A 115,343-nucleotide genomic window follows, 5' to 3' on the forward strand; every position below is an offset into this window, starting at 1 on the left:
CTTGTTTTTGCCCAAAGGCATGGCCGGGTTCATGAGGCTGTTCGAGCTCTTGTACTTCCAAAGCACTTCGCCGCTCTGCCGGTCAACGGCGCTGATCATGCCGGAGTGCGACGGCACGTATACCACCTTATCCTGCTCCACGATGGCCGAAGGCGCTAACTCATACGGCAGTTGCAGCGCCGACTTCCAATCCACCTGCAGCGTGTTGTCCGCGGTGGACACGCCGTATACCTGTCCGTCCATTGTTTTCACATACACCAGTTTGCCATCGTTCGAAATACCCATGGACTCGCGTACCCTACCTTCTTTCAGCTGCTCGCGCCATACCACCGTGCCTGTGTTGGCATCCAGTGCCGTCATGTAACGGTCGGGCGCCACAATGAAGATGCGTCCGTTGGCGGCAACCGGATAGCAGGCGGCCGGGGAGAACATCCGGTTGGAGGAGCCATTGCTCCACTTCCACGCCAGTTCACCTGTTTTGGCATCCAGCGCGTAGAATTCATTCCCCCAACTCCCGAAGTATACTTTGCCCTGGTACAGCAACGGCTTTGTCACCACAAAGCTGCTTACCTGGTCAAAATCCCATAACAGCTGGCCGCTCTTGATGTTCAGCGCCCGGAAATGGCCGTCTGATGCGCCAATGTACACCACACCCTGCTCTACAAGCGGCGAGCCGAGAACCGGTTTCTGCGCCTTGTATTCCCAAACCAACTTACCGGTCTTGGCCGAGAGGCAGTAGATGGAGTTGTCCGAAGAGCCCACCACTACATAGCCGTTGGCCACGGCAGGGGTCGAATAGATTTTGCCTTTGGTGCGGTAAGCCCACTTGCGCTTGCCTGTTTTTTGGTCGAGGGCGTAGATGAGTCCTGTGGTGTTCGTGGCGATGACCAGATTTTTATAAGAGGCAGTGCCTGCGCCCACGTCGCTGTCGTCCTGGTATTCCCAGACCAGTTTCACGTTGGGGTACAGCTTGTTCACGGCAAAGGAGGGCCTATGGTAAGTGGCTGTGTCATGCGCGAAATCATGCTTCGTCAAAGGCACCTGCAGCCAGACGGATTTTGTCTCGATGCCCGGCGTTCTGACGGCAAAGTTGGCAATGCCGCTGTTGAAGGTCACGATGTTGTAGCCCCCTATTTCTTCTTTGGCGCGCAGGTTGGAGCGGCCCATCACGGCAGGTATACCGTCGTATCGGTACTCGCGGTTGTTGTGGCCGTGGCCATGCAAAATGAGCTGTGTGTTCCTTTTTTTGAGGATATCCACCACGTCATACCAGTTGTTGAGTGAGGAGTCCTGCGGGTAATGGTTGAGGTAGATGACCGGCATACCTGGGTCGGGCATGTGGCTCAGCACCGAATCAAGCCATACCACGTTCTCGCGCGGAATCTGCCCCGGACCCATTCGCATGTTCGGACCGGAACTGGTGCCGGCAAAGAGGTAGCCTTTGTGCGTAAAAGCGAACGTCTCGGCTCCGAACACCGTCCGAAAACTGTTACCCCCGCTCTCTGACCAATTGGAATCGTGGTTGCCCGGCAGAATGTACCAGGGTTTCTTCAAGGTGTCGAATAGTTGTTTGGCCTGCTTGAGCTCCTCGTCGGAGCCAAACTCGGTGATGTCTCCGGTGATGACGACGAACTCCAGATTAGGATTGGCGTTGATGTCGGCAATGGTGTGCTCCAAGTCTTCCTGGGCCGTGGGATTTCCGACGTGGGTATCAGACACGAAAGCAAACTGAAAGGACTGGCCATGGCACAGGCTACTCAGCAGCAATAAGAAGAGTAAAGCTGTATACTTCCGTATGTTCATGCAGGTGTGACCAGTATCATAATCAAAGGGAGGCCGCAGCAGCCAGGCTGGCAGTGTACTCATCCTGCCCATGCTACTCCTACACGGTAAACTAGCGCAGAAAACCGCATAAAAGCGCATGAGCAAAACGAATACTGTCCCTTTATTTTGTATAAAAATAAGAAAACTATCTTTAAAGTTCACAACATTCAGCATTTTTTTTCTTGATAGCGGCACAAACACGCAAGAACCAGCTTTTACCATCTGAAAACTACTGCTTCTGAATAAGTGTCAAGCCCATTCAGGCTTAGTTATGGAGTGCGTTGCTTCGCCACCAGCTGCTGCAGGCGCGGAATCTCGTTGTACAACCTCGTTCCCGGGCAGCTAGTCTGGGCAAAGTCTTTGTGCGCCGCGATGCTGTCGGCCGGTATGCTATACCGCTTGGTCAGCGCCGGCACCAGCCGTTCCAGTGTCTTCATCTGTGCAGGTGTCAACTCCTCTTCCTCGAAATTCCCCTCCACCACCACCAGCAGGTGCCCAGCCGGGTCATAGGACGTGTTGGAATCACCGGCGTAGTGAATGTCCCGGCCCTCTCCTACCGCCCCGTGCACATCCACATACAGGTGATAAGGAATGTCGGCCCAGGCGGGCTTCATCCTACCATCGGCCAACGGACTGTCCTCCTGCGAGAACTTCTGAAGCGCCCGCAGTTTGTCCTCTAGCGAACGGTCTGGCAATTGGGTCGTGGCGGTATGGTGCAGGGTGAGCCGTGTCAGTCGGTGCGCGCGCATGGGCAGCACGGGAGCCTTGGCTCCCCAATCCTCACGCGACAGAAAGGCTATACCTTCCGGCATGAGTGACGTGGTGTTAGTGGCAGGTCGCTGACAGCCGATGAAGACAACGACAGCACATGCCAGTAATAGAATACGCTTCATTTTGAACAACTTTTGGTTCTCAGGTGACAGCTATACCTGCGCATACCACCTATGTATTTTATTTTTCGAGCAGTTCATCTATCCTCACTAATCGGTAGCCTTTCTGCTCCAACTGCGTCAGCAACTCGTCCAACCGGTGGTAGAACTTGTCCTGTCGCCGGGGGTCCGTACCGATGTGCAGGAGCAGCAGGAAACCATTCAGCCCGTTCCTGTCTTTGGCTTCGTAGGCCAGTATGGACTTCAATATGGTTTCAGAACTCACATATCGGTTGCCCATCTCTGGCCAGGTATAGTCGGCGGCGGAACGGGTGCCCGGGCTGAAGTTCACCAGTTGCAACCCTTCCTGTTCCGTCCAGTCGGTAACTGTGCGGTTGTACCATTCATAAGGAGGCAGAAAATAGGGGGCATCCTTTTTATGTATTCCAAATTCCGCCATCCTTTGGTAGTTGCGCTGCAAGTCCTCCGCGAACTGCGGCTGAGTCACCAGCAGACTGTCCCGCTTCTGCCAATCACAATAAAGCAAATGTTTATCCGAGTGCGCCCCCAGGTAGTGCCCGTCCTTTTTCAGACTTTGAATCAGCGGTCGGAAAGCTGGGTTCCGGTAGAAGCGGCCCGTCAGGAAAAACGAGGCCTTCGCCTGGTGCTTCTTCAGCGCCTCCCGGATGGCGTCTCCTCCGTCTGCAAACTCATCCCCGGTAAACACCAGCGCTATTGCCCTAGAAGCAGTACCTCCCCGGATGATGGCGCCATGCGCATCCCGGATTACTTTTTTACCGGCTTCCCCTCCTGGGAGCTGTACTCCTTAGCGGCCAGCAGGTATATCAACGAGGCTGTTCCATCCATAGTGGGCTCGTTGGTGCTGTAGTCGCCGAAATCGTCATGGTACACCACCAGCTTGGACTGGAACTCCGCATAAGGGTCTTCCCCGTACAGCTTTATGCCTTTCAGGTTGTTAAAGATGCTGCCGTATACCGGACCATCCACCAAGCCGCCGTCAATCGGGAACTTGTGCAGGTGCGTGAAAGCAGAGTGCGGGTCGATGGGAGTATCGCCGTTTGCCGGCAGGCCATACACCATACTGGTGCCCCAGGGGTTGCAGCCGAAAAGCCAGTCGATGTTGGCCTGTTCGAGTTCTGCGTAGGTCTGGTCGCCAGTGAGCTCCCGGTACAGGTGATTCTGTATGGCGAAGGACGTAGTCAGGTTGTTGGAACACCAGATGAACGGCACTCCCCGGTAAAAGGCGTTCTTTTTGGCCTTGGCATACACCCGCTCTATACCTTCTTTGTAAAAGCCAATCAACTCGGCCTTTGTCTGTGCATCAGCTTTCTTAGCCAGCTCAAAATGTCCGAAGTTGTGGAAAGGGTACCACTGGTAATGGCGTGCCGTATCGGCTCCCATCCAGGGCGTTACTTTCTCCTGCAGGCCATAAGCGAAGGATTGTTTGAAGAACTCCTGATTGCCGGTCAGCTGGTACAGTGCTGCTGCGCCCAGCTGCATATCGTCTACCCAGTTATCCTCTTCATAGAAATAAGGCGCCAGACAAGGAGCAGTCTGTGCCACACCTGGCTTAGCCAGACCCAGTTTATAAGCGGACATCGCTTTCTGGCTGAACAGGTTCGCCAGGCTTTCTTCCTTTCCGCTATAGATTTGGGCAGCCAGACCAAAGGCGCTTGTGAACTTGCCGGCGATGGAGGCCACGCCGGTGGCTCTGTTCTTATACTTGCCTAAGCCCTGAGGCTCTCCGGTGGCAAAGTATACCGGGCGAGGCCCACCGTTGCCCATTCCGTAATCTATGGGGTCTTGGGTAGGCAATCGCATACCCTGGTGGTCTCGGTCATCGGCCAGTTGGTTGAACAGCCAATCCTCGCGCGGGTGAAGCTTCAGGAGCCAGTCCAGCCCCCACTTCGCCTCATCCAGCACATCAGCTACACCGTTGTTGCCCTCCAAACCATTGCCCTGGTGCTGGTCTGTGAACACTCCCGGAAAATCGCGGTAGGCAGCCAGCAGGTGGTAGGTGGCGTTGGCTGAGGTAGTGGCATATTGCAGGTAGTCAGAGGCATCGTGCCAGCCGCCCGACACGTCGATGATGGTGCTGTCAGGCATCGGGCCGTACATGGTGTAGCCGTCGTGGGTATGGCAGGAGTCCTTCAGGTAAGGGTTGAAGCCGCTGCGTTGCTGCCGCATGTAGCGGAGCGCGAAATCCGCGGTGCCTTTGTACACATCTGCATCAATCCTGAACACAGGAGATTTGGCCGCTCCTGCCCGCAGGAAGTAGCTGCCAGGTTTGTTGAACGCGGTGAAGTTGAGCCGGTAGGATTCCGTAAACGGCCCATAAGCTCCAAAAGCCTCCCCTGACTTGCCCCTGAAAACAACCTTGTTGGTTTGGGCATCTACGAGTTCAAAGCGCTTCAACTTAGTTTTGGACTTGCTCCCCCACACGGCCACTTTTATCCCCGAGGGGGTATAACCAAGCTGGTTGATACGAATCCAGGCAGGACCTTTAGCGGCTGCGATGCTGCTTTCTGGCTCAGGTAAGGCTTTATTAGAGAAAGCGATGGCGTTGGCGGTCACTATTAGAGCGGCCAGCACCAATACCAGTATGGTCGGTTTTCTTTTCATATTATATTCTTTTTGTTCCTAGTCTTAATTAGTTAATTCGATTTTGGTTTATTGCTTCCGCCACTCCGATGCTCTCATACCAATTGTTTTATAGCTCTAGTTCGAGCGCTCAAGCCGCGGGGGCATCGTCCTTGGGCGGAGCGCGGTGTTTCATGCCTGCCTATCGGCTGCCGCTCGCGCGGCACCGTCATGTTACAAGGCGCTCCACCCGAGGACTGGGTAAGTCACTTCTTAGCTACGGCTTTCGGCTATGCCACCTGTATTGATTCCCCTCATTAAAGGGGCGGGGTTGTGTCAGCACCAGCAGACAACGAGCGGCATCAGCCACAAAGCTGATACCTGTGCACGATTGACATCCCCCTGCCCCCTTCGAAGGGGGAATCTTTGCTATAGCTTTTTCTCAGGTATAGGCGTTGTAGCACAGACCACTGACAGGTATAGCAAGGCTTACTTACAGCAGCAGCTACATAGCTATGATTTGAGCCAGGTGTACCAGTGACGATTTTTTGTTCGAGCGGTCAGCGAGTTCAAAAGCGTCTTGATTTTTTTGCCTACTGGGGGTAGGGGCCCTCTTTCTTTTCATCAAGGAAAAAAGTAGGTGCCCGCCGCACAGGCGAAGCTATGAAACAATGTTAGATGAAGATGCAACAGCTACGGCGACGAAGCATTAGAGTGACTCAACCTTTAAAATCACCTCAACCGTATTCTAAAAAAGTTTGAAGGCGCGCTTTCATTCTTCAACCGGTCAATGGACGTCACCACGTACTGGTAAGACTTGCCTCGCTCAGCCGTCTCATCATGAAACTCAGACAAGGTATGGTCGAAGCTGATTTTGATGATGCGCTTCGGCTGCTCCAAATCAATAGGCTCATTCTCTGCGAAGCGGTAGATAACGTACCCGTACACATCCGCCTCCTGGTCCGGGTAATCCCACTTAAGTTTCGCCTTCTTCCAGTGCCGGAAGAACAGAAACTTATCTTCCCGCAGGTTAAGCGGCTTGGCTGGTTTTGATGCTCCCAACCAGGGCATGGTCGGTTGCAGGGCCGGGTAGCGGTAGAAGTCGTGCTGCAAAGAGTCACGGAAACCGCCCAGGTTGTTCGTCAGGGACTTGGAGCTGAAATAAACACTCCCCTGTACGTTCGGGTTTTCGCGGAGGTAGCGCACCTGGTTCGGGAGTTGCTGCCTATCGCGCCAGCCTTCGCGGTCTTCCGTGGCTCGGTAAGCCCCATGCCCTATGTAAACATGCTTCCCGAAGGAGTTGGCCGCCCACCAGTCCAGTAGCTTCTCGTAGGGAGCTGGCGCATAGCCAAAGGGGAAGTACAGCTGTGGGTTGATGTAGTCAATCCACCCCTCTTGCACCCACTTGCGCGCATCGGCATACAGGGCGCTATACCCGGAAAGGCCGTTGCTTTCGGAGCCATTCGGGTCCTGTGCCTTATTACGCCAGATGCCGAAGGGACTGATGCCGAATTTCACGTGCTTCTTCTCGCCATGGATTCTCTCGGAGAGCGTCTTGATGAGTTCGTCCACGTTGTTGCGGCGCCAGTCTTCTATATTGGCAAAGCCTTGGCCGTGCAGTTGGAAAGTGACAGAGTCAGGCAGCGGCGTCGTGCCCGGGTATGGGTAAAAATAGTCGTCGAAGTGGATGCCGTCTATGTCGTAGTTGCGTACCACATCCGTAATCACATCCACCAGGTATGCCTTCACCTCGGGCAGCCCCGGGTTGAAGTATTTTTTGTCGCCATACGCAAAGAACCAGTCCGGTTGGGTGCGTGTGATGTGGTCAGGGCTGGTGAGGGAATCCACCAGACTGGTGGTGGCACGGTAAGGATTTATCCAGGCGTGCAGTTCCATGCCGCGCTTGTGTGCTTCTTGCACGGCGAAAGCCAGTGGGTCATAGAAAGGCTCCGGAGCAAGGCCTTGCTTGCCAGTCAGGAACCGGCTCCATTGTTCCCGCTCGCTTTCGTAGAGGGCATCGGTAGAGGGGCGCACCTGTAGCATGATGGCGTTGATGCCTGTGCGCTGGTGGGCGTCCAGTATCTCCAGCAATTCCTGCTTCTGAGTCTCAGAGTCTACGCCTGGTTTGGGTTTGGAGGGCCAATCAATGTTCTGGACAGTGGCTATCCAGACGCCTCGGAACTCCCGCTTGGGTGTCTGTCTGGCTTGCTGTGCATAGAGGGTCGCTGAACTGAGTAGCAGGACGATGAATAGGGTAAAGTTTCTAATCATGTTTCGGTGGGGTTGGGGTGGCTATAAAAAGCCCTCCGATAGGGTTAGTAAAGGAGGGCTCTTTCAAAATATTAAACTATTCTATCACTACTATTATCTATCTCGCACGAGCACCCGGTTTGTAGCGGCAGGCGTTAAGGTGTGAATGCCTCTCGTGTACAAGGTATACACCCTTCCGCCTGTTGGGGCCACACCCGTCATCGTGGTGTAAGGGGTTGCTGAACCAGTTGCATAAATCGGGAAGTCATACGTGCCCGGCTCAATCGCAACATAAGCCGTGTTGCCTTTGTAGGCGATGTTTTCCCCAATCACTGTAACTGCCTCCGGCGCATCAAGCGTGGCTTTGCGCACCGCTTTCACATCAAAGTTGGCAGGTGCATCCACCATCACGTTCACAAAGCGGATGTAGGCCATGGCGTTGTTAGGCGCTGGCAACTTGTCTTCTACCACCAGTGTTTCAAACGCACCCGCTTTCCCAATCAGGAAGGCAGAGTAAAATGCTCCGTCGGCCAGGCCGGCAGTTGCAGTGGACACGACATCCGCTGCTCCTTTAGCTGATGTGGTATCGATTACCTGCATATTGTAGTTGCCAGCTGGCACGGTGGCATAGCCGTAGGAAGCTGGGAACACAGCCGTACCGGCATATGACAGACCAGTTATGATGCCCGTACTTGTAGGCGCCAGAGCTGTTACCTTCTCATTGTTCAGGTACATGTTCGCCATTGGGGCCTCCTGTGCCGCATGGATCATCTTGATGTTCGCTCCAGATGTAGTCGGGTTGTAATTCTCTATTACCCCGTCCTTTTCGCATGACGCAAAAAGGAAACCTGCCGTGAGCATCGCTAATGTTTTTGTCGCTATATTCTTCATGGTATTGTCAGATTATTTTTTGCTGAACCACATCTCATAGGTATGGTAGTCTGGGTTCAGACCGCCTACTTTTTCCAGAGCGCTCACGTTCCACATGTACTCAGAGTTGTATCTCGGTCTGAAGCGGTAAGCTGGCTGGCCCTGGTTTAGACCGAACAGCGGATTTGGCAGCTCAAAGCCTGTGAACACCTCGCTGCTGTAGTGATATCTTCTCAAGTCAGTCCAAGTCTCCAGGAAGCCCCATCCCCACTGGGCAACATACTTCTGCAGCATGATTTTCTGCAAGGTCAAACCTTCGGGGCTCTTTGGCAGCAGTTCCTCGCTCGCCTGGAACGCCTGCTTTCTCTGAGCATACACGGCTACTTCGTCTTCTGGCGTAGCGGCATCGTTCACCACATACTTCTGCACGAAGTCAAGGTGCGCGTTCACGCCTTTGGTGTAAGCATCCAGCGCCACCGCCTTGTCACCTTTGATGAAGGCAGCCTCAGCCTTGATGAACTGCAGCTGTGAGTAGGTCATGATAGGGAACCGCTCGTTGTTGCCGAACAGGTATTTGTTCGGAGTAGTTGCTGCCACCACATCTGTAGGCGTATTCCACAGGTTTCTTGGGCGCTTGCCTACTTCATACTCGGTCACACCTACTGTTGGCGTCACGCCTCTGTACTGGCCGTCCGGCGCCTGTGCCAGCATTACCGGCAGGCGTGGGTCTGTCAGGTTTGTTTCTCCTTCAGCTACTGGTCCCTGCAAGGCAGGATTGGTGCCGTCCAGCAGGCTCACGATAAACTTGGACTGACGGAACGTGTTCAGGTTGCCTCTTCTAGGACCAAAGAAGTTCGTGTCGTTAGACACGGCGCCTTCAAAACGAACAGACGCGTCATCCGCGTTGCTTGCCAGCGATTTGTCCACGTACTCAATCACCTTGTCCGGGTTGTAGGAAGGCTTGTTGGAAAGGTGATGCTCGTTGATAGCCAACAGGCCGTAAGCGAACTTCAACCATTTGGCACGGTCTCCTGCATACATCAGGTCTCCTCTGCTCAATTGCGAGCTGGCTACGTTGCCGTCTGTGCGCTCCAGGTTCTGGATACCCAGCAGCGTCAGGCGTTTCACCTCTGCGTAAATCTCCTCCTGCGTATCATAGTCGAAGCTGGTTCTGCCCGGCTCAAAGGCCTGTGACACAATCACCTCACCATGGTAGTCAGTCAGCGTCTGCCAACCGAAAGCACGCAGCACATAGCCTACGCCCGCAAAGTCCCACTTCTCTTCCTGCTCCGCTCTGGTAATCATGTCGGTCAGGTTGGCGCCCATGCTGTAATACACGGCTCTCCAAAGCTGGCCCGAGGCATCGCTGCTGGCCACATAGCCATGCTGATCCCACACATCATTAGCTGATACGTGGTTCCAGTTCTGCACATACTTGCCCAGGTAACGGGAGTCGAACTGTATGCCTAGCGCTAACTCAGACTGAATGGCAGGCAGGTAAAATTGTGGAGCCACCACTTGGTCGGGTCCATTGGGGTTGGTATTCACGTCGAGGTAACTTTCGCAGCTGGTCGTGGCAAACATGCCAGCTGTTAATAGAGACGCGAAAAGTATCTTTCTCATTGATCGTTCTTTCTTTTGCATTGCTCTTTAATTAAAATCCAACGTTCACACCGAAGTTAAAGCCCATTGGCATTGGGAAGTTACCGTAGTCGAAGCCGGCACCACCGCTACCACCTACGGCAGCAGAGTTACCGTTCACCACAGGGTCCAGACCGGAGTAGTTGGTCAGGATGAACACGTCGGTCGCGGTCACGAACACACTTCCTGTCTTGATGAACTTCACGCTTCTGAGCAGTGGAGTTGATGACAGGTTGTAGTTCAGTGTGATGTCACGCAGACGCACCCAGTTGATGTCTTTTTCGATGAAGTCGATTTCTGGCAGGCCGAAAGTGGTAGACCAGAAGTTGGCATCGCGGGATGGGTCGATTACGATTGTGTTGCGGGTCGGATTTTCTGTGTTCTGCAGACCGTCTTTCATCACGCCTTCAAACACAACTGGCTGGTTACGGTCAAGCGTACGCTTGCTCAGGCCGCGGGCCGTCAGGAAGTGCTCAGTACCATTGTAGATGTCGCCACCTTTTCTGAAGTCGAGCAGGAAGTTCAGGGACAGGTTCTTGTAACGGAAGCTATTAGAAAGACCTACTGTGAAGTCTGGCTGTCTGTCTCCTACTGTTACCCAGCTCGTCGTGTTTCTCACTGGGTAGCCGTTTGATGGGTTAATTAGGATTTCACCCTTGTCGTTGCGCTCGTAGTCGAAACCAGTCAGAGTGGTAAGTGGGCCACCTGGTACTGCACCGTTACGCACGTTACCGTACAACCAGGTATCAGACATGTAGAATTCGTTTACGCCTTTTGGCAACGTGAGCAATTCGCTCCACAGGTGCGTGAAGTTCGCAAGTACGTCCCACTGGAAATCCTGCGTAACCACTGGAGAGGCGTTCAGCTGCAACTCTATACCTTCGGTTCTCATCTCACCCGCGTTGAACGCCTGCAGTACGAAACCTGTACCGTAGCTCAAACGCATGTCACGCACAATCTGGTCAACAGACTTCTTGTTGAAGTACGTCGCGTCGATACCGATGCGGTCGTTGAAGAACTTCATCTCGGTACCAAATTCGTAAGAAGTCGTCATTTCTGGACGCAGGTTCGGGCTTGGGCCTGTGAAGGCATAACCAAAACCACCGCCAGTCGTCGGCTTAGGCTCCAGGAAAGCACGGATGCTGTATGGGCTGGCGTCTTTACCTACCTGGGCGATGGAACCTCTCAGCTTACCATAAGACAGTACATCTCTGATACCTGCGAATGGCGCCAACTCTGTGAAGATAAAGCTCAAGGAAGCAGATGGGTAGAAGAATGAGCGGCTCTCGACAGGAAGCGTGGAGCTCCAGTCATTACGGCCGGTCATGTTCAGGTACAACATGTCGTTGTAGTTCAGCGTCAGGTTACCGAAAGCACCTACCAAACGTCTCTGGTACAGTCTGTTTCTGCCTCTGTGTGTGGTTCCGTCTGTGTTCTCAATAGAATACAGGTTAGGCGCCAGGAAGCGCTCACCGGTCACGGCCTGCGTATAGGAGTTTTGGTCTCTTACTTCACTACCCAGTTTCAGGTCAGCGTGGAATTTATCGCTGAAGAAAGAGCGGTTCAGTTGTGCGTAGTACTGCACGTTGAAGTTGCGGCTGTTGTCCAGCGACTGGTCAAAGATACCACCTCTTGATATACCATAGTTAGACTGCTGGTGACGCACCATGGTGATTTTGCCAGTGGAGAAGTCGAAACCAACGTTACCAACGAACTTCAACCAGTCAGTTGGGTCAATAGTTACCCTAGCGCTGGTGATATAACGGTTGTTTACATCGTTGATTTTGTTGTTGTTAACATTGAAGAATGGGTTCTCTACTTCGCTAGTGCTGGTAGAGAAGAGCCTTCTTTCCCCGGTTGGCGTCAGGTATACGCTGGCGTCGTCGTTGGATGGCCAGTTCAGCAGCCCCAGCAATGGACCACCCGCACCCTTAAAGGCGGAGTTATTGTCTGAGTAGGTATAGCTGAACGACACGTCAGCAGAGATGTACTTGTTCAGCTGGGAAGTGATGGCGGAAGACAGGTTCAGCTTGGTCAGGTCGGTGCCTGGCACGAAACCTTCCTGGTCTGTAAAGGAGCTGGAAACGCGGTACTGCGTTTTCTCTGAACCACCAGAGTAAGCCAAGTTGTGCTTCTGCGTGAGGGCTGTCTGGAAGAAGTTGTCTAGGTTGTCATAGAACTTTGTGCCTTCCGGGAAAGGGGCACCGAAATAAGACACAATATCCTCAACGCTGTTGCTTACACCACCTGAACCTCTGTCGTATACCTGCTGAATCTCAGGAAATTTGGTGATGCGGTCTATACGGAAGCTGTTGCTGTAGTCAATCTGGCTAGTACCGGCCTTGCCTCTTTTAGTCGTGATAACGATGGCGCCAGACGCAGCGTCAATACCATAAAGGGCAGAAGCCTCTGGTCCTTTCAGCACCGTGATGCTCTCAATGTCCTGTGGGTTGATGTCCGCACCTCTGTTGGTAAAGTCCGTTGAACGGTTGTCAAGGGAGGTGGCAGAGTTCGCTGAAGAAGCGAAACCGGCAGTGTTGAAGGTGTTGTTGTTGATTGGCAGACCATCTACTACATACAATGGCTGGTTGCTACCGCTCAGTGAGCTCACACCACGAATCATGATGGAGGAGGACGAGCCTGGCAAACCAGAAGTAGTCGTCACCTCAACACCCGCCACGCGACCGGCCAGGCCGTTCACGAAGTTCTCGCGCTGTGTCTGGGCGATAGTAGCGCCTTTCACCTCTGTCACGGCATAGCCCAGGGCTTTCTTCTCCTGCTTGATACCGAGGGCGGTTACTACCACTTCGCTCAGGCTTTGAGAACTTGCCTCCAAGGCCACGTTGATAACCGAGTTGGTGCCAACGGTTCTTTCTGCAGGCTTCATACCGATGAAACTGAAAACCAGCACGTCAGTAGGAGCGGCTGAGATGGAGAATTTGCCTTCCACGTCGGTGTTGGTACCACGTGGCTGGCCTTTAACGGCAACAGTCACACCGGGTAGCGGTGTGTTGTCTGAAGCGGCAGTCACCGTGCCGGTCACAGTTGTGCTTTGGGCACTGACTGTAAAGTGAACCAGGAGAAAACAGATTCCCCATAGGTAACAATGTAATTTTTTCATCATAACAGCGTGGCTAATAGTTAAGATTGTGGTGTGTTATTTGACAATAACGGGTTAAATGAAACATATAAATTATTCACAGTTGGTACTCAAAGCACAGGCGCCGCCGCTAAGACGGCAGGTCAGCAGACTTTGGATTTCGATATTTTTGGTCGCTTCTCTTGTCTAGAGCACTATCATTATAGTACAAAATACTAGAAAATGAGCGGGCCATCACTATACCTCTGCCTGCTAACGCACTATAAAGCTAAGTAAAAATCAGTATAGGTCACAGGTTGCTGCAACTTTTTTAGCAAAAGAAAGAAAAAGCCGCAGCTGCAACATGTAGATAAAGCGCTATACGCACATATTAAAATTAACACTATTTAAATTCGTTCTTTAATTTTATTTATCCAGAGTATCTACTTCAGGCTTGGATATCAGGTGTTATTTCAGCTTTATGTCTATAAGCAAAGTATTTCTTCCTACTGCTGCTTTTGCGCGCTTCAAATCGGTAACCCTACCTGTTGCTATAATTCCTTGCAAAAATCCTCAGTTAACACCACTCTCCTTCCTAGGTATACCACCTAAAAAGTGCTTGCTTACCTTCCCTCCTGCTTCGCCTCAAGGACAACGCCCACAGGAATCATGTATTAACAAAGTACAAATATCATTAAAATTATAACGACTCAGTACGAGCGGTTCTATCAAGGGTATAGCAGATATCTGGTGCGCATCTGCTTGTACTGGCTCAGGCCAGGCTCCCAGCTCTTGCGTATCTCCTCCTCCGGCACCCCGGCTATAATCTGCTCCCTGAACTCCTTCACACCCGCCAGCTTGTTGATGTCGCCAATCTGGTTGCTCTGCTTGGAGTCAAAGAATTTCTCCTTATCCGGATAGGCCTGGTAAAGCTCGATGAGCCAGCTCAGGTTTATCTGACGGGTTTTGCGGAACACTTCTGTGTCGTAGTTCCGCAGGTCGAGGCCGTAGCATACCTGGTCCTGGTGAAGCGGGGTTTCGCTCATGCCCTTGATGCTGGTGGGCGTGTAGCTGAAGGTGTACTTCCCTTTCATGTCGGGGTGGCCGAGCACCGTGAACGGGAACTGCGTGCCTCTGCCGTGGTTGAAGATGGTGCCTTCGAAGAGGCACGTGGAAGGGTAGAGCAGAATGGACTGCTGTGTGTTGAGGTTAGGGGAAGGACTCACCGGCAAGGCATAGGGCATGTCGTGGTTGTAGTTCTTCACCTTGATGATGTTGAGCTTGCACTGCACGCCGTTGGCCAGCCACTTCTCCCCGTTTATCATCTGGGCAAATTCACCCACGGTCAGGCCATGGGCTATGGGAATGGGATGTATGCCGATGCCGGATTTCAGGCTTGGGTCCAGTATCGGTCCGTCAATCAGGAAGCCGTTGGGGTTAGGCCGGTCCAGTATCATCAGCTCCACGCCGTTTTCAGCGCAGGCTTCCATGACACGGTGCATCGTAATGGTATAGGTATAGAAGCGCGTGCCCACATCCTGTATGTCGAAAATCATCAGGTCGATGCCGGCTAGGTCTTCTTTGGTAGGCTTGTTTTTAGCACCATAGAGGGAGGTGACAGGTATACCGGTCTTCGGGTCCACGCTGTCGGCCACCTTCACGCCCGCGCTGGCATTGCCCCGGAACCCGTGCTCTGGTCCGAACACCCGCACGATGTTCACGCCCAGGGAATGCAGGCTGTCCACGCTCAGGGATTTCCCGATGATGGAGGTCGGGTTCACGACCATGCCCACGCGCTTTCCTTTCAGATAGGGCAGGTAGGCCTCGGTCTGGTCAGCCCCTGTCATGATGGTTTCGCTCTTAGTAACGGAAGCGGTGACTGGCACTTGCTCCTGCTGGGCGGGTGCTGTGTTCATGGGCTGCTGCTGTGGCTTGCACGAACTGGCGGCCACGGAAAACAGCAGAGGCATCAATAGCGGGTATAGCGCTTTCATTCGTTGGTATTTAGTGTTTTTGAACCGAATCACTATCTGCACCCCGCTCCTTTACTAATCTATAAGATTGGCAGAAACATGCAGTAAGTACGCACTCACATTCGATTCCAACACTAAATAACGAATTTTAATATACGCCACCCAAATTTTATGCACATATTTTAATGAAACACGCAGAAACAAGCATTAAACAAAATTTACAGACTGCTTGTCTTACCTGATGGCTCAGCAAGGAAGCATCGCTATACCTGACATAGGGCGGGGCTTACGCAAATCGCTCTAAAATACAACGGCAGGTATAGCGCACGCTATACCTGCCGTTAAAATAGCACTGCTATACCTGCTTACCAGTAGATGATGTAAATGGCCGCCACTATAAACAGTATAGCCAGGGATGTCAGGTTGAATATATTATCAGTCTTAAAGAGTGCGCGGTCGTACTGTATTGCGCGTTCAGGGTATACGCCTTTGGACTTATTCTCCCAGAGCGAGTACACCACCATCAGGGTAGACAGCAGCAGGAACACGAGGCCCATCTGGTCCAGGAACGGCATGGTGGGGAAAACCATGTCAACGATGATACTAAACGGAACAGAAGCGATGGCCGTGGCCAAGGCGGCATTGGAGGTGGCACGCTTCCAGAACAGGCCAAATACGAACAGCACCACAATGCCCGGGCTCACATACCCCGTGTACTTCTGGATGAACTGGAATATCTGCTCCTCGCCACCCAGCAGCGGCTCCGCCACCAACACAGCAATGACAATGGACACGAGGCTCACCAAGCGACCAATCACCACCAGCTGCTTCTCGCTGGCTTCCGGCCTGAGGTGAGCTTTGTAAATATCTATGGTGAAAATGGTGGCCGTGGAGTTCATCATGGAACTGAGCGACGACAGAGCGGCCGCCATCAGCGCTGCAAAGGCCAGGCCTTTCAGACCCGTGGGCACCAGGTTGTTGAGGAGCCAGGGGTAGGCTTCGTCGTAGCGGCTGATGTCGGCGTTCAGGGCAAAGGCGGCTATACCCGGAATCACCACCACCAGCGGAATGAGCAGCTTCAGGAAGGCAGCAAACACCAGCCCCCACTGCACCTCCTTAATACTTTTGGCTGCCAGGGCGCGCTGTATGATGTATTGGTTGAAACCCCAGTAGCTCACGTTGGCAATCCACATGCCGCCAAAAAGCACCGTCAAACCTGGCAAATCTTTGTAGAATGGGTTATCCTCCGACAGAATCATGTCGAACTTCTGCGGCGCCTGCTCAAACAGCATGGCCATACCGCGCACCGGGCCAGCGCCACCACTCACAGCGTCCAGCGCCAGATACGTCGTCACCAGGCCACCCAATATCAGGAACACCACCTGAATCACGTCCGTCCAGGCAACGGCTTTCAAACCTCCGTAAATGGAGTAGGAGACCGCCACAACAGCCAGCCCTACAATGGCCCACATCGTGCTGATGCCGAAGACCACGCTCAGGGCCAGTGCTGAGAGGTATAGCACAGTAGTCAGGTTCACGAAGATGTAAAGCATAATCCAAAAAACAGCCAGGCTCGTGCGGATGCGGTCGTCGTAGCGCAGCTTCAGGAACTGCGGCATGGTGAAGATGCCCTCCTTGATGTAGATGGGCAGGAAGAATTTGGCCACAAGGAGCAGCGTGACGGCCGCCATGAACTCGTAACTGGCTATACCCAAACCGATGGCGAAACCTGAGCCCGACATACCAATGAACTGCTCTGCGGATATGTTGGAGGCGATAAGGGAGGCCCCAATGGCCCACCAAGGCAGCGATTTACTGGCCAGGAAGTAGTCGGTCGAGTTCTTGACGTGTCCCTTTTTTTCGCGGGAGACCCAGATACCTACTACAATGATGAGCGCGCAATAGCCAATGAAGATGGCAAAGTCTAGAGTAGAAAAGTTCATCGCATAAGAATTTAGGATAGCTAATATATGATATTAGTTCAGAAGAAGTTACAATACCCGTCATCTATTATTTTGGGCAGGCGCTGCCATGAGCCGACTCAGCTTGGCACCACCAGTTTTCGGAGCATGGCGGCGGCGGCCTCCGGCGTGATGTCCCGCTGCGGATTGCCCATCATCTCGTAGCCCACCATGAACTTGCGCACCGTGGCCGAGCGCAGCAGCGGCGGGTAAAAATGCATGTGAAAGTGCCAACCCGGGTAGTCCTGCCCATCGGTGGGGCTTTGGTGGATGCCGGAGGAGTACGGGAACGACACGTTGAACACCCGATCGTAGGCAGTCGTCAGCGCCTTGATGATACCGCTGAAACCGTCCTTCTCCTCCTCGTCCATCTGCCCCATGTGCTGGAAATGGCGCCTGCTGATGACGAGCGTCTCAAACGGCCATACCGCCCAGAAAGGCACCACCACCACGAAGTGTTCGTTCTCCGCCACCACCCGGGTGCCTTCCTCCAGTTCCAGGGACAGGTAATCCTGCAGCAGGCTGCGCTGGTTCACGTCAAAATATTCGCCTTGTTGTTTGGTTTCTTTGGCAGGCTCCACAGGCACGGTGCTCTGGGCCCATATCTGTCCGTGCGGGTGCGGGTTGCTGCAGCCCATGACGGCACCTTTGTTTTCAAAAATCTGCACATAGCGGATGAAGTCCAGGTTGCCGAGCTCAGTGAACTCGCGTTGCCACAGGTCCACCACCTGCCGTATGTCGGCCACTTCCATGTCGGCCAGCGTGAGGTCGTGGCGCGGGGAGAAGCAGATGACCCGGCAGATGCCCCGCTCGCTTTCGGCCCGAATCAGGCCCCCTTTCAGGAAAGAGCCTTCCGGCGTTCCAGCCTGCAACGCGCTAAAGTCGTTGTCAAACACAAAGGTGGAGGTATAGGCAGGATTCTGTTCGCCGTTGGCGCGGGTGTTGGAAGGGCACAGGTAGCAGCCAGGGTCGTAAGGCGGGCGCTCCTCACCGCCCACCTCCTCCTGCTGCCCCTGCCAGGGCCGCTTGGAACGGTGCGGTGAGACCAGCACCCACTCGCCTGAGAGCGGGTTGTACCTTCTGTGCGGATGCTCTGCTAAATCGAAGTTGGCCACAAGTGCATAATTTAGGATGTATACTGATGTAGGCGCTGCATGTTCAGGCCAGGCTGCTGCCGTCCACAATCTCAGCAACATACGTTTTCAGCTCAATGCCGAAGCGCTGCTGGTAGGCCACCTGCATCTGTTGGGTAAAAGCGTCCAGCGCCTCCAGTTTGACGAGGTTGATGGTGCAGCCACCGAAGCCGCCGCCCATCATGCGGGCACCCAGCACGGCCTCCTGCGGCCTCGCCTGCTCCACCAGAAAGTCCAGTTCCGGACAGCTCACTTCATAGTCGTGCTGCAGCCCTTCGTGTGAGGCGTACATCATCTGCCCAAAAGTCTGCATATCGTCCCGTTCCAGCGCCTGGCAGGCTTTCTCCACGCGCGCGTTCTCCTGCACTACGTAGGCACAGCGCTTCCATACCACAGGGTCAAACTCCGCTTTGTGTCTTTCGAGCATGGGCATGGTGGTCTCGCGCAGGCTGTTCACTTGGGGGTAGTGCGCGTGCAGCAGCGCTACGCCTGTCTCACACTCCTGCCGGCGGGTGTTGTATTCCGAGGAGGCCAGGTTGTGCTTCACCTGCGTATCGAGCAGCACGATGCGGTAGTCGGCCATGCCCAGGTGGTAGTAGGTATAGTCCAGGGAGCGGCAGTCGAGTTTCACGACGTGGCTCTCTTTGCCGAACATGCTGGCGAACTGGTCCATGATGCCACACTTGACACCGGCATAGGTATGCTCCGCCAGCTGCGCCATCTTCACCAAGTCAAGCTTGGGTATACCTAAATCGAAGACATGGTTCAACGCGAAGGCCAGCCCGCACTCCACCGCCGCCGATGAGGACAGCCCTGCCCCGATGGGGATGTCCCCGCCGAACACTACATCAAAGCCTTTCACCTGATGACCGGCCTGCTGCAGCTGTGCCACCACCCCCAGCAAATAGTTGGCCCAGCCGATGTCGGAGGGTTTTACATGATCCAAATCAAATTTCGCCTCCTGCTGCAGGTTGTAGGCATAGGCCCGCATGGCAGTTGTGTGGTTGGGCGCCAGCGCGAAGTAGACTTCCTTGTTGATGGCAGCCGGCAGCACGAAGCCCTCGTTGTAGTCGGTATGCTCACCAATCAGGTTAACCCGCCCCGGCGAACGCACCACGACAGGCTCCTGCTGGAACCTCGACCTGAAGGTGTTTTTGATTTCTTCTCGCATCGTTTCCCTTTGTACTCACTTAGGATTCCTATACCTGATTTATTCTTTTACCGCCGTCGCCTGCAAGGTATAGCGCCCAGCCTCCAGACCGTCTGCCCGGGCATTTACGTGAATGGCCCCAGCCTGTTTCCCTGCCTTCACCAGAATGGTGGCAATGCCCGCCTCCGCCACGACTGACGCCTCCCCTACCAACTCCGCGTCTCCTTCCAGCGTGAAGGTGACCTGGTTCACCGCCTCTGGCACCACCGTTCCGTTCGCATCCACAATGCTGGCATATACGAACACGGCATCGTTGACGCCAGCCTCCAGTTCTTTGCCGCTGATGTCAACGGACAGGATTAGTTTGGCGGGCTCGCCGGGCGTTCGTTGCTCGGTTTGCACCACAGGGCGGCCCCCGATAAAGCCACGGGCGGTAAGTGTCCCCGGCGCGTACTGCGGCACCTCAAAGGTGAACGGCGGGTGTGGCAGGTGTGTGGAGTTGCGGTCCTTGTCCGGGCGCTGGCGCGCGATTGATTTACCGTTGAGCAGCAGTTCCACCTCCTCGCAGTTGCTGTATACCTTCACCGTTTTCATGTCGGGCTTGTGCCAGAAGTTGGCGATGTATACCATGGGTTTGTGGAATGTCGACTGCTCTTGCAGGTTTGGCCCGGCCTGGCTTTGGTAGAAGTAGTAAGCGAACTTAGGCAGCCGCACGATGTCCATGATGCCCGAGGCCTCGATGTCATCGGCGTAACCTCGCTTGTAGTCGAACATGAGCCAGTTGGCATCGCCTACAGCCGGGCCCTGCAGGTTGCTGTTGTGCGCCTCCTGGTAATTGAGGGCCTGCTGCAACAGCCGCTTCTGCCCAAAGCCCCGCAGCTGCCGCGAAGTCCGCTCCTCCTCTTTCAGGTTGGCGAACTCCTTCTGGTTGAAGCCGGCGTTTTGGGCATAGTATTCCCAGTCACCGTACTCGGCTATGAAAAGAGGTTTGCCCTTGTCGTACTTGTTCCAGTAATGGGGCGGCTTTCCGTGCTGCCGGGCGGGGATGAACACATCGTATACCTCATCTACCCAACCACAGGTATAGGTTTCGCCAAAGGGCAGTTCCTCGTGCACCGCCTTGTGGGCGCGCTCCATAAACTCCTTCGTCATACCGGATTCGTTCAACGATGCTTCCCACAGCACAACGGAGGTATAGTTTCGGTCACGACGCACCATCTCACGCACATCCTGCAGGCTGTTCTTCTGGAATTCCGCATCGCCGAAGAACTGCCAGCCGGGTATGGCATCCATCGTCAGCAGCCCCAGTTCGTCGCAGGCCTCCATGAAGGCGGGGGACTGCGGGTAATGCGAGAGGCGCACGAAGTTGAAGCCAGCCTCTTTTATCTTCCAGGCGTCGCGGTAGTTCATGTTATCCGACAAGGCATAGCCCAGGTAAGGGTACTCCTGGTGGCGGTTGGTGCCCCGCAGGTATAGCTTCTGGCCGTTCAGGTAAAACCCGTCTGCTGCAAACCGGAAGGTCTTGACACCCGTCTTGAGCACCATCTGCTCCGTGGCCTTCCCCTTCTGCTGCAACTCCACTGTTAAGGTATAGAGGTAGGGCTGGTCCGGTGACCAGAGCTGCGGATTAGCAATGTTGATTTGCTGCCGGAAAGTGCCATACTGATTAGGCGCTACGGCCATGGGGTCAGACAAGGCCTCCCCTACCGTTCTGCCTTCCTTGTCGGTCAGCACCAGCCGCACCTGCCCTTCCCGCTGCTGGGCGTGGTCGTTTTTCACTTCGGTCTGCACATGCAAAGTAGCGGATTGCGGACTCACGTTCTCGTAGTGCAGCAGCACGCCGCCACCCGCTACCCGGTTAGCGGCGATGGGGTCCGAGATGTGGAGCTTGTCTTTTGTGATGAGGAAGGCATTGCGGTAGAGGCCGCTGTAGTAGTTGAAGTCCAGGTCGGCCAGGGGTTTGCCGGGAGGCACGGCCGGATTGTCCTCGTTGTTCAGTTTGATGAGCAGCACGTTCTCCTCGCCATACCTGGCGTGGTCTGAGATGTCGATGTAGAAGGGCAGGTAACCGCCCAGGTGCCGGAACACCTGCCGCCCATTCAGGTATATGTCGGCCACCTGCATGGCAGCCTCAAACTGCAGCGCGATGTGTTTGCCTTGGTCGGAAGCGGGTAGCGCAAAAAACTTCCGGTAGAAGGCGGTGCCTTGCCACTGCTGTTCCTTTTTCTCGATGGGCTCCAGCCGGGCCGTGTGCGGCAGGCTGACCTGCTCCCACGCTATACCTGGCCCAGACTCCCTGCCTGATAATCTGCTGGCAAAACCGGTGGTGTCGATGTCCCGCACGAACTCCCAACTGTGGTTGAAATTCTGCACGGTTTCGGTGGCTGACGCCGTAGCCTGTGAGGTTGTCTGTGGCTTTTGGGTGCAGCCGCTGAGCAACAGCAGACAAGCCCCTACCAGGCAGTAAAACAGGTGCCTCCAAGTGGTTTCGCTGTCCGGGTGGCTCATCGGTTTCTTCTGGAACATGTGCGCTTTTGGGTCTTTGTGTATGCAGATATTCTACTACGGAAATATTCACTTCTCGGGCTATAGAGCTTTGGCAGGCCTTTGCTGGAAAAGCTAGCGGCAACCCTCATTACAGGCCATACCTATCCCTGTCACACCCGACCCATTCGGTTAGAGTCTGTCCTACTTCATGTATATGAGCAGATTAAAAGCGGTTTGTGAGATAAATTAAATATTAGAAAAGTAACAAACTATATCGCCTATACCTTCACAGAGCCGAAGCGATTCCTGAATAAGAAGTTCATGCGTTTTTGTGCGGTTTTCAGGCTACATCCTTTGTTTCACGCTAAAGTCTTTGCTAATTTAGGGGCTTCTATTCACCTGATTAGTGCACCCCGCTGCTTTATGAGAAAGAGCCTCCTTCTTTTTTCTGTGCTGTTCCTGCTTTTCACCCATGTGTCGGCTCAGGAAGCCACTTCCAGGAACAGGACCAAATCGCCGGCCTTGAAACTGTCTTTCCCTGAAAAGAAGAGCTGGAACGTGCTGAAGGAGGGGGAGAAACTTGAGTTCACGCTCCAGGCCACGGGGGGCAAGGACAGCCTCTATACCTATACCATAACCCAGGGCATGGTGGAGGGCATCCAGTTCGACACGCTGGGCCATTTCTCCTGGACGCCCAGCTACGATTTCGTGGACAGGCTAGGCGCCGAGCGCACGGTGCAGGTCATCTTCAAGGCCAGCAACGGGAGCGACGAGAGTGTGAGTCAGGTGATTGACTTCAAAGTGGAGCACGTCAATAGGCCGCCGTCCGTTGGAGAGCTCAAGCCCCTGTATGTGCGCTACAACGCCCAGAACACGTATACCATCGAATCGTCGGTGGTCAAGGACGAGGACAACGACCCCATCGTGTTCGTACCCATTCCGGAAGGTATGCCAGAGGGCGCCAAGCTTTCGGAGCAGGGAGAGTTCACCTGGAAGCCATCGCTCACGCAGTTCAACCGGCTGCGCAACAACCCCATCAAAGTGGAGTTCTATGTGGAAGACCAGCCGGCCAAAGCACGCACGAAGGGCTATTTCAAGGTGGAGGTGACCCAGCAGGACCTCCCGCCCAGCCTGCAGATGATTCCATCCCAGAAGCGCTTTGTTTACAAGGAGGGTTCCACGGTCAATCTCAAGTTTCAGATTTACGACCCGAACGGAGAGGCCGACATCGCCTCTTTCAATTTCATTTCAGACAACACTGATTTGCCGGCCACCGCGCTCGTGAAGAATACCCCGTCGCAGTATGAGTTCATCTGGAAACCCGGCTACGACTTCGTGCGCGACCCATTGGACTCCGTCTCGTTTGATATCACCTTCTTCGTGCTCGACAAGTCGAACAGGCGCGATGAGCGCACCGTGTCTTTCACCATTGTGAACGCTGTGAACGAGGCCGAGGCAGACCAGAAGCTCTACAACGAGTACCGTGCCGCGCTGGTGCGCGCTTGGGACTTGATGGAGCAGTTGAAGGAGACGGAGCGCGACCTGAAGAAGAAGTACAACCGCGCCCGCAAAGGCAAGAAAGCCCGTTCGCTCACCAATGCCTCCCTCGGAGCCGTGACAGGTATAGCCCCTGTGATTGTAGAGACGCCCGCCACCAGCAAGAAAATCACCACCATCGGCGGCACCACGGTCATGACGATAGGTACGCTGGAGGCGACGGAAGTGATAGGCCGCTCTACCAAGGACCTGGTGGAACGGTTGAACTACATCATCGAAAAGCGGAACGAGCTCCAGACGAAGGGCGATGTGTTCGCGCGCAAGTATGCCCTGAAGTCCTCGCGCCGCAAGCCGGAGTTCCTCAAAGACGCAGATGATTTCGTGGCCCTGATGAACCTGAAGGGGCTGGTGGCGCTGGAGCTGGACGCGAACTGGAAAAACAAGAACAAGCCAACCAACGAGAACATCGCCAAGACTTTCAAAGACTTCAGCTACGAGAACTAGTCAGGTATAGCCTTTACAATAGGTATAGCAAAAAAAGGAGAAAGGACCCTGAGCGGTCCTTTCTCCTTTTTGATTATGGGTGCTGTTGCTCGACTAGCGAGATTAGGCCTGCTTCACGAGTTGGATTTCAGCCTGCAGCTTGATTTCGTCGCTTACGACCACGCTGCCCGCCTCTGTCACGGCATTCCAGGTCAGGCCAAAATCTTTGCGGCTGATTTTGCCTGTCACGGTGAAGCCGGCCTTGTGCTGGCCGTACGGGTCTACTACCGTGCCGCCAAACTCCACGTCTACGGTCACCGGTTTGGTGATGTCGCGTATGGTCAGGTCGCCATGCAGTTTGTATTCGCTGCCGCCTACATTCTCATAGTTCTTGCCTACAAAGCGAATCTCGTCGTGCTTCGCCACGTCAAAGAAGTCAGGTGACTTGAGGTGCGTGTCGCGCTGCTCGTTGTTGGTGCTGATGGAGTTCACATCGGCTGTGAACACCACGTTGCTCGCGCCGTTGAAGTTCTCATCTTCGCTCTCCGCCTCTACGTTGAACTTCTCGAAATAACCTGTAACGGTCGTAATCATCAGGTGCTTCACCTTGAACTGTACTTCGCTGTGGGTTGGGTCTACTGCCCATCTTACGTTTGCCATGTCTTTTCTTATTTTAAAGTTAAGTAAATTTTCGATTCACAAATGTATAAACATCTAATGTATATACATCAGTTATTTTAAAAAGATTCACTTCGCCACAAAATTTGTTCTCTCATAGTGGCTTTGCTTATACCTGAAAACTGGACCGTGGCCTTGTATACCCCAAGTTCAGTAAACTAAACTTCTTGGAAGATTTAACGCAATGCCCGTCGTGGATTGAGCAATGGCACATCCAGGTATAGCGGTTATACCCTGTCTGGTGAATCTTGCTTAGCTAAGGCAGAATTAAGCCATAAAAAAAGCCTTGCAAGCGGATGCTTGCAAGGCTTTACACTAGACGAATGAAATTTTGCTCACTATAACTTCACCATCGCGTCTATTGTCTCAATGCTCCCATCGGAGTTATGCTTTAGCTCAGTCACCTTCACACTGCGCAGCGGCGTTTTGCCACCCGACAGCGAGCTGTCGTGGTAGAACAGGTACCACTTTCCATTATGCTCTGCAATAGAGTGATGGTTCGTCCAGCCCAGCACCGGCTTCAGGATGACACCTTGGTAGGTGAAGGGGCCGTAAGGGCTGTCGCCGGTGGCGTAGGCGATGTTGTGCGTGTCGCCGGTGGAGTAAGAGAAGTAGTATTTGCCGTTGTACTTGTGCACCCAGGCTGCCTCAAAAAAGCGTCTTTCGTTGTCCTTGGCCAGTAGCGGTTTGCCGTTCTCGTCCAAAATCTGCACATCGCGCAGTTCCTCGGCAAAGCTCTTCATGTCGGGGCTCAGTTTAGCCACTTTTGGCATCAGTGCTGGCGCGTCGTCAGCCGGGTACTCATCTTTTGGATTATAGGTGCCGGAGCTCCAGCGCTGTAACTGACCTCCCCAGATGCCGCCGATGTACATGTAGTACTCGCCATTGTCTTCGTACACCGCGGGGTCTATGCTGTAACTGCCCTTGATTGGCTGCGGCTCCGCTTTAAACGGACCACTTGGTGAGGTGCTGGTGGCTACTCCTATTCGGAAGATATCGTCTTTGTCTTTGGCCGGGAAGAAGAAATAGTAAGTGCCGTTTTTGTGCGCTGCATCCGGCGCCCACATTTGTCTGCTGGCCCAAGGCACATCTTTGATGTCCAGTGCTACGCCATGGTCGGTTACTTTACCTCCCACGCTGTCCATCGACAGCACATGGTAGTCTTTCATGGCAAAGTGTGAGCCGTCGTCTTTCTCCGGTATACCTGCATCGATGTCGTGCGAGGGGTAGATGAAAATCCGGCCGTTGAACACGTGGGCCGACGGGTCAGCGGTAAAGATGTGCGTCACCAGCGGGTCATTCGATACGGTTACAGCATTTTGTGCGGCAGGCTGTTCTGCTTCTGCCTGGTTCTCGGAGGCATTGCTCTGGCAACCGCTTGCCAGAACGGATACCGCCAGCATGGCCAGCGCGGCGTGTTTAAAAGGCTTTTTTGCTATCATAATAGGTATAGGTTATGAATCGGTTAAAATCTTATTTATTGTTTTAAAGAGGTAGAAGTGCTGTTGTAAATGGCATCGTTGCCTTCGTAATCGAACCAGTCAAAGGAAGCCTTGCTGCTGGAGGGCTTGCCCTGCGAAGTGGCAAATATACCCAGCGTAACGCCCACAAAACCGCCTGACACACGGGTACTGAGGTAACGGCCGTCCACATCGCCCTGTAGCAATTTCCAGTCGCCTTCTTTGGTCGCGTAGGAGAAGGCGTACCTAGCTCCGTCGAAATCTATTTTGAGTTGCAAAGGCAGTTTGCCTTCTTTTTTGCTGAGCTGTTTTTCCGCCAGCACAGAGCCGTCGGCCTTTCGTAGTTGCACCGTTTGCTTGCCTTTGGTCATGGTCTTGCCCAATAGGTAATGGTGCTTCTCACCCTGAAAAGCCGCTATACCTGCAAACTCGTTGTCACTAGCTGGCTGGAAATCCATTTTAGTACTGGCGCTTCCAGTGATGTGCTGCTGCCTTCTGGCGATGTACGACGGATTGCCTTTGCCTGACAGCTCTTCCGTGCGCACCTCTAGCGTCAGTTTCCCGGATGGTTGGCTCAGGCTATACCAGTCGGTGCGCGGTGTGCGGAGCATCAGCCAGTGCAGGGGCAGTTTGCTGTCGTTGAAGTCTTCTCTATACCTGAAGTTACCGTTCAGCGGGAAGTCGCTCAGTTTTGCTTCCGGCAGATTGGGACGGGTATAGCTGTACTGCACCAGTTCATGCTCAGCATTGATAATGGGCCAACCGTCTTTCCAGGTAACAGGAGCCAGAAAAGTTTCGCGGCCGATGTTGTAGTGGTCTTCGGTGTCGTACGGGCGGGTGGCCAGAAAGACTGCCCACCACTCTCCGTTTTTCGTCTGCACCAAATCGGCGTGGCCGGTGGCGGATACTGGGTTCGGACGGTCGTTGGGCAGGTGGCGCTGCGTCAGGATGGGGTTTTTCTCGTACGGCACGTAAGGCCCAGTTGCCTTCTCGCTGCGCAGAATCACTTCGGAGTGATTCACGCTGGTACCGCCCTCGGCTGCCATCAGGTAATAGTAGTTGCCCACGTTGTAGATGTGCGGTCCTTCTATCCAAACGGGCTTTTTGGAAATGTCCACGCCACCATTTACCAGGATGCTCGGCTGGCCCACGGTTTTCAGGTTCTTGTAATCGAACTCAAGCTGCCGGATAGTGCGGTGGCCGTCGTAAAGCGGTTTGTTGTCGGGTGCGTCACTATTGTAGAGGATATAGGCTTTCCCGTCCTTATCGAAAAAGAGGGAAGGGTCAATGCCGTGTACATCGCGCAACCATACCGGGTCTGACCAAGGGCCGGCTGGATTGGTCGCAGTCACAACAAAGTTGCCGCCTTTATCCACCAGCGTCGTTATCATGTAGAACACGCCGTCGTGGTACTCAATGGCCGGCGCAAAGATGCCCCGCGATACGCCTAAACCCTCCACATCCAATTGCTCCGGCCGGTCGAGGATGTTGCCGATCTGTTTCCAGTTGACTAAGTCCTTGCTATGAAAAATCGGTACACCCGGATAGTAGGAAAAGGTAGAGTGCACCAGGTAAAAGTCGTCGCCTGCCCGACAGATGCTAGGGTCCGGGTAAAAGCCTGCTAGAATCGGATTCAGGAACTTCTCCTGCGCCTGTGTTGCCAATGAAGTTAACGTCAGAGCTATTGCCAGACCCGTTCTTATCAGGATGTTGCTAAATCGTATCATGCTTTCGTCTTTTGCTGGTCACTATACCTTAATTCACTGCCGTCTCTGCCCCTGCCTGAGCGCTCTCCGGCGGACCGAGGTAGCTTGGCTTTGCTCCTGTTGTCTCTACCACAATCTTCTGTACCACCACACCCGGTTCTACCATCCATACCTTGAGCGTGTGCTGCCCTGGCTTATCTACCTTATGCTTCGACTGCGTGACGATGATATTGTTAGCCACCCAATCGTCCCAGGACTTGGTGGTGTTGTCGTTGTGGATGCTCACGATTTGCGGCGCTGCATCGTCAATGGAAACAGCGTAGCGTATGCCTTGCGGCAAATCCAGGTAGTTGAGTGTCGGCGACACGTATACCTGCACGTTCACTTCGCCGCTGCTCAACAAGTGCATGTCGTACTCGAGCACAGGGCTGTTGGCGCCAAGCTTCTGACTTAATGCCGTCACCGGGAAGGGCGTCATGGCGGAGGCGGTGCGGCCCAGGCCAGGCAACAGTTTCCAGCTTAGGTTGCCAGCGGGTGAGTTACGGCTGAAGTTCTCGGCTTGCATGGAGATGTAGCCGTTGCTTTCCACAAAGCCTTTGGCAGTGCTGGCCGTAGTTGGATTGTTCACCTGCGCCTGCACCACTACCCTCTTCCCGTTTGGCCCGGTGATGGTAATCGGCACTCGCTGCTTTCCTTGCGGCGCTTTGTTCCAGTCTACACTTACCCACAGGCGCTGCTGGTCTTCCACCCTACCCTGTTGCTGGTCTACCTGTAGCCAAGGCGCACCCGTTTTCACGGTATAGTTGAAGGGCGCCTGCCCGCGGTTGAAGATTTCGAAGTAGTGGGCTTTCTCGCCGAACGGGGTCAGCTCTGGTAGTACGGCTTCTTCTTTAGCGGCTAGCCACCACGCGGCCGAACCTTCCACGGCAATGCCCATCTCAGCGGCAGCGGGTAGTTTGAGTTCGGTTACGTCTGGCATCACATCCACCTCGGGCTGCTGCCAATAGGTATAGCTGATGTGCGTCTGGTCCATCATGTGGCTCCACTTGCCATCGGCGATGTCTTCGTTGTAAATGCGGGATAGCTCCTGATCCAGGGCAAAATGCTTTCTTCCCTGCTCGGCCAAGACGTTAGTCGCGGCACGGCCTTGCTTGCCATACAGGCGGTTGAAGCCCACAGAAACCCACAGGGCGTTGAGGTTGGCTGCGGCTTTGACAGGGTGCAGCACCAGCTGGAAGTAAGCGTCTTTGGCCTCGGCAGGAAGCTGGTTGTACAGTTGCTCTGCCTGCTGGGCCAGTTGCTGGTACTCGGCCACCACGCGCTCCGCTTCGCGGTAATTGGTCAGGCTATAGGTGTCGGCCGACAAAAGCTCTGGCTTGCGGCGGGAATTGAACTTGGCATACTTGGCCAGCATCTCGGCAATAGCCGGAGCGTGGGTTTCGCCGAACTGCTGTGCTGCCCATAACTTGGTGTATTCATCGAGTCGCTCCACCGGCCATTTTTCTGGGTTCCAGGCATAGTCGAGGAAGAACTCGGTCGGGAACTCCATCGGCTTGATGTCGCCCACATTCACAATCCAGATTTTGTTTGCGCCATGCTGGTAGGCCAGGTGCATTTGCTCCCAGATACGCGGCAGCGGGTTGGTGTTGACCCACTTATAGTTTCGCGGTCCGCCCACATAATCGAAGTGGTAGTAGATGCCAAAACCGCCCGAGTGCTGCTTCTCGCCTAGCTTGGGCAGCTTGCGCAGGTTGCCCCAGTTGTCGTCGGCCAGCAAAAGCGTCACGTCATCCGGCACACGCATACCTGCGTCGTAATAGTCCTGCACCTCTTTGTAGAGCGCCCAGATTTGCGGGGTTTCAGAGGCTGGTTTGCCTGTTACTTCTGAGATTATTTTGCGCTGGTCTTCCACAATCTGCTCCAGCAAAGCGATGTTGCTGTCCTCGCTCATCGGCTCGTCTCCGTCGCCGCGCATACCTATCGTCACAATGCTTTCGTTTTTGCCCATGCGCCGGATGCCTTCGCGCCAGAATTCCTGCAAAGTCGCTTTGTTCGTCTGGTAGTTCCAGGCGCCTTTGCCGTAGCGACTCCACTCCACGTGGGCGCGCGACAACGGTTCGTGGTGCGATGTGCCGATGACTACACCGTATTCGTCGGCCAGCACCGGGCTCTTTGGGTCATCGTCATAAATAGAGCGACCCCACATGGCGGGCCACAGGTAATTGCCTTTCATGCGCAGAATCAACTCAAACACATGCACATAGAATTTTGAGTTGAAGCCGCCAAATTTTTCGGTGGCCCAGCCTGCCAGCGCAGGGGCTTCGTCGTTGATGAAGATGCCGCGGTACTGCACGGCTGGTGTGCCCAAGGTATGGCGGCCTGGCAGCACGTAGAGGTTCTCTTGTTTTTTCACCGGCACATCAGCCCACCAATACCAGGGCGTTACCCCAATCTGAGCCGATACATCGTAAATGCCGTAAATGGTGCCACGTTTGTCGCTGCCTACAATCACCAAGGCTTGGTCCACGCCTGCCATTGGCTTCTCCACCACCTGCACCAGAAAAGTCTCCCATTTGCCGGCTATACCTGACACATCCAGCTTCTTGCTTTTCACCAGCTTGTCAATCACCGGACTATTGCCCAGCGTACCCACCAGTACCAGTTGCTTCGCCTTGGGGGCTTTTTTGTCGATGGTCAGTTTCGGTTCGGCCTGGGTTACCCGCTTAATATCTGCCTGCAAATCGCGGGCAGCGCGAATCACTCCGGCATGGTCCTGATTACTTACATACAGCGGGGCCAGTTTACCATCTGCCGCTAATGCAAAGCTGCCTTTCTCTTTAGAATTGCTGATGTATGACTTATCGAACGTAGCCTGCGCCGGCTGACTAACCAGGGCAAAGAAGATAACAAAACCCAAGGTATAGGCTAGCTGCCGCAGCGGGTATAGCCCACTGCCAGTGGGCGTCATACAGGTATAGGGTGTGAAAGAGTGCTTCATAGTTCAATACTTTTCGGCAGCGTAAAGGCTGCTGTTTCACATGGAATTATCTACAAACTCACCTGCCTTAGGCAGGGAGCAAGAAACGGCATCAGGCACTATACCTGCCTAAAGACACACCTATCCAGCGGCAAAATCTTGGTTTCGCTTTCTCTGGAATAGGCTTTGGTATGAGAGGTGTGTTCATGGCAAGTGTGCTTATCAGGATTAATCAGCTCTGTTGAAAAGGGAAATAGTTCCTGGCGTTGTAGTAGCAGATGTCCTGCACCAGTTTGCCTATCCAGGGGAGGTCAGCCGGCAACAAGCCCTGCTCTACATCATTCCCGAAAATGTTGCACAGCAGCCTTCTGAAGTACTCGTGGCGGGAGTAGGACAGAAAACTGCGCGAGTCCGTGAGCATCCCGATGAAGCAGCTGATGAGTCCCATGTTCGAGAGCGCATCCATCTGTGCCTTCATGCCGTCGAGCTGGTCCAGGAACCACCAGCCCGAGCCGAACTGCATCTTTCCTTTGATGCCGCTCTGCTGGAAATTGCCAATCAGGGTCGCAAAAGCGGCATTGTCAGCCGGGTTCAGGTTGTAGATAATGGTCTTGGCCAGTTGCCCTTCACGCTCCAGGTCATCGAAGAAAGCGGCCATAGGGGCAGCCTGTGAGAAGTCTCCTATGGAATCATAGCCAGTGTCGGGACCATTGACCTGCAGCATGCGGGAGTTGGTATTGCGCAACGCCCCTACGTGGAATTGCTGCACCCACCCCTTTTCGCTGTACATCTTGCACAGCTCCAGTAGGATGTACCGGCTGAATTCCTCCTGATGGTCTGCGGCAGTCTCGTCGTCTCCGGCCAGCACCGCCGCAAAAGCCTGTTCCAGCTTTCCGCTGAGTCTTCTTTTCGACGGCAGCTGCGACAGCCCGTGGTCAGACAGGCGACAGCCGTTTGCATGGAAATAATCGACGCGCTGTTGCAACGCTTCCAACAAGGTATCGATGCTGGTGATATTTACCTGACTCGCCTCGGCCAGCTGCTGGATATAATTTCTGAAACCCTCACCTCCCGAAAGCTGCAGCACCTTGTCTGGTCGGAAACTCGGCAGCACCTGCGTCTTGGTCTGTGCCGCAGCCAGGTGCTGGTGGAACTCCAGGTTGTCCACCGGGTCATCAGTGGTGCCCACCATCTCCACCTTGAAATGCCTGAGAAGACCCTGTGGCGTGAACTCCAGCTGCTGCAGCAAGTCGTTACAATGGGTGTATACCTGCTGGGCGTTGGCTCCAGAAAGGAGTTCCGTCACGCCAAACGGGTTCTTCAGCTCCATGTGGGCCCAGTGGTAAAGCGGGTTGCGCATGGTATACGGCATAGCCTCTGCCCACTTCATGAACTTCTCCTTATCGCTGGCATTGCCGGTGATGCAGCGCTCGTCTATACCCAGAGTGCGGAGGGCGCGCCACTTGTAATGGTCACCCGCCAGCCAAATTTGGGTCATGTTCTGAAAGTTATCATTCCGGGCAATCTGCTCCGGCGACAGGTGGCAGTGGTAATCAATAATGGGCAGGCCCTTGGCATAGGTATGGTATAGCTCCCGCGCCGTCTCCGTCTGCAGCAGAAAATCCTCGTCCAGAAAACCCGCCCCGGCCCTCTTCTTAGTGACGGCTTGACGTGTCGTGTCTCTGCTCATGTAAGTCAGTTTGGTTCATGGAACGTGCAATTCCCATCTCCAGCCCGCGCAGCTCGGCAAGTCCGCGCAGCCGGCCGATGGCGGAGTAGCCGGGGTTGGTTACTTTGTGCAAATCGTCAAGCATCTGGTGCCCGTGGTCTGGGCGGAAAGGGATGGGCAGTTCGCGCTCTTCGTTGATTCGAACCAGTTCCTGCATCACCCCGAACATATCCACATCGCCGGCCAGGTGGTCCGACTCGTAGAAGCTGCCCGTCTCGTCCTTGAGCACGTTGCGCAGGTGGGCAAAGTATACCCGGTGCCCCACCGCTTTCAGTATGTCCACAGGGTTGTTGTGGCTGCCAGCTCCCAGGGAGCCGGTACAGAAGCAAATCCCATTGGCAGGGCGGTCCACTCGGTGGAGGATATCCAGCAAGTCTTCTTTGGAAGTGGCGATGCGCGGCAGACCCAGTATGGCGAAAGGCGGGTCATCAGGGTGGATGGTCATGTTGATGCCCGTCTCCTCGCACACGTCCATGATGGACTCCAGGAAGTAGGCCAGGTTCTCGCGCAGTCCGGTGTGCCCTATGTTCTTGTAGATGTCGATGCTCTGCAGCAGTTCCGGTATGGTCACGCTGCCTTCGGTAGGAACGCCCATCAAAATGATGTCGCTGAGTTTTTGCAAATCCTCTTCGGAGAAATTCCTATACTTCTCCCTGGCCTGCTGTACCACTTCTTCCGCGTAGTCCTTGTCGGCCTCCGCTCGCTGCAAGATAAACATATCGAACACCGCCAGGTCCACCCAATCGAAGTGAAGGGCTTTGGCTCCGTTCTCCAACTCGTAAGCCAAGTTGGTGCGGGTCCAGTCCAGGACCGGCATAAAGTTGTAGCACACAGTGGTGATGCCGCAGGCGGCCAGGTTTCGGAGCGTCTGGCGGTAATTTTCCAGGTATAGCGCACAGTCGGTGCGTCTGGTTTTGATGGCCTCGTGCACCGGCACGCTCTCTACCACCACCCACTCCAGACCAGCAGCTTCAATGATGCGCTTGCGTTCCTGAATCTCTTCCAGCGGCCATACCTGCCCATGCGGGATGTGGTGGAGCGCGCTCACTATACCGGTGGCGCCCGCCTGTCGCACATCTTGCAGCGTTACCGGGTCATTGGGGCCATACCATCTCCAGCTTTGTATCAGTGACATAGTCTTATCGTTCAATGTTTTATCCTTGTGTTTCTTCGTGCAGAAGGGTGCTCCCACTGCGCCGATTGGCCGGGTAAGATGGAGGCAAGGAGGCTACCGGTTGGCAGCCTCTTGCCTCACTCACCTTAAATCAACCACTTTATTAAATAGTTATTTCTTTACAAACCTGTCTCCTCTAACCTGGTCTGTACAGAGTGTGTCCAGAACCATCAGACAGCGCATCAGGCTATTTGCTGCTTGTGTCCGTCTCCAACTCTGCTTTAAAAGGCGAAGCAGGCAGACCTTCTTTGTTGTAGAGGTTGGCGTCCTGTGGATTGTCGGCCCAGGCATAGCGCACGGAGGTCGGGTTGGCTATACCTTCCTGCGACACCACCACCTGGTTTCCTTTGATTTCCGCCTTCGCCCATACAAACTTCTTGTCCGGTCCGGCAATGGCGAAACCTTTCAGTGGCTGTTTACCCGAGGCCACCAGGCCGCTCCCGGTGTCTGAGAAAGTGAGCACGAGTTTATCCCCCTGCGCCTTCATGGACTTGAAGAGGGGTCCCGATGCCACTACCGTTTTGTCCTGGTAGGCTACCTTCCTTGCCTGCAGGGCCAGCCGCTTTCCTATATCCTGCTTGTTTAGCGGGTGGATGTCGTTCCATTCCCCCAAGTCGATGGCCACCGCCATACCTGTGTTGGGCACGGCCAGTGTCTCCAGTTGCGCCTGCCGCAGTTCCGCCCAGTTGCTCTCGCCCGGGATTGGTTTCGGCTCCATGAAATTGGTCAGCTGCACATACAGGAAAGGGAAATTGCCCTGCCCCCACTGAGTTCGCCAGTCTGCGATGAGCGTCTCCATCAGACCCCGGTATTCAGCTGGGTTCTTCGTGTTCGACTCTCCCTGGTACCATAGCACCCCTTTGATAGGATAGTTGGTCAGAGGAGCTATCATGCCATTGTAAAGGCCCACTGGTTTCCAACGCACGAAGGTCTGCCCCGGCAGTGGCTCCATGGTGGCGCCCAACTTATACTTCCAGGGTCCTTTCAGGTCGATGACCTGCCCGCCCACGTTTAACTCGTAAGGCTTATCCGGCACAAAACCGCCCCTGCCCGAGTTGTTGATGACCTTTACGGCAATGACGTTTTTACCTTCTTTCAGAACATTGGCTGGCAGCATGTAGCGCCGTGGTGGGTACTGGTACGTCGTCTTCCCCACCAGCGTACCGTTCAGGTATACCTCGTCGGCATCCACAATCCGGCCCATCATGAGTTTGGCTTCTTTCCCAACCATGCTCTTCGGAACGCTGATTTCTTTCCGGAACCAGACGACTCCGTTCACGTCCTTCAGTTTCCCGTCGGCCCAGTAACCGGGTATATTCATTTTGTTCCATCCGGAGTCATCGAAGGAAGGAGCTGCCCAATTGTTTTTAACGCCTTCGTCTGTCTGATGCAGCAGGGTATACCACTTGTTGCTGACGGCACTGTCACTGGAGTCGATGCGGGCGATGAGCTTGTCATCTTTGAATTTGAGCGCCTCCTCATAATGGGCCGGGTATTTCTTCAGCGACTCTTCACTTATCCAGGCCTCGGCAGGAGAGCCCCCCAGGGCAGCGTTGATGAGCCCCACCGGCACCTTGTATTTCTTGTAGATTTCGTCCGCGAAGAAGTAGGCGGCGGCCGAAAACTTGAGCACGTTCTGCGGTGTGGCGGCCAGCCATTGGCCTGTCTCTACATCTTGTCTCGGTTGTTTGAAGTCATACCTGTCCGGCACCTCAAAGTGTCGGATGTTCGGGTTGTTCGCACTGGCGATAACGCTGGCGTATTTGTCCTGCACCCGCTCCATCGGCAGCTCCATGTTAGACTGCCCGCCGCATATCCATACATCGCCAAACAGGATATCCTTTAGCTGCACCTCGTTGCTGGCAGAGATGGTCATATTATGCGGGCCACCGGCTTTCTGGGGCGGTAAGGTGATACTCCATTTCCCGTCTTTGCCTGCCACCGCATTGTACAGTTTCTTTTGGAAGGCCAAGGATACTTTCTCGCCGGGGGAGGCCCAGCCCCATACCTTGGTTTCCGTATCCCGCTGCAGCACCATGCCATTGCATATCAGGCGCGGTAACTTCACCTGGCTGTAGGCGACCGCACTCAGGCACAGCAACAGGTGCAAAAGCAAAACTTTTTTAGATAGAACTGCTCTCATAGAGAAAGATTTTCACTAGTCCATTTAAACGCGTATGATCGACCGGTATGAAACTGGCCGACCATACACGAAACTATTCACTTACCTAATCAAACCTTCAAATTTCGTTGGCAGAGGCTTCCTGTTAAAGTTTACTCCCCAACTGTGAATCCAACTGATTTTTGGCGGGATGAAGAAGATTGACTGTCAAAATCGGCAACCAATCTTCTCTATCTTGCCCTATCTTAATTGTATCCTGGGTTCTGGAACAAGTCTGTGGTTCCTTCCATGGCATCAAGCTGTCCCTGCGGAATAGGGCGCAGGTAATGGTGCGGCTGAATGTTGCGCGTCACCGTCTGCGGCGTATGCTCTCCGTAGTTCATGCCACCTATTCGGTAAGTGGAGGCCAGCTCAATCCATTTCTGGGTGCGAACCAGGTCGTACCAGCGGTAGCCCTCGCCGTAATACTCACGCGAACGCTCATCCAAAATGTAGTTGATGTCGATGTTCGCCGGTGTGGCCGCTATCATGGCAGCACTGTTGTCCTGTACCTTCGCGGCGTTTCCGTTGTTGTCCCAGCGCCACTTGCCGGCGCGTGCACGAATCACGTTTATCAAATCCCTGGCGCCCATACCCGCCTGCGTCGTTGCCCCCTTCACCGCTGCTTCGGCCGCTATGAAGTACAGTTCCGAGAACTTGGCAATGTTGAAAGGACGTGTGCTGGCGGCATTGGGCTGTCCTAGCCCGCTGCCATTGTCGGTGCGATAAGGACCTAGCTTCCAGAGTCCCGGGTACACTATTCTGCTGATGCCGCGTGGCGATACCACAAAATCAGCTCTACCTGGCAGCACACCCGCGCCAATGTTGCTCTTATAAGTCGAGTTAGAGTAATCAATGGTTGTGGCTGGCTCCTCGTTCAGGAAAGTCAGGATTGGCTCCCCCGGTCTTACCTGCAAGTTGTTAGCGTTATACACGGTCGCTGCGCTGGCACCGCCTTTAGGCCAGTTGCCGCGGTACACGGTTGTAAAGGTGCCGTCATAGCGGGAGTCATTCGTTTTGTCGGCAAAGGTGTTCTCTACCACGCCGATGGTCGGAGCCATTCGCGTCCAAGGGCGGCCCAGCGGCTGCGCTGCTTCACGCTGAACTGAGCTCAACACACTGTTCCAGTTCGGGTCTGTAGCACTTCTGATGTTGGTATAGTTCCAGGTCATCATCCAGCCAGCAAAGTTCTCAGGAGGGTTGCCATTGCTAAAGGTCAGGCTGGCCCCGTTGAAGAACTCGCTCGTCTCGGTATGGTCAGCGTACAGCATCACCTCGCTGTTGCGGTCGTTCGTGCCCAGGTTCACGTCGTAGTAGGTCGGCTGCAAACGGAAAGGTCCCGGGTTGTTGATACCTGCCGTCGCCACATCGTACGCCTGCTGGAAATACCACTGGGCGTTCTTGCCGTCCAGGTCAGTTCGTGCAGCCTCCGGATAGGTAGGGATGTTGTTCGGGTTCTCCAGCCACCAACCGTAGGTCAGGTAGGCCTTTGCCAGGTATAGGCGTGCCAGTGTTTTGGTTGCACCGCCGGTTACACGCGGGCTTTCAGGCAGGTCGTTTATCGCCGCCAGCAGGTCTGGGAAGATGGCTTTGGTATATACCTCCGGCACCGTATTGCGCACGGATACCCGCACCGGGTTTGTGTTGAATTTGAGTTCTCCTGCGCCTAAGTCCAGCGGCACCCCTCCAAACGTCTGCACCAGCATGAAGTAGTCGAACGCGCGGAAGAACCTGGCTTCGGCAATCAGTGATGCCGGGATAGACTCTACGGCGGCGGCATTTTCGATGATGCCACTGGCGGTGTTGATGTTCGGGAACGCATTGTTCCACAACCTGTCGGCGCGGCTGTTGGAGGAGGTGATTTCCCCCTGCCCCGACAGGTCCATCACCTTGAAGTTCTCGTCCGCACTCTGGGCGTAGGTCACTTCGTCGGTACCGGTGAGGGTGGCGTTGTAGAAGTAGGCATCCCCGTAAATGTAGCGCAGGTGAGCGTACATAGAGGTCAACCCGCCATGCACCCCTTTCTCGGTCCGGAAGAATCCGGGTTCATAGATACTGCGTGGTTCCTCTTCCAGAATATGCTCACAGGAGGACCCCAGGAACAGCGTCATCATCAAGGCTGTTCCAGTAAAAGTTTTTATATAGAAACGTTTCATCGTCATCATTTCTTAGAATGTCACATTAAGACCAACCAGGTAGTTGCGCGTAGCAGGTGAGTTTGTGCCGATGGTGAGCAGACGAGGTTGGTAGGCAGTGGTCACCGCCGCGTTCTCGTTGCCGTAGGAGTTGGTCTCCGGGTCCATACCTGACTCTTTGTGGTAAGGCGAGAACATCACGAACGGGTTCTGCGCAGTCACGTAAACCCGCAGGTTGTTCACGCCCACGTTCTGCAGCCAGTTGCTGTTGCTGAAGTTATACCCAAGCGAAATGGTGCGCACTTTCAGGTAAGAGGCGTCAAAATAACCCAGCGTGCTGCCATACTTCGGATTGTCGCCGCTGGCGATGCCGCCTGGCTTTGGATACCTGGCGTCGGTGTTCTCCGGTGTCCAGTAGTCTACTTTCACGTTGTTGCGGCGTCCGCTCATCATGTTGAGGTAGCCTGATGAAGAGTAAAGCGTGCTGATGAGGGTACCACCGCTCTGGAAGGCACCCACAGCGCTCAAATCAAACCCTTTGTAAGACACGCGGGTGTTGAAGCCCCCTTGCAAATCTGGATTCACATCCAGAATCTGGCGGTCCTGCGGCCCGATTTGCCTTACCGGTGTACCGTCGGCGTTGTAATCGCCGGTGTATTTCACCTTAATCATACCTGCGTTTCCGCCCGGCTCCAGGATATCCCGGTGCGGGTCCTCTTCCTGCCACAGGCCGATACGCTCGTAGTCGTAGATGACGTTGATAGGCTGACCTACGAACCACCAGTTAGCCTCATCCCTCTCCTGTCCCGAAGCAAGCGCTACCACTTTGTTGCGGTTGCCATACACGTTGACACCGGCTTCCCATGTCCAGCCGTTGACGTCTTCCAGTATCACGCCGTTCAGTGAAAGCTCTAGGCCTTTGTTCTGGGTCTCCCCGATGTTTGACACAACCGTGTTCACACCCGCTGTAGGAGGCAGGTTGAGGCGGAGCAGAATGTCTTCGGTGTTCGTCACATAGTATTCCACTGTACCAGAAAGGCGGTTATTCAGGATAGCGAAGTCCAGTCCATAGTTCCATGTCTTGGAGAACTCCCAGCCTAGGCCCGGGTTAGGAATCTCGGTCACATACAGGCCAGTCTGGTAGTTGTCAGGTCCGAAGTTGTAAGGTCTGGTGCCCAGGCGACCGAGTGTAGCGTAGGGGCTAACTGCCTGGTTGGAGGTCTGTCCGTAACCGGCACGCAGCTTCAGCATGTTCACGAGGGTGATATCCTGCATAAACGATTCTCTGGCGATGTTCCAGCCAACAGAAACCGCAGGGTAGGTATGCCACTTATACCCTGGCGCCAGCCTAGAAGAACCGTCGGAACGTACGGTGGCGCTTACCATGTAGCGGTCGTCATAGGAGTACATCGCACGGCCCATCCAGGAAAGCAGGCCGCTTTTCCAATAGTCCTCGGGAGCCGTGAGCACGGTGATTTCGCCGGCGGACTGTCCCAGGTTGTAGAACTGAAAGGCATCAGCAGGTATATCCCTGGCTGTGATGCGTGTTCTGTCGTATTGGCTCTCGGAGGCGGAGTACAAACCAACCACGTTCACGTTGTGCTTCCCACCGAAGGTGCGGTCGTAGGTCAACAGGTTTTCAATGGTCCAGTCAGTGGTGCGCGCGTTGCTCAGCGAGGCCGTTGAAGGGGTAGTAGCCGTAGCGCTGTTGATACCCTCTCCAGTATAGGAGCCGCCGTGGCTCTGGCGGTAGTTCAAGCCGAGGTTGGCACGGTACTTCAAACCCTCCACTCCCGGAATCTTCAGCTCACCATACAAGGTGTTATAAGAGCCCAATGCTCTTGTTTCGCTCAGCCACTTGTCCTGTATATCGTCCAGCATGTCTCTTGTGAACAACCACTGCTCATCCAAAGGCATCCGGATGGTTCTTTTCAAGGTGCCGTCCTCGTTGTACGGGTTGGCGATAGGCGACATGCTCAGGATATTGTACAAGCCCACGTTGGAGCCTTCTGAAACGCTGTAGTTGTTGTAGGTCGTGAAGCCGAAGCGGAAGTTGTTTCCAACCCCTTGGTCCAATGCGCCACGTATGGAGTAACGCTTGTACTGCTGCGTAGGAACCACACCTTCATCCTCGAAGTAGCCTGCGCTGAAGTTGTAGCGGCCCTGCTCGGTTCCACCTGAAATACCAAGGTCGTGGCTCGTCATCATGCCGGTTCTGTACAGCAGGTCTTGCCAATCGGTGTTCACATCATCAGACTCATCCAATGCATTGTTGTACTGGCCGGCCGCCTTGCGCAGCGCAGCGAACTCCGGACCTTCCATCATCGGGTATTTAGCGAAAACAGACTTCGCTCCAACAAAGCTGTTGTAGCTCACCTGTGGCTTCTGCCCGATTTGGCCTGTCTTGGTTGTCACCAATATAACACCGTTGGCGCCGCGTGAGCCGTAAATGGCCGTGGCCGAGGCATCCTTCAGAATGTCTATGCTCTTGATATCGTTGGGATTGATGTCGCCGATGGAACCGGCAAAAGGAATGCCGTCCAGCACCACCAGCGGGTCGTTGGTGGCAGTAAGCGAGCGCGTACCGCGAATACGGATTTGCATGGCAGAACCCGGCTGGGAGGATGATTGCGTGAACTCCACCCCTGGCAGGCGCCCTTGCAGGGCCTGTGAGATGTTAGCCGATGGCACCTCGCGCAGCACGTCACCGCCGATTGAAGCAACCGAACCTGTCACAGCTTCCTGACGCTGGGTACCGTAACCTACCACGACAACCTCGCCCAGGGCCTTGGCATCTGCTCCCATCTTCACGTCGATGGTTGAGCGGTTATTCACGGGAACCTCCTGTGCTGTGTAGCCAATGTAAGAGAAAATGAGTGTACCGTTTCCGTCAGGCAGGTTGATGGTATAGGCGCCTTCCGCATTGGTGGGAGCTGCCGTTGAGGAGCCTTTCAGAAGCACCGTCACGCCGGGCAGCCCCTCTCCGGTCGCCGCATCGGTGACACGGCCAGTCACGCTGAACGCGTTACCTTGCGCTGCAGCAGGCAAGGCAGCCGCCAAAGAGAGAAGCAGCACAACCAGTACCTTGAAGGCCTTGGGCATATACAGCCGCCTGGCCATCAGTTTGAGATTTTGAGTAAAATCACATTTCATAAGTGCTAAGGTTTAATTAGTATTTGCTTTAATGGATTGATTCACGATACTTTATGTTATGTTGGGTTATAATCGATTCATCACACTAATTGACCTGAGCACACGCTGCCCCTATACCTTCTACACATCACAATCGGCTCGAACAGCCTACTAAAGTGAGTGGTTGCTCAACTGCACAGTAAACTTGTATCTTATTTCTTAAAATTGCAACCGATTGCAGAAACATTTTTTAAGATTTCTTCTCCATACGTCTCCTGCTACAATATGTTTTATGCCAAACTCTAAACTTTTTATCCCATACAGAATAAGAAAATTATAAATAATTCACTCATATGTAGCTTTTTTATCATCCAAACGGTTATGTCTGCTACACCTCAGGTGATTAAGTACTCAATATTTTTCTATACCTGAACTAAATAAAGCCGTACATAGGTTTTTATTATTGCAACCGATTTCATTACTTTGTTTGTACATGACATTGACCCCGGAATGGAGAAGGAAATAACCATTTATGATATAGCCAGAGAGTTGTCGATTTCTCCCACGACAGTGAGCAGGGGACTGAACAACCATCCGGCCGTCAACAAGAACACCAAGCAGAAGATATTTGACGCGGCCGCTCAGATGGGCTACCGTTCCAACGCCTTTGCCAGCAGGCTCCGAAAGCAACGCACCAATACGTTGGGCGTCATTGTGCCGCGCTTGGACAGCAACTTCCAGTCACTGGTGATGGCAGGTATGGAGAAGGTGGCCAACGAGGCAGGCTACAACCTGATCATCAGCCAATCGCTGGAGACGGCTCAGAAAGAGATTGCCAATGCCAGGACCATGTTCGAGAATAGGGTGGACGGGCTGTTGGTGTCTTTGGCCTACGACACCGAGAACATCGACCATTTCGAGCCTTTCTTCAGCAAGGGCATCCCGCTGCTGTTCTATGACCGGGTTCCGGAGAACAAGCAGTGCACCAGCATTGTAATCAACAACATACAGGCCGCGCACACGGCCACCACCCACCTGGTGGAGCAGGGCTGCCAACGCATTGTCCACATCAGCGGCAACCTCCGGATAAATGTGTACAAGGACCGACTCAAAGGGTATAAATATGCTTTGATGGACCACAACATCGCTTTCAGGGAAAACTATGTCATAGAGACCAACCTGAGCGAGCAGGCAGGCGTGGAGGCGGCCAACAAAATACTGCAGATGGACCCGCTGCCGGACGGCATCTTCGTGGCCAACGACACCTGCGCCGTGAGCTGCATCAAAACCCTAAAGCAGGCGGGCATCTCCATACCTGGCGACATAGCCGTAGTCGGTTTCAACAACGACCCCATCACCCGAATCATAGAACCCAACCTGACCTCGGTAGACTACCCTGGAGGCGAAATGGGCGAAGTGGCCGTCAGGAGCCTCATCAATTACCTCGATGGCGTGTCTGATGTAAGCATCACCAACACCATCACCCTCCGCTCTGAGCTGGTGGTGCGCGAGTCTTCGCTGAAGAAGAAACTTACTGCCCCACCGGCCAAGAGCGGCAAAGCGGCTGGCATGGTATAGCCGAAGGCACCCACACCGGCTCATCTGAAAACAAGGTATAGCGCATGAAACAGAGACCTTTACTCCTTTTGCTTCTTATAGTGTTGCTGGGCTGCACAGGCACCCAGCAGGTATGGGCCGAAGATGGCTACAGGCTGTGGCAACGGTATGACCTGGTGCAGGACGCCTCCAAACTGGCCGCCTACAGACAAACTGTCGGGGAACTGGTGCTGGAAGGCGACTCCCCCACCCTCTCCGTCGCACAGAAGGAATTGCAGACCGGCCTGGCCGGCTTGCTGGGGCAGCCGGTAGCCGTGGCGCAACAGCCTACCCAGCAACGTGCGCTCGTGGCGGGCACACCATCTAGTTCAACCTTCATCAAAAACCTAGGTATAGCAGACCGCTTGAAGCCCCTTGGTGACGAAGGCTATCTTTTGCTCACCACCAAACAAAACGGCCGCTCCTATACCTTAATTGCAGCCAACACCGACATCGGCGTGCTCTATGGCAGCTTCCACTTTCTGAGGCTCCTGCAGACGCAGCAGGACATCAGCAGCCTCTCCCTGAGCAGCGCCCCGAAAACCAGGAACCGCGTTCTCAACCACTGGGACAACCTGGACCGCACCGTGGAACGCGGGTATGCCGGCTTCTCGCTCTGGGACTGGCACCGCCTCCCCGACTACATCGACCAGCGCTACATCGACTATGCCCGTGCCAATGCCTCCATCGGCATCAACGGCACTGTGCTCACCAACGTGAACGCGAACGCATTGGTACTCACCCCAGCCTACATCCAGAAAGTGGCCGCGCTGGCCGATGCTTTCCGACCGTACGGACTCAAGGTATACCTGACCGCCCGCTTCAGCGCCCCCATTGAGATTGGCGGATTAAAGACAGCCGACCCGCTGGAGCCGCAGGTACAGGCCTGGTGGAAAGCAAAATCAGACGAAATCTACAAAGCCATACCTGACTTTGGGGGTTTTCTGGTGAAGGCAAACTCCGAGGGGCAGCCAGGTCCACAGAACTACGGCCGCAACCACGCCGAGGGCGCCAATATGCTGGCCGATGTGGTGGCCCCGCACGGGGGCATTGTGATGTGGCGCGCCTTCGTGTACGACGACAAAGAACCCGACGACCGCGCCAAGCAGGCGTACAACGAATTCAAGCCGCTGGACGGCACTTTCCGCGACAACGTGCTGGTGCAGGTGAAGAACGGCGCCATTGATTTTCAGCCACGCGAGCCTTTCCACCCGCTCTTCGGTGCCATGCCGAAGACCCCGCTCATGATGGAGTTCCAGATTACGCAGGAGTATCTAGGCCAAGGCACCAGTCTAGCTTACCTCTCCCCGATGTACAAAGAGACGCTAGACTCCGACACCCATGCCAAAGGCAAGGGTTCTACGGTAGCCAAAGTGGTCGATGGCACGCTGCACAAGCACCAGCTGACAGGTATAGCCGGCGTCGCCAACATCGGCACTGACCGCAACTGGACCGGCCATCAGTTCGGGCAGGCCAACTGGTATAACTTCGGCCGTCTGGCTTGGAACCATGACCTCTCCTCCGAAGCGATTGCAGAAGAGTGGATTCGGATGACGTTCACGAACAAACAGGAGTTTGTGGCTCCGGTCAAGCAGATGATGCTGGCCTCGCATGAGACGGTGGTGAACTACATGACGCCGCTCGGCCTGCATCACATCATGGCCTGGGACCACCACTACGGCCCCGGCCCCTGGATAAAAGACAAGCACCGCGCCGACTGGACCTCGGTGTACTACCACAAAGCTGATGAGAAAGGCATCGGGTTTGACCGCACCAAGACGGGCAGCAACGCCGTGGCGCAGTACTTCCCTCCTGTTGCCAAACAGTTCAGCAGCCTGAAGCAGGTGCCGGAGAAATACCTGCTGTGGTTCCACCACGTGGGCTGGGACTACAAAGTGAAATCCGGCAGAACGCTGTGGGATGAACTGTGCTACCGATACAGCGATGGCGTGAAAGGCGTGCAGCAGATGCAGCAGACTTGGGATAAGATGCAGGGCCAGGTGGACGAAGAGCGGTTCCAGCATGTCAAGACCTTCCTGGCTATGCAGGAGAAAGAGGCCAGATGGTGGCGCGACGCCTGTCTGCTCTACTTCCAGACTTTCTCCAAACGCCCGATTCCGCAAGATTTAGAAAAACCAGCCCATACCTTGGAGCACTACATGCGACTGGACCCCAAGTTCGTACCGGGCATTTAAAATCACATTAGATACAACCATGAACCCAGATTCAAACACAACTGCCAAAACAGCCATCGTCACCGGGGGAGCATCCGGTTTGGGCTATGCCATCGCGCAGAAGTTTGTGCAGCAGAACATACGCACCATCATCATCGGCCGGAACGAGGAGAAGCTACAGGCGGCTAAGGAAGCTTTCGGAGAACTGTGCTCCTATATTGTGTTCGACCTGACGAATCTTCCACAAATACCGGAACTGGTCACGGATATCGTGGAGAAGTATGGAAGAATTGATATATTGGTCAACAATGCGGGCATCAACATGAAGAAGCCGTTTGAAGAGGTGACCGATGAGGAGTTCCAGCGCATCCTGTTGACCAACGTGACCTCGGTCTTCGCCCTGAGCCGCGAGGTGGTGAAGACCATGCTTCCGCACGGCAGCGGCGCCATCGTGAACATCAGCTCCATGGCGGCGCAGTACGGCATACCTAAAGTGATTGCCTATACCGCTTCCAAAACCGCTATTGAAGGTATGACCAGAGCCATGGCCGTGGACCTGTCGCCGCAGGGTATACGCGTCAACTGCGTGGCTCCCGGCTTCATCGCCACCGACATGTCGGCCAAGGCGCTCAACAACGACCCGGAGCGAAAGAACAGAGTGCTCTCCCGGACCCCGATGGGCAAACTGGGCGTGCCTGCCGATGTTGCGGAAGCAGTCTATTTCTACGCCACGGACGGCGCCAAATACGTGACGGGCACCGTGCTGCCCGTAGATGGCGGCAACTCCATCGGTTTTTAACACCAGCCTCACTGCTAGCTGACATGTACAGACCAAGAACGATGAAAACACCCAAAGCACTTCTCGCCTCCTCGCTCCTGCTTGCCTCGCTGGCGGTTTCGTCCTGCACCGACTCCCAGCAGCAGACTACGGAGACAGTCGCTTCCGAGCCGGCTGCTACTGCTTCCACCACAGCCCTGAAAGACGTTTTTCAGCAGGACTTCCACATTGGGGCGGCGCTGAACTACCCGCAGGCGGGTGGCAAAGACGAAAAGGCCACAGCGCTTATCACCCAGCATTTCAACACCATCACGCCAGAGAACCTGCTCAAGTGGGGGCCCGTGCACCCGGAGCCAGACAAGTATAACTTTGGTCCTGCCGATGACTTTGTGGCACTGGGGCAAAAGCATGACATGTTTGTAGTAGGCCATACCTTGGTGTGGCACAACCAGACGCCGGATTGGGTGTTTGAAGATGGCAAGGGCAAACCCGCCAGCAAGGAAGTATTGCTGCAGCGCATGGAAGACCACATCCGCGCGGTGGCCGGCCGGTACAAGGGCAAAATCCAGGGTTGGGACGTGGTGAACGAGGCACTGAACGATGACGGCACGCTGCGCCAGTCCAAGTGGCTCACCATCACCGGGGAGGAATACCTGGAGCGGGCGTTTCGCTTGGCTAATGAAGTGGACCCGGAGGCGGAGCTGTACTACAACGACTACAATATGTGGAAACCCGCCAAGCGCGACGGAGCCATACGCCTGGTGCGTAACCTGCAGGAAAAAGGCATAAAAGTAGACGGCATCGGCATGCAGGGCCACTGGGGGCTGGAGAATCCGAGCATTCAGCAGATAGAGGAAAGTATCGTCGCCTTCTCCCAACTGGGCAAGGTGATGATTACGGAGCTCGATATCGATGTGCTGCCCAACCCAAGCAACCGCAACGGCGCCGACATTGACGCGACCTTCGAGTTTGACCAGAAATACAACGTGTACACCGAAGGCCTGCCAGACTCGGTGCAGCAGAAACTGGCGCAGCGTTACGCCGATATCTTTGCGCTTTTCCAGAAGCACAGCGACAAAATCAGCCGGGTGACTTTCTGGGGAGTGACGGATGCCAATTCCTGGCTGAATGACTGGCCCATCAAAGGGCGCACCAGCCATCCGCTGTTGTTCGACCGAAATTACCAGCCCAAGCCTGCGCTGGAGGCCGTTCTGAATTCTAAAACCAAAACTTCATCTACCCAATAGTATTTATGCTCTTATTAGGTATAGACGTAGGAACGTCATCCATCAAAGTATCTGTTGTCGATGCCCAAACGCAGGAGTGCCTCGCCTCGGCGCAGTACCCGGATGAGGAGTCGGACATCATCTCTCCCAAGGCGGGCTGGGCAGAGCAGTCGCCGGAGATGTGGTGGGAGCATGCCAAGGCCGCCATCCTGAAAGCCAATGCCATGGGCAGGTATAACCCGAGGGACATTGGCGCCATAGGTATAGCCTACCAGATGCACGGGCTGGTGGTGGTGGACCAGGAGCAGCAGGTGCTGCGCAACTCCATCATCTGGTGCGACAGCCGTGCCGTGGAGATTGGCAACAAAGCCTTTAAAACCATCGGCGAGGAACGCAGCCTTTCCCGGTTGCTGAACTCACCGGGAAACTTCACAGCCTCCAAGCTGGCCTGGGTGAAAGCCAATGAGCCGGAACTCTACTACAACATCGACAAAATCATGCTGCCCGGTGATTACGTGGCCATGAAACTGACGGGCAGCATCACCACCAGCGTATCGGCGCTTTCGGAGGGCGTGTTCTGGGATTTCCAGGACGACCAGCTCTCCAGTGATGTGCTTAACTACTTCAGGTTCGACAAAAACCTGATACCGGAAATCAACCCTGTATTCTCGGAGCATGGTATTGTGAGTAAGGCCGTAGCTGACGAATTGGGTTTGAAAGCAGGTATACCGGTAACGTACAAATCAGGCGACCAGCCCAACAACGCGCTGTCACTGAACGTGCTACAGCCGGGCGAGGTGGCCGCCACCGCCGGTACATCCGGCGTGATTTACGGCGTGAGCGACAAGCTCATTTACGACCCGCAGTCGCGCGTGAACACCTTTGCCCACGTGAACTATGCAGGTGACGAAAAACGGCTGGGCGTGTTGTTGTGCATCAACGGCACGGGCAGTCTTAACCGCTGGATCAAAACCATAGCCGGCACAGGTATAAGCTATGGTGAGATGAACCAACTGGCATCCGCTATACCTGTCGGTAGTAACGGACTGCGGGTGATTCCTTTCGGAAACGGGGCGGAGCGCATGCTCAACAACAAAATCGTAGGCTCCCATTTCCATCACATCGACCTGAATCTGCACACCAAGGCCCATATGTTCCGGGGCGTGCAGGAAGGCATCGCCTTCGCTTTCCGCTACGGCCTGGACATCATGCGCGAGAGCGGCATGAACCCGAGTATCATCCGAGCTGGCAAGGCGAATCTGTTCCTCAGCGACTCCTTCACCGAGGCCTTTGTGAACGCTACCCATGTGCCGGTGGAGTTGTACCAGAACGACGGCAGCGTGGGCGCTGCGCTGGGAGCCGGCATCGGGGTAAAAGCCTTCCAGTCAGAAGCGGAAGCCTTTACCAACAGCAAGCGCCTGCAGGTAGTGGAGCCGAAGGCCATCGACCGGTACGAGCCGGTATACCAGGAATGGAAAGCCCTGCTGGAAAAACATCTGAACGAAAATTAATCATACCATAGAACAAGCTAAATTTTACAAACTCATGGCAAATACGACACTGACACAAACCCAGTATTTCAAAGGTATAGATAAGATTAAATTCGAAGGACTGGAGTCTGATAATCCATTGGCCTACCGCTGGTACGACGAGAACCGCATGGTGGCGGGCAAGACCCTGAAAGACCACCTGCGCTTTGCGGTGGCTTACTGGCATTCCTTCAACGCCGATGGCTCTGACCCGTTTGGTGGCCCTACCCTGAACTTCCCCTGGAACAAAAAGTCGGACCCTGTGGAGAACGCGAAAGACAAGATGGATGCCGCGTTTGAGTTTATCACCAAACTGGGTATGCCCTACTACTGCTTCCACGACGTGGACCTAGTGGCTTATGGCAACGACATCCGCGAGAATGAGCGCCGACTGCAGGCCATTGTGGAGTATGCGCAGCAGAAACAGCAAGAGACAGGTATAAAACTGCTGTGGGGCACGGCCAACGTGTTCTCGCACAGCCGTTACATGAATGGTGCCTCCACCAACCCGGACTTCCACGTGCTGACGCATGCCGCTGCCCAGGTGAAGGCCGCGCTGGATGCCACCATTGCCCTGAACGGTGAGAACTACGTGTTCTGGGGTGGCCGCGAAGGCTATATGACCCTACTGAACACTGACATGAAGCGCGAACAGGAGCACTTCGCTAAGTTCCTGCATACGGCCAAGGATTATGCCCGCAGCCAGGGTTTCAAAGGCACCTTCTTCATCGAGCCCAAGCCGATGGAGCCGACCAAGCACCAGTACGACTATGACGCGGCCACGGTGATTGGCTTCTTGCGCCAGTACGACCTGCTGGATGATTTCAAAATAAACATTGAGGTGAACCACGCCACGCTGGCCGGCCATACCTTCCAACACGAGCTGCAGGTAGCCGCTGACGCGGGTTTGCTGGGCTCCATCGATGCCAACCGCGGCGACTACCAGAACGGCTGGGATACGGACCAGTTCCCGAACAACATCAACGAGCTGACGGAGGCCATGCTGGTGTTCTTGGAAGCCGGTGGCGTGCAGGGCGGCGGCATCAACTTCGACGCGAAAATCAGAAGAAACTCCACGGACCCGGCAGACCTGTTCTACGCTCACATCGGTGGCGCTGATACCTTCGCCAGAGCCCTTATCACGGCAGACAACATCCTGCAGAACTCTGATTTCAGAAAGATTCGTCAGGAGCGCTACGCTTCGTTTGACAGCGGCAAAGGCAAGGAGTACGAAGAAGGCAAGCTGACGCTGGAGGACCTACGTGCCTATGCCATCCAGTACGGGGAGCCGGCTGTGAGAAGCGGCCGTCAGGAGTACCTGGAGAACCTGATTAACCGCTTCATCTAAGAGGCGGCAGACCTATAACCTAACCCTTTTTCCACTTCACCATGATACAGAACGAAAAAGAAACGGCGCAGCAGAACCTCCCCTACATCGCCGGGATTACGTTGATTGCCACGCTGGGTGGGTTACTCTTCGGGTACGACACAGCCGTGATTTCAGGCGCTGAGAAATCGGTGCAAAACTACCTGATAAGCAGCCAGGGCCTGAGCACCTGGGTACACGGTGCCACCATCTCCAGCGCCCTGATTGGGTGTATCATCGGTGGGGCTATATCTGGGGTGTTCGCCTCAGGTATAGGACGGAAGAAAACCCTGATTCTGGCGGCGTTTCTCTTCTTTCTGTCTGCCTTGGGCTCCGGGTACCCGGAGTTCTTGTTCTTTGAGGAAAGCGAGCCGACTATGGGCCTGCTCTACATGTTCAACTTCTACCGCATCATCGGAGGTATAGGGGTCGGCCTGGCGTCGGCGGTTTGCCCGGTATACATTGGGGAGATAGCGCCGGCCAACATGCGCGGGCGGTTGGTTTCCCTGAACCAGTTCGCCATCATCTTCGGCATGCTGGTAGTATACTTTGTGAACTGGGGCATCGCCAGCGGACAGTCAGTGGAATGGATTGATACCGTAGGCTGGAGAATGATGTTCCTCTCGGAGGCGATTCCGGCTGGTTTGTTTGGCGTCCTGCTGTTCTTCGTTCCGGAGACGCCGCGCTACCTGAGTATGGTGAACCGCGATGAGGAGGCGATGAAAATCCTAACGAAGGTGAACGGTGCTGCCCAGGCCCGGGAAATTTTCGCGGACATCAAGAACACGGTGGAGCACCACTCCGGCAAGCTGCTTTCGTATGGCAAGACCGTGATTGTGATTGGTATTTTACTGTCGGTTTTCCAGCAGTTTGTGGGCATCAATGTGGCGCTTTACTATGCCCCGCGCATTTTTGAAAGCATGGGAGCCGGCAAGGATGCCTCCATGCTGCAGACTGTGGTGATGGGCGTCATCAATGTTATCTTCACTGTGGTGGCCATCCTGACGGTGGACCGGTGGGGCAGAAAGCCGCTGCTGATGGTGGGCTCGGTAGGTATGGCCATCGGTATGTTCGCCATCTCCGGTTTAGCCTATTATGAGGTAATCGGCATCAGTACGCTGGTGTTTATCATTCTCTATACCGCCTCGTTCATGATGTCGTGGGGGCCTATCTGCTGGGTGCTGATTTCCGAGATTTTCCCGAACAAAATCAGGGGCAAGGCGGTGGCCGTGGCCGTGGCAGCGCAGTGGGCAGCTAACTACTTCATCTCCTCCACTTACCCATCCATGATGGAGTACAGCGGCGCTTTCACGTATGGCTTCTATGGCGTGATGAGTGTGCTGTCGCTGCTGTTTGTCTGGAAGATGGTGCCCGAGACCAAAGGCAAGACCCTGGAAGAGATGGAGAAGCTGTGGGGCACGAAAGCTGGGACTGTAACAGAGAGGCCAGCCACTGCCACCAGGGCGAAGGTATAGCAAGTGCAGCCGTTATACCTTCGGATAGGTATAGCAGTTGTAGAATACTAGAATTTTCAGGGCCGGCAGGTATAGCAGAAGAAAAGTTTCTGCTATACCTGCCGGCCTCTTTTTGCTTTTGGTTTAGAATAAAAAAGGAGCCATTAGTGTGGCTCCTTTTAGCAAATTCTCTCTACGTGCTTAGGCACGATTCCTATACCTTACCGGGTCGTATACTTCGACTTTATCAGGTCCAGCATCTTCTTGGATTGGTCTTTGTCCTCGGTCGTCAGGAAGAGCCTCCAAAGGCCTTCTACCATCAGCATCAGTATCTCTGACTCCAACTCCGGCTCCTCGTAGCCCAGCTTCTTAAAGGCTTCCACCAGCTTCTGCATCACCGATTGGGTATAGCGTTTGTGATGCTTCTGCGCGATTTCCTCGTCCACCAGTCGGAACTGCATGCGCCAGAAATTGCGCTCATCCTCTACCAGCCTGAGCGGCATGTCCAGCACGTTCGCAATCAGCATGGCCGGGTCGCTCACCGTCACCAGCCCTTTGCTCTTGTCCGTGATACGCCTGTAGCCTGCCTTCACCACCTCCTCCAACAAGTTTGTCTTGTTCACATAGTGCTTAAAGATAAGCCCTTCTGACACACCGGCCTCTTTTGCGATAAGGCTGGTAGGAGTGGCCTCGTATCCTCTGTCTGCGAACAGGTCCAAGGCCGTATCCAATATGGTTTCTTTCTTCGTTTTAGACATTTTCAATCAAGCGCTTCAGTTGCCTTCCACTCCATCGCCAGCGAGGGTATTCCTTACTGTCCATGGGGTTCAGAGGCGGTTCACAAAGATAATCGGTAGTTGGGCAATGCGGAAACCTTTTGATACAATAAGGTTTCCGTTCATGGTATAATCACTTCATCCCACCAAGATGTGCACATCATGCTTCAGCGGATGTGGGAGATATCCGGTGCCTAGTCAGATTGTCCATTTCAGCTTCAAAACCAGGTATACCCGCTCTTGAAGCGACTCCTCAGGTATACCAGCACACGCATTACCCGCACAGGTGAGAAAGGACATCGCTTAGTTGACGAATCACCTAATTTACAAACTTTTCGCTATGTTCTCAGCCGGGCCAACACATGGACCGAAAACTTAACAATTATTTTACCTCACTTAGAAATCGGGAATGCCAAGGTTCGAGTCATGCGTCTGATTCAGCTGCCCGTTACCGAACCAAGACTTCTTTTTTAGCTGAAATCTTTTTATGCGGGACCTCTATAATGTCAAATACATTTCGTATACTTGTTGTATGCGCAATCGATTGCACAATATCGTAATTTTTTAACATGGCACACAATATATTGAAAATCCATCCTGCCGATAACGTACTGGTGGCGTTGACGGATTTGAGAGTGGGCGACACAGTGGAGTTCAACGGAACACAGATACCTGTCGCCACGGATGTACCCGCAAAGCACAAGTTTGCTGAGCAACCCCTTTCCCCTGGCGAAGAGATTATCATGTATGGCTCCCTGGTTGGAAAAGCCGTGGACACTATACCTGCCGGCGGTATACTGATGACCGGCAACGTGAAGCACGAGGTATCTGAGTATACCGGAAAAACCAAAACCATCGGCTGGAATGCCCCTGATGTGTCGAAATGGGTTGACAAGACGTTTATGGGCTTCCACCGTGCAGATGGGCAGGTAGGCACCGGTAATTACTGGCTGGTAATTCCGTTGGTATTCTGCGAAAACCGAAATGTGGAAACCATCAAGCAAGCTTTTGTCGAAACGCTCGGCTTCGGGCGCCAGGACCAGTACAACTCCCAGGACCTCTATAAATCTTACGTGCAGCAAATGGTGGGCCTATACCAGGCCGGCAAAACAGAGGAGATTGCGCAGCTGCCCCTGGAAACACAGACCACTAACACCCGCCACCGTATTTTTGAGAACATAGACGGCATCAAGTTCCTGACACACGAAGGCGGTTGCGGCGGCATTCGCCAGGACTCCGACATGCTGTGCGCTCTGCTGGCCGGCTACATCCACCACCCGAACGTGGCGGGCGCTACCGTGCTGAGCCTGGGATGCCAGAATGCACAGGTGTCTATACTTGAAAAAAGCATCAAGGCGCTTAATCCGAATTTCTCTAAACCGCTCATCGTACTGGAGCAGCAGAAAGAAGGCACGGAACAGCACCTGCTCTCGCAGGCCATTCGCAAAACGTTCCTGGGCCTGGTGGAGGCAAATAAACAGACACGCCAGCCGGCACCGCTCAGCAAACTGGTCATCGGACTGGAGTGCGGTGGCTCCGACGGTTTTTCAGGTATATCGGCCAACCCGGCCATCGGCCATGTGTCCGATTTGGTGGTGGCATTGGGCGGCAAGTCCATGCTGTCGGAATTCCCGGAACTATGTGGTGTGGAGCAGGAGCTCATCAACCGTTGCGTGGATGAAAAGTCAGCTGACCGTTTTGTGGAGCTGATGCGTGCCTATGAAAGTGCGGCCGTTGCTTCAGGCTCCGGATTCGATATGAACCCCAGCCCGGGCAACATCAAAGACGGCCTGATTACGGATGCCATCAAGTCGGCGGGTGCGGCCAAGAAAGGCGGCACTTCCCCTGTAGTAGACGTTCTTGACTACGGCGAGTATGGTACGAAGCCAGGTTTGAACCTGCTCTGTACACCGGGTAACGATGTGGAGAGTACAACCGCCCTTGTTGGTTCAGGCTGTAACATCGTGCTTTTCACGACCGGTCTAGGCACCCCGACCGGCAACCCGATTGCTCCGGTATTGAAACTGTCTTCCAATACGAAACTGGCGCAGCGCATGCCCGACATCATTGACGTGGACACCGGTCCGGTCATTGCCGGGGAGAAAACCATTGAAGAGATGGGAGAAGATATTCTGGACTACATCATAGAAGTGGCCAGCGGCAATGTCATCACAAAAGCCCAGCAACTGGGGCAGGATGACTTCATCCCTTGGAAACGGGGCGTATCGCTCTAAATAAATAGGGCTGTTGGAAACGGCGGCCTCTGATAACAAAGTTGCGTTTGTTTTTTGGTTTGAAAAAGGCTGGGCACTACGGTGTACCCAGCCTTTTTCTTTGATGATGAAGACAGCAACTATGGCACAGCTGCACGCAACTTCTGAAATCGGACTGATTTAATCGCCCCCTTGAACCAAGACCTTTGGTCCATACGCGTGCCGATGGATGTTTTAGCGGCGGCACTTATGGGCAGGTACGCTATCTCACCCGACACCTCCTCTACCCCATTCACAAAGCCTTTCAACTGCCCGTCCTGGTAAGTCAGCTTGATGGTGGCCCATTCGTTTACGGGATGGGTCTTGGTGGAGTCAATCAGGGTGAGGGAGGCATGTTCGGTGCGTATGAAGAAATCGGCATACCATTGCTCCCGGTCGTTCAGGCGAAGCTCTATCAAAATTCTGCGCTCAGGGTTGTCTGGCTCCTGAATGTGCAGGAAGCGCTGTTCCACATTGTTGGGGAAAGCAGCATAAGGCTTGAAAGTCACTTCTATCTCAAACGCCTCTGCCCCGGCGATGGGGTTCACGTCCAGCAGCAGCCCGTCGTTGAGCCCATCGAATTCAATGGCTTTCTCGCGCCTGGCGATTTTTATGACTTTCGGTTCGCCTGACACAAGGGGTTTGTGTCCGCTTATTTTTTTGAGTGAGTTCAGATGCCATACCTGTGCCGGAACCTGTGCCTGCACCACATCAGGTGCTGCTCCCATGAGCCCAAGCAGTAAAAAGAGCAAAGCTACCAGGCGTGTCATCTAGTTGCTCTTCGTTTCTTTCTTCACGATTCTGTCGGCCAGTTCCAGCTTCAGCGCCTTTACTTCGGCCAGTACCAGTTGCGCCACTTTGCGAGCTCCCAATTCGTTGAAGTGGGTGTTGTCGTCTTTTCCTTCCGGGTAGTTGGGGTGCTCCCCTGGCGCCAGTTGCAGGAACAGATGCTTCGAGCCTTCCACGCCAAACTGCTGCAACAGCTCCTGGCTTTTCCTGTCGAGGTCAATCAAAGGCGTTTTCTGTTGCTTGGCCACTTCCCGTACCAACGCAGAGTATACCTCATGCGTGCCCACGATGGTACCGGTCTCATCAAACTGCCTCCTGGCGGCAGGTGTGATAAGAACAGGTATGGCTTTCTTCTTTCTGGTTTCCTTAATGAAGCGGGTGAGGTTAGCAGTATACTGGTCTTTCGGAGTATAGCTTTTTTTCGTCTCCACCTCATCGTTGTGGCCGAACTGGATGAACACATAATCGCCGGCCTGCAGATTATCGGCCACCGGTTGCCACAGCCCCTCCTCGATGAAAGTCCGGGTGCTGCGGCCGTTCTTTGCACGGTTATCCACGGTCACGCTCGAGTCAAAGAAATGCACGAAAGGCATGCCCCAGCCCGTCTCCGGGTAGGCTTTCGTCTCTTTTATGGAGATGGTGGAGTCCCCTATCAGGTATACCTTGATTGGCTCCTTCTGCTGAACAGGGAGAAAAGAGAAGAAAAATGCGGTAGTTAAAAGAAGGAATATTTTCATACAAGACTTATTATGTGATGACACTAACCTATCTAGAACAGGTATAGCAAATGAACATGGAGGCCTTTGCTAAAGCGGTTCCCTGGTATAGCTCGCTGTATCAGAATCAATTTTCAGGTAACACTACTTTTTCTCCGTTGATGGTGACGTTCTCGAAGTGGATGTTCTTCACGTTAGAGAATTTGTAAGGTTTCTCCACCCCATTTATCTCCACATCCACAAGGCGCAGATTTTCTACTGGCGACTGTTCATACCCTTCCAGCAGCACGCCTACTTTGCCACCGTTGCGCACCTTCATGTTCCTCACTTCGACGTTTCGTACTGTTGGCATAAACGAGCCGGAGTCTTCGTAGAACATGTTCACGCGAATCACCTGCTGCGCTATCTGCCCCACCTCGATGTTGCGCAGGTAGATGTTTTCCACGATGCCGCCCCGCATGGAGCTCGTCTTGATGCGAAGCGCCCTGTCCAGGAGCGGACTGTTCATCCTGCAGTTCTCCGCAAACACATTGCGCACGCCTCCTGATATCTCGCTTCCAATCACCACGCCTCCATGTCCGTTCTCCATCGTGCAATTCTGGATGATGATGTTCTCGCTTGGCACATTGATGCGGCGCCCATCGGCGTTTCTGCCAGACTTGATGGCGATGCAGTCATCGCCGGTATTGAAGTGGCAGTCCTTAATCAGGACGTTTCGGCTCGACTCCGGGTCACAGCCATCCGAATTCGGTCCTTGGCTTTCGACAGTGACTCCCTGGATGGTCACGTTGTTGCAAAGCACCGGGTTCAGTATCCACATCGGTGAGTTGATGATAGTCACTCCCTCTATCAGCACATTCTCGCAACGGTAGGGCTGCACGAACTGCGGCCGCAGGTAGGAGCCTTCCCCGAACTTTCGTTCGCTTACCGGCACGCCGTCCTCCGCCATCTGAAACAGCGCCGCTCGCTTGTCTGCATCCTGCTGGCTGGGTGTTCCTTCTTTCCAGCCATATTTCTTCTGCCCTTTCCAGGGCCACCAGTTGGTTTCGTTGGCCTGTCCGTCCAGGGTACCCTCTCCGGTTATGGCAATGTTCTTTTCCTCGAAGGCATAAATTAGCGGCGAGTAGCCCATCAGTTCTACGCCCTCCCAGCGGGTGTGCACCAAAGGTAGGTAATCCGCAGGGTCAGTCGAGAAGAGTATGGTGGCGTTTTTTACCACATGCAGGTTCACGTTGCTCTTCAGATGGATAGGCCCTGTCAGGTACTTTCCCTCCGGTACCACGACGCGTCCTCCTCCGGCCTCGTTGCAGGCTGCAATGGCCTTCCGGAAGGCTTCGGTGCAATCAACGGTCCCGTCCCCAACGGCTCCATATGCAGTGACCAGGAAATCTCTATCTGGAAACGATGGTGGGTTTATCTGGCGCAATATCTCCTCTACCTTAGCCCAAGCATCGGGCTCTACACTTGCCTGTTTCTGATTCTCCTGAACAGGCGTGGCGCACGAATACAGGAGCAGCATGAAAATGGTTGCCAAAGCCAATACGTGAAACCTTTCCATAGTAAGTGTTTTACAGTTGATGTGCTGATGTACACGCAAGAGAGTTGCCTCCCATCATACCTGCTCTTTTTCGGTCAGCATGGGTACGGCTCGTTTGCAGAGTTGCACGGCCAGTCCCCAAGGGTCACGCAGCATGACCAGGTGTGAGCCATCCTCCAGGTGCTGCTCCGTCACCAGCGTCGCACCGGCTTTCACCAGACGGTCTTTATCGGCGGTCGGGTCTTCAGAGACAAAGGCCAAATGCACGAGCAACGGGTTCATTTCCCGGTAGAGTGGCACTTCATCGGCCGGGTTCAGGTATACCTCCACCATAACCCGGCCGCTGTCATCGGCGAGAAAAGTGGTATAGGGCGGCTGCTCCATCTGCCGCACCACCCGCATGCCCAGGTGCTCGGCATACCAGGCTGCCATGGCTATCGGGTTCTCTACATTCAGCGCGAAGTGCTCTAGTTTCATAGTCTGCTCAGGTTTCTTCGATTGATTTATTTCAGCCACTTCTCCAGCCAGGCAAAGGCATCTTCCTGCATCGCGATGGTCATGGAGTGGGGCACGTCATAGTAGTTGCAGGAGAATTTCTCAGGGGATTTCATCTTAGCATAAACCGCGGTCAATTTCTTTTCTGCCGCCTGCATTCCTGCCGGGTTGAACAGTTTATCCTGCCGGCAGTTCATGACCAGGAGCGGCCGTGGCGCGTTGAGCGAGGCGACATCGGGCAAATCCAGGTATTGGTACTGCTGTGGCACATACATCATCCAGGTATGGCGCACGTGTTCCTTGAGCATGTGCGCATAAGTAGTGGAGAATGCGGCGATGATGCCCGCTTTAATGCGAGAGTCTAGTCCGAACAAATAGGTGCTCCGCAAGCCGCCCAGCGAGAGGCCTATGCAGCCAATCCGCTCAGGGTCTACCTCAGGTCTTGACAGTAGGAAATCCACCGCCACCCTGTCGCCTTGGGCCAGCATACCCAGCCAGGTGGTGCCGGAGGTGAGTATCGTCTTGTTCATGGCCACCTCCTGCGCGCCCGCAAACTTGTTGTATACCTGGATGTTCTCGCTTTCGCTTTCCGTTACCTTGTCGTAGTAAGCTTTTGCGTTTTTCTCGCTCACCTGCTCCGGGTCCAGTTTCTGCGAACCGAAGTACATGGCATCCGGAGAGAGCACAATGAAGCCTCTTTTGGCCAACTCATCGGCATAGTGCCTGCCCTCGTACAGGTTGTCGATGTAGGCTTTCAGTACCTGCGGTTGGTTGTCGGTGAGGGTGTGTTTTTCCTTCCCATAGAAGTAAAACCCGCCGTGGTCGTGCAGGGCAATGACCGCCGGCGCAGGCTGGGTGAGGTTATCAGGTATAAGCAGAAAGGCCTCCGTCTTTTGCAGGGCATTCACGTTGTAGCGCACCAAGTACTGCGTATAGCCCTCTCGTTTGGTAGTACTTAGTACCTCCGTCTGGAGCGGAGCCGGCTCTGGGTCGAAAGCCAATAACTCATGTAGCTTCGTTTTGGCTACTCTGCGCCACTTTTCGGTGTTCCTGTGGGTACTGTTCAGGTAGGACAGGCTGCTGTTGTGCTTGCTGGCATACGCGTCCAGCACCGGGTAGAAGTTTCCTACATCGGAGGACTGTCCCTGTGCGGAAGCAGCGCTTCCCCACCAAAGAAGGGCCACAGCCAAAACGGCTATACATATACCTGAATGCTTCATTACTTTCTGGCTGCTCCGTTTACCTGCAGGTTTTGCATACCTTGGAAGACCAGCTGTGCCACCGCTCTGGCGCCTTCCGGCTGGAAGTGCGTGTTGTCTTTCTGCCCTTCCGGATAAGCGGTATACTTGCCCGCAGGCAGGTTCATGAAATAATTGTTGGTCACATATTCCTCTCCCTTTGCCGTGAAGCCATCGATGGAAAGCTGGGTCAGGTCGATGAGCAGCACGTTAAGTTCTCTCGCCACGTCTTTTACCGCCTGCGGATACTCGCCGTGCACGTTGCTCAGCTTGCCGTCCTTCCAGGGGTAATTGCGGTTGACTGGCGTCAGCAGGATAGGTATAGCTCCTTTTTCGCGTGTCTGCTTCACGTACAGCCGCAGGTACTCTTTGTAGGCTGTCACGTTGGTATAGCGCTCGGGTTTGTTCTCGGCCGCGTCGTTGTGCCCGAACTGTATCATGACCAAGTCATTCTTCTGGAGTGACTTGTATACCTCCGCCCAGCGGCCCTCTTCAAAAAAGGTGCGTGTGCTGCGCCCTCCCCTGGCTTTGTCTGCCACCACCACGCTGTCTGCTTTGATGAGGTGTTTGATTTTGGCCAGGCTATCCGGGCGCATGAAGGGCTGGAACACCTGACCCCATCCGGCAATGGGATAGCGGGTGGTCATATAGTCTTTGTCATCGTAGTCGCCTGTGTAGTCGGCCACGGTGGAGTCGCCGATAAGATATACTGTGACAGGCTTCTTTTTAAAGGGCGCGAAAGCAACCAATGTAATGCTAAGGATGAGAAGCGTCAAGCCAGTAAGTATTCTGTTCATGCTTTTCAATGTTGAGGTATAGAGATTCGATAAAAGATGAAAAAGCATGACCTAACAAGGCCATGCTTAGTGGATTCAAATGAAAGATTTTTACTCTAAGTTAAGAGCTGTGCTGTTGAGGTCCTTCCCCTTCGATACTTGCTTAGAGGCATCTTTGAAGTCTTTCTTCTCGAGCCTCACGTTCTGTGTCTTTGGTCCCAGTACCCTTACAACCGGCTCTTTGCTGTCGTTGTAAGTGAAACCGGTGATGTCGATGTTCTTGCTGTTGTAGATGGTCAGCGCAGGTCCCTGCTCCGTCACTACTTTCACGTTCTTCAGCACAATGCCGTCCGAGTCCACGGCGGTGATGCCTTTCTTCGCCTTCAGAACAGCGTTCTCGATGTTCACGTTCTGCAGGTTCATCTCCGGCAAACCCTGCAAGGCCAATGCCTGGTCGGCTCCTGCCACATTTATGTTCTTCATGTAGATGTTGCGGAAAGACGGCGTTTCTTCTGTTACCGGCATCAAGCGCTCGTCGCGTTTTTCTGTTTCAGCCTTTTGGGTAGCTTCCAGCACAGGTGAGTTACCGCCGTAAAACAGGTTAAAGCTGATGGCTTGGGTTGGGATGTTAATCATGTCGATGTCTGAGATGTAGATGTTCTCTACCACACCGCCACGTCCACGCGTGCTCTTGAAGCGCAGGCCGATATCGGTGCCAATGAAGGTACAGTTAGAAACATGCACATTCTTCACGCCGCTCGACATCTCACTGCCCACCACAAAACCGCCGTGGCCGTGGTATACCACGTTGTTCTTCACAATCACGTTTTCGGTAGGTATACCCCGGTCGCGGCCGTCCTTGTCTTTACCGGACTTAATGCAGATGGCATCATCGCCCACGTCGAAGGTGTTGTTATAGATGACGGCATTTTTGCAGGACTCCAGGTCCAGCCCATCGCCGTTCTGTGAGTACCAGGGGTTACGCACGGTCAGGTTGCGGATGGTCACATCCTCGCACATGAGCGGGTGCAGGTTCCAGGCCGGTGAATTCTGGAAAGTAGGGCCGTCCAGCATTACCTTTTTGCAGTTAATCAGGCTGAGCAGCACAGGACGCATGAAGTCCTTTATCGGTTCGAATTGTTCTTTCTCAGTCAGGTGAACTGGCACGTTGAAGTTACCTGTTATGGCACCGCGTTTTGAGCTTTCAGTAGGATACCAGACTTTACCGTCTTCGCGCAGTACGCCGCCTGATTTCACTAGGTTCTTCCATTGCCCTTCCGTCATTTTGTCCTTCTTCACTGGGCGCCAGGCATCACCGTTTCCGTCAATTACGCCTTTGCCGGTAATGGCCACGTTTTCCAGGTTGACACCTGAAATAGGCGACTGGCAACGGAAGGTGTTCAGGCCTTCGAAGCTCGTTTGCACCAGTGGGTAGTCATCCAAGTCTTTGCTGAACAATACAAGCGCTCCGTCCTCTACATGCAGGTTGATGTTGCTTTTCAGAACGATTGGCCCAGTCAGCCACATACCACGCGGCACCACCACTTTACCGCCACCCTTGGCGGCTACATCGGCAATGGCTTTTTCAAAAGCAGCGGTGTTTTTCGTCAGCCCGTCGCCCACCGCTCCAAAGTCGGTGATGCTCACGCTGTAGTTGCCAAAGGTAGGCTCCACTACGCGTGGCATGTAAAACTCAATGCCTTCGTAAATGGTGGCCGTCGCGTCTGCTGAGGAGGCTACGGCAGTAGTGGCGGCAGGTGTAGGTATAGCGGTTGTCGTAGTTGCTGCCGGCTGCTGCTGACATCCAAACTGAAAGGCTCCGGCTATACCTGCCAGCAGCAGGAAACGGTGTCTAAAGAACTTCTTCGTAATCATATCTTCGTCTTAAATCTTTATTCTATTGCTGAGAGTTTTGTCGTATTCGGGCTGATTCGGAACCAGTCCACATCGGCGAAGCCGGCATCGTTGGTCTTGTCGGGGCGTGTAGCGAATAACCCTACTTTCGCTCCTATCCAGCGGCCCGGCACGGCAGTAAAGGTACTGCCCACCGGTTTGAAGTTGGTGCCATCCTCGCTGTAGCTGAACTGGCATTTGGCGTCCTTGCCTACCTTCACCTGGAAGTATACCTCGTTGCCATTCAGCTTGCCCAGCACCTCTTCCTTTTCAGGAGTGCCTTTGTCAGCACGTGCTACGGTGTTGTAAGTCAGGTATAGCCCGCCTGGTTTGCTGATGAGCGAAACGTAGGCATAATCCTCCCCCATCACCACCAGGCCAGCCCGCTCATTCTGGAGCTTCGGGTTAGGTGTGAATTTGAGTTTGGTGGTAGCCGTAAAGGTTTCAGCCGGGAACTTCTGCAACAGCAGGTTCGGTACATCCCAAAGGTTCTTGTAATCTTGCGGTAGCTGCTCAGTAAAGAGGCGGAGCTGCCCTTTCGTGCCCGTCGCAAAGGCCCAAGTGGATTTTGGGTTCGCATGCCACTGCCACTGCAGCCCTAATCCGTTGCCGTCAAACTCATCTGATTCTTTCGGCGTCGCGACAGGGTATGTTTTCCCTACGTTTGGCTTTTGGTAGGTCAGCACCGGTTGGCCTTTGCCGTCACCGTCTTTGGCCTCGCCAATCACGGGCCAGTCATTCACCCACTTCATGGGGTTGAGGTGCACTACACGGCCATAAGCTTCAATATCCTGGAAGTGGATGAACCAGTCCTCCCCGGTCGTCGTCTCCACCCAGGCGCCCTGATGCGGACCATTGACAGGCGTGTTCCCCTGGTCCATCACGATTTTCTCTTCGTATGGACCATACACGTTTTTAGAGCGAAGTACCAGCTGCCAGCCCGTGGCCACGCCTCCTGCCGGCGCGAAAATGTAGTAGTAGCCGTTGCGCTTGTGGAACTTGGGCCCTTCCACGGTTGGGTGGTTGTCGTGGCCGTCGAATACCATCACGCCCTCATCCAGCACCTTGGTACCATCGGGGCTCATCTTGTTGAGAGTGAGTATGCTTTTTATACCTGCGCGGCTCCCGGCCCAGCCATGCACTAGGTAGGCATTGCCGTCTTCATCCCAGAACGGACAGGAATCAATCAATCCTTTGCCTTCCTTCACCAGCACCGGCTGCTCCCAGGGACCTGCCGGGTTCTTGGTTTTCACCATGTAGATACCGAAGTCCGGGTCACCCCAGTAGATGTAGAACTCGCCGTTGTGGTGGCGGATGGAGGGTGCCCATACCCCGTTGCCGTGCTGCGGTTTGGCGAAGTGGTCGTAAGGCTGGTTGCGGTCCAGGGCATAGCCAATCAAGGTCCAGTTCACCAGGTCCTTGGAATGCAGTATCTGCAGACCAGGTATGGCGTTGAAGCTGGAGGAGGTCATGTAGTAATCCTCGCCCACCTGCACCACGTCCGGGTCGGAGTAGTCCGCGAACAGGATGGGGTTTTTGTAAGTGCCATTGCCCTGGTCGGCCACCCATACCTCCGAAATGGTCGGGTTGGTTTGTTGCAAGGTCTCTGCTGTGCTGGCGGTATCCTTGCTTTGGTTCAGCCCCGAGCAGGCGGAAAGCAACAGCGAGAACGATACGGTGGCACAGGAAAGAAATAAGTGTCTTTGAATCATAGTACTATTTTTTTCTGCGGCGAAAAAATAAATATTGAACCAGGTATAGCTGCCGCTATTTGCTGGCTGTACCTGCTGTTTTACCGGGTATCCAATCTCCGAATATACTTTCCAGGGTATAGCGCTGGAGGTCTTCCTTGCTCAGTTGGTGCGACCATGAAACCCGCTTGCCAGCCTTGGCGGCACCCGGACCAGTGGAATTATACTCTGCGTAGTAAGTGGTCTTCTCCGCATCCGGCTTGTTCCAGTTGTGCCAGCCTTCGGGCTTTATCATGTTGCCCAGGTAGCTGTTGATGAACACCGTTTTGGCATAAGGTCTCCAGGGTCTTCCGAGGTAGTAGGAGTTTGCAGAGGCATCGCCGGTGATGCGGCAGTTCAGGAACACGAAGCCATAAGGCGTACCTTCCAACGTGGAGGCCGCCGTGATGTAGTTGCCGCCCTTTTTGCAATAAATCTCGCAGTTTTCGAACACGGCCGTCGACCAGCCGAAGATAAAGTCGGTGGTGCCTTCTATGTAGCAATTCTTGTAGTACTGGCGGCTCTTCTCGCCATAGGGGTAGAGCGTGTCCTGATTGCCTAGAAACCGGCAGTTGGTGAACATCACCCGGTCGGCGTCTATACGCACGGCCACCGCCTGCCCTACCGGCCCTGCGGAGTTCTCGAAGGTGATGCTCTCCGCTGAGAAATCATCACCGAAAACGAAAAAACTGCTGGAGCCTGTCGTGCCCATCTCCTCTCCGAAGCGGTTCTTCTTTGAGGCGAAGTCATCGTGGGTCAGGATAGTTTTCTGCACATCCTCCCCCACCAGACGGACCATGGTTTTGGAGGCAGGCAACACCAGCTTCTCTTTGTATACACCGTTCTTGATGAAGATGGTCGTGGTGTTCTTCCGGAAATCAGGCACTGCATTGATTGCCTCCTGCACGGTCTTGAAATCACCGCTCCCGTCTTTCGCCACCACAAAGTCATACGTCTTCTGTGCCTGCACCTGAACCTGGAAAAGACAGAACAGCAGTGTGAGCAGAGCGGTATACCTTGTGATTGTGTGCATGTGTATTAGGTTATTTAATGGATACTTTTGAGCCGTTCAGCTCCTCGAACTCAAGCGAGGCCATGATGAAGGGCGCCACCGCCTTCGGGTCATCATTTCGACGCTCTTCGTTGATGTAGTACTCATAGGTGCCATCCCGGTAAGGCGTACCGCCCAGGCCTGCCACCGCACATACATTGGTGATGCTGATAGTGCCATCGGGATTTTCCTGGATGAGATTATTTAGGATGCCCTCGTACCCTTTCTGAGCCGTTTGCATATACTTCTGGTCGATGTGGCCGTTTTTGGCGGCCTTCACCAGGAAGTAGGTGAACATGCTGGAGGCGGAGCCTTCGCGATAATTGCCAGCCTTGCCGCCCATATCCACCACCTGCCACCACAGGCCAGTGTCTTTGTCCTGGTACCGCACCAGAGCCTCTGCCATTTTCTGCGTTATCTGCAGCACTTCGGGTCTGCGTGGGTGGTCCTTTGGCATGAAGTCCAGCACATCGACCAACGCCATGGCGTACCAGCCCATGGCGCGTCCCCATACGTGCGGAGACTTGCCAGTTTCCGGGTCAGCCCACTTCTGCTCGCGGCTCTCATCCCAGCCGTGGTGCCAGAGGCCTTTCTCGCTGTTCCAGGTATACTTGTCTACCAATACAATCTGCTTGGCCACGTCATCGAACAGAGCGGGCTCGTTGAACTCCACGGCATACTGCGCTAGAAACGGCGAAGCCATGTACAGGCCATCGAGCCACATCTGGTGCGGATATATTTTCTTGTGCCAGAAGCCGCCCTCCGAGGTGCGCGGGTGCGTGCGCATCTGGTCGCGCAGTTCCTCTATGGCCAGTTTATACTTGTTGTCGCCGGTCTCCTTGTAGAGCTCCATCAGGAACTTGCCTGGGTTCACCCGGTCAATGTTGTAGTCCATTTTTTTGTAGGTCATGATAGTGCCGTCTTCACTTATCATGGTGTCCGCGAATGCTTGGATGTAGGTCAGGTACTTCTTATCGCCTGTCTTCTCCCATACCCGCTCGATGGCGCTGGCGAACAGCCCTTGGGTATAGTCCCACTTTGGCTTGTCTTTGAAGTCAATCATCCAGCCTTCCGGATTCCGTTTCATATCAGAATCGGCCATCCGCACGGACCAGGGCTTCTCTGCTGCAACCGTCTGTGTCTGCGCTGTGTTTTCGGTTGCCGTTTCCCCTGGGCTACAGGCAGCGGCGACGGCTAATAGTATAGGCAGGGTATATTTAGCGATGTTCATATGGGTTGTTTTGCTAGGTATTTCACTCGTTTATCTTCAAAGCTCAGAAGCAGACTCAGAGGGAAAGGAGTTCTCCCTTCCCCTCTGAGTCTGTCTAGTTGTATCCTTCGTTCTGCGTGAACTCGCCTGGGTTGGACACGGCATCCAGCTGTGCCTGTGGTATAGGACGAAGCACGTGGAACGGCTGTATGTTCGGTGCGGCATCCGGGTTGAAGGCGCGCACACGCTCAATCAACTTATCCGTCCGCTTCAGGTCAAACCAGCGCTGCTGCTCTCCGGCAAACTCCCGTGCCCGCTCATCCAGGATGAAGTCGATGTTGAGCTGGTCTGGTGTAACCTCCATCTCCGCCTGCTTGCCTGGCAGAGCGGCTCTTCGGCGCACCGCATTCATGTAAGTTACGGCTTCTCCAGCGTTGCCCTGCATCATTTCCGCTTCTGCGGCAATTAAGTACATTTCCGCAAGGCGAATCACAAAGGCATCGCGCTGGCCCTGCTGCTGGGAAATGGTCAGGCGGTTGGGCTCCAGGAACTTCTTCAGCGACATATACCTGTCCCGCACGACAGGCGCATCACCTGCACCCACATTGTAGGTTCTGCTTCTGTCGATGATGGTGTACTTCTTGGCATCCTTTCGGGCATTCGGCACCACATACTTAGTAGCCAGAATCGCCGTGTCGCCTGCCGCAAAAGTAACGTTCGTTTCGCTTCCATTGGAGAGGGTTTTCTTATAGGTACCTGGCTTATTGGCATACCATACCGTCTCAAAAGTCGCGTTAAAGCGTGCATCCTTTGTCTCATCAAACAGGTCGAGCAAATGGGCTGTAGGCATAAAGCGAGCGAATGGGCGACCATACCGCATGTCGCGCTGCATACCTGCTACCTGGTCATAGGTCATCAGGAAGAACAGGTGCGCGTTGTTGCCGCCATCACGAAGCAGTATGTCATCGCCGGTGCCGGCAGTCGGGCCGTCAAACTCTCTGTTCAGGATGAGGTCAGCTGTGAAGTTGACATGCCACACGATTTCCGAGTTTTTGACATTGCTGATGCTCCAGAGGTTAGCGTAGTTGGGCACCAGGCTGAAGCTGTAGTCGCTGATGACTTTTTTAGCCAGGCGCGCCGCTTCCGGGTAGTTTTTGCGGTACAGGTGCATACGGGCCATGAAGGCTTCAGCGGCCGGCTTGGTCACGCGCCCGTACTGATTGCTGCTTGGAGCCAGGTTTTCGGTCGCGAACTGTAAATCCTCGAAGATGAGCTTATAGAAGTCTTCCACTGACGTACAATTCGCCGTCGTGAGCAGGCCGATTGACTCGTCCGTCGTCAGGTGCACGCCACCCCAGGTCTCCACAATGTGCCACAGGTAGAACGCCCTCAGAAAGCGGGCTTCAGCCAGCCTAGTTGTCTTCAGTTCCTCAGACAGGGGAGACTCCGGTATTCTTTTCACTGCGGCGTTGCAGGCATTCAGAGCGGAGTAAAAGCGCGTCCAGTAAAAATTGATGGGTGCGTTGGCTCCTGACAGGTCTGAATTATACAGGGCCACCGGCGGGTTCTCCATGCCGTTGCCACGGGTGAAGATGTCTGTGCCCGTCTCGGTCAAGGCGATGCCGTTCTCTTTGCCATACCAGAAGCGCATAGGGGTATACAGGGAGTTCACCAGGCTTTCTATACCTTCCGCTGTCTTGTAGTAAGCATCAGAGGTTAGACCCGATTTGTTTTCTTCGTCCAGGAAAGTCTCGCAGGAAGCTGTACCTAACAGAAGAACAGGAATGAGTATGCTATAGAATATCTTTTTCATGATTGCAGATTTTTAAATGTTCTTCTCACCTTAGAATGAAACATTGAGGCCAAATACCATTTGTCTCGTCATCGGGAAGCTTAGGGCTCCCAAACGCTCCGGGTCGTAAGGCGCTATATCACTCATCAGGATAAAGTAGTTCTTAGCCGTTGCGTAAACCCGCAGGTTAGAAAGCTTTAGTTTATCTGCTATACCTTGAGGGAAGTTATAAGCCAGGGTTACGTCTCTTAATTTTACAAAAGAACCATCCACGTACTGCAGCGTTGTATAGTAGCGCGTGCTGGCGCGGCTCGTGCCTGCGTTTGGTCTTGGGTAGGCATTGGTCGGGTTCTCCGGCGTCCAGTAATCTACCACTGGTCCGTTTTCCAGCGCGTCTATTTTATAAGAACCGGCCGCCTCGCTCAGGATGGTGTGGCCAATGCGGGCATAGACCATAAAGGAAAGCTCCAATCCTTTGTATCCCAATCTGTTCGTCACGCCTAAGGTCCAATCCGGAGTCTGATTCCCAATCACCACCCTGTCTTCTGGCGTGATGATTCCGTCTTTGTTCTGGTCCTTCACCTTGATGTCTCCCGGCTTCTGCTGGTTTTGGGCCGCTGCATCTTCCTCTCCCAGTTGCCAGATGCCTATTTTCTCATAGTCGTAGAAGACGTTTATCGGATGCCCCACAAACAGGCCATAATCCCCAAGTGTCAGGTCTCTTTCCGCGCCTTCGGCCAGTTCTCTCACCTCTTGCTTGTTTCTGGCGAAGCTGAAGTCAGATGACCACCTGAAGCCGTTGGGCTGGTCCACGTTCACGGTGCCCACCTGTAATTCCACGCCTCGGTTACGGGTCTTGCCCACGTTGTATATCACCCTCTCAAAGCCTGTAGAGGTAGGAAGCGCTCTTGGAAGAAGCAAATCGCGGGTATCCTGCTGGTATACATCCAGTGTGCCGACAATCCGGTTGTTGAACAAGCCAAAATCAAGACCTGCGTTGGCTGTCGCGGTTGTCTCCCACCCCAAGGCAGGTGTGGCCAGTGTGGCAGGGTAAAACCCGAAAGCGGGTGCCTCGACACTGCCCTGGTCAAACGCATAGGTGGACTTGCCCAGGCTGCCCTTCGTCTGGTAGGCATCGACTGAACTGTTGCCGGAGAGTCCGTAGCTCAAACGCAGCTTCAAATCAGACACAGCGTTCACGCCCTGCAAAAAGCTTTCTTCTTTCAGTAACCAGCCCACCGATGCCGAAGGGAAATAATCCCATTTGTTGCCATCGGCCAACACAGAGGCTCCGTCAGCCCGCATCACAAAAGTGAACAGGTATTTGTTGAGGAGCTTGTAATTCAGGCGGCCAAAGAAAGACGCCAGGCTCTCCTCCCGCAGCTGGCTACCTAATCGGTAAGAGGATTGGGTGGCGCCCAGGTTGTGAAAGAGAAATGTGGAAGACAGCAGGTTACGCCCCTCAGCAGAAAAAGCCTCGTAGTTCTCGCTCCAAATACTGGTACCAAGCATCGCCGACAGTTCATGGTTCTCTGATAGCGCCTTGGTATAGTTGGCGAAGTTTTCCCATGTCAGCCTCGAGAAATTGGCCAGCTCCGCTCTTGCCAGGGATTGGCCATTAGCACCGGTTTCGATGGTATTGGTGCCCGAGTAGAGCCCGTTGCGGTTGTTGTACTGGTCCACACCGAAGCGGGAGGTGAAAACCAAATCTTTTATAGGGGTATAGTCTACGGAGAGGTTACCGAAAAAGCGCTTGTTGAGCTCATTGTTCTCGAAGGCGCCAGGCTGCTCGTCCACCAGTGGGTTCATCGTGGAAGCATCTCCTACAGGAAAGGGAAGGAAGTTGCCTGCCTCATCATAAGGCCTGCCCAGCGGGCTCATTTTGTTCGCCTGGTTCAAAGGGTCGCGTCTCAAATCACGGTCGCGGTAGGTATACATCAGGTTGGTGCTCACCTTCAGTTTATCCGATACATCGTAGCCTACATTCAGGCGGCCGCTATACCTTTTCATCCTGTCGTTCTGCAGCAGGCCTTTCTCGTCGAAATATTCTGTGGATAAGTAGTAGCTCAGTTTGTCGGCACCGCCGGTTATACCTACCTGGTAGTTTTGCTGGCTTCCGGTTCCGAGTATCTCATCTGCCCAATCCGTCCAGATACCGTTCCGGAAGTTCTCCAATTGCGCCGGATTGAAAATCTTGTCGTCATCGGCCGGGCTGTTCCACTCGCCCACTGTTCTGCGTGACTCCCTTCGAAGCTGTACCCATTCCGGGCCAGTCATGATATCGGCATAACCATTCACGGTCTGTACGCCATAGTAAGAGTTGAAAGAAACCTTCGCCTTGCCGGAAGACCCGCTTTTGGTTGTGATGAGTATGACACCGTTAGCACCCAAGGATCCGTAGATGGCCGTGGCTGTGGCGTCTTTCAAAATCTCCATGGAGGCGATGTCGTTTGGGTTCACGTCGAGCGGCCCGTCATAGCGGATGCCATCCACCAGCACAAGCGGGTCGTTGCCGGCGCCGATGGACCTACTGCCCCGGATGCTCAGGTTCACCCCTGCCCCTGCCTGACCGCTACCCCTGGTGAGGTCGAGGCCCGGCACTTTGCCCTGCAATACCTCCAACCCGCTGGTCACAGGTATAGCCGTCAGGTCCTCGCCCCGTACCGAGGCCACCGAACCGGTCAGGTCCGATTTCTTCACGGTACCATACCCGATGACGACCACTTCATCCAACGCCTTCGCATCTGTCTTCATCGACGCATTGACTGTCGTTCGGTTGTCAATGGGCACTTCCTGCGCACTGAAACCGATGTAGGAGAAAATCAAAGTACCCGTACCGTTCGGCACGTTCAAGGTATAGCCCCCCTGCGCATCCGTGGAGGTGCCGTTGGAGGTGCCTTTGAGGAGGACGGTTACGCCCGGTAGCCCATCCCCTTTCTCATCGGTGACTTTGCCCTGCACGGTGAGCCCCTGTGCCAGAGCACTTGCCATGGTGGCAAAGACAAGCGGAATAATGAGTAAGTACCTCATCTTCTTAAGTATCGCTCTTTTCATAGGAAATAAAATTATGTTGTTCAACAAGTGTATGTATGTTATGCGTGAATGCTAACTGCCAACTAATTCAATCAATACTCAGAAGACTCGGGCTATACCTGAATCCGTCTTAAGACCTGCGGGACATGGTGTTCTATGTCTGTGCTGAAAGTTTGGGACTGTGTGCTCCATCTGCTGCGCACAGTGCTATAAGGCGGGTACTACGGTTTTCTTTTTATCTCAAGCGGTGCTCTTTAAAGGTTATCTGATTGGTTTCCAGTTATCGGTTCCAGCCAATATGGCAGCTGGATTATACTTTTTCGCTTCTTTTGCCTTCAGCTGCTTTGCCCAGGCCACCCTGCTTTTGGGCGCGGCTCCGGGGCCTTTGGATTTGTGCTCGGCATAGAACGCCGTCTTCTCCGCGTCTGGCTTGTTCCAGTTGTGCCAGCCCTCCGGGCGAATGTGCTTTCCTAAGGTGGTGTTGAGGAACACCGTCTGGGCGAAGGGCCTCCAGGGGCGCCCTAGGTATACCTGTAGCTTCTCGTCGGAGGCGGTTACTTTGCAGTCCAGGAACACGAACCCGAAGGGCTGTCCTTCTGGCGTGGAGGCGGCGGTGATGTAGGAGTTCTTTTTGCAGTGGATGGTGCAGTTCTCGAAAACAGCCGTCGCCGGCCCGAAGATAAAATCGGTGGTGCCTTCGATGTAGCAGTTCACATAATACTGGCGGCTGTTCGCGACGCCGGCATACAGGGTGTCCTGATCGCCGATGATGTTGCAGTTCCGGAACACGCAGCGGTCAGCCTCCACATGCAGCGCCACCGCCTGCCCCACCGGACCGGCCGTGTTCTGGAAGGTGATGTTCTCGGCCTCAAAGCCATTCCCCTGCACCAGCACGGTATAGGAAGTGAAGGTGTTGATGTCGCCTTTACCGGAATAGTCGTCCCAGGAGATGATGGTGTTTTCCTTGCTCTCCCCGATGAAGGACAGATTGGTTTTCCAGGAAGGGATGATGAGCTTTTCGCGGTAGGTGCCTTTCCGGATGTGTATCTCGATGCGCTCTGTCGGGAAGGCAGGCACCGCATCCACGGCAGCCTGGATGGAGGTATAGTCACCGCTTCCGTCCTGCGACACAACCATACGCTTCTGTTGTGCTTGTATCGCTACAAATGCAAGGCAAAAGAATATCGTCAGAAGGCACCTCATTTTTCTGCTCTGTCCGTTAGGTTGGTCTCGCTCACCAGGCTGTTCAGGTATACCTCGATGTTGGTATAGCGCTTGTCCAGGGTATAGGCAGCGGCATCGGCTGAACTGTTTGAGTCCAGTTTGTGCTGTCGTTCCCAGGCATCCGGCATGCCGTCCTGGTCTTTGTCCTCCGGTGCCGGGGCCGACTTCAGTTCCGGCCAGCCGCCCACATCGTTCTGCGAGTCAATGATGCCGTTCTTCTTCTTGCCGCTCGTCGGTTTGCCTGACTTCACCTCCGCTACCACACGGGCGTCCACTGCATCTCTTCTGTGGCTCGCGCCGGCATGGGCCAGCACCGCCTCGTAGGCCTGCGCCGCCTCCTGCTGCCCAATGGCGGTTACCTCAAATGGCTGGGTCGTTTTCACAGAGTCCGGGTGCTCGCATTGCACGCCACCGTCCCAATTGTCTTGGGAAATGTTCGGGTGACCGGCCACGTAATTGCCGGCCACATAGAACCTGCCGTAGGGTTGCGATGGATTGACGATGCGGTCCTTCTTAGATGAAACCGTCGCCGGGCCTGCCTTGTAATAGTTGTTCACCATGTTGTAACGGCCCTTTTCGCCCCCATAGGTGCTGTTGGCGCCCCAGTTGAAGATGACGTTATTGCGGAAATCCACCAGCTCATCCGGGGAGTTAGGGGTGCTGCTGGAGCCGGAGAAGCGGGGAGTCCGGCTGGTGTGGTTCGCAATCAGGTTGTGGTGGAACGTGGCTCCTTTGCCTCCCCAGATGCCGCCATAGCCGTGGTCACCTTTTGCATGCACCGATTGGTTAAGGCTTTCAGAGATGATGCTCCACTGCAGGGTGAAATTCTCATTGCGGTAGAAAGAGGCGCTTTCGTCAGTCGCCCAACTCATGGAACAATGGTCCACTATGATGTTGCGCCGGCCTCTGTTGGCTCCCAGGGCATCGTCCTGCTGCCCGGCCACATCGCCCAATCGGAAACGCATGTAGCGCACAATCACATTGTCTGCTTTGATGCTCACCGGGTAGTTGCGGATGCAGATGCCATCTCCCGGGGCTGATTGCCCGGCAATGGTCACATCACCGTTGTTGATATCGAGCGGGGCTTTCAAATCAATGTTCCCTGACAGGGCAAACACGATGATACGTGGCCCTTTCTTCTGTATGGCGCTGCGTAGACTACCCGGTCCGTTGTCCTCGAGGTTCGTCACAACAACTACCTGTCCGCCACGGCCACCCGTCGTGAATTTCCCGAAGCCCTCTGCACCCGGAAACGCTAGCGCCGCCGTGTCAGCCACCGCCACCGGACCAGCCACTGTAGCATCGGGTGTTTGGTTACTAGGTATACCTGACGGATGCGTGACGCATCCGGACAGGCATACTATCAATAGCGCCACGCTATTTGATATCATTCTCTTCATTCCAGCTTGGTTAATCACCTTTGTTTGTTTATAGTGCATTCCTAGAACTTCACCTGTACAGGATTCGCCAGTTCTTGTGCTGACTTTTTCAAGTAGTTCAGAAAAGCCTCTTCGGTCTTGATGCCCTCCGGCTCCAGCTCCCAGGCAGCCAGGTAAAAGTATTCTACCTTGCCTGCCGTGGGTTTCAGCTTCACCACATGGCTGTGCTCATCCTCTGAGAACTCCTGTAAATCCTGCGGGCGGAACAGCACGGCTATACCCAGGTTATCCCCTTCTCCGTTGAGGCTCTGCTTGCCGAAGGTGGCGATGTAACCCCACTCCTGCGCGCTGCCTTTTTGGGTATGCAGCTTCGCTCTTTTGTCTTTGATGAGGCCAGTGCTGAGGTTCTGTGGTTGGCCTCCTGTCACGTTCACCAAATGGCGCGTCAGACGGCTGCCGGCGTGTATACCCAGGTGAGAGTTTACATCTAGGTCCATACCTGCTATTTTCCAGCCATAGTAGTTTGTCCGGATGGCGGAGTATACCTCACCGTTTTCGGCAATCACGGAAATCATGCTGTCTGTTTCGGCTACCCGGTTCGCGCTGCCTTTGTCGAACAGGGCCAGTGTGCCCACTCCAAGCGATTTGCCCACCTTGAGTACATCCATACCCCAATCCTGCAGCTCGTGGTAGGAGTCATAGCCATCTAGGCCGGCGCGGTGCAGGGCCATGTCCTTTGTCGTCTTGCCAAACACATCGGTGCCGTTGCGCCAGTCGAGGTAAAAGCGGTAACCTACTTTATCAGATTCCCAGCCTGGCCCTTCGTAGCGGATGTAATAGGAATGGTCCGTCACTTCATCCGGCACGCGTAGTGAGTCCACGTTCTGGAAAGTGCCCCCGCTATACTTGCGGTCCTTGAACGCACCGCCAACCTTGTGCGACAGTTCTGCTTGGGTGCGCTTGGTATAGGTGCGCTTGTTCTCTCCGGTCTCGTTGTAGCGGATGGTCAGCTTTCGCGATGCTTTTGCTCCCATCTGGTCCAGCACCAACACTACGCCCGGATAGACGGCATCTTTCAGGTTGTACTGGCTCGGGATTTCCTTTTTCCCATCCAGCACTACAAAGGCCTTCGGGTTGAAATTGGCGGCCGCCTTCTGTATAGCAGCTTCGGGCAACACCACCAGAACATCCTGTCGCGGCTGGTTGAGCGGGTTGCTCACCGTGACCGTTAAAGATTTTGGAAACTCCTTCTGGAGGCTCTGAGCATACATATTCCCCGTAACCAATGTCGCTACCAACAGCAAAGGCAGCAGCATCCATTTCTTCAATCTGGCTATCATTTCTTCTGTTTAGTTCTCGCTATTTTACCTGCTCCCTGGTCATCTCCTCCACCAGGCTGTTGATGTACAATTCGATGTCATCGTAAGCGGTGCTGAGGTTTCGTTTGTCCTGGGCCTTGGCTGGGTCTAGTTTCCTGGCCTTCTCCCACTCATCTGGTATGCCATCGCCATCCGTGTCTTTTGGGGCTGGCTTTGCCACGAGCTCTGGCCAGCCACCTACATCATTCTGACTGTCAATGATACCGTTGGTGCTTCCGTTTGAGCCTGGTGCCGTAAAAGTGTTGTTCCGCACGTTCCCAACCACCCGGACATCCACCGCGTCACGAACCAGCGATGCGCCCGCATGGGCCAGCACCCGTTCGTAGGCATCCTGGGAGGTATGGGTTTTCACATTGTTCTGTATGGGGTGAGGCGCCGTAAGCTTCATGGCCGCCTTGTCAGCATCCGACACTGTGCCGTAGCTGCCGTGGAATTGGTTGAACACGCCGTAGGTCCAGTTATCGCTGGTGGCTCTTGTGCTGCCCCCCACGAAGTTGCCATCGATGTAGAACTTGCCCCAAATGCCGTATACTTCCGTGCCTTCATTTTTATTTTTGTCGATGGATAGGATGCGCTCTCTTTTGAGAGTAGCAGGACCTGGCTTGTAGTAGTTGTTCACCATGTTCACGTTCATGCCCTCTCCGCCATAGGTGCTGTTGTTTCCCCAGTTGAAGAAGACATTGTTCCGGAGGTCCACCAAATCCGTGAGGGCGAAGACCTTTCCGGCTTCCTCTCCTAACCTAGGGTTGCGACTGTCGTGGTGGGCCAGCAGGTTATGGTGGAAGGAGGCGTTCTTCCCGCCCCAGATGCCGCCGTACCCGTGAGCTCCCTTGGCGTGGGCCGAGTTGCGCAGGCTTTCCGCAATTATGCTCCACTGCAAGGTGAAGTTCTCGTTGGCGTAGAAGGAAACGCACTCATCCGTAGACCAACTCATAGAGCAGTGGTCAATGATGATGTTTTTCCGGAAGCGACCTTCCAGGGCGTCTGCCTCCTGCCCTGCCTCGTCTCCCATCCGGAAGCGCAGGAAGCGGATAATGACATTGTCCGCGTTCACAACCACCGGGTAGTTCTTGATGGTGATGCCATCGCCTGGTGCCGTTTGTCCCGCAATCGTTATGTCGCCGTTCGCAATCACCAGCCGGGAGTTCAGACTGATGTTACCCGACACCTCAAACACAATGATTCTGGCGCCTGCCGTGTTAATGGCAGTCCGAAGGCTTCCAGCACCGGAGTCGTTCAGGTTGGTGACCTTGATGACCTTACCGCCGCGCCCACCTGTCGCATCTTTCCCAAAGCCTTCTGCTCCGGGGAAAGCCAGTGCCTTTTCCGCAACAGGTATAGGAGCAAGTTCTTTGGGCTCCTCTACTGCTGGCTCAGGCTCGCTCTTACCCTTGCAGGCGGCAGATGCCACCGACAGTAGCAGTGCCGTGACGCATACAAGAAAACCTGCCTTGGAAGAATGCTTGTGCATGATGAGTGGTTTAAAAGAATGGGTATAGCCTGAAAGACCATACCCATTTTGATACATGTTACCTCCAGCGTGGGTCTCCCGCGTTGGTGCTACCAGGGAAGTTGGCGTCTATCAGCTTGAAGTCGCCTGCTTTTGGATTTCTGAACAAGGCGAAGGAAGTGCCGCTGTAGGTCGTAATGCCAGGTATAGCATCTGCAGTCACTACTGCGTCCGCGGTGATGTAGCTGCTGCCTGATTCAATCAAGGTGCCGCTACCCGCCCGTATTCCGTTCATCGCCCTGTTGCCGCCCGCGCTCTTGCCAATACCGAAGATGGAGTTGTTGACTTTGATGCCGCCAGACACATCGTTAGTGCCGTAGTCAACCAAGTAGCGACTTCCTTCTGGTGTCTCACTGAAGGTACAGTTCTCAATCAGGACAGAGCGGGAAGGAGCCTTGCTGGTCAGGAAGCGCTCTATCTTGTAGAAAGTGCTGTTGCGGAACCGGATGTCTTTCACATCTACCTCTGCATTGTCAATCGTCAGGACGGCGTAGTTGGACAAGCTATCTACCACGCTGTTGGCAATGGAGAAGTTGTTCACCACGGTTCCCGCGGCCGTTAACCTCACCAGGCCTCTGAACACCTCGGCGCGGCAGGCTTCAAACTTTATCTTGCCGATGGTGAAAGCCTTGTTCACGTTCATCACATAGCGGCCGGAGTAGTTGTCGCTGCGCAGCGCAACGCTTTTGAACACGACAGAGTCAATGCTGCTGCCTTCTGTGAAGTTGAAGTTGCTCGTGAAGTAGAGCTCTGCCATCTCTGGATTGAAGCTGTTCTCGCTCATGATGGTCACGGAGCGGTCCAGGTTTGTGGTGGAGGAAATCTCATACCGTCTGCCGCGCTTCAGAAGCACCGTACTGCCCGATGGGATTTGGGAAAGCGTGTCCTGCAACACAGTAGGTCTATTTGCAATACCGGTCAGGTCAATGATGTTGCCTCCCACGGTGGCCGCCTTCGTCGCGAAGGTTCGGGTTCCTTTGGAGGAGGTATTGCGGAAAATCTCTGCCGTATAGGCTGTGCTCGGCCGCAATCCTTCGACCAGCTTCATTTGGGCCTGCACATCCTGCTCTGTGAGCTGTACCTCAATCGGGTTGCCTGCCGGAGCGGTTGGCGTCACTACGATTTTGGTTAGGCCGGGGGTAGCCCGCCATCTGAGAATGACGGCGTTCTCAATCACATCGGAGTCAACCATTGCATTGAATATCTGTTCGCCCCGGATTCTGAACCTGTTGCTGACCACTGTCTTGGACTCAGGCCTGTCACCCAGTGCGTTGGCCCGGATGCGGGCATAGTAGTCTGTGCGAACCTCCAGTTGCTCATCCGTAAAGACCACGCCGGCTGTGTCGGTTTGCACGGTCACAATCACCGGCGTAGCGAACAGCGTATCCGCGGCCACTTCCACGGTATAGCTCACGCCGCTGCTGGCCGTGGTGTAGAGCGATGGGTTCCATGTCAGCTTCACTTGCGTCTCGCCGCTCACGGATTTGATGTCGCCTGCCGGTGTGAACATGCGCATCGGGTCAAGTGAGTCCACTTCTTTCTTACAGCCCACTGTCACAACGGCAAGAAGAACCACAGGAATCAGGGTGTTGGATATCTTTCTTAAATATTCTTTCATGTCTCGGTAACTTGCTTTCATGATGTGACTGCTAATTAATATCCGTAATCCTGCTTCAGCCTGAAGTTCTGGTTCAGAACGCCGGAATAGATGGGGAACAGCTCCGACTGACCTGGTTGGAAGGCCACGGCAAACTGCTCGATGTAGGCAGCATTCACGGCTGCCCGCCAGTTCTTTCGCACATACCCTTCTGGTGCGGAGCTAGGAGCCGGCGTATACATCGCTTCCGATACGCTGCCACCAAACAAGTCGAGCCCGGCCATTTCCTGTTCCACTGTCGCTGCGTTTTTGAAAGGCGTCAGCTTCACGTATACATAGTTCGGCACGTTGGCATACTTGCCCTCTGCATTGCGGAAGGCACTTAGGTTAGCACGAGTCTCCTGCACCATGTTCTGCAGCAGGTTCCAGCGAATCAGGTCGTACTTGCGGATGCCTTCACCTCCGAACTCCAGCAGGCGCTCTTTTGCCACTGCGTTGAAGAAGCTTTGCTTGTCGGTTGGCGTAGTGCCCATTTTGTCCTCATGCCCTGCAAACGCTCTTCTTCTCACCGCTTCGTAGGCTGCTACTGCCTCTGCCGTAGGACCTCCTTTCAGTTCATTTTCTGCCTCTGCAAACATCAGGAGCACATCCGCAAAGCGCAGGATGGGCCAGTTTATACCTAATGTCTGGTTCGTGCCGCTTATACCTGTCCAGTACTTTCTGAACTTGCCGTCGCGCATCAGGTTGGCGGTTGCCAAATCTATCTGGTCTTCTTTGTTGATGGAGAAATAGGCCAGCGTCACATCTCTTCTGGAGTCGCCTACCGGGTCGAACTCATAGAAATAAGTAGGTATAGCCTCCAGCTGTCCGTTTGCCTGTCCGTAACTGGAGCTGGCGTCTATCCTCAGTCCGTTGGAGTAACCCAACTTGCTGTCTGTTCTGGCATTGCCGCCGTAGGCGCCAGCCTCAAACATGCGCTCCCCTGTTGGATCTGTCGAGGTGGTATGGAGGCCTCTGAAAACATTCTCGTAGCTGGGGTTCAGGCCATGTTGACCGCTTTGCATGATATCCCAGGTCTCGTCCCTGGCAATTTGATAGAACTCCAGATGGTTACCACGGCGCTCCATGGTGCGGGTCTCACTTCTGAGGGAGTAACCTCCTCGGGCCAACGCGATTCTGGCGCGCAGGCCTTTCACGGCACCTTTAGAGATGCGTGTGCTTGGGTCGCCTGACTCAGACTTCCACGGCACCAGCTCAGAGGCCACACGCAGGTCTTCCAGCAGACGGTCGTATATCACGTCGCGGTCCGTTTTCGGGAGGTTCAAATCAGGTATGTCGGCAGACGGCTCAAACTGTGCGGGCACGTCTCCCCAGTTGCGAATCAGTTCATGGTAGAAGATGGCGCGCAGTGTCAATGCCTCGCCATACAGCTTCCGCATGGCGGCTTTCTCGCTTTCGCTACCGTTGGTATAGAGGTTAGAGGCCGGGATGTACTTGATGGCGATGTTGGCCCTTTCTATACCTGAGTAGAGCTCCAGGAAGGGTCTGTAAAGCTCCGTGTTGTCGGGGTGCACACCAAATCCGCTGATGCCCCTTCTATCCAATGGGTTGTAGGCACCGCCCACTCTGAAATCATCGGCCGCGTTCGGGTATAGCGTGGAGATGCGGCTACCGTAGGAGTTGTCGCCCATCAGCTTGTTGTAGATACCGATGACCGCTGAATTGGTATAGGCAACACTTGTGAAAACGGCCTCCTGCGAGATAGTAGAAGGATTCTCTACATCCAGATAGTTCTCGCATGAGGTAAATGTGATGGTTCCGCCCAAAGCCAGTGACAGGAACAGCGACTTTATATATGTCTTTCTCATCTTATGCTGATTTTTAAAAACTAGAAAGTAACGTTAACACCACCCAATATGAAGCGGCTGCGCGGGTAGGCAGCATAGTCTACACTTGGTGTCAGCGGATTGCCACGTCTGGTGTTAGCTTCCGGGTCGTACCCAGAGTATCCTGTGATGGTCATCAGGTTGTTCACCGTGGCGTACACCCTAAACTGAGAGATGAATCCTGTTCTCTTCAGCAGGCTCTCCGGCAAGGAGTAACCCAGCGTCAGGTTGCTGATGCGCAGGAATGAGCCGTCTTCGATGGCGAAGGAGTGCAGGAAGTACTGACCTGCCGCCGGCGTCCAGTATTTGGCGTCTTTGTTCATTTCGGCCAATTGCTCCGGGTTCGTCACCAGTTGTCCTGCTTCGTCATACCACTGCCATCTGTCGTTCATCAGGCTGAGCATGTTGTTGTCGCGGTACAGATACTGCGTGGTGAACTCCAGTTTGTTGGCGTTGTACACTTTGTTGCCATAGGAGAAGTTCATGAACAGGCTCAGGTCAAATCCCTTGTAAGTGAACTGCTGGTTGAAGCCACCGATGAACTTAGGCTGGGCGTTACCAAGCACGGTTCTGTCTTCTGTCGTAATCAGGTTGCTGCCGGTGTCGGCCAGTTTCTTCAGTTTCAGGTCGCCAGGCTGCGGGGCTCTGTTGCCCAACGCCACTGCGCGGCTGTCCGCTATACCATCCTTCAAGGTATAGGTCCAGTTACCAGAGGCTTCGTCATAGGTATGGTTGAAGTCATCCAGGGTATAGTAGCCGTCAGTCTGGTAGCCGTAGAACTGCCCCACCGGCTGCCCTACCTGCACGATGAAATCCTGCAGGCTGTTCACCCAGCCAGATTCTACGAGGTAGGAGTTGCGTGGCACGCCGCTTGGGTCAAGGCCAAGGCTTACAATCTTGTTCTTGTTGAAGGCGATGTTGAAGTTGGAGGACCAGGTGAAGTCTTTGCTGTCAATCACGACACCATTCAACTGTAGTTCCAAGCCCTTGTTCTCTGTTTCACCGATGTTCTGGAACTGCCACTCATACCCACTGGTCTGCGGGATGTTGGCACGCAGCAACAGGTCTCTGGTGCTGTTCTTGTACAGGTCTATCGAGGCACTGATGCGGTTATTGAGCAGGGAGAAGTCAAATCCGAGGTTTCTGGAGATTGTAGTCTCCCACTTCAGGTTGGTGTTGGCCAAATCCGTTGCGGCAAAACCAGGCGTGATGGCTTCGTTGAAAGCATACCCGTCATTGCCGGAGGCGATGAACATCGTTTTCCAAAGGTCATACCCTACCCTGTTGTTACCTACTTCACCCATGCTCACGCGCAGCTTCAAGTCAGACAGCCAGTTCTGGGTAAAGCCCATGAAGTTCTCTTCGCCAATGTGCCAGGCCAGGGAAGCCGACGGGAAGTAACCTACTCTGTTCTGAGGCGAGAAGAGGGAAGATGCATCGCGGCGTAGGTTGAACACAGCGCGGTACCTGCCTTTGTAGTTGTAGCTCAGGCGGCCGAAGTAAGACAGGAGCCTTTCCTCTGACTCGCTAGTTGTGGGAGCATCCTGGATGAGGCCGGTTGGGGGTGTCGCTTTCTGAATACCGGCAAAGGCCTGCTCAGGTGTGATGTCAGCGGGAAGCCATTTGGTGGTGATGTTGCGGTTAGATGTTTCTCGTTGCCAAATCTCCTGACCGATGAGTGCGTCAAAGTTGTGCGCGTCCGTCAGCGAAAAGCGGTAGTTGAGCGTGTTGGAGTTGGTAACAGACAGAGCCTCGCCTGCCTGCAGTTGCACCACCGGCATGTCGGCGTTCTGGCGGGCAACGCTTGTCACCGGTCCGTTGAAGATGTTCACATCCCGGTTGTTAGAGGTAATACCTAGCACACTCCTGAAAGTGAGGTTCTTAATGATTTCGTAGCTCGCCCAACCATTCAACAGCAGGTCGTTGCGGTAATCGTACTTCAGTTCCTGGTTAGCCAGCAGCACTGGGCTGGTCAGGTTGGTCTGGTTGGCGAACTCGGGATCAAACTCGTCCACCACGTTTTCCTGGCCCGGCGCCACGAATGGTCTGAAACGCACAGAATTTCTCAGTCTATTGGTGCTCTGCGACCCTGTGTTAGAGGTACCCACGCCGTCAATACGCTGTCGGCTGTAGCGGGTGCTCAAACCCACCTTCAGGCGGTCGTTGATTTTATGGTCGAACTTGAAAGAGGCCAGCGTACGCACAAAACCAGAGTTAAGCATGATACCCTCTTCGTCGGTATGGTTCAGCGTGAGGTTGAAAGTCGTGGTCTTGGAGCCTCCCGTCACACCTATGATGTGCGTCTGGCTGGTGGCGTCACGCCCGAACACCTCGTCTTGCCAATCTGTGAAAGGCATGTTTTTATAGATGTCGATGTCCTGGAAGCGGCCATAGCGCGAAACAAACGAGTTCCGGGTTTCCTCATTTGTGTTGAAGTTGTATATCTGGTACTGGTATTTCACGAAATCATACGGATTCATGACATCCAGCTTGTTCACGATGCTGCGTACGCCGGCAAACCCGTTGTAAGTAACCTTGGTTGGCATCTCCACGCCGCCCTTGGTAGTAATCACCACTACACCATTGGCTCCTCTGGCGCCATAAATAGCGGTAGAGGCGGCATCCTTCAGCACGTCAATGCTTTCAATCTCCTGCGGAGACAGCACAGACAGTGCATTCTCCACCTGTATACCGTCTACTATATAAAGCGGGGAATTGTCCTGTGTAATGGAACCGCCGCCACGCACCCTGATTTGGATTTCAGCGCCAGGCTGGCCCTCGGTAGTAGTCACCTGCACACCGGCCAGTCTGCCTGCCAGCGCCTCTGCCGCCGTGCTGACAGGTATATCCTTGATTTGCTTTGCGCCAACCGATGACACAGAGCCAGTCAATTCACTTCTTGGCACTTCCTGGTAGCCGATTACCACCACTTCCTCCAGTGCTTTTGCATCCGGTGCCATGGCCACGTCAATCGTGGAGCGGTTGTTAATTGGAACCTCCTGTGGTTGATAGCCTATGAAGCGAAAAATCAGCACCCCGTTTGCATCAGGCACCTTCAGGGTATAGCTGCCATCAATACCAGTGGGAGCCGCCACCGAAGTACCCTTCAGCAACACCGTCACGCCTGGCAGGCCCTCTCCTTTCTCATCCACGACTTTACCAGCGACATTGAAGCCCTGGGCAAACGCTCCTGCAAAGGCGACGAAGACAAAAGATACTGCCAACAGATACCTCATCTTCTTTAGTAAAGCATTTCGCATAGGTTATCTTAAAATTTGGTTTTTGAATAATGTTATGACTTTGCTCTGTATTGAGTAACTTAAAATCCTAGTCGATTTCCCCTATGCTTCTGCAGTACCGTCACCGCTTTCACTTCCGCCGGACCTCCTCGTCTCCACTCTTTTCTTTGGGGTATTCTGGTGCGTCCTTCGCGAGAAACGGCTCGTCTATTGATTAACCACTTACCGGAACAGCACCAAAAGGTTGCGCAATCGTTTGCATTTTATAAATTTCTGTCTGTTTTCCCAAAACATTTTTAAAGTATTTTGGAATTACTGCTCAAAAATAGCGGCAATAGCTTTAGTTAAGCATTTTACCCAAAACGTAAGTACCTACTCACCTTTCAATTATTTTTCGCGGTTTCCTGTTAAAGTTGGCAAATATTTTATGAAACTGAAAAATAAGTGTTATTTTGCGCAAACGATTACGCACTTTGTAAGTATAACCGACTATGAGCATACACCATTCCACCAGACACGCGATTCACCCCGATGACAGCAAGTCCTATGGCACAGCGAAGCTTCGGGAAGCCTATCTTATAGAAGATTTGTTTCAGGAGGACCAGGTGCGGGTTGTCTATACCTTATATGATAGATTGATAGTAGGCGGGGCACACCCGGTGAAGGAGCCGCTGAGGCTAGAGACCTTCCCCACCCTGCGCTCAGAGAACTTCCTTGACAGACGCGAACTCGGCATCATCAATGTGGGCGCAGAAAGCACGGTGACGGTAGACGGCGAGACCTATACCTTGGGAAACAAAGAGGCGCTGTATGTGGGCAAAGGCGTGACAGACGTGGTGTTCCACCCGTCCGAGTCCGGCAAAACGCTGTTTTACTTCAATTCAGCACCCGCGCACCATGCCTATCCCACCAAGAAAATCTCATTGGACCAAGCCGAAACGGTGGAGCTGGGAGCACTGGAGAACTCAAACCACCGCACTATACGCAAAGTGCTCATCAACTCGGTGGTGGACACGTGCCAGTTGCAGATGGGCGTGACGGAACTGAAGCCAGGTAGCGTCTGGAACACCATGCCAGCCCACACCCACGACCGCCGCATGGAAGCCTATTTCTACTTCGACCTTCCGGAAGACCAGGTGGTCTGCCACTTCATGGGCGAGCCGGACGAGACGCGCCACCTGTGGGTGAAGAACAACCAGGCCATTGTTTGCCCGCCCTGGTCCATCCACAGCGGCGCCGGCACCTCCAACTATACCTTCATCTGGGGTATGGCCGGAGAGAACCTTGATTACAACGACATGGACAAGGTAGCCCCTACTGACCTAAAATAAAGGAGAAGACATGAAAGGATTGTTTGATTTGACGGGACAGGTTGCCTTGGTAACGGGAGCGACGCACGGACTAGGTATGGCCATGGCCAAAGCACTGGGCCAGGCAGGAGCCACCCTGGTGATAAATGGCAACACACCCGCTAAAATGGAGGCCGCCCTGGCAAGCTATACCCAGGATGGACTGAAGGCGCACGGTTACCTGTTCGATGTCACGAGCGCGCAACAGGTAAAGGAGAGCATCGCCCGCATCGAGCAGGAAGTGGGGCCCATCAACATCCTGGTGAACAACGCGGGCATCATCAAACGCATACCGGCGCTGGAGATGGATGAGGAGGAATTCCGCCAAGTGCTGGACGTGGACCTAATCGCTCCTTTCATTGTTTCCAAGCACGTGGCACGGTACATGGTGGAGCGAAGGCAGGGCAAAATCATCAACATCTGCTCCATGATGAGCGAACTGGGGCGCGACACGGTGTCGGCCTACGCCGCGGCCAAGGGTGGGCTCAAGATGCTGACGCGTAACCTGGCCACAGAATGGGCTAAATACAATATACAGGTGAACGGCATTGGCCCAGGCTATTTCGCCACAGAGCAAACTGCTCCCATCCGCGTGGACGGCCATCCGTTCAACGACTTCATCATCAGCCGCACCCCCGCCGGACGGTGGGGCGACCCGGAAGATTTGGGAGGAACGGCCGTATTCCTTTCCAGCAAGGCCAGCGACTTTATAAACGGCCAGATTATTTATGTAGATGGTGGTATATTAGCCACCATCGGAAAACCAAGCAACGAGAACTAGGGCTAGCCTGAATCCATCGCTCCCTGCACGCACCATATGTCAGCAAAGACCAAAGTTACCATACACGATATAGCGGAGAAGCTGAACATCACAGCCTCTACCGTATCGCGTGCGCTGAATGACAACCCCCGTATCAGTGACGCCACCAAAAAGGCGGTACTGAAGACGGCCAAGCAGCTGAATTACCAGCCCAACAACATCGCAGCGGCCCTCCGGAACGGCAAGAGCTTTATCATTGGCGTCATCGTACCGACCGCCGACAGATACTTCTTCGCATCCGTGGTGCGGGGCATCGAGGAGATTGCCAATAACCTGAACTACAAGGTCATCATCTGCCAGTCGTATGACATCTATGAGAAAGAGGTGCAGACGATTGAGGCACTGCTCAATGCGCGGGTAGACGGCATCATCGCCTCCATCAGCAAGAACACAGAAAACTTCGACCACTTCAAGAAGGTGCAGTCCAAAGGGATTCCGTTGGTGCTCTTTGACAGAACCACTGACGAACTGGAAGTGAGCCAGGTGATGATTGACGACTACCTGGGCGCGTACAAATCGGTGGAGCACCTCATACAGCAGGGTTGCAAGCGCATCGCCCACTTCACCAGCACCAAAAAGGTAAGCGTATTCAAGGAGCGTCTGCGAGGCTACACGGACGCGCTGCGCGATTACGAAATCCCGTTCGATGAACAGTTGGTAGTGCGAAGCAACCTGCAGCTAGAAGACGGCAGGGAAAGCATGGAAACACTGCTCAAGCTGAAAACGATGCCTGACGCGGTGTTCTCTTCAAGTGACTATGCCGCCATGGGTGCCATGCAGGTGCTGAAGGAACGGAACATCCGGATTCCAGAGCAGGTGGCGCTGGCGGGTTTCAGTAACGAGCCTTTCACCTCCTTCACAGACCCGACCTTGACGACTGTGGACCAGCGAAGCATCAAGATGGGCAACATCACGGCTGAGCTGTTCTTCGAGCACTTCAAGTCAGGAGACAAGGCGTTTGTGCCTCAGAAGACCGTCTTGAAGCCGGAGTTGATTATCCGTAACTCAACACTCCGAAAAGGTTAACAGAAGGACATCTAGTACAGAACGGAAGGTATAGCGGCACTTCTGAGGGAGAACTTTTTCTCGGAAAGACCACCTGGGCACAAATGCAGTGGCCTCCAAAGAGCCTCTGACACGATTACGAACAATACAAAAAGACAATAGAATAAGACAACTTTACCCAACACAAAACTGAAGAGATTATGAAGCAGCTCAACCGCCGTACTGCCAGCATGCCAGGTATGCAACCGGTCAAAGTATTGCAATTCGGAGAAGGAAACTTTCTCAGAGGTTTCGTGGATTGGATCATTGACCTGCTCAACGAGCGAACGGACTTCGGTGGCAATGTGCAGATAGTGCAGCCGCTGAACCAGGGCATCGTGCACCTGCTCAACCAGCAGGAAGGCCTGTACCACGTGCTGCTGGAAGGTATACAGAACGGCCAGCCTACTCGGGAGCAGCGTCTCATCAGCTGCGTCTCCAACGCCATCAACCCCTACGAGGACTACAAAGCCTATCTGGCGCTGGCTGAAAACCCGGACCTGCAGTTCATCATCTCCAACACCACCGAGGCAGGTATAGCCTTTGACGCCGCCGATACAGGTATGGCAACCTTGCCCAATAGCTTCCCTGGCAAGTTGACCGCGCTCCTCTTCCGCCGTTTCGAGCACTTCAAAGGCGCCGCTGACAAAGGATTCTACATCATTCCGTGCGAGCTCATCGAGAAAAACGGGGAGAAGCTCCGCGATACCATACTGGCGTATGCCAGCCACTGGAACCTGCCATCCGAATTCACTGCCTGGATTGAGAAGCACAACAGCTTCTGCAACACCCTTGTAGACCGCATCGTGCCAGGCTTTCCGAAGGACAACATCAAAGAAATACACCAGGAACTGGGTTATGAGGATAACCTGGTGGTGAAGGCAGAGCCGTTCCATCTGTGGGTGATTGAGGCGCCAGAGGCCGTAAGGGCCGCTTTCCCAGCAGAGCAAGCAGGCCTGCAAGTGAAATTTGTGGAGGACCTGACGCCTTACCGCACCCGCAAAGTCCGCATCCTCAACGGCGCCCATACCGCTTTGGTACCGGTAGCCTACCTGCAGGGGCTGCGCACCGTGCGCGATGCCATTGAAGACGAGCAAACAGGCAAATTCATCCGCGAGACTATTTTCGAAGAGATTATTCCGACGCTGGACCTGCCAGCAGAGGAACTGGAACAGTTCGCCAACGATGTCATCGAGCGTTTCCAGAACCCGTTCATCCGGCACGAGCTGCAATCCATCGCACTCAACTCCATATCAAAGTACAACGTGCGGGTACTACCTTCGGTGCTGGAATACCATGCCCGTAAAGGCCAGTTGCCACAGAGGCTGCTGCAGTCACTGGCGGCGCTCATTCTCTTCTACAAAGGGGAGTGGAATGGTGAAAGCCTGCCATTGAACGACACACCTGAAGTGCTGGATTTCTTCCAGAAAGCCTGGCAGTCTGATTCTGCTTCAGCTGTGGTGGAGACGGTTCTTTCAAACCAGCATCTCTGGGGCATCGACCTTACGGCTATACCTGGAATCGCTGAGACGGTGACAAAACAGCTGACAGCTCTGCAGGAGACGGAGAAGCAGACGAACATTGCCTAACACTTGACAGGTATAGCTATACCTGAACCATACACGTGAAAGCCCCAGGTCTCGACCGCCTGAAGCGCCACCGGCTCTCCGACAGGAGGCCTGTGGTGGGCTTCTACGACTACGTAACCCAAACCGGCCGACCATACCATTTACCATGAGAAGCATCACAGACACTACCACGGCCGCCTCTTTCCTGGACGAGGACTTCCTCCTGCAGACGGAGACGGCGCGCCGGCTATACCACGGGCACGCCGCGCGCCTGCCCATCATCGACTACCACTGCCACCTCTCGCCCGAGGACATCGCCAACGACAGGAGGTTCAAGAACCTGACCGAGATATGGCTGGAGGGCGACCACTACAAGTGGCGGGCCATGCGCACCAACGGCGTGGCCGAGCGCTTCTGCACCGGCGACGCCCCGGACTACGCCAAGTTCGAGCAGTGGGCCCGCACCGTGCCCTATACCGTGCGCAATCCGCTCTACCACTGGACGCACATGGAGCTCAAGCGCCCCTTCGGTATCGAGACCATCCTCAAGCCGGAGACGGCGCGGGAGGTATACGAGGCCTGCACCACGATGCTGCAGACCGACGGCTTCAGCGTGCGCGGCATCCTGCGGAGGATGAACGTGGAGACCGTCTGCACCACCGACGACCCAATCGATACGCTGGAGCACCACCGGAGGATAAAGGCCGACGGCTTCGGGGTGAAGGTGCTGCCCACCTTCCGCGCCGATAAGGTCGTCTTCATCGACAACCCGGACGTGTTCCTGCCCTACCTGGAGAGACTGTCGGAGGCATCAGGCATGGCCATCGGTGATTACCAAAGCCTTCTACAGGCCATCAAACGGCGCCATGATTTCTTCCACGCCAACGGCTGCCGCCTCTCCGACCACGGGCTGGAGACCGTCTATGCCGCCGACTATACACAGAAGGAAGTCGAGGCCATCTTCCGGAAGGCGCTCGGCGGGCGGCCCCTGACCGGGGAGGAGGCGCTGAAGTACAAATCGGCGATGCTGGTGGAGCTGGCCCTGCTGGACCACGCCAGAGGCTGGGTGCAGCAGTTCCACCTGGGGGCGCTGCGCAACAACAACTCCCGCATGCTGCGCCAGCTCGGGCCCGACACAGGCTTCGACTCCATCGGCGACTTCGGCGCGGCCCCGCAGCTGGCCCGCTTCCTGGACCGGCTCGACAGCTCCGACCGGCTGGCCAAGACCATCCTCTACAACCTCAACCCGAGCCAGAACGAGGTGTACGCCACCATGGTGGGCAACTTCAACGATGGCTCCACGCCGGGCAAGGTGCAGTACGGCTCGGCCTGGTGGTTCCTCGACCAGAAGGATGGCATGGAGAAACAAATCAATGCCCTCTCCAACATGGGCCTCTTGAGCCGCTTCGTGGGCATGCTCACCGATTCCCGCAGCTTCCTCTCCTACCCCCGCCACGAGTACTTCCGCCGCATCCTGTGCAACCTGATCGGCAACGACGTGGAGGGCGGCCAGCTGCCGGCCGGCGAGCTGCAGTGGCTGGGCCAGCTGGTGGAGGACATCTGCTACAACAACGCCAAAAACTACTTCAATTTCTAAGCACGCATGGGCAAAGTACTTTCATTTGGCGAGCTATTACTGAGGATTTGCCCGGATGAGGGCGGGCAGTGGCTGCGGGAGAACAGTCTTCCATTTTACGTAGGCGGTGCCGAGGCCAACGTGGCTACGGCGCTTGCCCTGTGGGGTATACCGTCTTCCTACCTGACTGCCTTGCCTGATAATTTCCTGGCGGAGCAACTGGTCGGCTACCTCAAGGGCAAACAGGTGCAGACCGACAGCATCGTGTACCAGGGCGACCGCGTGGGCCTGTACTACCTGCCCAAGGGGAAAGACCTGAAGAACACAGGCGTCATCTACGACCGGGCTGGGTCAGCTTACGCAGACCTCACTCCGGGCACTATCGATTGGGAGAAGGCATTCGAGGGTGTGAGCTGGTTCCATTTCAGCGCCATCTGCCCTGCCATCAACCAGGCCGTAGCAGACGTGTGCGAAGAAGCCCTGAGAGTAGCCGCTCAGAAAAACATCACCATTTCCCTGGACCTGAACTACCGCGCCAAACTATGGAAGTATGGCAAAGAGCCTGTAGAGATAATGCCTGCGCTGGCACAGTATTGCAACCTCATTATGGGGAACATCTGGGCGGCTAACAAAATGCTGGGTATACTGCTGGATGAGGATATGATAGCCGAACTGGACAGGGAAAGCCTGCAGCAACATGCGCAACAGACATCGGAGGCCATACTGCAGAAGTTCCCGAAATGCAGCACCGTAGCCAACACTTTCCGGTTTGATTATCAGCAGGGGATTCGGTATTTTACCACCTTGTATACCGCCGGAAGTCTGCATACCTCCCATGAGTACCAGGTAGAGAAGATTTTGGACAAGGTGGGGAGCGGCGACTGCTTCATGGCCGGTTTGATATATGGCTTCCACCACCAGCTCTCTCCGGCTGAGACCGTAGAGTTTGCCACTGCCGCGGCTTTCAGGAAATTATTCATCCCTAGTGATGCCACCACCAGCACAGTAGCGGAAATAAACGATACCGTCACATCTTATGCAAACTAAAGAAAACGCCCTCCAGGCCATCCTGGAACAGGGACTGTTGCCGCTGTTTTTCTACGAGAATCCGGAGGTGAGCCTGCAGGTAGTGAAGACCCTGTACAAAGCCGGCATCAGGACTCTGGAGTACACCAACCGAGGCGAGGCCGCTCTGGAGAACTTCCGGTACCTGAAGCAGGAGCTCAGCCAGGACCACCCGGACCTGCACCTCGGCATTGGCACCATCAAGACTACTTCGGAGGCACAGGCCTTTCTGGAAGCGGGCGCTGATTACATCGTTTGCCCTATCGTCAACCCTGAGGTAGGCAACCTGACGCATGAGGCAGGTATGCTGTGGATACCAGGCTGCTTTACCCCTACCGAAATCTATACCGCCCAGCAGCGTAATGCGGCGCTCATCAAGCTCTTCCCGGCCAACATACTGGGACCTGGCTATGTGTCTTCTATCAAAGAACTGTTCGCCGGACAACTGTTCATGCCAACCGGCGGTGTGGAGTTGGAAGAGGCGAATTTCCGCACCTGGTTCAAAGCCGGCGTTTGCGCGGTGGGCATGGGCAGTAAGCTCATCAGCAAGGAAATCCTGGTCAATGGTGAATACAATGTCCTGCACGAACTGACCCTGAAAGCAATGGGGCTTGCCAAAGCCTGTCGCCTATAATAGCCATCTCACTAACCTACAAACTAATTCTGCCATGCAACCAACCAAACTAGCTTCAACCACCACGGAAAAAATTGGTGGGTACCGGTGGACCATCTGTGCCCTGCTCTTCTTTGCTACCACGGTCAATTACCTGGACAGGCAGGTACTCAGCTTGCTGCAGCCCATGCTGGCAGAAAAGTTTGGCTGGTCCAACACAGACTATGCCAACATTGCGGCTGTATTCCAGTTCACATATGCTATCTCCATGTTGTTTGCCGGCCGTATCATTGACAAGCTGGGCACCAAGTGGGGCTATGCCTTGGCATTGATTATCTGGTCATTGGCTGCGATTTTGCACGCCTACGCAGAACCTTTGGGTAGAGCCGTAAGCCCATTCTTTTCTGCCATTGGTTTTGCCGCTATACCTGTTTCTGTGCTTGGTTTTATGGTGGCGAGGGCGTTCCTGGGCTTCGGGGAATCCGGTAACTTTCCGGCTGCTATCAAAGCCACCGCCGAGTACTTCCCTAAGAAGGAACGCTCACTGGCTACGGGCATCTTCAACTCCGGCTCCAACGTAGGCGCTATTTTGGCACCCATCACCGTTCCCTGGATTGCCTCTCACCTGGGTTGGGAATATACCTTCTTCATCATCGGTGCTATCGGTTTTCTGTGGCTGGTTTTCTGGTTCATGTACTATGAGATTCCAGAGAAGCAGAAACGACTTTCAGTAGCAGAAAAAGAATACATCAGCAGCGACAGTGAGCCTGTGCTGGAGCAAGACTCTACCGCTGCGGCAGAAAAGGTATCCTGGTTTAAACTGTTGAAGTTCCGGCAGACCTGGGCCTTTGTTTTCGGGAAGTTCATGACCGACGGTGTGTGGTGGTTCTTTCTGTTCTGGCTTCCTGCTTACCTGAAAGCACAGTACAACCTGACAGGGACAGAGGTGATGCTTCCGCTGTCTGTACTCTACAGCATGACCATGATTGGCAGCATAGGCGGCGGCTGGTTCCCGATGTACTTCATTAACAAAGGGTATAACCCGTACGAAGGCCGTATGCGCGCCATGTTTGTAATCGCGCTTATCCCGCTGCTGGTTCTGGCAGCCCAGCCATTGGGGCAGTATAGTTTCTGGTTTCCAGTGTTGCTCATCGGTATAGGTGCCTCTGCTCACCAAGCCTGGTCTGCCAACATCTTCACGACCGTGTCGGATATGTTCCCTAAGAAAACCGTTGCCTCCGTCACGGGCATTGGAGGTATGGCCGGCGGTATAGGCGGCGTGCTGGTGACAAAGGTAGGCGGCTACCTGTTTGACCATTACGATAAACTGGGCCACATCGAGACAGGCTATACCATCATGTTCAGCTTCTGCGCGCTGGCCTACTTGGTTGCCTGGTTTGTTATGAAATCGTTGGTACCGAAAATGAAGCCGGTAAATATTTAAGCTAAGGTTATAACCATAACACAGAAGGCAGCTTTCCTGAAGGCTGCCTTTTGTAATATAGAGTCTTTCTTGGATTGGGAGCAATGGCAGAGTCGGGATACTTGCTACGCCGCTATACCTTGAACTTCAGCCGCTAAAAACGAAAAGGCCCTGCACGTGTACACGTGCAGGGCCTTTTGCTTAGGGTGGTGGAGGTGCAGGGTCTCAGGTTCTATCTTCTAAAAAATGCAGGATATTCTGCTGACTAAAGCATTTGCTAATTGAGAACAGGACTTATGAGAAAGCAAGCGTGTTGTACTTCAACCTTAACACAAGCAGTTGAGTTACTAGGTGGTTTTGGGTAATAGCAAAAAAAACTATATATTAAGTAGCTTTTAAATAACCCATTAGTTAAATTTTACAGCTGCATTTACCCTCCCGCTAGTTGAGACACGCTATATTGAAGTTTTGTATTCTTAAGGACTTAGCCTATGAAAGTAGTTCAATTCGAGATACCGGTTGCACAAGCAGAGTCTGTAACAGTAAGTGAAGATGTCCTGCCTTTTTTTTATGGTCACCTGCACCGGCACCGGGAAATGCAACTCACCCTTATTTTGAAGGGAGAAGGCACCCTGCTTGTTGGGAACTGTATCAAGTCGTTCAAGGCTGGTGATATTTACGTGATAGGTGCCAACCAACCTCATATTCTAAAGTCTGACGAAAGCCACCGAATTGACGCAGGCTTATGCAATGTCCATGCTATACACATCTTCTTTGACTATGAGAAGACCCTCCAGAACCTGATGCTGTTTCCAGAAATGGAGTTTGTTACAAAGTTCATCAAAAGTGCTACCCAAGGAGTACAGGTGCCCGGAGAACATGCGCAGGAAGCCTCCGACCTGTTTTTCCGGATAAACAGAGCATCAGGGTTCAAAAGGCTGCTCTTATTCATAAAGCTCATACGGCATCTTTCTAAGAACCTGAACAACTATAATCTGCTGACAACAGGCGTTGCACACCCTTCTCTCCCCGAGCAGGAGGATAACCGGATGGGGAAAATATTTCAGTTCACAGCAGAGCATTACGCCGAGAATATCACCATAGAAAGGATAGCCTCTGTTGTGCACATCACTCCTCAGGCTTTCTGCAAGTACTTCAAAAAGCACACCTTGAAGACGTATAACAAATTCCTGAATGAATATCGGGTCAATGAAGCCTGTAAGAAGATAATCAACGGGGATTTTGAGTGCATCTCCTCCATAGCCTATGCAACCGGTTTCAACAGCCCCATCAACTTCAATAAAGTGTTTAAAAAGACGACAGGCAAATCACCCAGTGAGTACAGCAAGGAATACAGGCAGGAATGGAACAAAGCCGTGAACATGCTGAGAGAACCTGCTTGATTAATCTGGCTAACGTTGCGGTAGAAAATTCACTGGCTATACCTTTATCGCTTCATAGGCAGATGCAAAGGAAGGGCTGCACACATGGCCATACCTACCTGTAAAAGAAAAGCCTCTATGACCAGAAATTTGTCTAAGTCATAGAGGCTTTTTTATATGCATAGAGCCTACGTAGGCTTAGTGTTTATGTGGGGCTATACCTGGCTGAATAATCTGATACCCTGTTTTAGCTTTTTCTTCTTCTACCATTTTCTTCACCTGAGCCAGTAAATCTTTTGCATCGTACACGATACCATCTTTGATGGTGTATTTCACGCCTCCAACTCGAGTCACCTGGTTGTTCTCTACCAGCCGGATGGCACCGGTCCCGTACAGCACTTTGAAGTCCATAAGTGGGTTCTCCTCCACAATCACGAAGTCAGCCAGTTTCCCTATTTCTACACTGCCGATCTCTTTTTCCATACCTAGGAGTTCGGCGCCATTCAACGTGGCGGCTTTGATAACTTCTAAAGGGTGGAAACCTGCCTCCCGTAGCAGCTCCATCTCCCTGGGATAGGCAAAACCGAACAGTTCGTAAATAAAGCCCGAGTCTGTACCCACTGTCACTCTGCCGCCACGGTTTTTGTATTCATTGATGAAGGCCATCCACAGCCTGAAGTTTTCCCGCCACTGCACTTCCTGCTCGGTTCCCCAGGAGTGCCAGTAAGAGCCATGGGCGTTCCAACTGGGCGCATAGAAATCCCAGAGTTTGGGCATGGTATACTCCTCGTGCCATTCTGCTCTCCGAGCACGCATCAGGTCGCGGTTCGCCTCGTAAATGTTAAAGGTCGGGCTCAGGGTAAAGTCCAGCGCAATCAGTTCATCCATCACCTTGCTCCACCGGTCAGAGAACGGCGCCGCCGCCTGCTTCCACAAAGTTCCTGCCTCACTGAAACGGTCCTGTTCGTTCGTATAGTTATATGCCAATGAATAGTCCTGTATCGTACGATCAGTGAACATCGCTTCGGGAAGGCCATACCAATGTTCCAATGAGCTTATACCAGCTTTGGCGCTATGCATGGCGTTCCAGCGCCCTACGTCTGTCTGGGCATGGTGTATCGCCGATTTCAAGCCGAGCCTCTTGTTCTCTTCCGCAGCAGCCTGCATGATTTCAGGGGCAGCACCAAAGAACTTAATCCCGTCGGCCCCATTCTTCGCGTTTTGCCTGACCCAATCCCGTGCTTGCTTTGCCGTGGCTATAGGCTGCTTGCTGCCCATCCCAAACCGGGTATAGGCTTTGATGCGGGGAGCCGTAATCGTGTTCCGCTCGCTCCTTTTCTTTTGCTCCAATGTCCAAGCCAGACCATTGCCCGCTGAGGGCTCCCGGATGGTGGTGACACCATGAGCCATCCATAGCTTGTAGACATAGCTTGCGTCGGTGCCGTTGTTCCCCCCGATATGCGCATGTGAGTCCACGAAGCCTGGCAGCAGGTACATACCGGTGGCATCCAGTTCCTTGCCTCCTGGTTTAAGCTGCGGACGCTTGGCCGGGTCAACTGGCAGGCCTGTTGTGCCCACCATCCGCACATCGGTAATGCGGTTGTTCTCTACCACGATGTCCACAGGGCCCAGGGGCGGTGACCCCGTACTGTTTATCAGAATCACGCCTCTTATAATCAGTTGCGGCCAGGGCCCTTCACCTTCCTGCCGATTAGGCACCTCAGGAATCTGGGCGAGCACACCCAACTGCATCAACAGGCACAGTACCATTAAAATATTCTTCTTATGTCGTTTCATAAAGGGGTCTATACATCATTAGTAACATAAAGCTCTACCCCTTTTTGAGAGGTAGAGCTTCACGTAATCCTACTACTCTACTATAAACATCCTGGTCTTCGCGCATTCGCTTTCGGAAGCTGAAGGCCAGACTTTCACTCAATCTATTTTACTGCCCGTTAGATTGGCTGGTCGTGTTACCGCCTGCCGTTTTCTTGCGTGTGTACTGGGCCGGCTGCCCGGGCTTAGGCAATGAGGCACGTATAAACTCGCGGATGTCCTCGTTTGAAGTGGCGAGGTCTTCGCTGCGCAGGTACATCATGTGACCGCTGCGGTACCCTTTGAAACTCATACGGTCTTTCATCTTGCCGCTCGGGTCCATCTGCCACATGTTATACTTAGCGTTGAAGTAGTCACACGCCCCGTCATAGTAGCCTGACTGCACCATCATGTGCAGGTTCGGGTTCTGTGCCATGGCCTGCCGCAGGTTCTCACCTGTGTTGTCGTCGCTTCGGTCCCAGGGCCGCACGGGCCCGAACATGTTGTACTTGATGTCTGTCTTGTACTTCAAGTGGTCTTTGATGTAGAGGTTGATGGCCGGTGTAAAGGAATGGAGCCAGGAGGTGAGTTCAGGGGCGTAGTCAGGCCGCAGGCCTACCTCCTGGCGGTCGATTCCGATGTAGCGCGAATCCAGCCTTCCTACCGTGAAGCCTTCCTTGCGAAGCAGTTCCTTCCAGAAAAAGGCAGGAGGTACGTTCAAATCGTGCTGCAAAATCACTTCTTGCGACAGGCCGGAGTAACGGGCCATCTTTGCTGCTATTTCTTTCTTCCTCTGGTCACCCAGACTCCACCCTCTTGTGATGGCAGGAATCAGCTCATTGATGGTGAACTCTTCCACCTCCGGCAGCATGGCTGTCAGGTCCTTCTGCTGCAGGCCTGGCTCCAGCACTTTATGATGCCAGGCTGTGGCGGCATAGTAAGGCAGCATGTTGGCCGACGCGACAGGACCGTCCCGCTTGATGCCCAGGTCAGTGGGCGAAACCAGGATTACCCCGTTCAGGTACATCCAATGGGCGTTCTGAAGCTCCAGCGCCAGGCCAGAAACCCGGGTGGTGCCATAGCTCTCGCCAATCAGGTACTTGGGAGAGGCCCACCGGTTCTTCCTTCCAACAAAGGTGTTGATCCAGCCGGCCAGGTACTTGATGTCTGCGTTGATGCCGAAGAACTTCTTCTGGACCTCCTCTTTAGACAGCGTGCTGACGGGTCTGGAAAGACCGGTGTTGACTGGGTTCACATACACGATGTCGGCCACATCCAGTATAGAGTGCGGGTTCTCCTTTATCCCGTAGGGCTGCAAAGGGTATCCTTCATCATCAATGTTGAGCAGCCGGGGTCCGGTATAGGCAATGTGCATCCACACAGAGGCTGACCCGGGCCCACCGTTGAAAGAAATCACCAGTGGCCGGTTGGCCTTGTCTTTGACGTCCGTCCGTTCATAATAGGTATAGAACAAGCCGGCTATGGGTTTGCCGTCCTCATCCCAGACGGGCTGCGTGCCTGCCGTGGCGGTGTAGGGGACACGCTTTCCTTTGATTGTTACCTCATGCTTTGTCGTGACAGTCGAATCAGTCTTAGGGATTAATTGCTGTGCGGTGACAGGAAGAATGGCAACAGCTAGGAGGAGGATGAAAGTATACAGTTGCTTCATTTTCTCTTTACATTAAAAATCTTATTCAAACTATTGTTGCTAACCAGCCGAGCCTGTTACTGCTCCTCAAGATTCTGCACCGCGGATTGTATTAAAAGACATAAAAGTCAAATCCGGTAGGTGGGCGTCATCAGGAGGACAGGTATAGCTCAAGTATGGGAGCAGGCATCTCCTTGATGGGGGATGCCTGCTTATGCCTTATTGCCGGACATCCCAGAAGACCCTTTCCAACAGTGTCTCCTTTTGATCGATGTTGGGGTTGCTGCTCACTTCATTGAAAGGGTAAAACAGCGACCTTGGCACGTCGTTCCATACAGCGACTGGCGTAGGTATAGGGGTGATGGCGGGGAAGCCTGTTCTTCTCCAATCCGTCCAGTTCTCCATAATGACACCGAAGTTCGCGATGTACTTCTCATTGATAATCTGCTCCAGCTTTTCACTCTGAGAACCTACCAGAGTACCATGCGCGGCCAAGTATTCTGTAATCTTTTCTTGCGGCACTCCAGCCTCACTCATCGACGCCCTGATTCCCTCTTTGAAGAACGTTTCCGCATCGCCTGGAGCCCCAAATCGCAGCGCCGCCTCCGCCCGGATGAAGTTATACTCGGCGTAGAGCAACAACCTGGAAGGAGCATCCCCCCCATACGTGATAGCCGTACCCTCCAGGCTACCATCGGCGTTAACGCCCGCTGTGTTTACAGCAGAAGGTGTTCCCTTGAGATAGCTGTGCAATCTTGAATATTTCACGGAAGGGTTAGTCTCCAGGATGGTCGAACCCTTATAGCTCTCCGTGTTGTAGGGGAAAGCCACGAAGTAAGACGAGCGCCGCGGGTCTGCCTTTTCATTCATCAAATCCACGATGAAGCGGTTCGGGAAGAACTGATTCCGGAACTGACCTCCCTCTATACTTGTAAGCGGGTTCTGCCTTTGGGGCTGGTTCAGGAAACTCATCTCAAAGTTATCGTCATTTGACTGCATGAACTCTACACCACTGTTAATCAAGGCGTTTATCTGCTGAGAGGCCAGCCCGGGGTCCACCTCGCTGTAATGCAAATATATCCTGAGCTTAAGAGTGTTGGCTAGTCTCTCCCACTTCGTTTTTGAGGAAACCCAGCTAGAGCCTGGGTAAATCGTGGTGAAAGTATTGGGCTCTAGTGCTGAGGTGGGTGCGTTTATCTCTGCTATACCTTGGTCCAGCAGCTCAATCAGCTTCGGATAAATGGCGGCATCGTCATCGTATTTAGGGTATAGCACCTCCCCAAACTTTAGGCCCTCCGTGAAAGGCACATCGCCCCAGGCGTCTACAGTCACCTGGTAGGTATAGGCCTTCAGTATTTTAGCGACGCCGGAATAATGCGGGCTCTGGTTTTCAGTGGATATCCGTATCAACTGCTCCAAGTCGGCCAGTATGCCAGCAAAAATACTGTTCCAGGTGTTGTTCACATCCGAATCACTGATAGAATAGCGCTCATAGTTCGTGAACGTATTGTTGAGAACCGGGCCATGTCCTGAAAACTGCTGCATAATCAGGTTGCTGTAGCGCATGAGGTCACTGACACCCATGAAGCCGATGTTTGTGGTGGCTGACGGAAGAATCTCAGACACACGCGCCTCCTTTATGTTGTTCGGGTCCTCGTTCACGTCAAAGAAGCTTTCGCAGGAAGGGAAGACAAGACCGGCGGACAGCAAGGCTATGTATAGGATTTTATGGTATTTCATATCTGTATCTTTTTAGTAAACAAAGGATTAGAAAGTGGCCCTTAAACTCGCACCTACCGTCCTGGCGATTGGCTGTATACCAAACTCCAATCCACGGGAGTTGCTTACGCCTTGCAGGTTCTGCTCAGGGTCCAGGTGCGGGTAGTTTGGCGCGTGGGTGAGCAGGTTGCGGCCATACAATGACACCTGCAGTGCATTGATGAAGCCCACTTTTTCCAGCGTTGCTTTCGGAAGGTTATAGCTGAGTGTGACCTCACGGAGCTTCACAAAGGAGGCATCGTGAACATAGCCAGACCAGGCAACATACTTTCCTCTCAGGCCCCAGTAGTCCTGTGCCGTCACATAGATATCATTTGGTCTTCCATCCTGAAGCACTCCTTCAAATAGGTAGGGCTTGTTAGGCGTACCGTCTGCGTTGAAGCGTGGGAACTCCGCTGTCTCGGCTGCAACTCCTTGGATTCTTAAATCGCCGACAGTTCTCGACAGTATGTCTCCTTTGTACTTCCAGTCCACCAGGAAGGACAGGTTGAAGGCCTTGTAAGAAAAGTTGTTGGAGAAGCCCATGGTGAATTTTGGGTTAGGGTTACCTGTTGCTGAAACACCCGGAGCCGTAAGCGGCAAGCCGTTTGTACCAATAATCATCCTTCCCTGATCATCCCGCATGTAGTCGGTAGAGTAGATAAGTCCGTACTGCTCCCCTACCACAGCCTGTGTGTTAGGAGAGGTAAAACCACCGATTGTCAGTCTTTGCACGCCTGGCGCCAGTTCCTCTACCACGGTTCTGAAGGTGGTGAAGTTGACTGTTGACTCCCATTTAAAGTTCGGGCCAGCGATAGGGCTTCCTGAAACCAGCACCTCCAGACCTTTTGTGGAGAGTTTACCGGCATTGGTGATCGTACTGGTATAACCTGAGGTTGCAGGAACCGGAACAGCGAAAATCAGGTTTCTGGTGTCTCTGCGGTACACGGATGCATCCATATACAGGCGGTCTCCGAAGAAGCTTAGCTCTGTTCCCAGCTCAATCTCGCGTGTGAACTCCGGCTGGAGGTTGTAATTACCGGCTGAGTTGTTATAGGTGAACCCGGCCAGGCCATTGAACGGAAAGTTGATGCCTGTAGAGCCCCAGCCATCACCAGCGCTCGCCTGCCCCCAGTAGGTTGAGGTGTTGTACACGCCTGCTCCCTTGCCTACTTCCCCGACGTTCGCTCGTATCTTAGCCGATGTGAGCACATTTCCCTTCAAACCAGAGAAAGCCTCGGTTGGGATAAAGCTCACCGCTACAGCAGGATAGAAGATGGACCTGTTCTCCTTTGACAAGGTGGATGAAAAGTCATTCCTACCTTTGATGTTCAGGGTCAGGAAGCTTTTGTAGTCCACGATGAAGTCCCCAAAAAAGCCCATTAATCTGCGTTCTGTAATGCTGGCAGAGGGGTTATAGGAAAGGAAGTTCTTCAGGTTGTCAAAGCCAGGCACCACTATACCCAGACCTACGGCCGAGAGGTTGCTGTCATAATTGGAGATGACTTCATTTCCCAACGTGGCCGTCAGCCTGAAGTCCTCACTGATTCTCCTGTCTCCTGTTACGGTAAGGTAGGAGTTGATATCACGGGAGAATACCTCCCTATCTATGACGCCACCGGAGCCGGCGGAGTTTGTGTTGCCGTTGCTGCGGATTCCCTTGTCATCGAAGCCTTTGCTGTTGGTGGCGAAAACGTCACCACCAATTCTGAAGTCTGCGCGCAGCCAATCCGTGAAGTCATAGGCTAGGTTCAGGTTGCCATACATCCTGTTCGTTTCGTCCGAGAAGCGCACATGCTCAATAGCCCAGTAAGGTTGGTCCTCACCTGCAAACCACAACTGATTCCCAAGCTCATCCTGGTAAGGCATTCCTGTCAAATCATAGCTCCTTGGTGTATAAATTCCCCTCCAAAGTGGGTTAGAGCCCTGGTTACCCGCCTGTGTCCTTTGCGAACGGTTGTTTATGTAGTTGATGGAGGTGTTTACCGTGAATTTGTCGGTCACACTGGTGCCTGCGTTTATGCTGAAAGAGTTTCTGTTCAACTCGTTGTTTGGCACCAGGCCTGTCTCGTGCGTGTTGCCATAGGAAATCCTGTAATTATACTTGGGCGTAGCCCCAGAGAAGCTAAGCGTATTCTGTATGAACTGAGAATGCTGCAGAATATCCTTCACGTTATCTGGGTAAGCCCTAAGAGTCTCATCGTTTCCGAACCAGTTTTTAACCGTTTGTCCACTTATGCGGGGACCCCACGAGCCGGGCACATTGTTGGCATAGTTCCCATTGGTGCCCTGCGCGTACTCGTTCTGGAAATCAGGGAACCTGTTCATGGTCCCTAATCCGAAGTTCGAAGTGAAATTAATCTGGTTCTTTGTGCCTATCTTCCCTTTTTTGGTGGTAATGAGGATAACACCAGAGGCTGCTCTTGACCCGTAAAGCACCGTTGCGGCCGCACCTTTCAGCACGCTCATACTCTCTATATCATCCGGGTTGATGTCAGAGGCTCTGTTGGAGCTTGCCACCCCCGCGTTGACACTGTTACTGCCGCCACTGTTATCAATCGGCACGCCATCTATCACAAACAGAGGCTGGTTACTGCCTGTGATACTGGAGAAGCCGCGAATGGTGATGTTAGAGCTGGAGAGCCCCCCGCCCGTTCCGGATATCTGCACACCGGCAACCTTACCGGCCAAGGCATTTGTCACGTCCGTTACTGGGGCCTTGGTGATTTCGTCTGAACTGACGCCACTCACGCCATACCCCAACGATTTTTTGTCCCTTTCAATACCGAAAGATGTGACAACGACTTCCTGCAGCTGCTTTGAGTCCTGAGCAATACTTATGTTGTACACGCTCTGGTTTGTAATGGGTACTTTCTGGGTTACAAAACCAATGAAGGAAACAATGAGTGTTGCCCCCTCGGGTGCCTGCAGACGGAAGTTGCCTTCCATGTCTGTCTGCGTGCCCCTCGCCAGACCCTCAACAACTATCGTCACACCCGGCATAGGTGAGTTGTCATCCTTTGCGACAACTTTGCCTGTAATTTCCTTGTCCTGCGCGAAAGCCATTGCCTGAATGCTTAAGAACAGGAAGAATAAGAGTAGCTTTTTTTCCATAACATCTATAGTTAGTTGCTAAGGAAATATAAATAATTAAGAGTTACGATTTGAGGCTGAAAGCGTGAAATGACAGCTTATGTTAATTCTGGTTTAGGAATAGACAATTTTGGTTAACTGCATTGCCCTATCTTCGAAGCATATCCTGCATTAACCTTGCAGCAAGCCTTAATCGCCTGCTGTTCAACCATAAAACAGGCACCCAACGCGCCTTAAAAAAAGGAATAAGAGAATACTTTCATTAGGTATAGCACATGTCAGGTATGTAGAAGATTAGCTAACGAACGGGACATATACTAAGGCCAAAATATCTTACTGGCCTTACTTGCTGCTATTAAAAATAGAATTTATAAAAGAACCGAACCTAGCATTAACTAACTCGATTTAACATATGCAAAAACGTGTACTATCACTGGCACTGCTGTTGGCTCTTGGAGGAACAGCAGTAGCCCAGAAAAAAGGAAAACAGCCGGGTGCTACACCTGCCACCCAAAGGCTACAAGCTTTTGAGAAGAGACAGCAGTTGACGCAGGAGTCACTTGTAAACAACGTGAAATTCCGAAATGCAGGACCAACCGTTATGAGTGGCCGCATATCGGATATTGAAGGCCACCCGGAAGACCCTACTACCTTTTACGCGGCCTATGCCTCCGGCGGTCTCTGGAAAACGACCAACAATGGCATCACGTTTGAGCCGATTTTCGACAGTGAAGCGGTGATGACCATCGGCGACATAGCCGTGGACTGGAACAACAAAGAGACCATCTGGATAGGCACTGGCGAGAGCAACTCCTCCCGCTCTTCCTACTCCGGTGTAGGCGTCTACAAGAGCAGCGACGGCGGCAAGACCTGGCAGCACATGGGCCTCGACGATACACACCACATCGGTAAGATTATCCTGCACCCGACTGACCCGAACACCGTGTGGGTAGCGGCACTCGGCCACCTCTACTCCCCGAACAAAGACCGTGGGGTATACAAGACGACTGACGGCGGCAAGACCTGGAAAAAGACGCTCTATATAGATGACAACACTGGTGCCATTGATTTGCAGGTGGACCCCAAGAACCCCAACAACGTGTACGCGGCCATGTGGCACCGTGAGCGCCGCGCCTGGGATTTCGTGGAAAGTGGCAAGACTTCCGGTGTCTATAAGTCGACGGACGGGGGCAACACCTGGGCAGACATCAGCACGGCAGCACATGGCTTTCCTGACACAGAGGGTGTGGGACGTATAGGCTTGAGCATCTTCCCGGGCAACCCGAATATCATGTATGCTCTGGTAGATAATTTTGACCCACGCGCACAAGAGAACAAGGCGCAAAACAAAGCCGCACTCACTGCAGATTCGTTCTCGGCCATGTCAGCAGAGGCGTTTCTGAATCTGAAGGATGAAGAAATAAACCAGTTCCTGGATGAGAATCAGTTTCCGAGAGATTACAGTGCCAAGGGCATCAAGGAAATGGTCAAGAGTGGTAAAGTAAAACCTGCTGCGATTAATCAGTACCTCGTAGACCCAACCAATGACCCCCTACCCGATGTGATTGGGGCTGAAGTGTATCGTACCGACGATGGAGGCAAGAGTTGGAAAAAGACCCACAGCGGATACATTGATGGGCTTTATTCGACAATTGGCTACTATTTGGGTGTAGTCCGGGTGTCGCCTACCAACCCAGATAAAATCTATACCCTGGGAGTCCCGCTTTTCACTTCTGATGATGGCGGGAAAACCTTTAAGACCATTGGAGGTCCTAACGTGCACTCTGACCACCAGGCTCTCTGGATAAACCCAAAAAAACCTGAGCACCTGATAGAAGGAAATGATGGCGGCCTCAACATCTCGTATGATGCCGGAGAGAACTGGTTGAAAGTCAATGTGCCTTCTGTTGCACAGTTCTATGCCATTGAAGTAGACATGGCCAAACCATACAACGTGTATGGCGGCTTGCAGGACAACGGCACCTGGTATGGCCCGAACAATTATACCCAATCCAACGCCTGGACAGCCAACGGCTTCTATCCGTACCAACGTCTGGGCGGAGGCGATGGCATGATGGTACAGGTAGATTGGCGTGACAACAACACAGTATACGTGGGGTCACAGTTCGGTAACTACTCCCGGGTGAACAAGCAGACTGGGGAGCGTACATCCATCAAGCCAACCCATAAGCTAGGAGAAACTCCCTTGCGCTTCAATTGGGAGTCTCCCATCCACCTGAGCCGCCACAACCAGGACATCCTGTACTTTGGCTCCAACAAACTGCACCGCTCCTTCAAGAAAGGAGATGACATGGAAGCCTTATCCGGTGACCTGACAAACGGCGGCAAAAAGGGAAATGTGAGCTATGGCACCCTAACCTGCATCAATGAATCGCCTTTACGTTTTGGTCTGCTCTATACTGGCTCCGATGACGGTGTGATTCATGTGTCTAAAGATGGCGGGTACAATTGGGAGCGTATTTCTGATAAACTGCCACAGAACCTGTGGGTGTCTACGCTGGTTGCCTCCCATCATAAAGAGGGGCGGGTGTATACCTCCTTGAATGGCTATCGCTGGGATGATTTCACGCCATACCTATACGCATCGGAAGACAACGGCAAAAAGTGGGAGCGGCTGGGGAATGGCTTGCCACAGGAGGCAATCAATGTGGTGAAAGAAGACCCGAGGAACCCCGACCTGTTATATGTAGGCACAGACCACAGCGTGTACATCTCTCTGGATAGAGGCAAAAACTTTATGCGAATGTCCACTGAGATGCCGGCAGTAGCAGTCCATGATTTGATGGTGCACCCCCGTGAAAACGAGTTAGTTGTCGGCACGCATGGCCGTGGGATATACATTGCCAATGTGGCGCATCTGCAACAGCTGACACCAGCGCTTATGGCTGAGAAACTGCGCCTGTTCACCTTAGACCAAATACAGTACAACCCTGCCTGGGGGCAACAGCGCAACTCATGGCGAGGAGGCTCTAAGCCAGAACTGGTCATTCCTTTCTATACCTCAGACGCAGGCAAAACGTCCATCCTGGTCAAGACCGAGAAGGGGGAGGTAGTGAAAGAACTGCAGGACCAAAGCGAACGCGGGCTAAACTACGTGACTTACAACCTCTCTGTAGATGAAGCCAAGATGAAAGCCTATGAAGCGGAAATTAACGCATCAAAAAAAGGCGAAGTAAGCGCCGTGAAACTGACACCATCAGAGGATAAGGTGGTATACCTGCAGCCCGGCAAGTACAAGGTGGAGCTCAAAACCGCAGGCGGTGCCACTCAAGTGCAGGAGTTCACGATAAAAGCCCCACCAAGCAGAACAAGAGGTTAACATTCAGGTATTAGTCTAATCTCTGAACAGCACTGAAAAGAGTATAGCAACATGTGATTGGGAGACGTAGTCTGTCGCCAAAAACAAAAAGGCCCTGCAAGTATAACTTGCAGGGCCTTTTGCTTAGGGTTGTGGAGATGCAGGGATTCGAACCCTGGTCCAGACAAGGAAATCGACGGGCTTTCTACATGCTTAGACTTATTCAGATTGTCGGGAGCTTGCAAGTATAAGTCAAACTTATGCGCACTCCTTAGATGCTTTGTTTCGCCTGTGCACCGCACCCTTACACAGACTAGTCAATCGAGTCGAAGCCTCTGATGTGCAAGCAGATTCACGAAACCTGCACGAGACTATGGCTAGTGCTTAATACCTAGATTAAGCAGCCATGGCGTAGTTATATTCGCCAGTTATTGTTTGAACGGATTTTTAACAGGTGGTACGCTCATCACCCGACATGCTTACACGCAATCTGCACAAGCTGTCAATTCCAGTCATCCCCATAAGTTAAAGAACGGATTCTTGATGTCTCTACTTCAAGAAGCATGCCACAAACATACGCAATTTCCGGCAGTATGATGCGCCTTTGTCAATTAATAAACACAGGCAGACTGCTTAAAAGTTTCCGGCTGATTTTAATCCTTGCCCGCTGCAGTTAGGCTATACCTAAAAACCGCTCCTCCCAAGGTATGCTGCATACCTTGGGAGGAGCGGTGTGTTCTATTAAAATTACGCTTGCCTGATAGTCCAACTACTTCTGGGCCGTGGCAGGTTTGGTTTCAAGCAGGGGCGCCTGGTAGAAGTCCACTAAAGAGTTGGTGTACTTCAGGTAATCCATGGGCTTGTCGCGCTGGAAAACCGTCGGGATTTTGGCGCCAACCGGCACCAGCATCAGCGATTTCTTCGAATCTATGGTTTCGCGCTTCAAGGCTATACCTTCGCGGTTGTCAAACTTCACGTCAAAGTAGTACAGGTAGGGGTAAACGAAGTTGATGTACTGTGCCTTGCTTGTACCGGAGAGGCTTCTGATTTCGAGCGCGTCGTAGTTGTTGGCGATAGCCTGCTGAAACTCCACTGCGTTGAGCGGCACGTTGTTGAGCACGGGCATCACGTCAAACTGTCCGTCCAGCAGCACCCACTTCTGCAGGTCTGGCAGGTATACCTCCAGCAGCACGTGTCCTGCGCCAAACTCGGTGGTCTCGACTTCTTTTGTTTTCAGGCCCAAGGTGCGGGCGGCAAGGCCAAGGGAATTCAGCGCGGCTGCCGTCACGATGCCATACTCCACGCAGCGGAACTGTTTGCCTTCCTTCACTTCGGCCAATATGGTGAGTGCGTCGTTGCGGGTCGGCTCGTTCATTCCGTTGTGTTTCCACTGCTTGTGCACCCAGTTGACCATGCGCAAGGCCTTCTCGGTATCGTTAGTGGCACCGGCTATTACCTCGTCTAAATTGTATTGTTCGCGCAGCGTGTTTAGGTAGCTGTTGCCGTTGTTCTGCTCATACAGGAAGGTATAGGCGGGCACCTCGTTCTTTTCGTTGAACTTCAACGCATCAAAGCCCATGCCCTGCAGTTCGGTCAAGGCGTACTGGTTGTTGAGGCGCACATAGAACGGGTACGATTTGCCGGCCTTCACGGTGAAGCTGATGGAGTCGCGGTCAGTGAAGAACGTGATGTTGGCCCTCTTGCCGTGCACAGGCACTTTGAGCACATCCGGGGCAATCTCCGGCATGATGTTCCAGTTGCCTTTCGTCCAGTCTTTGCCAACCCGGTAATCGGCGGTGGCGGCGTTCGCCTCGATGACGGGCAAGCCTTTGTACTTTTGCTGACCCAGTACTGGCATGGCCAATGCGAACAGTACGAACAGGATGTTGAATGATTTTTTCATAATTTTTTTTGGTTGTACTTAAGGTTTAATAATGGTTTTCAGTTCGATGGATGCTGGTGCAATTCCTAGCACTTAGACCTGTTAGCTGTTTCTGCTCCAGGGTAGCTGAAGAGGTATAAGAGATTTAGATGCCAAAAACTCAAAACCCTGATTTTAAGCAGCTTGGCCACATCCCTTCGCTATACCTGTCCGGTTACGTGCACACCAACCTGTACCATGTGTCCGCTTTCGTGACACTCGGTATTTCAGGTATAGGCGCGGCAGAAAATACCTCATAATCAGCCTTCGATAATCTTTTTTCCATGGGCATCAGCCAAGGAGATACCGCATGAAAAAGCAGCAGCCTTGCAAGCGGTCCGCTCACAAGGCTGCTATACCTTACTCTTCTACTTCTTATCCTGAGTCTATCAGGAGGAAGGTCACTCTGTTCGCAATGAGTTCACGGGGTCAGCCATGGCTGTTTTCACGGCATGGAAGCTCAGGGTGAACATGGCGATGACCAGCGTTACTAGGAACGCAGACCCGAATATCCACCAGCTGAGGTCTGTGCGGTAGGCGTAGTCGTTGAGCCAGTTGCTCATCAGGTACCAGCTGAGCGGCAGGCCAATCAGGTTGGCAATCAGCACCAGTTTCAGGAAGTCTTTCGAAAGCATGAACACAATGCCTGACACCGATGCCCCCAGCACCTTCCGGACCCCAATCTCTTTCTTTCGCTGCTCCGCCGTGAACAGGGCCAGCCCGAACAGCCCCAGGCAGGAGATGAAAATGGCTATACCTGCGAAGTAGTTACTCAGCTCTCCTATCACGCTCTCGCTTTTGTACATCCGCTCAAAGTCGGCGTCCAGGAAATGGTAGTCGAAGGGGAAGGCAGGATTGTGCTTCTGCAACACGTTTTCCATGGAGGCAAGCCCCTCGGTGGTTTTACCAGGCTCAATGCGGGCCAGCAGGTAGCTGGTATAGGTGTTGGCAGGGTCCAGCCGGATGATGAGTGGCATGACGCTCATGTGCATCGAGCGGGACTGGAAGTTCTTTACGACACCAATGATACGACCGTCTGCCTCCCACATGTTCAGCCGCTGCCCCACCGGGTTCTTCAACTGCATCAACCGCACGGCCTCTTCGTTGAGGATGAAATTCGCTGTGTCGGTGCCGTAATCCTTGGAGAAGACCCTTCCCTCCTTCAGTTGCATTCCCATTGTCTCCAGCAGGTCGTAATCCGTGAGCAAGAAGTCAATCAGCACCTCCTTGCCCGGCTCCTTGCCCTCCCACTTCACGTCACCCGTGTTGGAGCTGATTTGGATAGGCGTTTGACTGGCTGCTGAGACGGAGGCTATACCTGGCATCCGCAGCAGCTCCTGCTTCACGGTGCTGTACCGCTCCTTCAGTTCCCCTTCCAGCGGCACATACACCACGTTCTCGCGCTGCATGCCAATGTCCTTGGTGCGGATGTAATGCAACTGCAGGTATACCACCAGTGTGCTCACAATGAGCAGCGCGGACAGCACGAATTGGAACACCACCAGCCCCTTGCGGAACAAAGCCACCCGGTTGTTCAGCCGCACCGTGCCCTTCAGCACAACCGCTGGGTCAAACGAAGACAGGAACAGGGCAGGGTAACTACCCGACACCAAACCCGTGAACAGGGCCACACCCAGCAATATCAGCCACACGCTGGGGTTGCTCAAATCCAGGGAGACAGCCTTTCCGGTCAGGTCGTTGAAAGCTGGCAGCAGGATGCCTGTCAGGTTCACAGCCAGGAACAGCGCCAGGAAAGCGATGAGGATGGACTCCACCATGAACTGCCGGATGAGTTCGGGTTTGCTGGCTCCCACTGCCTTTCTCACCCCCACCTCCTTGGCTCGCTTGGCCGAGCGCGCCGTGGCCAGGTTCATGAAGTTGATGCAGGCGATGACGAGTATGAACAAGGCCACTACGGAGAACAGGCGCACATACATAATCATACCGCTCTCGGTCTTTCCAGGCCTGAAATCGGAGTAAAGGTGCATGTCTTTCACGGCATGCACAAACAAGTCGGTGTCGCGTTCGCCTTTCCCATCCTGCTTCAGGAAGTACTTTATCTTTTTGTTGAAGCTAGGTATATCTGTGTTGGGGTGCACCTGCACATACGTCCGTACGCCATAGTTTCCCCAGGTGGTGAGCCATTCGTTGTTCGTCAGGAAATCCGCGAACGGGATGATGTAGTCGAACTGGAGCGAAGAGTTTTTGGGGACTTGCCGCATCACGCCCGTCACGGTATAGCTCTCGCTGTTGTTGAGCTTGAACACCTTGCCTACTGCCTCTGTCGTACCGAAGAACACGAGCGCCATGCTGTCGCTGATGACGACCGATTTGGGCTGCTGCAGTACCTGCGCGGCGTCGCCATGCAGCAGCGGGAAAGAGAAGGCCTGGAAGAACGTGGAATCCGCAAAAAAGCCCTTCCGCTTCAGCGCCTTGTCTCCGTGCGTGAACAGGTTATCCGAGTCCCAGGTCACCCGCACGGCGTGCTTCACCTCCGGCAGTTCGCGCTGCATGGCCGGCCCCAACAAACCCGGCCCGGCTGCGGTAATCAGGTCATCGGCACCGGGGTAATGCTGCTCCCCCATCACAATGTAGAGGTCCTCTATGTGCTTATGGAAGCGGTCATAGTTGAGTTCGTCCTGCACCCACAGCAGAATCAGGATGCTGCAAGTCATACCCAGCGCCAGGCCCGACACATTAATCAACGAGAAGCCCTTGTGGCGCATCAGGTTGCGGTAAGCCATTTTAAAATAGTTCTTCAGCATAGTTTCAGGCAATAACTGGTTAAATTCCTTCTGCAAAATCTCAATCAGCATGAGCTTGTGTAGGTTATCCTGAAAAACGACAAGAAATAAAAATGCCAGCTTTACAAATCCCTGTTTTACAGTTATTTACCATCATGTACCTACAAAATGTGTCCGGTTCCGATACACTGTCTGGCGGTACACGTGTGCGCTTTCGCAACATGCGCCAAACTGTGTATTAAAATTGATTTTGCTAAGGAAGAATTGTTGAATTCTGCTATCTTCGAATAAAAATCTAGCTTTGAATGTATGGCTGCTGCTAAACAGGGACGAATCTTGGTGGTCGACGATGAGACGGATGTGCTCTTCGCGATGAAGATGCTGCTCAAGACCGAGGTGAAGGAAGTGGTGACGGAGAAAAACCCCGATAACCTGATGGCGCTCCTCAGCAAGGAGCAGTTCGATGTCATCTTTTTAGACATGAACTTCAAGAGCGCCCTGCACACGGGCAACGAAGGCATCTACTGGCTCCGCCAGATACTGGAGAAGGACCGCAACGCGACTGTCATCCTCATCACGGCCTACGGCGATGTGGAACTGGCGGTGCGCTCCCTCAAGGAGGGCGCCTACGATTTCATTGTGAAGCCTTGGCACAACGACAAGCTCCTCGAGACCCTGCACCATGCCCTGGAGTCGAAGCAGCTCAAGCAGAAGGGGCAGCCAGCCAAAAACAAAGTCAGCGATGCCTCACCCATATTGGGTACATCCGATGCCATACGGGAGGTGTTGTACAAAATCGAAAAAATAGCGCCCACCGAGGCCAACGTCCTGATACTGGGCGAGAACGGCACCGGCAAAGAACTGGTGGCCCGTGCGCTGCACCAGAAGTCCTTCCGGGCGGGCAAGCCCTTTGTGAGCATAGACGTGGGTGCCTTGACCGATTCGCTGTTCGAGAGTGAGCTGTTCGGGTATAAGAAAGGCGCCTTCACCGATGCCAAAGAGGACCGCGCCGGCCGCTTTGAGGCCGCCAACGGAGGCACTTTGTTTTTGGATGAGATAGGCAACATCTCACTGCCCATGCAGGCCAAACTGCTCACGGTGCTGCAGAACCGACAGGTGACGCCGCTGGGCTCCAACCAACCCGTGCCGGTGGACATCCGTCTGGTCTCGGCCACCAACGTGCCCATTTACCAGCTGGCTTCTCAAAACCAGTTCCGCAAGGATTTGATATACCGCATCAACACGGTAGAAATTGTGCTACCGCCCCTGCGCGAGCGCGGCGATGACGTGGAGCTGCTGGCGCAGCACTTCGCGGCGCACTATGCCCCTAAAAACCACAAAGCTATACCTGAGTTCGCTCCTGCCACACTCAAAAAGCTGAAGCAGCATACCTGGCCGGGCAACGTGCGGGAATTGCAACATGCCGTGGAGCGCGCCATCATCATGGCCGAGGGCAACGTGCTGCAGCCACAGGATTTCAGCTTTTCAGGTATGGAACTGGACGCGCCGTGGCCTGCGGCGGTACCTGTTTTCGACCAGCAGCTGCCCCTCAGCGAGATTGAGCGCGAGACCATCCGCCGCGTGATTGAGAAGAACAAAGGCAACATATCCAAGTCCGCTAAAGAGCTGGGCCTCACCCGCACCGCCCTATACCGCCGCCTGAACAAGCATGACATTTAAGCGCCTCGAGTTTGGCCTCCTGGTTCGCGTCCTGCTGCTGCTGGGCGTGATGTTCCTGACCGTGCAGTACCTGGTGCAGTTCACCTGGCTGCAGGTGTCGTCTGGCATCCTGGTGCTGCTGGCGCAGGTATGGGAGCTGGCCAGTTACCTGACGCGCAGTAACTATGAGATGGCCAAGTTCCTACAGGCCGTGCGGCAGCGCGACTTCACGCAGCAGTTCAACGAGAACCCCTCCAATCACTCGCTGGGTCCGCTGCACCAGGCGTTCAACCAAATCAGCCAGACCTTCAAGCAACTCGAGATAGAGAAAGAGGCGCAGTTCCAGTACATGCAAACCATCCTGCAGTTGATTGACACGGGCATCATGGCCTATGACGAGGAGGGCGAGGTGGAATGGGTGAACGATGCCTTCAAGCGCATACTTGGTATACCCTACCTCAAGAGTCTGAACGGACTGGAAAGACGCCACCCGCAGTTGCTGGAAGCCATACTGGAGTTGCAGCCCCACGAGAACAGGCTCCTGAAGCTGAAGCTGCCGCAGGGCACGGCGCAGCTGCTCCTTTCGGCCACGGCATTCAGCATGCAGCAGCACAACCTGACACTGGTGGCCATCAAGAACGTGAGCTCGGCCGTGGACGAGACCGAGACAGAGGCCTGGCAGAAGCTGCTGCGCGTGATGACGCACGAAATCATGAACTCCGTGGCGCCTATCGCCTCCCTGGCTGACTCGCTGGGCAAGCACCTGCAGGCTGAGCGCGAGGAACAGGAGGGGCAGGGGCAGCTGCCGCCCAACCACGAACTGCTTCAGGACACCGAGGAGGGTATAGCCATCATCAAGAAACGAAGCGAAGGATTGTTGCGCTTTGCCCACTTCTACCGCAACCTCAACAAGTCGCAGAACATCCTGCTCACCACGGTCTATGTGCAGGAGCTTTTCAGCAGCATTGAAACCTTCATGCACCCACGTTTGAAGGAGCAGGGCGTGGCCATCAGTTGCCAGGTGTCGCCGCAGGAGCTGACCTTGAATGGCGACGTGAACCTGCTGGAGCAGGTGCTGATAAACCTGATTCTGAACGCGGTGCGCGCGGTGAAAGACAGACCGGAACCCCACGTCTGGCTGAGTGCCGGCCGGCAGGAAAACGGAAAGGTGGTGATAGAGGTGCGCGACAACGGCACAGGTATACCCGAAGCCTTGATGGAAAGCATTTTCATTCCCTTCTTCACCTCCCACAAAGACGGCTCCGGTATCGGCCTCAGCCTGGCCAAGCACATCATGCTGCTGCACAAAGGCACCATACAGGTGGAGTCGCAGGAAGGCGTGGGCAGTGTGTTCCGGCTGGTCTTTTAGACACGGCGAGCAGGTATAGCTGCAGCAAGTACTCCATGCTGCTTCGTAATGATTAAATACGACCTCCTGGAGTTGGTAAAAGTTGAATATAACACCTACAAATCAACCCTAATCTGCTGCTTCCGTTCATAGTCGGACAAGGGTAAAATACAGTGCTTCATTCATTTACATCCTTATTGACTGATGAACTCTCCAGGATTACAGCGGAGCGTGGCTGACATTCTTGCCATTGCCGATGTCAAAATCAACGGGCCAGACCAGTGGGACCTGCAGGTGCACGACAACCGGTTCTTCAGGCGCGTGCTCAGCCAGGGTACACTCGGCTTAGGTGAGTCGTACATGGACGGCTGGTGGGATTGCGAGCGTATAGACGAATTCGCTTTCCGGGTGCTGCGCGCCGACCTGTACAAGCGCGCTCGGTTGGGCTGGAAATCGTGGCTGGAGATGCTGCTGGCCAAACTGGTGAACCTGCAGCCCAAGGGCAAGGCCGCTCGCAACGCGCAACGCCACTACGACATCGGCAACAAGCTATACCTGCGCATGCTGGACAAGCGCCTGACCTACAGCTGCGGCTACTGGAAGAACGCCGACACCCTGGACCAGGCGCAGGAAAACAAACTCGACCTCATCTGCCGTAAACTCCGGCTGCAGCCAGGCCAGCGGGTACTCGACATAGGGTGTGGCTGGGGAAGTTTTGCAGGTTTCGCCGCCGAGAGGTATGGCGTAGAGGTGGTGGGCGTGACCGTGTCGCGGGAGCAGGCGGAACTGGGGCGGGAGCTCTGCAAAGGGCTGCCGGTCGAGATACGGCTGCAGGACTACCGCGATGTGCGGGAGCAGTTCGACCATGTGGTATCGGTGGGTATGGTGGAGCATGTGGGCTACCGCAACCACCGCACTTTTATGCAGACGGCCGCCCGCTGCCTCAAAGACGATGGCCTTTTTCTGCTGCACACCATCGGGGTAAACTACTCCAGAACCTCCGCCGACCCCTTCACCGACACCTACATTTTCCCCAACTGCCTCATCCCCTCGCTTAAACAACTGACCCAAGCCATGGAGAAAATCTTTGTGGTGGAAGATATACACAACTTCGGCCCGCACTACGACTATACCCTCATGGCCTGGTTCGATAACTTCAACCAGAGCTGGGACGAACTGCATGGAGAATATGGCGAGCGCTTCTACCGCATGTGGAAATATTACTTGCTCTCCAGCGCCGGCTCGTTTAGGGCACGCAACAACCAGCTCTGGCAGCTCGTGCTTTCCAAGAAAGGTATACTGGGCGGCTACGAAACGGTGCGGTAATCCCGGCTATACCTACCTGAGCGAAAATAAGAAAGCCTGGCCGCAGCGGTGTTGGCTGCGGCCAGGCTTCTATACCTGGTTCCTGTCAGGAGCCGGTTACTTCATCAGCAGCATGGTTCCCGAGCGGGTGCTGCCGCCATTCACAATCCGGTAGATGTATATTCCATTCTCACGACCCGCCGCTTTGAAGCTGTGGTTGTAGGTCTCGCCTTTTTCAACCTCGCCCTCAAACAGTGTTTCCACCTCGCGTCCTGTGATGTCATACACCTTGAGTTGGGTAAAACCTGACTCTTTGGCTTTGAAGCTAATGGTGGTGCTTTCTGAGAATGGGTTCGGATAGCTGATGAACAGCTCCTTCTCAGCCATCGTCTCCGATTCGGCAAGAACCGGGTTAGCCACAGTCGCAGTCAGGTCTCCCGGTAAATCGTAGGCTTCCGTCTGGTCGAATCTGTAGTAGCTCAGGCCCTGGTCAGCGCTGTAGCCCAGGCCTCTTCTGGCGAAGGCCCTCCAAATGAGCTCTTTGTTGGCTCCTCCGTAGTTCAGCTCGTCAGCCAGCAGTATGGCATCCCGTCCGTCCACGAAACCTGGCATACACGGCTGCATCTTCAAACCGTCAATCACCAGTTGCATGGCGATGTTGTTACCGCCCTTCCCGTTGTAGAGGTCGTCGTCAAAGCCGTACACATCAATCAGGTCCCAGGTCATCTCCCAGAGGATGGAAGCCCATACGAAACCAACGCCGTGCGGTGCTGCGAGGCTCGGGTTGTTGGTGGCGTCGTAGGTATAGCTGTTCACACTGAAGTTGGTGGTGTAAGGAGCCGGTCTGATGCCGCGTCCCTCAACTCCCTCACCGCCTGCATACGTACCTATACCTCTGATTTTCTCACGGGTATCGCCTTTCTTCATGGTCATCATCAGGCCGAACCAGTCGCTCCAGCCCTCTCCCATCTGTTCAGTCGATAAAATCTGACCAGTTGTTGTTCTCACTTGTGATGGCAGACAAGAGGTGGTGTTCGGGCCACCAGTCAAACGGTTGGAGATGCCATGACCATACTCATGCACAATGATGCCGTTGTCGAAGTCGCCGTCAAACTCTGGTCCGGAGCCGTCGTCTTTCAGGCTAACTGTCACTACCTGGCCTGCAGCCATGGCTGTTCTGATGGCCGCACCGGCCACATCTGTTATCATGAGCGAAGAAATATCAATCAGATTCGGGTCTGTGGCTCCAACACCCATGGAGGTAGGTGTGCCAGGCGCATTGTTCACCACAACCACTG

The 115,343-nt window shown here is 53.9% G+C and carries 72 protein-coding genes and 1 other RNA gene (2 of these 73 cut by a window edge); 23 read left to right on the plus strand and 50 right to left on the minus strand.

Translation table 11 applies throughout. From position 1 onward, the window contains the following. The 13 genes from B051_RS0117150 to B051_RS0117210 all read right to left on the minus strand — a co-directional run. Positions 1–1,866: the 5' portion of an outer membrane protein assembly factor BamB family protein gene (locus tag B051_RS0117150; protein WP_018479454.1), read on the minus strand. 63 nt of this gene lie to the left of the window's left edge; only the first 1,866 of its 1,929 coding nucleotides appear in the window; it begins with the start codon at positions 1,864–1,866; the stop codon falls past the left edge of the window. A gap of 227 nt (positions 1,867–2,093) precedes the next feature. Continuing rightward, positions 2,094–2,717 carry a peptidoglycan recognition protein family protein gene (locus tag B051_RS0117155; RefSeq protein ID WP_033317006.1) on the minus strand — a complete coding sequence of 208 codons (624 nt, stop codon included), beginning with the start codon at positions 2,715–2,717 and terminating at the stop codon, positions 2,094–2,096. Positions 2,718–2,775: 58 nt separating this feature from the next. Then, the gene (locus B051_RS22905; RefSeq protein WP_245539652.1) at positions 2,776–3,420 is read right to left on the minus strand and encodes a polysaccharide deacetylase family protein; all 645 of its coding nucleotides are present in this window, start codon (positions 3,418–3,420) and stop codon (positions 2,776–2,778) included. Between the two features lie 59 nt (positions 3,421–3,479). Next, positions 3,480–5,336, minus strand: a complete 1,857-nt coding sequence (locus tag B051_RS21585) for a glycoside hydrolase family 9 protein (RefSeq protein ID WP_083919468.1) — start codon at positions 5,334–5,336, stop codon at positions 3,480–3,482. 690 nt (positions 5,337–6,026) lie between these two features. Further along, a complete protein-coding gene (locus B051_RS0117170) occupies positions 6,027–7,565 on the minus strand; it encodes a glycoside hydrolase family 10 protein (RefSeq protein ID WP_018479456.1) in 1,539 nt (512 codons plus the stop codon). Positions 7,566–7,658: 93 nt separating this feature from the next. Further along, positions 7,659–8,435, minus strand: a complete 777-nt coding sequence (locus B051_RS0117175) for a DUF4397 domain-containing protein (RefSeq protein WP_083919469.1) — start codon at positions 8,433–8,435, stop codon at positions 7,659–7,661. Between the two features lie 12 nt (positions 8,436–8,447). Next, positions 8,448–10,037: a SusD/RagB family nutrient-binding outer membrane lipoprotein gene (locus B051_RS0117180; protein ID WP_026236482.1), complete on the minus strand. Its 1,590-nt coding sequence runs from the start codon at positions 10,035–10,037 to the stop codon at positions 8,448–8,450. Between the two features lie 31 nt (positions 10,038–10,068). Continuing rightward, the gene (locus B051_RS0117185) at positions 10,069–13,179 is read right to left on the minus strand and encodes a SusC/RagA family TonB-linked outer membrane protein (protein WP_033317007.1); all 3,111 of its coding nucleotides are present in this window, start codon (positions 13,177–13,179) and stop codon (positions 10,069–10,071) included. 683 nt (positions 13,180–13,862) lie between these two features. Continuing rightward, on the minus strand, positions 13,863–15,128 hold the full coding sequence (locus tag B051_RS0117190; RefSeq protein WP_026236484.1) for an exo-beta-N-acetylmuramidase NamZ family protein: 1,266 nt from the start codon (positions 15,126–15,128) through the stop codon (positions 13,863–13,865). A 344-nt stretch (positions 15,129–15,472) separates the two neighbouring features. Next, on the minus strand, positions 15,473–17,050 hold the full coding sequence (locus tag B051_RS0117195; protein WP_018479461.1) for a sodium/sugar symporter: 1,578 nt from the start codon (positions 17,048–17,050) through the stop codon (positions 15,473–15,475). A 98-nt stretch (positions 17,051–17,148) separates the two neighbouring features. Continuing rightward, the gene (locus B051_RS0117200) at positions 17,149–18,264 is read right to left on the minus strand and encodes a UDP-glucose--hexose-1-phosphate uridylyltransferase (RefSeq protein WP_083919470.1); all 1,116 of its coding nucleotides are present in this window, start codon (positions 18,262–18,264) and stop codon (positions 17,149–17,151) included. Next, complete coding sequence (locus B051_RS0117205) at positions 18,227–19,372, minus strand: galactokinase (RefSeq protein WP_018479463.1); 1,146 nt, start codon at positions 19,370–19,372, stop codon at positions 18,227–18,229. Before B051_RS0117205 ends, B051_RS0117200 begins: the two co-directional genes overlap by 38 nt. Before the next feature lie 39 nt (positions 19,373–19,411). After that, positions 19,412–21,877, minus strand: a complete 2,466-nt coding sequence (locus B051_RS0117210; RefSeq protein ID WP_018479464.1) for a glycoside hydrolase family 2 protein — start codon at positions 21,875–21,877, stop codon at positions 19,412–19,414. Positions 21,878–22,261: 384 nt separating this feature from the next. Here B051_RS0117210 and B051_RS0117215 point away from each other — a divergent pair, with 384 nt between their 5' ends. Further along, positions 22,262–23,839, plus strand: a complete 1,578-nt coding sequence (locus B051_RS0117215; RefSeq protein WP_018479465.1) for a hypothetical protein — start codon at positions 22,262–22,264, stop codon at positions 23,837–23,839. A 102-nt stretch (positions 23,840–23,941) separates the two neighbouring features. On the opposite strand, the gene B051_RS0117220 is transcribed toward B051_RS0117215, so the two are convergent. The 9 genes from B051_RS0117220 to B051_RS0117260 form a co-directional block, all read right to left on the minus strand. Next, positions 23,942–24,478, minus strand: a complete 537-nt coding sequence (locus tag B051_RS0117220; RefSeq protein ID WP_018479466.1) for a YceI family protein — start codon at positions 24,476–24,478, stop codon at positions 23,942–23,944. A 356-nt stretch (positions 24,479–24,834) separates the two neighbouring features. Next, a complete protein-coding gene (locus B051_RS0117225; RefSeq protein WP_018479467.1) occupies positions 24,835–25,938 on the minus strand; it encodes a glycoside hydrolase family 43 protein in 1,104 nt (367 codons plus the stop codon). A gap of 35 nt (positions 25,939–25,973) precedes the next feature. After that, positions 25,974–27,683, minus strand: coding sequence for a glycoside hydrolase family 43 protein (locus B051_RS0117230; protein WP_033317008.1), 1,710 nt, complete (start codon positions 27,681–27,683; stop codon positions 25,974–25,976). Between the two features lie 28 nt (positions 27,684–27,711). Then, a complete protein-coding gene (locus B051_RS0117235) occupies positions 27,712–30,660 on the minus strand; it encodes a glycosyl hydrolase 115 family protein (protein WP_245539653.1) in 2,949 nt (982 codons plus the stop codon). 211 nt (positions 30,661–30,871) lie between these two features. Then, entirely contained in the window at positions 30,872–32,329 is a 1,458-nt protein-coding gene (gene uxaC, locus B051_RS0117240; RefSeq protein WP_018479470.1) for a glucuronate isomerase, read from the minus strand. After that, positions 32,295–33,503: a mannonate dehydratase gene (uxuA, locus tag B051_RS0117245; protein ID WP_018479471.1), complete on the minus strand. Its 1,209-nt coding sequence runs from the start codon at positions 33,501–33,503 to the stop codon at positions 32,295–32,297. The genes uxaC (B051_RS0117240) and uxuA overlap by 35 nt, the downstream gene beginning before the upstream one ends. Positions 33,504–33,729: 226 nt before the next feature. Further along, the gene (locus B051_RS0117250) at positions 33,730–35,685 is read right to left on the minus strand and encodes a sialate O-acetylesterase (RefSeq protein WP_083919471.1); all 1,956 of its coding nucleotides are present in this window, start codon (positions 35,683–35,685) and stop codon (positions 33,730–33,732) included. A 224-nt stretch (positions 35,686–35,909) separates the two neighbouring features. Next, the gene (locus B051_RS0117255) at positions 35,910–37,859 is read right to left on the minus strand and encodes a RagB/SusD family nutrient uptake outer membrane protein (protein ID WP_026236487.1); all 1,950 of its coding nucleotides are present in this window, start codon (positions 37,857–37,859) and stop codon (positions 35,910–35,912) included. A 12-nt stretch (positions 37,860–37,871) separates the two neighbouring features. Next, positions 37,872–40,991: a SusC/RagA family TonB-linked outer membrane protein gene (locus tag B051_RS0117260; RefSeq protein ID WP_018479474.1), complete on the minus strand. Its 3,120-nt coding sequence runs from the start codon at positions 40,989–40,991 to the stop codon at positions 37,872–37,874. Between the two features lie 489 nt (positions 40,992–41,480). Here B051_RS0117260 and B051_RS0117265 point away from each other — a divergent pair, with 489 nt between their 5' ends. Genes B051_RS0117265 through xylE form a run of 7 tightly spaced genes read left to right on the plus strand, consistent with a single transcriptional unit; the run spans position 41,481 to position 51,114 of the window. Continuing rightward, positions 41,481–42,548 carry a LacI family DNA-binding transcriptional regulator gene (locus B051_RS0117265; protein ID WP_018479475.1) on the plus strand — a complete coding sequence of 356 codons (1,068 nt, stop codon included), beginning with the start codon at positions 41,481–41,483 and terminating at the stop codon, positions 42,546–42,548. A 44-nt stretch (positions 42,549–42,592) separates the two neighbouring features. Then, entirely contained in the window at positions 42,593–44,761 is a 2,169-nt protein-coding gene (locus B051_RS0117270) for an alpha-glucuronidase family glycosyl hydrolase (RefSeq protein WP_018479476.1), read from the plus strand. Positions 44,762–44,780: 19 nt separating this feature from the next. Next, entirely contained in the window at positions 44,781–45,539 is a 759-nt protein-coding gene (locus B051_RS0117275) for an SDR family NAD(P)-dependent oxidoreductase (RefSeq protein WP_018479477.1), read from the plus strand. A gap of 41 nt (positions 45,540–45,580) precedes the next feature. Further along, a complete protein-coding gene (locus B051_RS0117280) occupies positions 45,581–46,765 on the plus strand; it encodes an endo-1,4-beta-xylanase (protein ID WP_018479478.1) in 1,185 nt (394 codons plus the stop codon). Between the two features lie 5 nt (positions 46,766–46,770). Beyond that, entirely contained in the window at positions 46,771–48,255 is a 1,485-nt protein-coding gene (locus B051_RS0117285) for a xylulokinase (protein ID WP_018479479.1), read from the plus strand. A 34-nt stretch (positions 48,256–48,289) separates the two neighbouring features. Then, complete coding sequence (xylA, locus tag B051_RS0117290) at positions 48,290–49,621, plus strand: xylose isomerase (protein WP_018479480.1); 1,332 nt, start codon at positions 48,290–48,292, stop codon at positions 49,619–49,621. 41 nt (positions 49,622–49,662) lie between these two features. Beyond that, the gene (xylE, locus tag B051_RS0117295; protein WP_018479481.1) at positions 49,663–51,114 is read left to right on the plus strand and encodes a D-xylose transporter XylE; all 1,452 of its coding nucleotides are present in this window, start codon (positions 49,663–49,665) and stop codon (positions 51,112–51,114) included. A gap of 200 nt (positions 51,115–51,314) precedes the next feature. On the opposite strand, the gene B051_RS0117300 is transcribed toward xylE, so the two are convergent. Continuing rightward, the gene (locus B051_RS0117300) at positions 51,315–51,851 is read right to left on the minus strand and encodes a TetR/AcrR family transcriptional regulator (protein WP_018479482.1); all 537 of its coding nucleotides are present in this window, start codon (positions 51,849–51,851) and stop codon (positions 51,315–51,317) included. Between the two features lie 587 nt (positions 51,852–52,438). On the opposite strand from B051_RS0117300, the gene B051_RS0117305 reads away from it, so the two are divergent. Continuing rightward, a complete protein-coding gene (locus B051_RS0117305; RefSeq protein ID WP_018479483.1) occupies positions 52,439–54,103 on the plus strand; it encodes a UxaA family hydrolase in 1,665 nt (554 codons plus the stop codon). Between the two features lie 119 nt (positions 54,104–54,222). On the opposite strand, the gene B051_RS0117310 is transcribed toward B051_RS0117305, so the two are convergent. From B051_RS0117310 to B051_RS0117400, 19 genes are all read right to left on the minus strand, one after another. Continuing rightward, positions 54,223–54,891 (minus strand): LamG-like jellyroll fold domain-containing protein, encoded by a 669-nt coding sequence (locus B051_RS0117310; protein ID WP_018479484.1) that lies wholly within the window; start codon positions 54,889–54,891, stop codon positions 54,223–54,225. Beyond that, a complete protein-coding gene (locus tag B051_RS0117315; protein ID WP_018479485.1) occupies positions 54,892–55,647 on the minus strand; it encodes a rhamnogalacturonan acetylesterase in 756 nt (251 codons plus the stop codon). 106 nt (positions 55,648–55,753) lie between these two features. Further along, positions 55,754–57,184 (minus strand): glycoside hydrolase family 28 protein, encoded by a 1,431-nt coding sequence (locus B051_RS0117320; RefSeq protein WP_018479486.1) that lies wholly within the window; start codon positions 57,182–57,184, stop codon positions 55,754–55,756. 54 nt (positions 57,185–57,238) lie between these two features. Beyond that, the gene (locus B051_RS0117325; RefSeq protein WP_018479487.1) at positions 57,239–57,640 is read right to left on the minus strand and encodes a VOC family protein; all 402 of its coding nucleotides are present in this window, start codon (positions 57,638–57,640) and stop codon (positions 57,239–57,241) included. 26 nt (positions 57,641–57,666) lie between these two features. Continuing rightward, positions 57,667–58,878 (minus strand): dienelactone hydrolase family protein, encoded by a 1,212-nt coding sequence (locus tag B051_RS0117330; RefSeq protein ID WP_018479488.1) that lies wholly within the window; start codon positions 58,876–58,878, stop codon positions 57,667–57,669. Further along, positions 58,878–59,693, minus strand: coding sequence for a rhamnogalacturonan acetylesterase (locus B051_RS0117335; RefSeq protein ID WP_018479489.1), 816 nt, complete (start codon positions 59,691–59,693; stop codon positions 58,878–58,880). Before B051_RS0117335 ends, B051_RS0117330 begins: the two co-directional genes overlap by 1 nt. A 90-nt stretch (positions 59,694–59,783) precedes the next feature. Then, positions 59,784–61,547: a glycoside hydrolase family 28 protein gene (locus B051_RS0117340; protein ID WP_018479490.1), complete on the minus strand. Its 1,764-nt coding sequence runs from the start codon at positions 61,545–61,547 to the stop codon at positions 59,784–59,786. Positions 61,548–61,564: 17 nt separating this feature from the next. Then, on the minus strand, positions 61,565–63,277 hold the full coding sequence (locus B051_RS0117345) for a glycoside hydrolase family 43 protein (protein ID WP_071594915.1): 1,713 nt from the start codon (positions 63,275–63,277) through the stop codon (positions 61,565–61,567). 55 nt (positions 63,278–63,332) lie between these two features. Then, positions 63,333–64,328 carry a pectinesterase family protein gene (locus B051_RS0117350; protein ID WP_018479492.1) on the minus strand — a complete coding sequence of 332 codons (996 nt, stop codon included), beginning with the start codon at positions 64,326–64,328 and terminating at the stop codon, positions 63,333–63,335. Positions 64,329–64,338: 10 nt separating this feature from the next. Continuing rightward, positions 64,339–65,577, minus strand: a complete 1,239-nt coding sequence (locus tag B051_RS0117355; RefSeq protein ID WP_018479493.1) for a glycoside hydrolase family 88/105 protein — start codon at positions 65,575–65,577, stop codon at positions 64,339–64,341. A gap of 94 nt (positions 65,578–65,671) precedes the next feature. Then, positions 65,672–67,369, minus strand: a complete 1,698-nt coding sequence (locus B051_RS0117360) for a RagB/SusD family nutrient uptake outer membrane protein (RefSeq protein WP_018479494.1) — start codon at positions 67,367–67,369, stop codon at positions 65,672–65,674. A 30-nt stretch (positions 67,370–67,399) separates the two neighbouring features. After that, entirely contained in the window at positions 67,400–70,378 is a 2,979-nt protein-coding gene (locus B051_RS0117365; RefSeq protein ID WP_018479495.1) for a SusC/RagA family TonB-linked outer membrane protein, read from the minus strand. A gap of 264 nt (positions 70,379–70,642) precedes the next feature. After that, positions 70,643–71,518 carry a pectinesterase family protein gene (locus B051_RS21590; RefSeq protein WP_018479496.1) on the minus strand — a complete coding sequence of 292 codons (876 nt, stop codon included), beginning with the start codon at positions 71,516–71,518 and terminating at the stop codon, positions 70,643–70,645. 62 nt (positions 71,519–71,580) lie between these two features. After that, a complete protein-coding gene (locus tag B051_RS0117375; protein WP_071594919.1) occupies positions 71,581–73,005 on the minus strand; it encodes a pectate lyase family protein in 1,425 nt (474 codons plus the stop codon). A gap of 41 nt (positions 73,006–73,046) precedes the next feature. Continuing rightward, positions 73,047–74,324, minus strand: a complete 1,278-nt coding sequence (locus B051_RS0117380; RefSeq protein ID WP_018479498.1) for a DUF4861 domain-containing protein — start codon at positions 74,322–74,324, stop codon at positions 73,047–73,049. Positions 74,325–74,343: 19 nt separating this feature from the next. Then, the gene (locus tag B051_RS0117385) at positions 74,344–75,834 is read right to left on the minus strand and encodes a pectate lyase (RefSeq protein WP_018479499.1); all 1,491 of its coding nucleotides are present in this window, start codon (positions 75,832–75,834) and stop codon (positions 74,344–74,346) included. A gap of 58 nt (positions 75,835–75,892) precedes the next feature. Next, the gene (locus tag B051_RS0117390; protein WP_157579025.1) at positions 75,893–77,491 is read right to left on the minus strand and encodes a DUF5123 domain-containing protein; all 1,599 of its coding nucleotides are present in this window, start codon (positions 77,489–77,491) and stop codon (positions 75,893–75,895) included. A gap of 35 nt (positions 77,492–77,526) precedes the next feature. Continuing rightward, positions 77,527–79,338, minus strand: a complete 1,812-nt coding sequence (locus B051_RS0117395) for a RagB/SusD family nutrient uptake outer membrane protein (protein WP_018479501.1) — start codon at positions 79,336–79,338, stop codon at positions 77,527–77,529. A 20-nt stretch (positions 79,339–79,358) separates the two neighbouring features. Continuing rightward, complete coding sequence (locus tag B051_RS0117400) at positions 79,359–82,616, minus strand: SusC/RagA family TonB-linked outer membrane protein (RefSeq protein ID WP_245539654.1); 3,258 nt, start codon at positions 82,614–82,616, stop codon at positions 79,359–79,361. A 470-nt stretch (positions 82,617–83,086) separates the two neighbouring features. Between B051_RS0117400 and kduI the strand changes: the two genes are divergently transcribed. From kduI to B051_RS0117445, 9 genes are all read left to right on the plus strand, one after another. After that, positions 83,087–83,926 carry a 5-dehydro-4-deoxy-D-glucuronate isomerase gene (kduI, locus tag B051_RS0117405; protein ID WP_018479503.1) on the plus strand — a complete coding sequence of 280 codons (840 nt, stop codon included), beginning with the start codon at positions 83,087–83,089 and terminating at the stop codon, positions 83,924–83,926. Positions 83,927–83,936: 10 nt separating this feature from the next. Then, on the plus strand, positions 83,937–84,725 hold the full coding sequence (locus B051_RS0117410) for a gluconate 5-dehydrogenase (RefSeq protein WP_026236489.1): 789 nt from the start codon (positions 83,937–83,939) through the stop codon (positions 84,723–84,725). A 36-nt stretch (positions 84,726–84,761) separates the two neighbouring features. Further along, positions 84,762–85,790, plus strand: coding sequence for a LacI family DNA-binding transcriptional regulator (locus B051_RS0117415; protein WP_018479505.1), 1,029 nt, complete (start codon positions 84,762–84,764; stop codon positions 85,788–85,790). A gap of 179 nt (positions 85,791–85,969) precedes the next feature. Continuing rightward, positions 85,970–87,397 carry a tagaturonate reductase gene (locus B051_RS0117420; protein WP_018479506.1) on the plus strand — a complete coding sequence of 476 codons (1,428 nt, stop codon included), beginning with the start codon at positions 85,970–85,972 and terminating at the stop codon, positions 87,395–87,397. 145 nt (positions 87,398–87,542) lie between these two features. Beyond that, the gene (gene uxaC / locus B051_RS0117425; protein WP_018479507.1) at positions 87,543–88,973 is read left to right on the plus strand and encodes a glucuronate isomerase; all 1,431 of its coding nucleotides are present in this window, start codon (positions 87,543–87,545) and stop codon (positions 88,971–88,973) included. A gap of 6 nt (positions 88,974–88,979) precedes the next feature. After that, entirely contained in the window at positions 88,980–89,999 is a 1,020-nt protein-coding gene (locus B051_RS0117430; RefSeq protein ID WP_018479508.1) for a sugar kinase, read from the plus strand. Continuing rightward, positions 89,989–90,651 carry a bifunctional 4-hydroxy-2-oxoglutarate aldolase/2-dehydro-3-deoxy-phosphogluconate aldolase gene (locus B051_RS0117435; protein ID WP_018479509.1) on the plus strand — a complete coding sequence of 221 codons (663 nt, stop codon included), beginning with the start codon at positions 89,989–89,991 and terminating at the stop codon, positions 90,649–90,651. Before B051_RS0117430 ends, B051_RS0117435 begins: the two co-directional genes overlap by 11 nt. A 34-nt stretch (positions 90,652–90,685) precedes the next feature. Next, positions 90,686–92,074, plus strand: a complete 1,389-nt coding sequence (locus B051_RS0117440; RefSeq protein ID WP_018479510.1) for an MFS transporter — start codon at positions 90,686–90,688, stop codon at positions 92,072–92,074. A gap of 470 nt (positions 92,075–92,544) precedes the next feature. Beyond that, positions 92,545–93,456, plus strand: coding sequence for an AraC family transcriptional regulator (locus tag B051_RS0117445; RefSeq protein WP_018479511.1), 912 nt, complete (start codon positions 92,545–92,547; stop codon positions 93,454–93,456). Positions 93,457–93,633: 177 nt separating this feature from the next. On the opposite strand, the gene B051_RS0117450 is transcribed toward B051_RS0117445, so the two are convergent. The 4 genes from B051_RS0117450 to B051_RS0117465 form a co-directional block, all read right to left on the minus strand. Further along, complete coding sequence (locus B051_RS0117450; protein ID WP_033317011.1) at positions 93,634–95,232, minus strand: amidohydrolase family protein; 1,599 nt, start codon at positions 95,230–95,232, stop codon at positions 93,634–93,636. A 148-nt stretch (positions 95,233–95,380) separates the two neighbouring features. Further along, positions 95,381–96,919 (minus strand): S10 family peptidase, encoded by a 1,539-nt coding sequence (locus B051_RS0117455; RefSeq protein ID WP_018479513.1) that lies wholly within the window; start codon positions 96,917–96,919, stop codon positions 95,381–95,383. A 198-nt stretch (positions 96,920–97,117) separates the two neighbouring features. Further along, complete coding sequence (locus B051_RS0117460) at positions 97,118–98,638, minus strand: SusD/RagB family nutrient-binding outer membrane lipoprotein (RefSeq protein WP_018479514.1); 1,521 nt, start codon at positions 98,636–98,638, stop codon at positions 97,118–97,120. Between the two features lie 27 nt (positions 98,639–98,665). After that, positions 98,666–101,770 (minus strand): SusC/RagA family TonB-linked outer membrane protein, encoded by a 3,105-nt coding sequence (locus B051_RS0117465; RefSeq protein WP_018479515.1) that lies wholly within the window; start codon positions 101,768–101,770, stop codon positions 98,666–98,668. Between the two features lie 391 nt (positions 101,771–102,161). Here B051_RS0117465 and B051_RS0117470 point away from each other — a divergent pair, with 391 nt between their 5' ends. After that, a complete protein-coding gene (locus tag B051_RS0117470; protein ID WP_018479516.1) occupies positions 102,162–105,089 on the plus strand; it encodes a WD40/YVTN/BNR-like repeat-containing protein in 2,928 nt (975 codons plus the stop codon). Between the two features lie 129 nt (positions 105,090–105,218). Here the strand turns inward: B051_RS0117470 and ssrA are convergent. Together ssrA and B051_RS0117475 are read right to left on the minus strand one after the other, a co-directional pair. Beyond that, positions 105,219–105,588: a transfer-messenger RNA gene (gene ssrA, locus B051_RS22235) on the minus strand. Between the two features lie 249 nt (positions 105,589–105,837). Beyond that, the gene (locus B051_RS0117475; RefSeq protein ID WP_018479517.1) at positions 105,838–106,971 is read right to left on the minus strand and encodes a transglutaminase-like domain-containing protein; all 1,134 of its coding nucleotides are present in this window, start codon (positions 106,969–106,971) and stop codon (positions 105,838–105,840) included. A 128-nt stretch (positions 106,972–107,099) separates the two neighbouring features. Between B051_RS0117475 and B051_RS22530 the strand changes: the two genes are divergently transcribed. Further along, positions 107,100–107,249, plus strand: coding sequence for a hypothetical protein (locus B051_RS22530; protein ID WP_018479518.1), 150 nt, complete (start codon positions 107,100–107,102; stop codon positions 107,247–107,249). 141 nt (positions 107,250–107,390) lie between these two features. On the opposite strand, the gene B051_RS0117485 is transcribed toward B051_RS22530, so the two are convergent. Further along, complete coding sequence (locus tag B051_RS0117485) at positions 107,391–109,754, minus strand: ABC transporter permease (RefSeq protein ID WP_026236491.1); 2,364 nt, start codon at positions 109,752–109,754, stop codon at positions 107,391–107,393. Between the two features lie 288 nt (positions 109,755–110,042). Here B051_RS0117485 and B051_RS0117490 point away from each other — a divergent pair, with 288 nt between their 5' ends. The 3 genes from B051_RS0117490 (at position 110,043) to cfa (ending at position 114,066) form a co-directional block, all read left to right on the plus strand. Beyond that, on the plus strand, positions 110,043–111,413 hold the full coding sequence (locus tag B051_RS0117490) for a sigma-54-dependent transcriptional regulator (RefSeq protein ID WP_018479520.1): 1,371 nt from the start codon (positions 110,043–110,045) through the stop codon (positions 111,411–111,413). Beyond that, positions 111,403–112,761 (plus strand): sensor histidine kinase, encoded by a 1,359-nt coding sequence (locus B051_RS0117495; RefSeq protein ID WP_018479521.1) that lies wholly within the window; start codon positions 111,403–111,405, stop codon positions 112,759–112,761. Before B051_RS0117490 ends, B051_RS0117495 begins: the two co-directional genes overlap by 11 nt. A gap of 210 nt (positions 112,762–112,971) precedes the next feature. Further along, on the plus strand, positions 112,972–114,066 hold the full coding sequence (cfa, locus tag B051_RS0117500; protein ID WP_245539655.1) for a cyclopropane fatty acyl phospholipid synthase: 1,095 nt from the start codon (positions 112,972–112,974) through the stop codon (positions 114,064–114,066). Between the two features lie 96 nt (positions 114,067–114,162). Here the strand turns inward: cfa and B051_RS0117505 are convergent, their stop codons facing one another. Continuing rightward, positions 114,163–115,343, minus strand: partial view of a T9SS-dependent M36 family metallopeptidase gene (locus B051_RS0117505; protein ID WP_018479523.1) — the 3' portion only. 1,609 nt of this gene lie beyond the right edge of the window; 1,181 of the gene's 2,790 nt are visible here — the last part of the coding sequence; its start codon lies beyond the right edge, outside the window — the gene reads right to left on this strand; the stop codon is at positions 114,163–114,165.

The organism is Pontibacter roseus DSM 17521 (assembly GCF_000373265.1).
GTDB lineage: Bacteria > Bacteroidota > Bacteroidia > Cytophagales > Hymenobacteraceae > Pontibacter > Pontibacter roseus.

Coding starts and splice junctions, on each gene's coding strand:
- B051_RS0117155 (WP_033317006.1), bottom strand. CDS start 2,717: ATGAAGCGTATTCTATTACTGGCATGTGCTGTCGTTGTCTTCATCGGC.
- B051_RS21585 (WP_083919468.1), bottom strand. CDS start 5,336: ATGAAAAGAAAACCGACCATACTGGTATTGGTGCTGGCCGCTCTAATA.
- B051_RS0117170 (WP_018479456.1), bottom strand. CDS start 7,565: ATGATTAGAAACTTTACCCTATTCATCGTCCTGCTACTCAGTTCAGCG.
- B051_RS0117175 (WP_083919469.1), bottom strand. CDS start 8,435: ATGAAGAATATAGCGACAAAAACATTAGCGATGCTCACGGCAGGTTTC.
- B051_RS0117180 (WP_026236482.1), bottom strand. CDS start 10,037: ATGAGAAAGATACTTTTCGCGTCTCTATTAACAGCTGGCATGTTTGCC.
- B051_RS0117185 (WP_033317007.1), bottom strand. CDS start 13,179: ATGATGAAAAAATTACATTGTTACCTATGGGGAATCTGTTTTCTCCTG.
- B051_RS0117190 (WP_026236484.1), bottom strand. CDS start 15,128: ATGAAAGCGCTATACCCGCTATTGATGCCTCTGCTGTTTTCCGTGGCC.
- B051_RS0117195 (WP_018479461.1), bottom strand. CDS start 17,050: ATGAACTTTTCTACTCTAGACTTTGCCATCTTCATTGGCTATTGCGCG.
- B051_RS0117200 (WP_083919470.1), bottom strand. CDS start 18,264: ATGTTGCTGAGATTGTGGACGGCAGCAGCCTGGCCTGAACATGCAGCG.
- B051_RS0117205 (WP_018479463.1), bottom strand. CDS start 19,372: ATGCGAGAAGAAATCAAAAACACCTTCAGGTCGAGGTTCCAGCAGGAG.
- B051_RS0117210 (WP_018479464.1), bottom strand. CDS start 21,877: ATGTTCCAGAAGAAACCGATGAGCCACCCGGACAGCGAAACCACTTGG.
- B051_RS0117215 (WP_018479465.1), top strand. CDS start 22,262: ATGAGAAAGAGCCTCCTTCTTTTTTCTGTGCTGTTCCTGCTTTTCACC.
- B051_RS0117220 (WP_018479466.1), bottom strand. CDS start 24,478: ATGGCAAACGTAAGATGGGCAGTAGACCCAACCCACAGCGAAGTACAG.
- B051_RS0117225 (WP_018479467.1), bottom strand. CDS start 25,938: ATGATAGCAAAAAAGCCTTTTAAACACGCCGCGCTGGCCATGCTGGCG.
- B051_RS0117230 (WP_033317008.1), bottom strand. CDS start 27,683: ATGATACGATTTAGCAACATCCTGATAAGAACGGGTCTGGCAATAGCT.
- B051_RS0117235 (WP_245539653.1), bottom strand. CDS start 30,660: ATGAAGCACTCTTTCACACCCTATACCTGTATGACGCCCACTGGCAGT.
- uxaC (WP_018479470.1), bottom strand. CDS start 32,329: ATGAGCAGAGACACGACACGTCAAGCCGTCACTAAGAAGAGGGCCGGG.
- uxuA (WP_018479471.1), bottom strand. CDS start 33,503: ATGTCACTGATACAAAGCTGGAGATGGTATGGCCCCAATGACCCGGTA.
- B051_RS0117250 (WP_083919471.1), bottom strand. CDS start 35,685: ATGAGAGCAGTTCTATCTAAAAAAGTTTTGCTTTTGCACCTGTTGCTG.
- B051_RS0117255 (WP_026236487.1), bottom strand. CDS start 37,859: ATGAAACGTTTCTATATAAAAACTTTTACTGGAACAGCCTTGATGATG.
- B051_RS0117260 (WP_018479474.1), bottom strand. CDS start 40,991: ATGAAATGTGATTTTACTCAAAATCTCAAACTGATGGCCAGGCGGCTG.
- B051_RS0117265 (WP_018479475.1), top strand. CDS start 41,481: ATGGAGAAGGAAATAACCATTTATGATATAGCCAGAGAGTTGTCGATT.
- B051_RS0117270 (WP_018479476.1), top strand. CDS start 42,593: ATGAAACAGAGACCTTTACTCCTTTTGCTTCTTATAGTGTTGCTGGGC.
- B051_RS0117275 (WP_018479477.1), top strand. CDS start 44,781: ATGAACCCAGATTCAAACACAACTGCCAAAACAGCCATCGTCACCGGG.
- B051_RS0117280 (WP_018479478.1), top strand. CDS start 45,581: ATGAAAACACCCAAAGCACTTCTCGCCTCCTCGCTCCTGCTTGCCTCG.
- B051_RS0117285 (WP_018479479.1), top strand. CDS start 46,771: ATGCTCTTATTAGGTATAGACGTAGGAACGTCATCCATCAAAGTATCT.
- xylA (WP_018479480.1), top strand. CDS start 48,290: ATGGCAAATACGACACTGACACAAACCCAGTATTTCAAAGGTATAGAT.
- xylE (WP_018479481.1), top strand. CDS start 49,663: ATGATACAGAACGAAAAAGAAACGGCGCAGCAGAACCTCCCCTACATC.
- B051_RS0117300 (WP_018479482.1), bottom strand. CDS start 51,851: ATGTCTAAAACGAAGAAAGAAACCATATTGGATACGGCCTTGGACCTG.
- B051_RS0117305 (WP_018479483.1), top strand. CDS start 52,439: ATGGCACACAATATATTGAAAATCCATCCTGCCGATAACGTACTGGTG.
- B051_RS0117310 (WP_018479484.1), bottom strand. CDS start 54,891: ATGACACGCCTGGTAGCTTTGCTCTTTTTACTGCTTGGGCTCATGGGA.
- B051_RS0117315 (WP_018479485.1), bottom strand. CDS start 55,647: ATGAAAATATTCCTTCTTTTAACTACCGCATTTTTCTTCTCTTTTCTC.
- B051_RS0117320 (WP_018479486.1), bottom strand. CDS start 57,184: ATGGAAAGGTTTCACGTATTGGCTTTGGCAACCATTTTCATGCTGCTC.
- B051_RS0117325 (WP_018479487.1), bottom strand. CDS start 57,640: ATGAAACTAGAGCACTTCGCGCTGAATGTAGAGAACCCGATAGCCATG.
- B051_RS0117330 (WP_018479488.1), bottom strand. CDS start 58,878: ATGAAGCATTCAGGTATATGTATAGCCGTTTTGGCTGTGGCCCTTCTT.
- B051_RS0117335 (WP_018479489.1), bottom strand. CDS start 59,693: ATGAACAGAATACTTACTGGCTTGACGCTTCTCATCCTTAGCATTACA.
- B051_RS0117340 (WP_018479490.1), bottom strand. CDS start 61,547: ATGATTACGAAGAAGTTCTTTAGACACCGTTTCCTGCTGCTGGCAGGT.
- B051_RS0117345 (WP_071594915.1), bottom strand. CDS start 63,277: ATGATTCAAAGACACTTATTTCTTTCCTGTGCCACCGTATCGTTCTCG.
- B051_RS0117350 (WP_018479492.1), bottom strand. CDS start 64,328: ATGCACACAATCACAAGGTATACCGCTCTGCTCACACTGCTGTTCTGT.
- B051_RS0117355 (WP_018479493.1), bottom strand. CDS start 65,577: ATGAACATCGCTAAATATACCCTGCCTATACTATTAGCCGTCGCCGCT.
- B051_RS0117360 (WP_018479494.1), bottom strand. CDS start 67,369: ATGAAAAAGATATTCTATAGCATACTCATTCCTGTTCTTCTGTTAGGT.
- B051_RS0117365 (WP_018479495.1), bottom strand. CDS start 70,378: ATGAGGTACTTACTCATTATTCCGCTTGTCTTTGCCACCATGGCAAGT.
- B051_RS21590 (WP_018479496.1), bottom strand. CDS start 71,518: ATGGTTGTGTCGCAGGACGGAAGCGGTGACTATACCTCCATCCAGGCT.
- B051_RS0117375 (WP_071594919.1), bottom strand. CDS start 73,005: ATGAAGAGAATGATATCAAATAGCGTGGCGCTATTGATAGTATGCCTG.
- B051_RS0117380 (WP_018479498.1), bottom strand. CDS start 74,324: ATGATAGCCAGATTGAAGAAATGGATGCTGCTGCCTTTGCTGTTGGTA.
- B051_RS0117385 (WP_018479499.1), bottom strand. CDS start 75,834: ATGCACAAGCATTCTTCCAAGGCAGGTTTTCTTGTATGCGTCACGGCA.
- B051_RS0117390 (WP_157579025.1), bottom strand. CDS start 77,491: ATGAAAGAATATTTAAGAAAGATATCCAACACCCTGATTCCTGTGGTT.
- B051_RS0117395 (WP_018479501.1), bottom strand. CDS start 79,338: ATGAGAAAGACATATATAAAGTCGCTGTTCCTGTCACTGGCTTTGGGC.
- B051_RS0117400 (WP_245539654.1), bottom strand. CDS start 82,616: ATGCGAAATGCTTTACTAAAGAAGATGAGGTATCTGTTGGCAGTATCT.
- kduI (WP_018479503.1), top strand. CDS start 83,087: ATGAGCATACACCATTCCACCAGACACGCGATTCACCCCGATGACAGC.
- B051_RS0117410 (WP_026236489.1), top strand. CDS start 83,937: ATGAAAGGATTGTTTGATTTGACGGGACAGGTTGCCTTGGTAACGGGA.
- B051_RS0117415 (WP_018479505.1), top strand. CDS start 84,762: ATGTCAGCAAAGACCAAAGTTACCATACACGATATAGCGGAGAAGCTG.
- B051_RS0117420 (WP_018479506.1), top strand. CDS start 85,970: ATGAAGCAGCTCAACCGCCGTACTGCCAGCATGCCAGGTATGCAACCG.
- uxaC (WP_018479507.1), top strand. CDS start 87,543: ATGAGAAGCATCACAGACACTACCACGGCCGCCTCTTTCCTGGACGAG.
- B051_RS0117430 (WP_018479508.1), top strand. CDS start 88,980: ATGGGCAAAGTACTTTCATTTGGCGAGCTATTACTGAGGATTTGCCCG.
- B051_RS0117435 (WP_018479509.1), top strand. CDS start 89,989: ATGCAAACTAAAGAAAACGCCCTCCAGGCCATCCTGGAACAGGGACTG.
- B051_RS0117440 (WP_018479510.1), top strand. CDS start 90,686: ATGCAACCAACCAAACTAGCTTCAACCACCACGGAAAAAATTGGTGGG.
- B051_RS0117445 (WP_018479511.1), top strand. CDS start 92,545: ATGAAAGTAGTTCAATTCGAGATACCGGTTGCACAAGCAGAGTCTGTA.
- B051_RS0117450 (WP_033317011.1), bottom strand. CDS start 95,232: ATGAAACGACATAAGAAGAATATTTTAATGGTACTGTGCCTGTTGATG.
- B051_RS0117455 (WP_018479513.1), bottom strand. CDS start 96,919: ATGAAGCAACTGTATACTTTCATCCTCCTCCTAGCTGTTGCCATTCTT.
- B051_RS0117460 (WP_018479514.1), bottom strand. CDS start 98,638: ATGAAATACCATAAAATCCTATACATAGCCTTGCTGTCCGCCGGTCTT.
- B051_RS0117465 (WP_018479515.1), bottom strand. CDS start 101,770: ATGGAAAAAAAGCTACTCTTATTCTTCCTGTTCTTAAGCATTCAGGCA.
- B051_RS0117470 (WP_018479516.1), top strand. CDS start 102,162: ATGCAAAAACGTGTACTATCACTGGCACTGCTGTTGGCTCTTGGAGGA.
- B051_RS0117475 (WP_018479517.1), bottom strand. CDS start 106,971: ATGAAAAAATCATTCAACATCCTGTTCGTACTGTTCGCATTGGCCATG.
- B051_RS22530 (WP_018479518.1), top strand. CDS start 107,100: ATGCCAAAAACTCAAAACCCTGATTTTAAGCAGCTTGGCCACATCCCT.
- B051_RS0117485 (WP_026236491.1), bottom strand. CDS start 109,754: ATGCTGAAGAACTATTTTAAAATGGCTTACCGCAACCTGATGCGCCAC.
- B051_RS0117490 (WP_018479520.1), top strand. CDS start 110,043: ATGGCTGCTGCTAAACAGGGACGAATCTTGGTGGTCGACGATGAGACG.
- B051_RS0117495 (WP_018479521.1), top strand. CDS start 111,403: ATGACATTTAAGCGCCTCGAGTTTGGCCTCCTGGTTCGCGTCCTGCTG.